This is a genomic window from Photobacterium sp. AWH4_225 (assembly GCF_056158405.1).
On sequence record NZ_JBSWTF010000004.1, the window covers coordinates 1 to 115,343 of the forward strand.

Annotated in this window: 115 protein-coding genes and 3 pseudogenes (1 of these 118 running past the window's edge); 47 read left to right on the top strand and 71 right to left on the bottom strand. The window is 44.6% G+C overall.

Annotated elements, in window-relative coordinates; translation table 11 throughout:
- Positions 1-49: 49 nt before the first annotated feature.
- The 7 genes from ACXAD4_RS17330 to ACXAD4_RS17360 are packed head-to-tail and all read right to left on the bottom strand — an operon-like array spanning position 50 to position 3,361.
- A complete protein-coding gene (locus ACXAD4_RS17330; protein WP_475243012.1) occupies positions 50-874 on the bottom strand; it encodes a hypothetical protein in 825 nt (274 codons plus the stop codon).
- Entirely contained in the window at positions 871-1,509 is a 639-nt protein-coding gene (locus tag ACXAD4_RS17335; RefSeq protein ID WP_475243014.1) for a chemotaxis protein, read from the bottom strand. Before ACXAD4_RS17335 ends, ACXAD4_RS17330 begins: the two co-directional genes overlap by 4 nt.
- Complete coding sequence (locus ACXAD4_RS17340) at positions 1,493-1,879, bottom strand: hypothetical protein (RefSeq protein WP_475240978.1); 387 nt, start codon at positions 1,877-1,879, stop codon at positions 1,493-1,495. Before ACXAD4_RS17340 ends, ACXAD4_RS17335 begins: the two co-directional genes overlap by 17 nt.
- Positions 1,876-2,094, bottom strand: coding sequence for a hypothetical protein (locus tag ACXAD4_RS17345; RefSeq protein ID WP_475240979.1), 219 nt, complete (start codon positions 2,092-2,094; stop codon positions 1,876-1,878). The genes ACXAD4_RS17340 and ACXAD4_RS17345 overlap by 4 nt, the downstream gene beginning before the upstream one ends.
- Positions 2,094-2,243 carry a hypothetical protein gene (locus ACXAD4_RS17350; protein ID WP_475243016.1) on the bottom strand — a complete coding sequence of 50 codons (150 nt, stop codon included), beginning with the start codon at positions 2,241-2,243 and terminating at the stop codon, positions 2,094-2,096. Before ACXAD4_RS17350 ends, ACXAD4_RS17345 begins: the two co-directional genes overlap by 1 nt.
- A complete protein-coding gene (locus ACXAD4_RS17355; RefSeq protein WP_475243018.1) occupies positions 2,243-2,518 on the bottom strand; it encodes a hypothetical protein in 276 nt (91 codons plus the stop codon). Before ACXAD4_RS17355 ends, ACXAD4_RS17350 begins: the two co-directional genes overlap by 1 nt.
- 9 nt (positions 2,519-2,527) lie before the next feature.
- Complete coding sequence (locus ACXAD4_RS17360) at positions 2,528-3,361, bottom strand: major capsid protein P2 (protein ID WP_475243020.1); 834 nt, start codon at positions 3,359-3,361, stop codon at positions 2,528-2,530.
- A gap of 338 nt (positions 3,362-3,699) precedes the next feature.
- On the opposite strand from ACXAD4_RS17360, the gene ACXAD4_RS17365 reads away from it, so the two are divergent.
- Positions 3,700-4,116, top strand: coding sequence for a hypothetical protein (locus ACXAD4_RS17365; protein WP_475243022.1), 417 nt, complete (start codon positions 3,700-3,702; stop codon positions 4,114-4,116).
- Positions 4,117-4,551: 435 nt separating this feature from the next.
- Here the strand turns inward: ACXAD4_RS17365 and ACXAD4_RS17370 are convergent, their stop codons facing one another.
- Genes ACXAD4_RS17370 through ACXAD4_RS17410 form a run of 9 tightly spaced genes read right to left on the bottom strand, consistent with a single transcriptional unit; the run spans position 4,552 to position 10,553 of the window.
- Positions 4,552-5,784, bottom strand: coding sequence for a hypothetical protein (locus tag ACXAD4_RS17370; protein ID WP_475243024.1), 1,233 nt, complete (start codon positions 5,782-5,784; stop codon positions 4,552-4,554).
- A 33-nt stretch (positions 5,785-5,817) separates the two neighbouring features.
- Positions 5,818-6,477, bottom strand: coding sequence for a P-loop NTPase family protein (locus tag ACXAD4_RS17375; RefSeq protein WP_475245573.1), 660 nt, complete (start codon positions 6,475-6,477; stop codon positions 5,818-5,820).
- A gap of 2 nt (positions 6,478-6,479) precedes the next feature.
- A complete protein-coding gene (locus ACXAD4_RS17380) occupies positions 6,480-6,962 on the bottom strand; it encodes a hypothetical protein (protein WP_475243026.1) in 483 nt (160 codons plus the stop codon).
- A gap of 24 nt (positions 6,963-6,986) precedes the next feature.
- Complete coding sequence (locus tag ACXAD4_RS17385) at positions 6,987-7,418, bottom strand: hypothetical protein (protein WP_475243028.1); 432 nt, start codon at positions 7,416-7,418, stop codon at positions 6,987-6,989.
- Positions 7,411-7,578 carry a hypothetical protein gene (locus tag ACXAD4_RS17390; protein ID WP_475243030.1) on the bottom strand — a complete coding sequence of 56 codons (168 nt, stop codon included), beginning with the start codon at positions 7,576-7,578 and terminating at the stop codon, positions 7,411-7,413. The genes ACXAD4_RS17385 and ACXAD4_RS17390 overlap by 8 nt, the downstream gene beginning before the upstream one ends.
- A 13-nt stretch (positions 7,579-7,591) precedes the next feature.
- Positions 7,592-9,250 (bottom strand): rolling circle replication-associated protein, encoded by a 1,659-nt coding sequence (locus ACXAD4_RS17395; RefSeq protein ID WP_475243032.1) that lies wholly within the window; start codon positions 9,248-9,250, stop codon positions 7,592-7,594.
- Between the two features lie 2 nt (positions 9,251-9,252).
- Positions 9,253-10,029, bottom strand: a complete 777-nt coding sequence (locus ACXAD4_RS17400) for a hypothetical protein (RefSeq protein WP_475243034.1) — start codon at positions 10,027-10,029, stop codon at positions 9,253-9,255.
- The gene (locus ACXAD4_RS17405) at positions 10,030-10,320 is read right to left on the bottom strand and encodes a hypothetical protein (RefSeq protein WP_475243036.1); all 291 of its coding nucleotides are present in this window, start codon (positions 10,318-10,320) and stop codon (positions 10,030-10,032) included.
- Positions 10,317-10,553: a hypothetical protein gene (locus tag ACXAD4_RS17410; RefSeq protein ID WP_475243038.1), complete on the bottom strand. Its 237-nt coding sequence runs from the start codon at positions 10,551-10,553 to the stop codon at positions 10,317-10,319. Before ACXAD4_RS17410 ends, ACXAD4_RS17405 begins: the two co-directional genes overlap by 4 nt.
- A gap of 174 nt (positions 10,554-10,727) precedes the next feature.
- Between ACXAD4_RS17410 and ACXAD4_RS17415 the strand changes: the two are divergent.
- The 6 genes and pseudogenes from ACXAD4_RS17415 to ACXAD4_RS17440 all read left to right on the top strand — a co-directional run.
- Positions 10,728-10,814: pseudogene (locus tag ACXAD4_RS17415) on the top strand (transcriptional regulator); the annotation flags it as partial.
- A gap of 15 nt (positions 10,815-10,829) precedes the next feature.
- Positions 10,830-10,964 (top strand): hypothetical protein, encoded by a 135-nt coding sequence (locus tag ACXAD4_RS17420; protein WP_475245704.1) that lies wholly within the window; start codon positions 10,830-10,832, stop codon positions 10,962-10,964.
- 160 nt (positions 10,965-11,124) lie between these two features.
- Positions 11,125-11,895 (top strand): annotated as a pseudogene (locus ACXAD4_RS17425) (ISNCY family transposase); the annotation flags it as partial.
- A gap of 246 nt (positions 11,896-12,141) precedes the next feature.
- The gene (locus ACXAD4_RS17430; protein WP_475243039.1) at positions 12,142-12,594 is read left to right on the top strand and encodes a hypothetical protein; all 453 of its coding nucleotides are present in this window, start codon (positions 12,142-12,144) and stop codon (positions 12,592-12,594) included.
- Positions 12,595-12,810: 216 nt separating this feature from the next.
- Positions 12,811-12,963, top strand: coding sequence for a hypothetical protein (locus ACXAD4_RS17435; RefSeq protein WP_170114874.1), 153 nt, complete (start codon positions 12,811-12,813; stop codon positions 12,961-12,963).
- Positions 12,964-13,093: 130 nt separating this feature from the next.
- Positions 13,094-13,450 carry a TraR/DksA family transcriptional regulator gene (locus ACXAD4_RS17440; RefSeq protein WP_475243040.1) on the top strand — a complete coding sequence of 119 codons (357 nt, stop codon included), beginning with the start codon at positions 13,094-13,096 and terminating at the stop codon, positions 13,448-13,450.
- Between the two features lie 40 nt (positions 13,451-13,490).
- On the opposite strand, the gene ACXAD4_RS17445 is transcribed toward ACXAD4_RS17440, so the two are convergent.
- Positions 13,491-13,937 carry an NUDIX hydrolase gene (locus tag ACXAD4_RS17445; protein WP_475243041.1) on the bottom strand — a complete coding sequence of 149 codons (447 nt, stop codon included), beginning with the start codon at positions 13,935-13,937 and terminating at the stop codon, positions 13,491-13,493.
- A gap of 347 nt (positions 13,938-14,284) precedes the next feature.
- Between ACXAD4_RS17445 and rpoS the strand changes: the two genes are divergently transcribed.
- Both rpoS and ACXAD4_RS17455 read left to right on the top strand, forming a co-directional pair.
- Positions 14,285-15,163, top strand: a complete 879-nt coding sequence (gene rpoS / locus ACXAD4_RS17450; RefSeq protein WP_317520044.1) for an RNA polymerase sigma factor RpoS — start codon at positions 14,285-14,287, stop codon at positions 15,161-15,163.
- Positions 15,164-15,651: 488 nt separating this feature from the next.
- Positions 15,652-16,188: a YceB family lipoprotein gene (locus ACXAD4_RS17455; protein ID WP_475243042.1), complete on the top strand. Its 537-nt coding sequence runs from the start codon at positions 15,652-15,654 to the stop codon at positions 16,186-16,188.
- Between the two features lie 34 nt (positions 16,189-16,222).
- On the opposite strand, the gene ACXAD4_RS17460 is transcribed toward ACXAD4_RS17455, so the two are convergent.
- Positions 16,223-16,519 (bottom strand): hypothetical protein, encoded by a 297-nt coding sequence (locus ACXAD4_RS17460; protein ID WP_475243044.1) that lies wholly within the window; start codon positions 16,517-16,519, stop codon positions 16,223-16,225.
- Positions 16,520-16,731: 212 nt separating this feature from the next.
- Positions 16,732-17,877: a chromate efflux transporter gene (gene chrA / locus ACXAD4_RS17465; RefSeq protein ID WP_475243046.1), complete on the bottom strand. Its 1,146-nt coding sequence runs from the start codon at positions 17,875-17,877 to the stop codon at positions 16,732-16,734.
- A 382-nt stretch (positions 17,878-18,259) separates the two neighbouring features.
- On the opposite strand from chrA, the gene ACXAD4_RS17470 reads away from it, so the two are divergent.
- Together ACXAD4_RS17470 and ACXAD4_RS17475 are read left to right on the top strand one after the other, a co-directional pair.
- Entirely contained in the window at positions 18,260-19,186 is a 927-nt protein-coding gene (locus ACXAD4_RS17470; RefSeq protein WP_475243048.1) for a LysR family transcriptional regulator, read from the top strand.
- A gap of 89 nt (positions 19,187-19,275) precedes the next feature.
- A complete protein-coding gene (locus tag ACXAD4_RS17475) occupies positions 19,276-19,833 on the top strand; it encodes an OmpA family protein (RefSeq protein WP_475243049.1) in 558 nt (185 codons plus the stop codon).
- A gap of 80 nt (positions 19,834-19,913) precedes the next feature.
- Here the strand turns inward: ACXAD4_RS17475 and ACXAD4_RS17480 are convergent, their stop codons facing one another.
- Positions 19,914-21,023: a 1-acyl-sn-glycerol-3-phosphate acyltransferase gene (locus ACXAD4_RS17480; RefSeq protein ID WP_475243050.1), complete on the bottom strand. Its 1,110-nt coding sequence runs from the start codon at positions 21,021-21,023 to the stop codon at positions 19,914-19,916.
- Between the two features lie 273 nt (positions 21,024-21,296).
- Here ACXAD4_RS17480 and ACXAD4_RS17485 point away from each other — a divergent pair, with 273 nt between their 5' ends.
- Positions 21,297-21,980 (top strand): hypothetical protein, encoded by a 684-nt coding sequence (locus ACXAD4_RS17485; RefSeq protein ID WP_475243051.1) that lies wholly within the window; start codon positions 21,297-21,299, stop codon positions 21,978-21,980.
- A gap of 73 nt (positions 21,981-22,053) precedes the next feature.
- Here ACXAD4_RS17485 and ACXAD4_RS17490 read toward each other — a convergent pair whose 3' ends face one another.
- From ACXAD4_RS17490 to ACXAD4_RS17510, 5 genes are all read right to left on the bottom strand, one after another.
- Positions 22,054-22,956 (bottom strand): L,D-transpeptidase family protein, encoded by a 903-nt coding sequence (locus tag ACXAD4_RS17490; protein ID WP_475243053.1) that lies wholly within the window; start codon positions 22,954-22,956, stop codon positions 22,054-22,056.
- A 230-nt stretch (positions 22,957-23,186) separates the two neighbouring features.
- Complete coding sequence (locus ACXAD4_RS17495) at positions 23,187-24,320, bottom strand: acyl-CoA desaturase (protein ID WP_475243054.1); 1,134 nt, start codon at positions 24,318-24,320, stop codon at positions 23,187-23,189.
- A gap of 145 nt (positions 24,321-24,465) precedes the next feature.
- The gene (locus tag ACXAD4_RS17500) at positions 24,466-25,110 is read right to left on the bottom strand and encodes an SDR family oxidoreductase (protein ID WP_475243055.1); all 645 of its coding nucleotides are present in this window, start codon (positions 25,108-25,110) and stop codon (positions 24,466-24,468) included.
- A 126-nt stretch (positions 25,111-25,236) separates the two neighbouring features.
- Positions 25,237-25,722: an acyl-CoA thioesterase gene (locus ACXAD4_RS17505; RefSeq protein ID WP_475243056.1), complete on the bottom strand. Its 486-nt coding sequence runs from the start codon at positions 25,720-25,722 to the stop codon at positions 25,237-25,239.
- A gap of 181 nt (positions 25,723-25,903) precedes the next feature.
- Positions 25,904-26,632, bottom strand: a complete 729-nt coding sequence (locus ACXAD4_RS17510; protein ID WP_475243057.1) for a hypothetical protein — start codon at positions 26,630-26,632, stop codon at positions 25,904-25,906.
- Positions 26,633-26,845: 213 nt separating this feature from the next.
- On the opposite strand from ACXAD4_RS17510, the gene ACXAD4_RS17515 reads away from it, so the two are divergent.
- From ACXAD4_RS17515 to ACXAD4_RS17525, 3 genes are all read left to right on the top strand, one after another.
- Entirely contained in the window at positions 26,846-27,694 is an 849-nt protein-coding gene (locus ACXAD4_RS17515) for a lipase family protein (protein ID WP_475243058.1), read from the top strand.
- A 77-nt stretch (positions 27,695-27,771) separates the two neighbouring features.
- On the top strand, positions 27,772-28,500 hold the full coding sequence (locus ACXAD4_RS17520) for a nitroreductase family protein (protein ID WP_475243059.1): 729 nt from the start codon (positions 27,772-27,774) through the stop codon (positions 28,498-28,500).
- A gap of 90 nt (positions 28,501-28,590) precedes the next feature.
- Entirely contained in the window at positions 28,591-29,091 is a 501-nt protein-coding gene (locus tag ACXAD4_RS17525; RefSeq protein ID WP_475243060.1) for a hypothetical protein, read from the top strand.
- Positions 29,092-29,195: 104 nt separating this feature from the next.
- Here ACXAD4_RS17525 and ACXAD4_RS17530 read toward each other — a convergent pair whose 3' ends face one another.
- From ACXAD4_RS17530 to ACXAD4_RS17565, 8 genes are all read right to left on the bottom strand, one after another.
- Positions 29,196-30,005, bottom strand: a complete 810-nt coding sequence (locus ACXAD4_RS17530) for an alpha/beta fold hydrolase (protein WP_475243061.1) — start codon at positions 30,003-30,005, stop codon at positions 29,196-29,198.
- Positions 30,006-30,068: 63 nt separating this feature from the next.
- On the bottom strand, positions 30,069-31,424 hold the full coding sequence (locus ACXAD4_RS17535) for an MATE family efflux transporter (RefSeq protein ID WP_475243062.1): 1,356 nt from the start codon (positions 31,422-31,424) through the stop codon (positions 30,069-30,071).
- Positions 31,425-31,531: 107 nt separating this feature from the next.
- The gene (locus ACXAD4_RS17540) at positions 31,532-32,110 is read right to left on the bottom strand and encodes a nucleoside triphosphate pyrophosphohydrolase family protein (RefSeq protein WP_475243063.1); all 579 of its coding nucleotides are present in this window, start codon (positions 32,108-32,110) and stop codon (positions 31,532-31,534) included.
- A gap of 222 nt (positions 32,111-32,332) precedes the next feature.
- Entirely contained in the window at positions 32,333-32,689 is a 357-nt protein-coding gene (locus ACXAD4_RS17545) for a YibL family ribosome-associated protein (protein ID WP_317520022.1), read from the bottom strand.
- 478 nt (positions 32,690-33,167) lie between these two features.
- Complete coding sequence (locus ACXAD4_RS17550) at positions 33,168-33,953, bottom strand: HAD-IIB family hydrolase (protein ID WP_475243065.1); 786 nt, start codon at positions 33,951-33,953, stop codon at positions 33,168-33,170.
- 57 nt (positions 33,954-34,010) lie between these two features.
- Positions 34,011-35,294 carry a TRAP transporter large permease gene (locus tag ACXAD4_RS17555; protein ID WP_475243066.1) on the bottom strand — a complete coding sequence of 428 codons (1,284 nt, stop codon included), beginning with the start codon at positions 35,292-35,294 and terminating at the stop codon, positions 34,011-34,013.
- 8 nt (positions 35,295-35,302) lie between these two features.
- Entirely contained in the window at positions 35,303-35,767 is a 465-nt protein-coding gene (locus ACXAD4_RS17560) for a TRAP transporter small permease (protein ID WP_475243068.1), read from the bottom strand.
- 74 nt (positions 35,768-35,841) lie between these two features.
- Complete coding sequence (locus ACXAD4_RS17565) at positions 35,842-36,855, bottom strand: C4-dicarboxylate TRAP transporter substrate-binding protein (RefSeq protein WP_475243069.1); 1,014 nt, start codon at positions 36,853-36,855, stop codon at positions 35,842-35,844.
- 273 nt (positions 36,856-37,128) lie between these two features.
- Here ACXAD4_RS17565 and ACXAD4_RS17570 point away from each other — a divergent pair, with 273 nt between their 5' ends.
- From ACXAD4_RS17570 to ACXAD4_RS17580, 3 genes are all read left to right on the top strand, one after another.
- Positions 37,129-37,833, top strand: coding sequence for a glycerophosphoryl diester phosphodiesterase (locus ACXAD4_RS17570; protein WP_475243071.1), 705 nt, complete (start codon positions 37,129-37,131; stop codon positions 37,831-37,833).
- A 42-nt stretch (positions 37,834-37,875) separates the two neighbouring features.
- Positions 37,876-38,640 (top strand): DeoR/GlpR family DNA-binding transcription regulator, encoded by a 765-nt coding sequence (locus ACXAD4_RS17575; protein WP_475243072.1) that lies wholly within the window; start codon positions 37,876-37,878, stop codon positions 38,638-38,640.
- 231 nt (positions 38,641-38,871) lie between these two features.
- Entirely contained in the window at positions 38,872-40,164 is a 1,293-nt protein-coding gene (locus tag ACXAD4_RS17580; RefSeq protein ID WP_475243073.1) for a DEAD/DEAH box helicase, read from the top strand.
- 71 nt (positions 40,165-40,235) lie between these two features.
- Here the strand turns inward: ACXAD4_RS17580 and ACXAD4_RS17585 are convergent, their stop codons facing one another.
- The gene (locus ACXAD4_RS17585) at positions 40,236-41,141 is read right to left on the bottom strand and encodes a PfkB family carbohydrate kinase (RefSeq protein ID WP_475243075.1); all 906 of its coding nucleotides are present in this window, start codon (positions 41,139-41,141) and stop codon (positions 40,236-40,238) included.
- Positions 41,142-41,273: 132 nt separating this feature from the next.
- Positions 41,274-43,124: a beta-ketoacyl synthase gene (locus ACXAD4_RS17590; RefSeq protein WP_475243076.1), complete on the bottom strand. Its 1,851-nt coding sequence runs from the start codon at positions 43,122-43,124 to the stop codon at positions 41,274-41,276.
- 156 nt (positions 43,125-43,280) lie between these two features.
- Between ACXAD4_RS17590 and ACXAD4_RS17595 the strand changes: the two genes are divergently transcribed.
- Together ACXAD4_RS17595 and ACXAD4_RS17600 are read left to right on the top strand one after the other, a co-directional pair.
- Positions 43,281-44,258, top strand: coding sequence for a GlxA family transcriptional regulator (locus ACXAD4_RS17595; protein ID WP_475243077.1), 978 nt, complete (start codon positions 43,281-43,283; stop codon positions 44,256-44,258).
- A 100-nt stretch (positions 44,259-44,358) separates the two neighbouring features.
- On the top strand, positions 44,359-44,871 hold the full coding sequence (locus tag ACXAD4_RS17600) for a hypothetical protein (RefSeq protein WP_475243078.1): 513 nt from the start codon (positions 44,359-44,361) through the stop codon (positions 44,869-44,871).
- Positions 44,872-45,017: 146 nt separating this feature from the next.
- On the opposite strand, the gene ACXAD4_RS17605 is transcribed toward ACXAD4_RS17600, so the two are convergent.
- From ACXAD4_RS17605 to ACXAD4_RS17615, 3 genes are all read right to left on the bottom strand, one after another.
- On the bottom strand, positions 45,018-45,290 hold the full coding sequence (locus ACXAD4_RS17605) for a hypothetical protein (RefSeq protein ID WP_475243079.1): 273 nt from the start codon (positions 45,288-45,290) through the stop codon (positions 45,018-45,020).
- 165 nt (positions 45,291-45,455) lie between these two features.
- Entirely contained in the window at positions 45,456-48,761 is a 3,306-nt protein-coding gene (gene pulA, locus ACXAD4_RS17610; RefSeq protein WP_475243080.1) for a pullulanase-type alpha-1,6-glucosidase, read from the bottom strand.
- A 310-nt stretch (positions 48,762-49,071) separates the two neighbouring features.
- The gene (locus ACXAD4_RS17615; RefSeq protein WP_475243082.1) at positions 49,072-50,304 is read right to left on the bottom strand and encodes an autotransporter domain-containing protein; all 1,233 of its coding nucleotides are present in this window, start codon (positions 50,302-50,304) and stop codon (positions 49,072-49,074) included.
- A gap of 314 nt (positions 50,305-50,618) precedes the next feature.
- On the opposite strand from ACXAD4_RS17615, the gene ACXAD4_RS17620 reads away from it, so the two are divergent.
- From ACXAD4_RS17620 to ACXAD4_RS17630, 3 genes are all read left to right on the top strand, one after another.
- Positions 50,619-51,947 carry a winged helix-turn-helix domain-containing protein gene (locus ACXAD4_RS17620; RefSeq protein WP_475243083.1) on the top strand — a complete coding sequence of 443 codons (1,329 nt, stop codon included), beginning with the start codon at positions 50,619-50,621 and terminating at the stop codon, positions 51,945-51,947.
- Between the two features lie 56 nt (positions 51,948-52,003).
- On the top strand, positions 52,004-52,378 hold the full coding sequence (locus ACXAD4_RS17625; RefSeq protein WP_475243085.1) for a hypothetical protein: 375 nt from the start codon (positions 52,004-52,006) through the stop codon (positions 52,376-52,378).
- A gap of 84 nt (positions 52,379-52,462) precedes the next feature.
- Entirely contained in the window at positions 52,463-52,750 is a 288-nt protein-coding gene (locus ACXAD4_RS17630; protein ID WP_475243086.1) for a hypothetical protein, read from the top strand.
- A 52-nt stretch (positions 52,751-52,802) separates the two neighbouring features.
- Here the strand turns inward: ACXAD4_RS17630 and ACXAD4_RS17635 are convergent, their stop codons facing one another.
- Positions 52,803-53,129 carry a peptidylprolyl isomerase gene (locus ACXAD4_RS17635; protein ID WP_475243087.1) on the bottom strand — a complete coding sequence of 109 codons (327 nt, stop codon included), beginning with the start codon at positions 53,127-53,129 and terminating at the stop codon, positions 52,803-52,805.
- Positions 53,130-53,313: 184 nt separating this feature from the next.
- The gene (locus ACXAD4_RS17640; RefSeq protein ID WP_317520007.1) at positions 53,314-54,006 is read right to left on the bottom strand and encodes a VC0807 family protein; all 693 of its coding nucleotides are present in this window, start codon (positions 54,004-54,006) and stop codon (positions 53,314-53,316) included.
- Between the two features lie 229 nt (positions 54,007-54,235).
- Between ACXAD4_RS17640 and ACXAD4_RS17645 the strand changes: the two genes are divergently transcribed.
- Both ACXAD4_RS17645 and ACXAD4_RS17650 read left to right on the top strand, forming a co-directional pair.
- Complete coding sequence (locus ACXAD4_RS17645) at positions 54,236-55,780, top strand: glutamate synthase-related protein (RefSeq protein ID WP_475243088.1); 1,545 nt, start codon at positions 54,236-54,238, stop codon at positions 55,778-55,780.
- A 78-nt stretch (positions 55,781-55,858) separates the two neighbouring features.
- Entirely contained in the window at positions 55,859-56,398 is a 540-nt protein-coding gene (locus ACXAD4_RS17650) for a hydrolase (RefSeq protein WP_475243089.1), read from the top strand.
- Positions 56,399-56,479: 81 nt separating this feature from the next.
- Here ACXAD4_RS17650 and ACXAD4_RS17655 read toward each other — a convergent pair whose 3' ends face one another.
- Both ACXAD4_RS17655 and ACXAD4_RS17660 read right to left on the bottom strand, forming a co-directional pair.
- A complete protein-coding gene (locus tag ACXAD4_RS17655; RefSeq protein WP_475243090.1) occupies positions 56,480-57,241 on the bottom strand; it encodes a DmsC/YnfH family molybdoenzyme membrane anchor subunit in 762 nt (253 codons plus the stop codon).
- A 137-nt stretch (positions 57,242-57,378) separates the two neighbouring features.
- A complete protein-coding gene (locus ACXAD4_RS17660; protein ID WP_475243091.1) occupies positions 57,379-58,809 on the bottom strand; it encodes an MDR family MFS transporter in 1,431 nt (476 codons plus the stop codon).
- A gap of 229 nt (positions 58,810-59,038) precedes the next feature.
- On the opposite strand from ACXAD4_RS17660, the gene nagA reads away from it, so the two are divergent.
- The gene (gene nagA, locus ACXAD4_RS17665; protein WP_475243092.1) at positions 59,039-60,163 is read left to right on the top strand and encodes an N-acetylglucosamine-6-phosphate deacetylase; all 1,125 of its coding nucleotides are present in this window, start codon (positions 59,039-59,041) and stop codon (positions 60,161-60,163) included.
- 213 nt (positions 60,164-60,376) lie between these two features.
- Positions 60,377-61,264 (top strand): LysR family transcriptional regulator, encoded by an 888-nt coding sequence (locus ACXAD4_RS17670; protein WP_475243094.1) that lies wholly within the window; start codon positions 60,377-60,379, stop codon positions 61,262-61,264.
- A 70-nt stretch (positions 61,265-61,334) separates the two neighbouring features.
- Here ACXAD4_RS17670 and ACXAD4_RS17675 read toward each other — a convergent pair whose 3' ends face one another.
- Positions 61,335-61,637, bottom strand: a complete 303-nt coding sequence (locus ACXAD4_RS17675) for a hypothetical protein (RefSeq protein WP_475243095.1) — start codon at positions 61,635-61,637, stop codon at positions 61,335-61,337.
- A 315-nt stretch (positions 61,638-61,952) separates the two neighbouring features.
- On the opposite strand from ACXAD4_RS17675, the gene ltaE reads away from it, so the two are divergent.
- A complete protein-coding gene (gene ltaE / locus ACXAD4_RS17680) occupies positions 61,953-62,960 on the top strand; it encodes a low-specificity L-threonine aldolase (protein WP_475245575.1) in 1,008 nt (335 codons plus the stop codon).
- 118 nt (positions 62,961-63,078) lie between these two features.
- Here the strand turns inward: ltaE and ACXAD4_RS17685 are convergent, their stop codons facing one another.
- A complete protein-coding gene (locus tag ACXAD4_RS17685; protein ID WP_475243096.1) occupies positions 63,079-63,732 on the bottom strand; it encodes a hypothetical protein in 654 nt (217 codons plus the stop codon).
- Positions 63,733-63,927: 195 nt separating this feature from the next.
- Positions 63,928-65,316: a sodium:proton antiporter NhaD gene (gene nhaD / locus ACXAD4_RS17690; protein ID WP_475245576.1), complete on the bottom strand. Its 1,389-nt coding sequence runs from the start codon at positions 65,314-65,316 to the stop codon at positions 63,928-63,930.
- A gap of 304 nt (positions 65,317-65,620) precedes the next feature.
- On the opposite strand from nhaD, the gene ACXAD4_RS17695 reads away from it, so the two are divergent.
- On the top strand, positions 65,621-66,139 hold the full coding sequence (locus tag ACXAD4_RS17695; protein WP_475243097.1) for a hypothetical protein: 519 nt from the start codon (positions 65,621-65,623) through the stop codon (positions 66,137-66,139).
- Between the two features lie 161 nt (positions 66,140-66,300).
- Positions 66,301-67,515 (top strand): serine hydrolase, encoded by a 1,215-nt coding sequence (locus ACXAD4_RS17700; RefSeq protein ID WP_475243098.1) that lies wholly within the window; start codon positions 66,301-66,303, stop codon positions 67,513-67,515.
- Between the two features lie 67 nt (positions 67,516-67,582).
- Here ACXAD4_RS17700 and ACXAD4_RS17705 read toward each other — a convergent pair whose 3' ends face one another.
- From ACXAD4_RS17705 to fdhF, 5 genes are all read right to left on the bottom strand, one after another.
- The gene (locus ACXAD4_RS17705; protein WP_475243099.1) at positions 67,583-67,705 is read right to left on the bottom strand and encodes a hypothetical protein; all 123 of its coding nucleotides are present in this window, start codon (positions 67,703-67,705) and stop codon (positions 67,583-67,585) included.
- A 154-nt stretch (positions 67,706-67,859) separates the two neighbouring features.
- Positions 67,860-69,572 carry an HTH-type transcriptional regulator SgrR gene (gene sgrR, locus ACXAD4_RS17710; RefSeq protein WP_475243101.1) on the bottom strand — a complete coding sequence of 571 codons (1,713 nt, stop codon included), beginning with the start codon at positions 69,570-69,572 and terminating at the stop codon, positions 67,860-67,862.
- A 241-nt stretch (positions 69,573-69,813) separates the two neighbouring features.
- Positions 69,814-70,182, bottom strand: coding sequence for an NADH:ubiquinone oxidoreductase (locus tag ACXAD4_RS17715; RefSeq protein WP_475243103.1), 369 nt, complete (start codon positions 70,180-70,182; stop codon positions 69,814-69,816).
- 450 nt (positions 70,183-70,632) lie between these two features.
- The gene (focA, locus tag ACXAD4_RS17720) at positions 70,633-72,081 is read right to left on the bottom strand and encodes a formate transporter FocA (RefSeq protein WP_475243105.1); all 1,449 of its coding nucleotides are present in this window, start codon (positions 72,079-72,081) and stop codon (positions 70,633-70,635) included.
- A 378-nt stretch (positions 72,082-72,459) separates the two neighbouring features.
- Positions 72,460-76,614, bottom strand: a complete 4,155-nt coding sequence (fdhF, locus tag ACXAD4_RS17725) for a formate dehydrogenase subunit alpha (protein WP_475243106.1) — start codon at positions 76,612-76,614, stop codon at positions 72,460-72,462.
- 348 nt (positions 76,615-76,962) lie between these two features.
- On the opposite strand from fdhF, the gene ACXAD4_RS17730 reads away from it, so the two are divergent.
- Positions 76,963-77,901 (top strand): chemotaxis protein CheV, encoded by a 939-nt coding sequence (locus ACXAD4_RS17730; protein ID WP_475243108.1) that lies wholly within the window; start codon positions 76,963-76,965, stop codon positions 77,899-77,901.
- A 179-nt stretch (positions 77,902-78,080) separates the two neighbouring features.
- Here ACXAD4_RS17730 and ACXAD4_RS17735 read toward each other — a convergent pair whose 3' ends face one another.
- Positions 78,081-78,344, bottom strand: coding sequence for a hypothetical protein (locus ACXAD4_RS17735; RefSeq protein WP_475243109.1), 264 nt, complete (start codon positions 78,342-78,344; stop codon positions 78,081-78,083).
- A 10-nt stretch (positions 78,345-78,354) separates the two neighbouring features.
- On the bottom strand, positions 78,355-79,107 hold the full coding sequence (pdsO, locus tag ACXAD4_RS17740; protein WP_475243110.1) for a sortase-associated OmpA-like protein PdsO: 753 nt from the start codon (positions 79,105-79,107) through the stop codon (positions 78,355-78,357).
- Positions 79,108-79,361: 254 nt separating this feature from the next.
- Here pdsO and pdsR point away from each other — a divergent pair, with 254 nt between their 5' ends.
- Positions 79,362-80,048: a proteobacterial dedicated sortase system response regulator gene (gene pdsR, locus ACXAD4_RS17745; protein ID WP_475243111.1), complete on the top strand. Its 687-nt coding sequence runs from the start codon at positions 79,362-79,364 to the stop codon at positions 80,046-80,048.
- Positions 80,048-82,279 carry a proteobacterial dedicated sortase system histidine kinase gene (gene pdsS, locus ACXAD4_RS17750; protein ID WP_475243112.1) on the top strand — a complete coding sequence of 744 codons (2,232 nt, stop codon included), beginning with the start codon at positions 80,048-80,050 and terminating at the stop codon, positions 82,277-82,279. Before pdsR ends, pdsS begins: the two co-directional genes overlap by 1 nt.
- Before the next feature lie 523 nt (positions 82,280-82,802).
- Here the strand turns inward: pdsS and ACXAD4_RS17755 are convergent.
- From ACXAD4_RS17755 to ACXAD4_RS17765, 3 genes are all read right to left on the bottom strand, one after another.
- The gene (locus ACXAD4_RS17755; protein WP_475243113.1) at positions 82,803-82,967 is read right to left on the bottom strand and encodes a hypothetical protein; all 165 of its coding nucleotides are present in this window, start codon (positions 82,965-82,967) and stop codon (positions 82,803-82,805) included.
- Between the two features lie 319 nt (positions 82,968-83,286).
- Positions 83,287-84,405 (bottom strand): glycine cleavage system aminomethyltransferase GcvT, encoded by a 1,119-nt coding sequence (gene gcvT / locus ACXAD4_RS17760; protein ID WP_475243115.1) that lies wholly within the window; start codon positions 84,403-84,405, stop codon positions 83,287-83,289.
- Between the two features lie 364 nt (positions 84,406-84,769).
- Entirely contained in the window at positions 84,770-85,405 is a 636-nt protein-coding gene (locus ACXAD4_RS17765) for a helix-turn-helix domain-containing protein (protein ID WP_475243117.1), read from the bottom strand.
- A 572-nt stretch (positions 85,406-85,977) separates the two neighbouring features.
- Here ACXAD4_RS17765 and ACXAD4_RS17770 point away from each other — a divergent pair.
- From ACXAD4_RS17770 to ACXAD4_RS17785, 4 genes are all read left to right on the top strand, one after another.
- Entirely contained in the window at positions 85,978-87,273 is a 1,296-nt protein-coding gene (locus ACXAD4_RS17770) for a serine hydroxymethyltransferase (RefSeq protein ID WP_475243118.1), read from the top strand.
- Positions 87,274-87,382: 109 nt separating this feature from the next.
- Positions 87,383-87,763 carry a glycine cleavage system protein GcvH gene (gcvH, locus tag ACXAD4_RS17775; RefSeq protein ID WP_475243119.1) on the top strand — a complete coding sequence of 127 codons (381 nt, stop codon included), beginning with the start codon at positions 87,383-87,385 and terminating at the stop codon, positions 87,761-87,763.
- A 127-nt stretch (positions 87,764-87,890) separates the two neighbouring features.
- Positions 87,891-90,770, top strand: a complete 2,880-nt coding sequence (gene gcvP / locus ACXAD4_RS17780; RefSeq protein ID WP_475243120.1) for an aminomethyl-transferring glycine dehydrogenase — start codon at positions 87,891-87,893, stop codon at positions 90,768-90,770.
- A gap of 126 nt (positions 90,771-90,896) precedes the next feature.
- Positions 90,897-91,520 carry a DsbA family protein gene (locus ACXAD4_RS17785; protein WP_475243121.1) on the top strand — a complete coding sequence of 208 codons (624 nt, stop codon included), beginning with the start codon at positions 90,897-90,899 and terminating at the stop codon, positions 91,518-91,520.
- Positions 91,521-91,583: 63 nt separating this feature from the next.
- On the opposite strand, the gene ACXAD4_RS17790 is transcribed toward ACXAD4_RS17785, so the two are convergent.
- On the bottom strand, positions 91,584-92,477 hold the full coding sequence (locus ACXAD4_RS17790; RefSeq protein ID WP_475243122.1) for an AraC family transcriptional regulator: 894 nt from the start codon (positions 92,475-92,477) through the stop codon (positions 91,584-91,586).
- Between the two features lie 180 nt (positions 92,478-92,657).
- Between ACXAD4_RS17790 and ACXAD4_RS17795 the strand changes: the two genes are divergently transcribed.
- The 3 genes from ACXAD4_RS17795 (at position 92,658) to ACXAD4_RS17805 (ending at position 94,993) form a co-directional block, all read left to right on the top strand.
- On the top strand, positions 92,658-93,602 hold the full coding sequence (locus ACXAD4_RS17795; RefSeq protein ID WP_475243124.1) for an SDR family oxidoreductase: 945 nt from the start codon (positions 92,658-92,660) through the stop codon (positions 93,600-93,602).
- A 58-nt stretch (positions 93,603-93,660) separates the two neighbouring features.
- Positions 93,661-94,029 (top strand): DUF4345 family protein, encoded by a 369-nt coding sequence (locus tag ACXAD4_RS17800; protein WP_475243125.1) that lies wholly within the window; start codon positions 93,661-93,663, stop codon positions 94,027-94,029.
- Positions 94,030-94,192: 163 nt separating this feature from the next.
- The gene (locus ACXAD4_RS17805) at positions 94,193-94,993 is read left to right on the top strand and encodes a Cof-type HAD-IIB family hydrolase (protein ID WP_475243126.1); all 801 of its coding nucleotides are present in this window, start codon (positions 94,193-94,195) and stop codon (positions 94,991-94,993) included.
- Between the two features lie 70 nt (positions 94,994-95,063).
- Here the strand turns inward: ACXAD4_RS17805 and ACXAD4_RS17810 are convergent, their stop codons facing one another.
- The 3 genes from ACXAD4_RS17810 to ACXAD4_RS17820 all read right to left on the bottom strand — a co-directional run bounded on the left by ACXAD4_RS17810 (position 95,064) and on the right by ACXAD4_RS17820 (position 100,019).
- A complete protein-coding gene (locus ACXAD4_RS17810) occupies positions 95,064-95,597 on the bottom strand; it encodes a thioesterase family protein (RefSeq protein WP_475243127.1) in 534 nt (177 codons plus the stop codon).
- Positions 95,598-95,805: 208 nt separating this feature from the next.
- Positions 95,806-98,859: an efflux RND transporter permease subunit gene (locus ACXAD4_RS17815; protein ID WP_475243128.1), complete on the bottom strand. Its 3,054-nt coding sequence runs from the start codon at positions 98,857-98,859 to the stop codon at positions 95,806-95,808.
- Complete coding sequence (locus tag ACXAD4_RS17820) at positions 98,856-100,019, bottom strand: efflux RND transporter periplasmic adaptor subunit (RefSeq protein ID WP_475243129.1); 1,164 nt, start codon at positions 100,017-100,019, stop codon at positions 98,856-98,858. Before ACXAD4_RS17820 ends, ACXAD4_RS17815 begins: the two co-directional genes overlap by 4 nt.
- 171 nt (positions 100,020-100,190) lie before the next feature.
- On the opposite strand from ACXAD4_RS17820, the gene ACXAD4_RS17825 reads away from it, so the two are divergent.
- Complete coding sequence (locus tag ACXAD4_RS17825) at positions 100,191-100,787, top strand: TetR/AcrR family transcriptional regulator (RefSeq protein WP_475243130.1); 597 nt, start codon at positions 100,191-100,193, stop codon at positions 100,785-100,787.
- A 61-nt stretch (positions 100,788-100,848) separates the two neighbouring features.
- Here the strand turns inward: ACXAD4_RS17825 and ACXAD4_RS17830 are convergent, their stop codons facing one another.
- The 4 genes from ACXAD4_RS17830 to ACXAD4_RS17845 all read right to left on the bottom strand — a co-directional run bounded on the left by ACXAD4_RS17830 (position 100,849) and on the right by ACXAD4_RS17845 (position 103,653).
- Positions 100,849-101,568 (bottom strand): class I SAM-dependent methyltransferase, encoded by a 720-nt coding sequence (locus ACXAD4_RS17830; protein WP_475243131.1) that lies wholly within the window; start codon positions 101,566-101,568, stop codon positions 100,849-100,851.
- A gap of 125 nt (positions 101,569-101,693) precedes the next feature.
- Positions 101,694-102,011: an AzlD domain-containing protein gene (locus ACXAD4_RS17835; RefSeq protein ID WP_475243132.1), complete on the bottom strand. Its 318-nt coding sequence runs from the start codon at positions 102,009-102,011 to the stop codon at positions 101,694-101,696.
- Positions 102,008-102,730 carry an AzlC family ABC transporter permease gene (locus tag ACXAD4_RS17840; RefSeq protein WP_475243133.1) on the bottom strand — a complete coding sequence of 241 codons (723 nt, stop codon included), beginning with the start codon at positions 102,728-102,730 and terminating at the stop codon, positions 102,008-102,010. The genes ACXAD4_RS17835 and ACXAD4_RS17840 overlap by 4 nt, the downstream gene beginning before the upstream one ends.
- Positions 102,731-102,816: 86 nt before the next feature.
- Positions 102,817-103,653: an AraC family transcriptional regulator gene (locus tag ACXAD4_RS17845; protein ID WP_475243135.1), complete on the bottom strand. Its 837-nt coding sequence runs from the start codon at positions 103,651-103,653 to the stop codon at positions 102,817-102,819.
- Positions 103,654-103,880: 227 nt separating this feature from the next.
- On the opposite strand from ACXAD4_RS17845, the gene ACXAD4_RS17850 reads away from it, so the two are divergent.
- Positions 103,881-104,900 (top strand): lactonase family protein, encoded by a 1,020-nt coding sequence (locus ACXAD4_RS17850; RefSeq protein WP_475243136.1) that lies wholly within the window; start codon positions 103,881-103,883, stop codon positions 104,898-104,900.
- Positions 104,901-105,010: 110 nt separating this feature from the next.
- Here the strand turns inward: ACXAD4_RS17850 and ACXAD4_RS17855 are convergent, their stop codons facing one another.
- A complete protein-coding gene (locus tag ACXAD4_RS17855; protein WP_475243138.1) occupies positions 105,011-105,658 on the bottom strand; it encodes an HAD family hydrolase in 648 nt (215 codons plus the stop codon).
- A gap of 155 nt (positions 105,659-105,813) precedes the next feature.
- On the opposite strand from ACXAD4_RS17855, the gene ACXAD4_RS17860 reads away from it, so the two are divergent.
- Together ACXAD4_RS17860 and trmY are read left to right on the top strand one after the other, a co-directional pair.
- Entirely contained in the window at positions 105,814-107,025 is a 1,212-nt protein-coding gene (locus ACXAD4_RS17860; protein ID WP_475243140.1) for an alpha/beta hydrolase, read from the top strand.
- A gap of 205 nt (positions 107,026-107,230) precedes the next feature.
- Positions 107,231-107,827, top strand: a complete 597-nt coding sequence (gene trmY / locus ACXAD4_RS17865) for a tRNA (pseudouridine(54)-N(1))-methyltransferase TrmY (RefSeq protein WP_475243141.1) — start codon at positions 107,231-107,233, stop codon at positions 107,825-107,827.
- Between the two features lie 113 nt (positions 107,828-107,940).
- Here trmY and ACXAD4_RS17870 read toward each other — a convergent pair whose 3' ends face one another.
- The 5 genes and pseudogenes from ACXAD4_RS17870 to ACXAD4_RS17890 all read right to left on the bottom strand — a co-directional run bounded on the left by ACXAD4_RS17870 (position 107,941) and on the right by ACXAD4_RS17890 (position 112,517).
- Entirely contained in the window at positions 107,941-108,420 is a 480-nt protein-coding gene (locus ACXAD4_RS17870; RefSeq protein WP_475243142.1) for a peptide-methionine (S)-S-oxide reductase, read from the bottom strand.
- A gap of 130 nt (positions 108,421-108,550) precedes the next feature.
- A pseudogene (locus ACXAD4_RS17875) lies at positions 108,551-109,325 on the bottom strand (fumarylacetoacetate hydrolase family protein).
- Positions 109,326-109,514: 189 nt separating this feature from the next.
- Positions 109,515-110,048 carry a phosphatase PAP2 family protein gene (locus ACXAD4_RS17880; RefSeq protein WP_475243144.1) on the bottom strand — a complete coding sequence of 178 codons (534 nt, stop codon included), beginning with the start codon at positions 110,046-110,048 and terminating at the stop codon, positions 109,515-109,517.
- A 173-nt stretch (positions 110,049-110,221) separates the two neighbouring features.
- Entirely contained in the window at positions 110,222-111,463 is a 1,242-nt protein-coding gene (locus tag ACXAD4_RS17885) for a DEAD/DEAH box helicase (RefSeq protein ID WP_475243146.1), read from the bottom strand.
- 109 nt (positions 111,464-111,572) lie between these two features.
- Positions 111,573-112,517: a putative 2-dehydropantoate 2-reductase gene (locus ACXAD4_RS17890; protein ID WP_475243147.1), complete on the bottom strand. Its 945-nt coding sequence runs from the start codon at positions 112,515-112,517 to the stop codon at positions 111,573-111,575.
- A 250-nt stretch (positions 112,518-112,767) separates the two neighbouring features.
- Between ACXAD4_RS17890 and ACXAD4_RS17895 the strand changes: the two genes are divergently transcribed.
- Entirely contained in the window at positions 112,768-113,019 is a 252-nt protein-coding gene (locus tag ACXAD4_RS17895) for a hypothetical protein (RefSeq protein ID WP_475243148.1), read from the top strand.
- Positions 113,020-113,086: 67 nt separating this feature from the next.
- On the opposite strand, the gene ACXAD4_RS17900 is transcribed toward ACXAD4_RS17895, so the two are convergent.
- Positions 113,087-113,545, bottom strand: coding sequence for an OsmC family protein (locus ACXAD4_RS17900; protein WP_475245577.1), 459 nt, complete (start codon positions 113,543-113,545; stop codon positions 113,087-113,089).
- A 270-nt stretch (positions 113,546-113,815) separates the two neighbouring features.
- Between ACXAD4_RS17900 and ACXAD4_RS17905 the strand changes: the two genes are divergently transcribed.
- Together ACXAD4_RS17905 and ACXAD4_RS17910 are read left to right on the top strand one after the other, a co-directional pair.
- Positions 113,816-114,016 carry a hypothetical protein gene (locus ACXAD4_RS17905; RefSeq protein ID WP_475243150.1) on the top strand — a complete coding sequence of 67 codons (201 nt, stop codon included), beginning with the start codon at positions 113,816-113,818 and terminating at the stop codon, positions 114,014-114,016.
- Positions 114,017-114,248: 232 nt separating this feature from the next.
- The gene (locus ACXAD4_RS17910) at positions 114,249-115,250 is read left to right on the top strand and encodes a helix-turn-helix domain-containing protein (protein WP_475243151.1); all 1,002 of its coding nucleotides are present in this window, start codon (positions 114,249-114,251) and stop codon (positions 115,248-115,250) included.
- Here ACXAD4_RS17910 and ACXAD4_RS17915 read toward each other — a convergent pair.
- Positions 115,247-115,343 carry the final stretch of a DUF2955 domain-containing protein gene (locus tag ACXAD4_RS17915; RefSeq protein WP_475243152.1) on the bottom strand. 947 nt of this gene lie beyond the right edge of the window, so the window shows 97 of its 1,044 coding nt (coding positions 948-1,044); its start codon lies off the right edge, out of view; it ends in the stop codon at positions 115,247-115,249. The genes ACXAD4_RS17910 and ACXAD4_RS17915 overlap by 4 nt on opposite strands.

Here is a 115,343-nt window from a genome sequence, read left to right on the forward strand (position 1 = left end):
TTGTTTCGAGCGCTACCTGCTGGCAGCGATTCACGAAGTGTTTTCCCTGTCATCGTGTGACCTCGATAATTTGGAGTGTGTCACCGTCGTTGCCTGTAAAACTTACAGCGGCGGTGGTTTCAAGTTTCAATTGCTCACCTGCGGCTAGTGTCCAGCCTGTACCCAAGGTGATCGTATCTGTATTGGTTGAGCTGGCTTTCAATAAAATGTGACAACGTGACGAATTGGCAGCTAAATCAGCAATCCCTTCGGTAATTGTCAGTAAGCTATCAATAAAGCCATCGCCGCCAACAGGCTTGGTCAACAAAGAAGATGTGGCATAAACGCGAACCGCTTGCCCGCTTTCAAACTTCACTCGGGGAAGCTCGGTCACAGCTACCTGCTGGCCTTCAGCTAAAGATATTGCTGGAATTTGTGACACGGTCACGGGCTGATTTGGCTCTAGCTGTACCTTTGGTAACTGGGTGACATTGACTGACTGATTCGCCTCAATTTCTACCTTCGGTAACCGCGATACCACTACCGCCTGCCCATCAACTAACGCTACCTGTGGCAATTGACCAACATTTACTTGCTGGTTGGGTGACAGGGTCACTGATGGCATTTGTGTAACAGCTACTTCTTGCCCGTCAGTTGGCGGAATATAGCGACCAAAACCACAAATGATGGTGACTGCCCCAGCCTCGCCCATGTTCTCAACAGTCACGCGGCCTGTCAGTTGCGGGTCAATAATCTGAGCGCCCTGCTTCAAGCGGTAATCGCCACGTTCAGTAGTGATTGAAACCGACTCAGTACACGCCTCGATATACATAAACTCGCCCACGGCTTGAAACTGTGAACGCTGGCGTGGCTGCATGATTTGGTGAAAGTTCATCGCTTACCCCCAAGCATCATGATCGCCATGAATGTCATTACCAAACCCACAACGATGGTCATTTGTCGGCTCGTTGCCACTTGGCCACCATCAGAGTTCATTGTTGCCAGTTCCGTTAAGGCTTCTAGGTTTTCGGTGTTTTGTGCGGCTTGGCTTCCGGCTAATCCGGCGACCATTTGTAGGTTTTCATGGTGGGCTTGGCTCACTTCATCAATGGCCTTATTGCTTAGTTCGGCATTAAGCTGCATCGCATCACCACCGAATTGAAGCGCACCTTCTAGCGAATCACGGCCAAAGTTCATGGCTTCATAGATGGCATCCTTACCAAAGCCGAGAGCCTTATCGACCGAGCGCTCTCCCATATCTAAGGCGGCTTTAGATACTTCAGTGTTACTTTTCAATGCCTCAGTGGTGACTTGGGTGTTGCTACTTAATGCAAGCTCTCCCATTTCGGCCGCTCGTTCCATTGCCCCATGATCGGTCATCGTGACATTGATATCGGAATCATTGACGCCGGATAGCATCAAGCCATTATTATCACCACTGGCAGCCGCCGAACCGCTAATGTTGTCGGTGTTATTCGTGGTATTGGTTGTAGTGGTAGTCTTGTTACTACTCTTACTCTTCCCGCCCATAATCTGCCTTAATCATCAAATATCCTTCCCCGTCCTTACCATCTTCAAACACTGGCAAGCCGATCATGCGCAAGTAACGCAGTTGAGCTGGGCGCATGGTATGGCACCGGATGAAACGGCAGCCAAGCTGCCGACCATATTCAAACAGTGCTAATGCTCCCGCTTTCAAATCCCCAGCAAAGGCAACGGCGACAAGTTCAAGGTCATCATTGGGATATTGCTCAACCCTAATTAACGCGTAAGAATCCCCAATTTGATAAACAGCTTCCCTGCCTGCCAGTACTTCCCTGTAAGCCTCTTTGGCATAATCACCCAATGCAGATTCAAGTAAGGGGATCGCTTCTTTCCATGTGCATGGCTTCAAAATCATTTCTTCACCATGATGTAGAAAACGGCGACACCCGCAAGTAACAATGCCCACGTTGGAATACCGTTGTTACTGCCCATGTTGATTGAGCCACCTTTGAAGCCCGACTCATTGCTGGTTGAATTGCTATTGGTTGTTGTGCTGGTTGCAGTAGATGGCCCTGCCGAACCACCTTGCAAACCACCACCACCAGTTAGTGAGGTCATTGCACCAAACATTACTTCACGACTCCTGAAATATTGAGCAGCCATAGCAACATCAGAACAGCCACCAAGATTTTGAAAGTACGAGCGAAGGATTCGCCGCTAAACAAACCAGTGACATAACCAATGGTTCCGGTCAGTAAAGGCCAAAATAGAAACGGCATTATTTCCCCCTAAGCAGAACAACCAAAGCGAGCAAAACCATACCGCCACCCATCAGCATCATGGGAGTGTTGTTTGATGGCATGGTATAAATCGGTTGCCCTGTCGGTTGCTGTGCTGGCTCTTGATGCTGCGGTGTCCGGTTTTCTTCCGGTGCAGCCGAGGCGACTTTATTAGCCTCGTTATCGAACCAAGAATCTAACCAGGCTTCACCACCTGTTGCAGCGGTATCCCAAACCCCGCCCAGTGTTTCCCCAAGGCTATCAAGTAGACTCATCGCGCCCCCTTAGCCTTTGGTCGGCAATGCGTTTACCTGTTCGACGGCTTCGATGATCACCGGCACGCTACCGACTTCCGATTTATCCAGCTCAAATGCGAGTTGGCTACGGGCGGCAGTATTCAACATGCCATCAGCACCAAAGCCGTAACGGATGAAATCGAGGCTGAACCAATCAGGGTTTTGCTCTTTCTTGGCCTGAGCCAAGTCGTAAGCGTTATCTTCTTTGGTGACGTTCATTTCTTCGAAATTGTCACGCAGAACACGAACGCGATCGACGGAGCTATCGAGGAAATGAATGCGTTTGAGGTTCAGTGCCGGACTGCGCTCTGAAAAATCAAACGGTGTGCGGCCTGTTGCCGAGGCAAACCAAGTGAGTTCATAGATACGTGGCATGTAGTAACGAACCGATTGTGCTGGCAGCACATGGGCACGGGCGCGGATACTTGGCGCGGTGGTTCCGGCAGGTTTTGACTTGAGGGTGATATACACAAACCAGATTTCCCCAGCCAAGGTGACAAGGTCGGTTTGGCGCACACCAATCTTGGTACGCAGTGTGGCATCACCAAAAGAAATGACATAGCGCCCGTCTTGGGCGTAGTTCTTGCGGTGGGCTTGTAGCTTGACCAGCGTTTCACCAGTGATATTGATTTTGGCCGAACCATTCAACGACACTTCAACACGTTCAATGTCGCTTGGATCGGTAATGTCCGTAACTAGCTCAATGCTGTGATACGTCGGCCCCGAAACCAGACGCAGTGATGCACGGTTGCCCCAACCTACACCCTCAACCGGGTCTAGCTCTTTGGGGCGTGGCGCGAATGGGGTTTGCACTAATTCCATAATGCGCCCCTTACCCGATTGCGTCTTCAACGGCATCAACGTTGTTGGATGCCCAGACAACCGCGCCAGCGACCATTAAAGCGATCACCCCGGTGATCACATAGCCCTTAGTTTTTGCACTCATGATGTTTGCTCTCTGTTGGTTAACTAAAGTTCCCCAACAGCAAAGCAAGTGATTTGGTTTTAAGGCAAGCACAAAAAAGCCCGCTAAGGCTATAGGTTTGCGGGCTTTGAAATATGTGATTGACATTAAAAATGCCGCGTACTAAGTGGCAACTTGCACACCTTGTTAACAGGCTGTATGTCAGAGTTCTGTTATGGTTCTACATAGAATATTGATGAGGAACGACTTACGCCATACCATCAATTCACAAAACCCTAATGTGAGCCGTCCCCTGATGATTTTAAAAGAGATCAGTAAAGAGCTATCCGAGCTAGCTCAACTTGAACTTGATGCATACCTAAAAAGAGGTGAGTTAATCCAAAAAGCTAAAGAGCATTTTGAAACAACCAATGATTGGCTTGCATGGTCAAAATCCCATTTAGGCATATCTAAGTCGACTCACTATCAACACATACAGCTTTATAAAGCATTTAGCGATGGTACCTTTGGAAAAGAAATGAGGAAAGTACCAACAATGGTACTTATAGCTCTGATTTCTAACGAAGAATTAAGGAATTCTGCTCGCTTAGACATGCGTAAAGGTATTACTGTCGACTGCAATTGGCTTAAAGGTAAGCGAGAGAAAAAGTAGATGACTTGACAAAGGGAGTCTTGGCTATAATTTCAACCGGCTCTAGCTTTTTAGGGCGTGGCGGAGGGCATTCATTCCATAATGCTCCTCTTATTTGATCACGCCTTCAACAGTATCTACGTTATTAGATGCCCAGACAACCGCACCAGCGACCATTAACGCGATCACCCCGGTGATCACATAGCCCTTAGTTTTTGCACTCATGATGTTTGCTCTCTGTTGGTTAACAAAAGTTCCCCAACAGGAAAGCAAATGATTTGGTTTAAGGCAAGCACAAAAAAGTCTGATAAGGCTATAGGTTAAAGAAATACTATATATTCGATTTAATTTAAAAGGTTAAATAGGGCTATCATTACTTGTTACGCAAAAATGTAACATAAAAACAAACCGCCAATAATAAAGTATTAACGGTTTCGGCTATCTAAAATAAATTCATTACCAATAATTCCAGTTTGGGTAAATCCCTTTTGGGTCCTCTGGCATATGTACTCTATATTCATTTGATTTAATTAAATTGAGAAACTCTGAGTATTTCTCCTCAGTATCAATGTCAAACTCTCGAACAAACGAGCTTACTTTTTCATAACTTAATTTTCTATCTTCTTCAATCATATTAGGTGTAAGCAAAGATTCAATGAAGTCTATTTTTGATATGGTGTCTAAATCGTAATTTGTCATTTCATCTAAATCATCATCAATAACGATGCTTTTTGAATAAACTTCCAACCGCAATAATATATTTTCCCATGTCAATTTATATACGTTTTCAGGGTTATTAGGCATATCTAAAGCGATGGCAGCTCCCATTTTGTTTTCAGAGAACCATTTTTCATACCCAGCCTTACTTACAATATTTCTTTCATGTAAAATTTCAATGAATTCATGTAGGTTACAAGAGTTTTCATCTTCAGGGATTTCAGGCATGACACTTACATTTAACTTTAATGCCTCTGTCCAGATATCACTCCAAGTTTTTCTATAATGTACAGTTGGTGATTCTGGAATACTGTAATCTAGACTTAGCTCATATTCAGAGTCAACCCATTCGTTAAAGAGATATTCATACTTTAACTCTAGGAAAGAAACTATTTGTAAGAAACGGCTATATGGGCAATAGTCATCATCGTCATCCTCTTTCGTAACCTCTTTACTATTATCCTCAACTAACAAACCTCCCCCTGTTCTATTAGATATAAGCTCCCCAATAGTTTCATCATAGCTTTCAACTTTAAGCTTTAGGATTGATTGGGATTCATCATCAAGATCTGTAAATCTAACTAAACCAAAGCCAATTCTATCTAGTGTTAGAATAAATTTTTTATCAGCTTCTGTAAGGTAATCTTCATCCCATTGCATTCCATTCCTGAACTCATTTAAGATTTGACTTTTATAACGCTTCAGCAATTTCTCTTTAACAGTGAAGAATCTATCAGAAAATATTGGAAGAAGTTGGTTTGATAAGATTTGATTACATTCCATGCATGAATCAACTAGGATAAAATCGATATCTCTACGTGTTGAGTATAGTTGCGCAGTTGTTAATGCTGGCACGTGATCTAAAGAAAGATCATTGCTAACACCACAGTATTGACATAATTTATCATCTATAACTGGTGAAGCTTTACTATAAAGTTGATGGTATATCGCATGTGCTTGTTTTCTATCCATAACCTAAATCACTCGATTAAATGTAACAGTATATTACCATTTAATTTTTCCTTTCTGCCAATCTTTGCCATCCTGAACAATGTATTCCAGCTTCTTTAGTGATGCTATCTCGCAGGCCTGCAATCCCGTCTTCTGCTGCAAGTACCTCGCACTATCATCGGCCTTTTGCATCATCACGCAGGCAAACTGGCAGTTATCAATAATGGTTTTTGACACCTCCTGCCCACGCTGGAACATATTGATGGAGTGAAGGCCAAACTTGCGCCCTAGCCTCAAGATTTTGCCGTGGTAGCCAGTCGCTTTGCCTGCGGTAGTGCTATGTTCGGCCACTTCTTCGCAGATCACCTTCAGTGGTTTCTTGTGCTTGCCGTTCCCCATCCCCCAAACAACCATGCAGAACTTGTCGAAATCGTCCTCGGTGGTTTCATGATTTGGGTAATAAGCGATCTTAAAGCCTTGGTTGGTTTTACGTCCGGCAATCAAGGCTACAGCAAAGGCTTTTAATGTGGCATAGCTGCGAACCTTACGCCCGGCCAATAGTCCTTCGTAATCCCCAAGCGGATCAAAGATGGCGACTTGGTCGGTGGGTTTGATAAATAGCTTTTTGGCTGCGGAGGTTTTCCCGCAGCCAGACATACCAACCACATAGACATGATGATTACTCAGCGCATTGTTTTGGTTGATAGGTTGCAGTTTCAAGCGGCCTCCTGCTGATTATCATCATTGGCGGCTTGTTTGGCCTTTTTAGCCAGTTCAACATCTTCTACTTTAAGGCTGCGAACCTGCATATAGCTAGATAACCCGAGCATACCAATGGCAGCAACAGCCATGATTTCATCCATGTACTTAGCTAGCCAAGGTGGCGGATTGCCGCCATATTTTACGATCAGCGGTGCGATCTTTTCGGCTACGCTTTCGGCCTGTTTCGGGTCAAACTCAAACCGTGGATGAACCATGGTTTTCATGGTCTGCTCGATTGTCATCAAGCCCACAAACACCATCGCGCCAGCGGCTTGGGTTTCGATTTCCTGTTGCTGTACTTGGGTATCGGATGCAGTTGGATCAAAGTCATCATCAAGGCTGTTGATGAAGTCTTTTTCATCCTGCTCATTGTGGGCTTGAATCGCTTCATTGCTATTCAGCTCGTCATCATTGGCGGCTAATTGTTCGGTTTCCATATCGACTCTCTTGGTTTGATTAGGTTAAAAGCGGGCTATCATCCCGCCCGTTAAAGCGCCAAGCACCACGCCCGCAATGACAGACTTCCAACCGGATGGCTTAGCATCCGGTTGGGTATCTTGTTCGGGTTCGGTTTGGCTTAGTTGCGGTTCATCTTCGGTATCCAGCTTGGTTAATTCCGGTTCAATATTTGGCTTCGTTTCGGCTTCCGGTTCCACTACTGGCGGGGCTTGCTCGGCTTGGTGCAGCGCTTCAATAGTTGGGTAATGCTCATCAAAGCGAGACTGCCAGTATTTTCCGGTTTGCTGGTTGGTTCCGCAGTCGTCACAAATCGCATACAGGTATTTGGAGCGTTTGCCCCTTGCCCTGTGGATGGTGCGGACATTACCGCACTCACACCGATTGACCCCTTCGACCTTGTTGGCCGACGCACGAACGGGCATTGGTTCAGCCATGTTTCCCCCTTTGCTCTAATTCCATGAGTTTTTGATTTACGCCATTCATCCAAACCAGCACCAAACGAAGCGGTGACATAATTTTGCTGGCGAACGGGTTTTTCGCCGCCTTGTTTACTTCGTCTTTGAGCTGGTCAGTGATTTGGTTCAGTTCTTCCATTTGTTAGCGTCCTTTACGCAGCTAATTGCTGTTTTTGATACCATTCGAGATCAGCTTTGGCGGCTGACACATCGAGTTCGGTGGGTTCTTCCCTGTTTGGAGCAAGCGGGTCATTCAAGACTGATTCCCAATAAGCCTGTTTGAGCAAAAAACGCTGGTACTGTTGGCTGTACTCTCGTTGGGCGATAGCTCGGGCTTCAGAAACGTTTTGCTGATAATCGAGATCGTCACCTTTGGGCAGCATGGACCATCCTCGAGCACCTGCTGCCCAAAGCAGAAAATCGTAGGCTTTGTCTTCGGCCTGTTCGCCTTCAAACGACATACAGAACCGGTTCTTGGTACTGGCATGAATGCCACGCTGTTTGATTTGGTTATGGATGGCTTGCTGTTGGCCTTCAAGCCGGGCAATTAAGACGGTCAGCTTTTGGATTGCCGCCTTTGGTCGTTGGGCTTTTTTAGCAATCGCTTTGGCCTTAATGGCGCGTTCTTTTTGTTTATCCAAACGATAAAGGCTGCGCTGTAATGGCTTTTTCCAATGCTCCAGCCTGTAACCACACTCTTTGATGATCGCAGCCATGTTATGGGCTTCGAAATTGGCTAAACAATCCCAACCGGGGGCACGGCTACAACGAGCAATGTTATAGCGGTTGCCTTTGATTAACCCTTGGTCGGCGTTCTCACCTTTGGCGGCATAGCCAACAGCTTTAATGATGTAAGATCCAGCCGCTTTGGGTTGGCGGATTCGCTCCAAGTGGGCGAACCCATTACCCCAAATACCTTCTAATCGTTCAGACCAGGCTTTGAAATATTGCTTATCCACTTTCCAGTTCATGATTAAGTGGACGTGCGGATTGGGTTCACCATCATCATTGGCCGGACACTCTGCTACCCAGATGTAATGGAATGGCTCGGCAATGCCATCGAGTTCGAACGGTTCGCCATCAGCATCAATGCCGTGCCAGCCACGCTGGAACATCTTTTTGATGCCATCAAGAAAGCGCGAGACTTCACGGCCTAACGTGGTGTCACCACCAAAGATGGCGTTGCGTTGCTCTACGGTGAAAGTCAGGGTTAAGAAGGTAGTAAACCCGCCCTCGCGAGCGGCGACATAGGCACCTGATTCAAAAATCTTGGTTACTGCACGTTGGGTCAGTTTTTCGGTGTAACGCTCCCCGCTTTGTGGGTCAGGTGCATCACCCGGCCGGGTTTGGGTGTGGTGCAAAATGCGATAACTGCCCGACCATTCACGGTGCATCAACCGGACGGTTGATAATCGCTTGTCCGTAGGCGCATCAGGAAGATCATACAGGCGGTCATGGTTGTAGTGGGACTCGGTGCTGTCCAACTCGATATCACGGCGCTGTGACTTACGTAGCCTGCCCACACGGCTGGATAAATTAACCACTTTCGGATGTGTCGGACTTTTGCGCCCTTGGACAAGCCTATTGTCTCCGTCACTTCGTGCCGCCGCTTCGCGGGCGTGTTCGGCGATCGCTTTAGTGCGCACATAGTGAAGTTGGGCAAATTGATTAAGTTTTTGCTGCTCGTGTTTTAACCACTCGGCAGAATTGGAACCAAAAAAACCAGCTTCATGGCTGGCAATGTTATTTTGGGTTTTATCATGTGGCTGGACAGCGCCAGCCACATAAAGCAAGTCATTAGTTGATAACACAGTTAATCCCCATCAAAGCAGCCGCAAGGTAAATCCCAATCAGCCGGAAAATTACCGACTAAATCCGGTTGAGATAGGAACTCAGCCCAATTGAAGCGGCGGCCCAAACCCTTTACGGTTTCTAACTCAGCATTGGCTTCTAGCTCTAAAGCCTTTTGGGTTAACTCTGGGTAGTTTTGCTCTAATGTCCGAATTTCATGATATTTGCTTGCAGGACAGAAATAGCAGGCAGACTTCCCCGGTTGCGGCAAGCCTGCGCGGGCTATGGCATTTATGCAGTCTTTACGATTCCAACCCCATTCAACCAACGGGTACCACATGCGGTACTTCTTATCGGCCATAGGTGCATTTTGCATTCGGCGCTGTTCTTCACTGTCATAGCCAATCACCTTAGTGACTTTGCCACCATTAGCCCAAACGGCTTTGGCTGGTTCGTGATTATTAAGATACTTGTTCTGCGGTTCAATTTTGAATTTTTGCGAGCAGTTTTTAAAGCCATATGCCAGCGAAGGCAGCATGTTGCGTTCAAAACAATGATCATAAAGATTAGCGACTTGACCGCCACGATACTGCTTGCGAACCACGACAATTTGAGGGAAACCGATACTCAATAGCCAGTTATTCATTACCACCATATGGGCATAGGTGTGAGGCTTTTCAGAGCCAGTATCAGCAAATGTAATTACATCAGGGCGAATACCTCGCTCATAGAAGCCAACCAAAATTGCAGTGCTGTTTGTCCCTGCTCCATATGAGAGAGCAATGAATGGCTTATCCATCTAAAGCCCTCCCATTTCAGTGACAGCACGTCGGAACGCAACGTATATGCGGCGAAATTCGGCTGCATCGTTAAGAAAGAAAGCAGCCCCTTCTTTGTCGCCAATGCGTCGGTGGTGCTTCACCATCTTCATAGAATGTTTCCATTCAACTAAAGCATGCTTTGACATGAAATCAGCAGTCACGGCCTTATCCAATGGGATTGCAATTTCATGTAGTGGCATGGAAGAAACCGCCGCCCCCAACTTGGGGGCTTTGGCTACTTGCTTAGGGATTGAGGCGATCATATTCATCGTGCACCTCCTGCCATCAAATCACGGTTATGTTGAAAGACAGCGAGTTGCTTGAGGTACTGACGTTGCTCATTGACACGTTGTTTGGTGGTTTTAAAGCCAAACTTTTTGCGTAGTTGGCGAACGGTATCGAGCGATCGTTTTGTTAGTTCAGGTTTTGGGTCGGTACACCCGGCCATATCTGGACAGGGTCGATGTATTGGATTGTTAGTTGTTAAGTTTGAAGTATCCATTTGCTAGTATCCCTATAAGCAAGTTTTTGCATAAAGTGGGAATAGATTACTAGCAGTTTCTTGTTAATGACAACAGGCTGTTGCGGTAGGAAATGACATTTTGTTCGCCTATTATTTAACAATCAAAAGGTAAAAATAGCGCTACTTATGACTTACACAATTGAATTACTTAACATGGTGAAAGCTAGGTATAAACTGGGCTCAGACTACCAACTAGCTAAGAAATTGGGAGTAAGTACCGCCAGAGTGAGTAACTGGATGAAAAGGAAGTCTCACATGGATTGGGATATTGCATTCCAAGTTGCTGATTTACTTGAAATTGATGATCAAAAAGTTGTTTATCGACTATTGAAAGACATATATGAAAACCCCCGTCTTATCAACGTGTTAGATGAACAAAGTACCGCTTAAATGTCTTTCAGGCATTTAACCACACTATACATAATACGTACTGGGGTTGTAGCCACAAAGCTAAAGTGTCTCTTTTCTACAAAGTGAAAATGTCCTGTTTTTCCTATGTTGATCAGACCCTGTCTGATCTGTGTGAGATGAACTGAAGATGTTGGTAAACATGAATGATAAAGAGATTTTACGCCTGAGTGCTATCCGTGATGTGTGTGAACACCGTATTCGTCGTTCCGATGCTGCACGTATCCTTTCACTCAGCGTTCGTCAGGTACAACGTTTAGTGACACGTTTCCGTAAATCTGGCGCCGCTGGTCTTGTCCATCAACGCCGAGGCAAGCCGTCTTCGAATAAAATCAACAACAGCATTCGTTACCGTTGTTTGAGTTTGCTCAATCTGAAATACCCTGACTTTGGTCCAACGTTAGCCCACGAAAAACTCAGCGAGCATCATGGCATTTCAATTTCATTGGAGACGTTACGCCAATGGATGATCGCTGATGGTCTTTGGGTTCCACATGCCAAACGCAAGCCGCGAGTTTACCAACTTCGTCATCGCTGAGATTGTTTGGGCGAACTGGTTCAAATTGATGGCTCCCACCATTACTGGTTCGAAGGTCGCAGTCCCAAATGCTGTTTGTTGGTATACATCGATGATGCCACTGGCCGCTTGATGAACCTGCGCTTCAGTGAAACCGAATCAGCTTTCGATTATATGGTTGCTATCCGCGAATACCTTGAACAGCACTGCAGACCCACCGCATTCTATAGTGACAGGCATGCAGTCTTCCATGTCAGCAAGCGCGATGCCCGCACTGAACGATTAACCCAGTTCGGCTGGGTCTTTAACGGCCTCAATATCGAGCTGATCTGTGCCAATAGCACACAAGCCAAAGGCCGCGTTGAGCGCGCGAACAAAACGTTACAGCATCACCTTTCATAGAAGCATACCACCGCAATACCAACGTAAGAAAGCCATGACTTCCCTACTCTACAACCGCTGATTATTAGGATGAGTTGAAGATACTGGTTCAAACTACAATAGTTGTGATCAGTAGCCCAAAGCATATTTTGTCGGATATGAATTGGCTTTTTTTATATATACAATTCAACCGTTTATCAGCGACGATTTGAGGCTTTCGAGACCCCCCCCCAAGCGTTTATTTGATTACGAAGGTACTCAATGATTAAGTTAACCATTGCAGCAATTATAGTTGCCTCTCTTTCGGGTTTTGCCGGTGCGAGTGAGCAAACAACACCAGTTAAACCTATTTCCAAAACGATCATCGGTGATTCTTATACGGCGTATGAGGCATCAAAAATTTGTGCGAGTGAGCTATTTTTTGTTCCTTCACAAAATCATCCGTTCATCTATGTTTCTGATTCAACTCAGTCCTGGGCTTTATCTTTTAATTCCATCGTACAGCTGAGTACAGGCAATGAAACATTCAGCGCTAAGTTGGAATCACAAGTAGTGGATGACAAGATTCACATTACCATTGATGGTCCTGTGTTCGTAGGCAAAAGCACTAACCAAAACGAAAAGCTATTGCACACTGAAACCATAACGAAGTTACTAGAAGACAAGCTATACGATGCCTACGAGTCATATATGATTTGTCTTAGCGACTTTTAAGTGTGAACGTAGCGAAGTACATCGCAGTTTTTTAGTCATAGTAGGTCCATTCACGCAAAGTGTACTTATTGAGGCTTCTACCATTGGCCAAGCAACTGTCTTCATTAAATAATCTTATCATTACAAGCAGAAAACCGATTAGTTGAAATGTATGTTCTCTGCTTTAATAGCGCCCATAGATGATTCAATCTTATTGTTAATAAACAAGGTGTTATAATGTTTGCAGAAGAAGATCGTGTAGTTGCAACTAAAGGTATTGAGCTAGGTGAGATGGTTGTTACAGGCATTAGCAGTGGCGGCTTCTACATTCACGTCAAAGTTGATGGCATGACATTAACTTACCCTGCACAAGATCTTAAGAAAGCATAATTAATGCTCTCCTATTGATTTCAGAAAGGTAGCTTAGGCTACCTTTTTTCGTTTCAGTTTTAAAAATCTATACTTACCTAAACACGCTACATTCATTGTAAACCTAGTAATTGATTACAGGATTCAGCATATGGGTATTGCCTTTCATCCAGACTCAGAGCTCGATGATGAGAAACTGACACAGCTTCATGATGAATTACTTTCAAAGAAAGTGCATTTCAAAGATGAGATCATCAAACTCAACCAGGTGATCGCGAAGAAGGAAGACTGTTCAGTGACAGATGTCGCTGAAGCGGCCAATATTCGAGAAGAAGCTGACCGAGCAATGGGGCTTGTGGAGCAGTACACAGAAACCTTGTCATTGATTGAAAGGGCTTTATCACATATGGAGCATGGAACCTATGGGGTCAGCGATAAGTCTGGCAACCCTATCCCATTCGAACGATTGAAAATTATCCCTTGGACATCCACTTGCGCTGATGACTAATCACATAGCACGGAATGATGCTCTGAACACTAGAGTCATTCTAAATAGCTAATTTAAGGTGTGGTGAAGGCTCGGCTTTCACAAAGTGTTTCCACACATGTCTGTAAAATTGGTGTTGATTAGGAAATGGTGCCAAAGTTAAGGCCTCTTCCAATGAGCACCAACGGAAATCAGTATGCTCATGATTTAAGATAACCTCTTGCTCAGATGGGCAAAACACAACAAAACCAGTCGCCATGAAAATCTGATTGGTTTTTGGGTAGTAGAACTGTTGTATATAGTCAGCGTTAAACAGCGTAGATGCATCTAGTTGAGTTTCTTCAGAAAGCTCACGTAAAAAAGCTTGCGGTGCCTTTTCTCCAGGCTCAATTTTACCCGCAACATTGCACCAGTATTCATCATAAATTCTTTTTAACATTAACATCATAACTTGACCGTTATGTATGCTCAAAACGACTCCTGACACCAAGTTTGTCTTCAATTCCATACTGACCTCTTTGATACATTTTGAAAGACTTAAGTGACCTATATTTACGATATATTTTATGAAAAAAGGGTCTAATAAAGCTAACTATATCTGCACAACATACTGATTAATTGGACAATAGTCAGTATATGTTCTGATCTGACTTTGCAGTTTGGAAGTTTTAACCGCGTAGCATTTTTTTGGCAAATGAAAAGACTTTGTCAATAGAATAATACGACACATTCTTGCTTTTATATAAAAACACACCATTCCTCAATGGCATATGCATACTGTTCATGTTAGTGTGTAGATGTAACAAATTAAAACAAACATATAACATTTTGGGTTGTCATTGTTAGGGGTAAGATATGGATATCAAATCACAAGAACTAAATAATGGTTTCGATGCTGATGTTATTCATCTGTATCTACAAGAAATCGCGCACAAACCTTTACTTACAAAAGAAGAAGAAATTCTTTACAGCAGAAAATGCCTACGAGGTGATACATTTGCTAAGGCAACAATGATCGAAAGTAACCTGCGCCTCGTTGTTAGCATTGCCAAAAAGTACCGTAATAGCGGCATGTCACTAAGTGATCTCATCGATGAAGGAAATATCGGTTTAATCACTGCGGTAGAAAAGTTTGACCCAGAACGTGGGTTCCGCTTTTCTACCTATGCGACATGGTGGATTAAGCAAACCATTGAGCGTTCTATCCACAACCAGGCACGAACTATCCGACTACCAGTTCATGTATCTAAAGAGATCAACACGATTCTACGTACTCACAAGCAGTTGATGAAAACGACGAATCAGGAGCCAAGTCAAGAAGAAATAGCAGCAAAACTAGAACGTTCTGTTGAAGATATTTCAAACGTACTTGCCTATGATGCCCCTGTCGTTTCTATTGACCAGCAGATTTCTGATGATTCTGGTTCTCAAACCATCTCAGCATTTATTGCCGACGATGATGGAGTAAAACCAGAAAACGAACTGGATAAACAAGACATCAGCAAGCTTGCAATAGCAATGCTAGAAAGCTTAAACGAACGAGATCGTGAGATTCTATGCCGCCGTTTCGGTTTGTTAGGCTATGAAGCACAAACGCTTCAGCAAGTTGCCGATGAAGTAGGCCTAACACGCGAACGTATTCGCCAACTTCAAGTAAGTTCTCTGAAAAAGCTTAAAAATACACTAAGCCGTGAAAACTACGACTTAGAACTGCTATTTGCAGAAACTGCATAACTCTACCGAGTTTGATAGGCCCTCCTTACGGAGGGCTTATTTATTTGTAATCATCAGTATAATCATTTCACATTTCTTCGACTCAGTGTCTAGTCATTGAAGCCAAACATTTTGACGATGTTCTCCTCAGCATATAGTGTCCACAACTTTAAGACATCAACTGTTGGCTATATGAAATCAAAAACTATGCTAATTATCTCGTTAATCATCTTATGTTATGGCGGACTTGCTCACTCTGCGACTAAGAAAAGTAAAGAGTGCAAGAAAGTGACTAAAAAAATAGAGTCAATTCAGAAAAAAATGCGCAGTGGTTATACTCCCAAGAAAGGTGCTAAGTACCATAAGCAGTTGAATAAATTATACAAGAAGCAGTTCAAAACTTGCTTCTGAACGAAGCTCTAGCCGAGTAAAATCTCGGTTATGCACATTTGATACAATCACCCTCTGATACGCTTTTATGGATACTATAAAGGTGTGAGGCTCTAATTGTGAAAATCATCTATGCCCTATTTTTATCACTGATTTTATCTTCGTGCGCAAGTTACAGCGTCACCGAACAGGAGATTCAGGATTACCTTGATGATAGAAGTGGCTTTGAAAGAACAGTTGGTATTAAAGGGCTCGCTCATGCCAACATAAAATTCGAAAATGTAAAAGTGGGTATCGGGCGAGTCTCAGATGATAGAGTTAATCTTGATGCTGACTCAAAAGCGCAGATTTCGATCCAGGGTCAAAGCACTCAGCATTTACAAATTAAAGTCAGTTTTAGTGCCATTCCCTACTACGACAAAGAGGAAGGTGCTATTTTTCTTAATGATTTAAATGTCGAAGAAATCGACATTCAGCCGAATGAGCTAAACCTGCCAAGTAAACAGTTGCTATCTCCAATTATTGAGATGGTTGGGCAATATTTGCTAACAAGGCCTGTTTATCGGTTAAGTGATGAGGACTTTAAGCAGTCAATGCTCAAAACGGCCCGCCCTGAGTTACTGATTAAAAATCACGAATTGGTGATACAGATATAAAGAAAGAAGAGCACCTTTCTCTGGTGCTCTTCTGTTAATTTCGCTCTTTTGCCTGCTCTAAAAAATTTGTACCGGCAGCTTCATCGATGATGTGTACTGCACGCTCTGCTTCGAATGATTTCCTCATTGCTTCGGCAGCGTAATCCCTGATCATTGTACTGTTTGAACGTACGAAAATGGTTATAAACAGAATTAAGCAAACAACCCCAGTACTTACAGCTAAAATCGTTTTCTTAAATATGCGTTTTTCAGCTTCGCGCAATTCCCTTTCAAGAATTTCTATAACATCATAATTTGTAAGGTTTGGCCTTATTTTTCTTTGATTTTTCATATAGTTAATTTGACCAATGCATAATAATTATTTGATGCTACTTTATCAGCAGATTCTTAACTTTACCTTAATCAGCATTAAACATCCTATTTGGCATTATTTTGTTTGAGATGAATGTTTATTTTTCATACATAGATTATAAGTTATAGTGCGTTAGTTGGTAAAAGAACACAGCCCGAAGGCTGTGTATTCTTTAGCTCACTATTGCTTGCTTACATTATGGATTGGTAACCCACCAACAATATGATCAACCCCCATACAGGAATATTGCGATACTTAAGCAGATAGAAGCCGATAATCACTGCAATAACATCAAACAAAGAGCTTATCGACGTTGAAACAACTGGAGAAATAAAAGCACTACCTAACAAACCGACAACACATGCATTGACCAATAGAATCGACTCTTGAAGGCGTTGGTGTTTGAACAATGCACTCCAAGCTGGCAAAAATGCAAAAAGTAATAAACTTCCTGGCAAAAATACCGCTATGGTTGCCAGTAGGCTACCAATATAAGGACTATCTGCGATAGTTGATGCACCAAGGTAACTTGCCATGGTGAACATCGGCCCAGGTACTAACTGCGCAGACGCATAAGCACTCAAGAATGTGTCGGGTTCAACCATGCCTTCCATCATAGGCTCAAGGAGCGGAAGAACAACGTGCCCTCCTCCAAATACAAAACTACCCGCTTGATAGAAAACATTGATAAGGTTAAATAGTTCTGATCGTCCAGCAAGCAGCGGTAAACCTAAGAGCAAAATAGCAAAGACACCGACGATACCCAGATGAGGTTTAATTATTGGTTGATTCGTCGCATCAAAGTTCTGTTGCTTCTGAGATGAAATAACAAAGCCCAAGCAAGCCGCCAGTAAGATAGGAACAATCTGGCCAAGCAATCCTGAAGTGACAAAAACACTAATCGCCGTCGCGATTGCAACAGCCGCAGTTAATTTGCTGGTGATATTTTTCTTTACCATTCCCCACATAGCATCAGCAACCACAACAACAGCTAACAACTTAGCAGCCTGGATAACCGTATCAATAATCGCTACATCGTTGTACTGCTGATTACCAATGGCCAAAAAGGTCAGTAATAAGAATGACGGAAATGTGAATCCAACAAATGCCGCCAGAGCGCCCAAATAGCCCGCTCTCTTAAAACCAATAAACATTCCTAGCTGACTACTAGCCGGTCCGGGTAAGAACTGACACAAGGCAACGGCTTGGGTGAATTCTTGATCGGACAGCCACTTCTTGTTCTGCACGAACTCACGTTGAAAATAGCCAATATGAGCAGCAGGGCCACCGAAGCTATAAAGACCTAGCAGAAAAAACTGCCACATAACTTTGAACATAAAACCTCCTAATGAGGCTCTGATCATATAGGTACTATTACAATGAATAAAATCGTTCTATTTAATCTCATCCATCGATTTGTTTAATTAACCTTGTATTGCTTAAATACCGTCCTGAAATCTCCAGATACTACGATATCAGCCAGATCGTTTACTTACACACCCCATTATCTACGACAGGAAACAATACTATTAAGATTTTGATTTATATAGTGTTAACATCAACATTTAAGAACATAGACTACATAATAGTTATCTATAACTCTATTCACGACCAACCCTGCAAAACCTTAAATGACCGCATTACATGTGTTTTACAGTGATTCTCCCTATTAACGTTCAGTGATATAATCCCTTTGTTAACATGAAGTTGGTCTGAACTATGCTAGAAAATCTGCAACAAATGGTGATCCTTGCCACTGTCGGCCATGAGCAAAACTTTACGAGGGCCGCAGAACGCCTCGGGATTTCAAAATCTCAAGTCAGTAAGCAAATCCGCTTTTTGGAAGAGCGACTGGGTTGTCAACTTGTACAACGCAGTACACGAACAGTCGCTCTAACCGAGATAGGCCTTCAATATGCTGAATACGGTCAACAACTACTTGATACGGTAAACGAAGCTGAGGCGCTTGTTGCAGGTTATAGGAATGAAATTAAGGGTGTATTACGAATTGGTATCGCCCAGTCATTCGGCAACCCCCACATCACTTCTGCATTGGCCGAGTTTCAAAAGGAACATCCAGGGTTGGAATTAGAGGTAAGTCTTTTTGATCACCGCCCTAACCTACTCGAAGAAGGTTTTGATTGCTGGGTTGCAATCCACGAACATCCTCCAGAAGGTATGGTTGCCCGCCGCCTAGCAGATTGCCACTTTGCAGTAGTAGCTTCTCCAGAATATATTAGAGAGCACGGTGCGCCTAAAGTACCTGGTGATTTACGCCAACATAACTGTATTACCTATCAAAGCCGCGAGCGAAAATATATCAACTGGGAGTTCACCAGAGACGGGGTTAGGCAATCAATCCGTGCCCGTGGTAATTACCGTATTGATAATGCACCTGCAGTGCTTGATGCTGCGATGTCTGGTCTCGGGATTGCTTATCTCGCGACTTACCTGATCACCGATGAAATAGAGACGGGTAAATTGGTACAATTGCTCCCTGAATGGAAAGCGGATGTTGAGCTGCCAATTTACGCTGTGTATCCACGCCGCAAATACCTCGCGCCTAAGGTTCGCTCATTTATTGATTTCATGGCTGAACGTATGTCTGTTCCTCCTTACAGAACACCGAATCCCATAGCTCGTTGATCAGCCTCGATATCTTATTTTCGCAGTTGTGATTCGCTTCAAATCAGCTAAACCTAACATATATGACTTTAGAATTAGGTTTAGTTGGTTTGAAAACACTAGCAACGTCTATCACTTTATTTTTTAGCCGCGCACTCATATTTGTGTTCGTTAGTTTTGTTCTGGGTTGCGGCAACGGAAGTGACAGCGTCACACCACCTACCTCAACGCAATCAAGTGGTAGTGAAAATGTGGTACCGAATGCCCAAATACTACTCACTGAATTACCGGAACTTCGTACCACTGTGTATTTTGATATGGAGAGTTACGACTTAACTCCTGATGGTCAGCTTCTCCTCGACCCCATTGCCGTTAGATTACGCCAGCACCCTGACAGCTACGTAATTGTTGTCGGGCACGGCGATGATTTCACCAATGAAGACGATAATGTCGGGCTATCTTACGAGCGGGCATTTACGGTAGCGATTTACATATCATCTGTTTTTGGTGTCGAAGAAGAAAGAATCCAAATCGTGTCTGCAGGCAGTACAGAGCCGCTAAGCACAGGTACCCGTCCTGTCGATAAGCAACGAAACCGTCGTGTCGAAGTCTTGTCACCAAAATCGATAGTACGGACACTCAGTCCAACCAATGATGCGAAATTCTAACTCGGGTCGCTATACCTAAATAACTTGAGTATATGGATTTCTTCCAGCATTAAAAAAGCAGCCAGTTGGCTGCTTTTCTATTACTTCTGCTTTTTCTGAGCGGGTATTGCATACATCTGCTTAAGAATGGCTATGACGCCCTCTGGCAGTTCAACGAACTTTTCGTTGAACCTAGCAATTTCAGCCTCATTCACAGAGCTGTCAGTCATGCCCGCAGCAATGTAATTAGCTGGGAAAAGGTGGTAGTTGGTCGTGATTTGGCGATCGATTTCCTCTGCCAAAGACTCAGGTGTTTCAAAGCCAGTTCCAATCACATCACCAAAACTTACGTGAATACGTCGCTTCTGACCAACAATGCCCTGGATAATGCTCTCTATATCTTCAAACTCACCTTTCTCGTAACTACCTTCAGTTTCTTTCTGGTAGAGCTCTTTAGCTTTAGCGACATCACACGGATCGTTTTCATAAGAGATAGCGACCGGTACGATATTCAACTGCGACATATAATCAGAAAAGTCGATTTTCTGTTTACGGCCGTCCATGTAGAACATCTTCAAGATAGCAGGATCAGTTTTATCGTTACCATCCTTCGCACGACCTTCTTTTTGCGCAATCCAAATCGAATTACCTGTCTCTAAAGAGTGCGAAATATAGCTTGAAAGCAAACCTAATGCTTTCATCATCTCACGTGGCCCTTTAGCTGAACGCTTAACGATGAAACTCTTATTCAGTCGCATTAGTTCAGTGGCACATGGTTTTTTCAGCAGGTTGTCACCAATTGCAATGCGAACAGTATTAAACCCATTGTTAAAAAGGCACCAGTTCACCATGGCTGGATCCATGGCAATATCCCTGTGATTCGACACAAAGAGATAGGACTTGTTAGGGTCTAAGTTATCCAACCCACTAAATGTGACACCGTCACATGAATGATCAATTGTCGCATGCATATACTTCGCTATCTGGCGTTGTACATCATCGACAGTTTTGATGTTAGACCATTTATTTATTAGGAATCGTTTAATTAGCGGCGTTAACAGCCACCCAAACACACCTGATAATTGCGGGAAACGGTAGTTAAGGATGGCGTTTATGAATTCTTTATCGTTTACCAGACGCGTAATAGCCCCACTGACTTCATCGTCATTGTACGGGCGAATTTCTTTGTAGATATCGTTATTAGACTGCACTGTAATGCTTCATATGTTGAAAAAACTGCGACATTTTACGCAGATTTATTAGATTTACCCAATGACATACCCCAAACAACGCGATGGTTGGAGGTCTTACCAGATTAAACTGTATTATATTCAAGCACTTTACCCTTTCGATGAAGCAAAGTCTGCCTTACTGCTAGCATTTCTTACCAAAAAACCACCATTTATCTGTTAATATCATCCGATCAGTTGACGCTTACAATAAAAGCGCACAACATGTGTCAGCTAATTTGCTAGAGATTTACTATGAAACAGGCTATTGATTATTCACTGCATCAACACACTTATTTAGACGTCGGTTCTAGGAAAAAAAGTCATACTGCCTTCATGCTTATCATGACTTCAGGGTGCGCATTTATTCGTTTAGGTAAAGCAGAATACACGGTGACTGCCGGCAACGGCTTCTTCATCCCGTTTGACTGTCTTCATGCCGTGACTATCATGCCTGGCTCAACTTATAACAAGATTGAGTTCTCACAACGTCTAACTATACCTATCTGTCGTGAAGCGGGTTTCTTTAGAATTACACCGCTTATTTCTGCAGTTTCAAAAGAGCTCAACAAATGGCTCAAAGTGGGTAATGAAATATCACTAGAAGGCGAAAGCGGCAATCTTTTGCGTGTATTGGCCGATCAGGTTGTTAAGCTCAACGTAAAGAATAAATCGACCAGCCCTTCTTTGAGTGGTCACCATCAATTATGCCTGACTTCACTGCTTAAAGGTGACAAGGTAACAGATGACAAGGCACTAGAAGAGATCACCAAGTATACTGGGTTCTCAGTAAAAGAAATTGAGGCTTGTGTCCTTTTGCGTGAAGCACTTAAGTTATCTCGATCAGGCCGAAAGTTGCCTCAAATCGCCGAGACACTGAATACTTCACCAGAGATGATTTCTTCGCTAGCCACGCCTATTTTAGGCCAGACGCTGTAATTCGTATTACATCACTCTATAAGCAAAAAGCCACCTTCCGGTGGCTTTTATCAATTTCGAAGCTCTGTCGAGATTAGTTCAATCTCTGAGGTACACCAGATTGCTTAAGCAAAGCAACTTCAAGGTTCTGGTAAGCGTCATCACTTCCCGCCACTTCAGCTTTAAGGCTATCAGGAGCTTTAACAGTCTTAAACTCACCTTTCTGGTTTTCATTTCTCGATAGTGGTTCATGTACTTCGACATACACACTGCCATCAGGCTCTACTGTATGCTTCAACGGTTGGTTGATGATCTGCACTCGAGTACCACGACCAACTTGAGTAAATAACCATTCAACATCCCATGGGTTCATGCGGATACAGCCTGAACTTACTCGCATACCAATACCAAAGTCTTTATTGGTTCCATGGATCAAGTATTGGCCGCTACCATAAGAAAGGCGCATTGCGTACTCACCGAGCGGGTTCTCTGGGCCAGCCGGCACAACACCTGGAAGCTCAATGTTATGTTTCTCACGGTATTCTTTGCGAATGTTTGCTGTCGGCGTCCAAGTCGGGTTTTCAATCATTTGACTGATACTCGTCGTCATCTTGGGCGTCTCACGCCCTACACGACCGATCCCGATAGGAAACACGTACATTTTCTCGCTGTCCTTGGGAAAATAGTACAAACGAAGCTCAGCTAGATTAATCACAATACCCTGCCGTTTCGCATTAGGCAGAACCAGCTGCATTGGAACAGTTAACAGTGAACCCGGCGTAGGTAAAAATGGATCCACGCCTGGATTAGCAGCCATCAGCTGTAATAAGCCAATATTATATTTGTTGGCAATATCCAGCAGACTGTCACCTCTAACGACCTGGTAGTACTCCATAACGCCAACTAATTTACTGTCGGCATCCGGCTTTTGATATTCAACCGCTTGAACAGAGCACGACATTACACCAGCGAGTAGCATTAACAACAAGCGTCTCACACCAGTACCTCCATCTATACATCCCCTAATTATGGCAAATCCCATTCTGCTTAATTCTATGAATAACTGCCTTTGCAAAAATGAGACAATTTTTGACAATTCTACTGGTGACCTTGCGTCTCTACGTCAACAAAACGTCAATGATTTCCTGAGAGCTTAACTTGTGACCAATCAATAAGTCAAAAAAAGGCGGGGAAATTCCCCGCCTTTTACAAGCTATCTAACTATTTTCACACATATTGTGCAGTTAGTTGTTGCCAGGATTTTCGCTGCTCTTCGAGCATTCGCTTCATTTCATTGTATTGCTGCAAAAATTCAAAACTCTCGTAGTTCTTAAGCAATTTCTTCTTCTTAAGCTCAATTAAGCGCTTTTTTGCCCCATAATAATCGGCAATTTTCTTCAGCAATAATTCGTATTCCTCATCCAACCGAGCCAGTTTAAGTTCAGTGGTTTTACTTTCTACACTGCCCATCAACTTCTCTTGAACACGCTTGTGAAGCATTCTGGCTTTCGCTTTTTCAATCCGATCCTCTGGGCTAGTTCGCAAGTTTTTCGTTGCTCCAAACCATGACAAAGATTTAATTAACCATTTCGTCGGATCAAACTGCCACCAGCGAATACCATTTCGGTAGTCATTTTCAAAGATATGATGGAAGTTATGATAACCCTCACCAAATGTCAGCAAGGCAAGCAGGCCATTATCACGCGCAGTATTCTTTTCCGTATATGGTTGAGAACCCCATACATGCGCCAATGAGTTAATGAAAAACGTAGTGTGGTGACTCAGCACCAAACGCACGATGCCCACCAACAATAACGCCCCCCAAACATCCCCATGGATCAGGCCAAAAACGAAAGGTATGCCAAAGTTAGTTGCTATGGCCAAAGGAACATAATACTTATGCTGCCACATTGCGATTTTGTCTTTCTGTAAGTCTCGGCAATTTGAGTAATCACTGTATCGGCTTGCTTGATACTCTCTTAGCATCCAGCCGATATGGCTATAGAAGAAGCCCATCTTGGCTGAGTATGGGTCTTTGTCGTTATTATCAACATAACGATGGTGAATTCGATGATCCGAAGACCAGTGCAGAATACTGTTTTGCAGAGCAAAAGCACCGCCAATAGCAAAGATAAACCTGACAACAGCATTGGCTTCATACGTTTTGTGCGACCATAAGCGATGATAACCCGCCGTTATAGACATGCCACAAAACGAGAAAGCAAACAGCAACATAAGCCATTGTGCAGCATCAAAGCCGACAAAATATGCATAAAGCGGGGTTGCTATAATAGCAATAAGGAATGTAACGGTGAAAATTGCAACATTTAACCACAATACAGGAGGTTTGGTAGAGGTCATCCTTTTGATCCTATCCATTGAGCGTACAACTGTAAGCCAGAATAGCCTTCATTAACTTTTACGTCAATTGGTTAAACATCTAGCAACAAAAAAAAGCCATCATTACTGATGGCTTTTGAAGTTCAACTCTCTCGAATAAAATTGTTTATCGCTTAAAATTACGGGTGAAAACTGGGTCAACACAAGCATAGATTTGTCCAATCGCATCTTCATCAGATAACACTTGATAAATAAGCCGGGCCACTTCAGCACGAGTGATTAAACCATGCACTTCACCATTCTGTGAAAGCTGACCTTGCTCAGTCACTTCCCCATCTTGCAAACCACCAGGGCGAAGTATGGTGTAGTCCAATTGGCTTGTTGATAACCAAGATTCTGCAAGGCTCTTTTCACGAACGGCTTTACCAAATACGGCTTTAGCTTTATCAGACAAAAAGGCCCACGAATCACCACATCCCAGTGAAGTCACCATAACGAATCGACGAATATTTCGTTGTTCCAATTCATCAATCACTAAACGGTGACCGATATAATCAACGGGTACCTCGGCTTGAAAGCTCCCCATCGTAGATACAGCAACTGCATTTTCGGGTGCCAAATCCAACAACGTATTGACGCTAGCTTGCTCAAGCGCATCACCCAGAACAACACTTACACCGATAGCTTCAAGCGCTGATGCACTTTCTGGTTTACGGACCATTGCATACACATCTACGCCCTGCTCACGAAAATAACGAGCAACCTCAAAGCCAAGGCCACGGCTTGCACCAAACAAAACAACAGGATTCATTGATTACTTCCATTTCGAACAAATCAAACGGTAATGATTATAACTATCATTACCGCTTTGTCTTTATTTCCAATCAATTCGTTGATCTATCCCAAGTTCTATAGCCTATTTACACTATCTGTTTGATCACTTTATATACTTCACATGCGCTTCCATTTCCTCACCGATTTCCTTGCGCATGTTCATCAACTTAATGGCTGATTCTCTTAGCACTTTATCTTCATCGGTTTGCGGAACCCATTCAGGAACATCTGTAGGCTGACCCTGTTCATCCACCGCAACCATAATCACGATACAATGAGTGGTCAGCTGGTTTTTCAGCTCTTTTGGATCACTCGCCTGGACATCTATCGCAATATGCATAGAAGAGCGCCCTGTATAAATAACCTTTGCTGTTACTTCTACTAGGTTACCTACATGAATAGGCTTTACGAAGCGAATGCCACCAGCGTAAGCCGTTATGCAGTATTTTCCGCTCCACCCCGCCGAACATGCATAAGCGGCCAGGTCGATCCATTTCATTACGGCGCCACCATGCACTTTGCCGCCGAAGTTAACATCACCCGGCTCGGCCAAAAAACGTAGTGTGACTTCCCGCTGTCTATTACTCATAGTATCTCCTTTCCCTTGTTGAGACTTTATCAAGGGCTTCAATTCACTGCGTATTATTGTTATTAGTATTAACACAAAGACAACAAGAAACACATAGATAGTTCACGGATTAAGTATTGTTGATTTAAAAAGAAAAAGCGCCCGAAGGCGCTTTATATGTATACGATAAACAAAACGATCATTAGCTTTGGCTAACGGCTTCCAACTGACTTTGTAGTTTCGCAATTTGTTGCTTCAGTTCAGCATTCTGCTTATTCAGTGATTGATTATCTTGATGAGCAGCTGCCTTTTCAGCTTCGAGCAAATTGACTTGCTCCTCAAGCTGTTTAGTTGTTTCTGTAGCTGCTTCTAGCTCGGCTTTAGCTTTGCGCGCATTACGCTGTGCTGTTTGCTTGGCTCTTGTCGCTTTGGTTACAGCCTCTTCGCTTGTAGCCAAGGAAGTTGCCATTGATTCGATTTTGCCTTCCTGAGCAGATAACTGAGCCAGTAGGTCAGCTTCTTTTGCCTTGGCCAGTTCTAACTCTTTTTCAAAGTCTTCACTCGCGCTGGTTGGTAAACCCGCTAACGCATTCCATTGGTCGACCATATTCCTTGTCATTTGATCCATAAGATCAAAAGGGAAGCACAAGGATTGTTGTTGATCTTGTTTGCTAGCAAATTGGTTATCCATCTCCTCAATCAGTTTAAGGCTTTGCTGATAGCTTTTCTCAAGCATACGCTTAGTGCTATCAACCGTCATGGTCTCAATCGCTTTGCCAGCTAACATCATTTGTTGAAAGTGTTTAACGACCGCCTCAGGTTGAGCCGCTTCGCTAAATTTCATAAAGGGGTGAGAGTTAACATCATAATCCATCATGTGTTCCTGCCATGTATCTACTAAATAGTTAAAAAAGCATGAAAATCCAGCCATCTATTCTTATATCAAATTGCTACGCCATTGGACAAATATTAAGCAAGGTATTTCATAAAATTTGATCTATATGCAATGATTTATTCATCTTACAAGGCTTGGATGACAGTTTTTATTTCACACAGTGATCATTATCAAACCGAATCCTTATTAGAAATGTCACATACTTAAGCTATATGTTTTAGTCATCTATGCGGTGAGGACCAGCGTTTAATGAAACCTTTGAAACGATATCAATATGAACGCTATGCCATTCTTTGTAACCTCGCCTACCCCAAAACCTTTAACCACACCTTGTATGGATTCGATAAGAATGGTCGCCATGAAGTCACAGACCGCTGGGGACGTACCATCATTCGTATTCTATGGGGAGAAAGAAATGAAGTTGTCGTGGTTTTTAAAGGCTCTCAAAGCGTTTGGGACTGGTTGATCAATTTAGCTTTTCTTCCAAAAAAGATTCGCTCCGGTGATCGCGAGTGTCATGTTCACTGGGGGTATTACTCTTTGCTTGAGCAACATAGTAAAGCCAACACTATCAAGCCTAATCCTCATTTAAGTGATGCCATGAACGCCGAGTTCATGCAGGCTAGCGAAAAAAACCTCAAGCAAACTGCGCTTACCTTGTATGAGCAAATAGAATCCGTGCTACTTCCCCTTATACAACAGGGAAAAAGGATCACCTTTACCGGTCATTCTTCCGGAGGCGCTATGGCAATTCTAGTTGCACACCGGCTATACCAGCATCAACCCGCCGCGATTAAGCGAATTGTGACATTTGGCCAACCCGCTACCGGTTTCTGGAATTTCAAACAATGTTATCCACTCGCTAAACGTACCTACCGTATATGCTGTGACTTGGACATCGTTACTTTTCTACCGCCTATTCCCTTTATGTTCTGGCATGTCGGGAAAGTCCTTTGGCTTCACAATGGCAAGATTTATGAAGATACACCCACCATAGCAAGGTTGTACCGCTCTATTGTCAGTTGGTTACTCAGACCCATCACCTACCATTACATGAATAAGTACATTCGAAATAAAGACTTCTTTGATAAGCACTGAGTAAGTGATGGCATCAACTTTGGTGAGATTGTTAAAACAGGTATAGTGAACGCAGGCTTTTTACTTTATCAACCAATATGTCTGAATCAACTACTGTATTATCGGAAATCATCCACTCGCGACGCTCAGTGCGTAAATACGACCAATCAGCACCATTCGACCATCATGCTGTGACCCGCTCTCTTGAGTTGGCCATTCTCTCTCCAAATAGCTCTAACATGCAATTATGGGAATTCCACCGTGTCGTTAGTGAAGATAAGCGTGAACAACTTGCACGTTATTGCATGGGACAAAACGCCGCCAAAACAGCCAATGAACTGGTCGCTTTTGTTGTGACACCATATAAATGGAAAGGCCGAGCAGAAATGAACGCCGCCACAATCCGAGAAGCATTCGAAGGCCGTGAAGATGCCACATCAAAGCGAGCACTGAAATATTATGAAAAGTTGATCCCTTTCGTTTATAACAATGATCGCTTTGGGATTTTCGGTTTGGGCAGAAAAATCCTCAGTTTTGTCCTGGGCTTCAACAAGCCAATGGTTCGTGAAGTGAGCAAAGCTGATGTACGCGTATGCCTTCACAAAAGCAGTTCCCTGGCGGCCATGACGTTTATGACAGCAATGCGCGCCGAAGGATATGATACCTGCCCGATGGAAGGCTTTGATTCCAAGCGAGCTAAAGCGCTCCTAGGACTGCATAAGGACGCTGAAATCACCATGATCGTAAGCTGCGGCAAACGTGCTGATGATGGTATTTATAGCGAAAGACATCGTGTTGCCAACGATGAGGTTATAATCAGTCATTAATTAAGCAAATAAATCTCAAGCCATACCCAGAAGGTTTCTTTTGCGGTATGGTGTTGGCAATCAAAGCAAAAAGAACGGTCAGTAGTCCAGATGAAACAACTCATCGAACGAAAAAACCGGTGGATGGCAAGCCATATCACCGATGCGGAGTTCCCAACCCCACTCAGTGAAAAAGGTCTTGCCTTATACCATGCAGCCCAGGAATCATTAGATTTTGGCCCTTACCAAGCCCCTGAATCCGAAAGCTCACTTTCACTGACCATCTACCCAGTAGACTGCCATCCTCTCACTATTCGATACTCGCTTGTTCTTGCTAACCGTTGGCAAAACGAATCTGACAAAGAAGCCTTGATTGAATACCTTACACAGATCATGTTTGAAGAAAATTCGCCTGCGCAGTTATTTGTCGGCTTCTTCAAAGGTAAACCTGCAGCGTGTGGTATGGTCTTCCATGATGACGAGCACGGCAGTTTGATTTGCGATGTGGCTGCACTTCCCCTACCTAATCAATCTGCACTGATCAGTGAGATGCAGCAAGCTTTGGCAGCTAAGGCAGTAAGCCAACCGCTTTACTGTGAGCAATTGAACTAATATTACCAGCCAGCAAAAATATATATTACAAAAAGAGCCAGTCATTCCAATGACTGGCTCTTTAGTATGTATCTGTTAGCGTAAGCTATTCGATTTAAATCATGTCAGCCGGCATGCTTAGATAAAAAGACAACTAGCTTTTCAGTGACAAATTCAGGCTGCTCTAGGTTACTGATATGGCCAGCATTCGGGATAAGAACAAACTCACTGCCAGTGATCCCATCATGCATTAGCTGAGACTCTAGCACTGGACGCATCGCATCTTGTGCACCAACCATGATTAACGTTGGCAGCGCAAACATCTCTGCATCTTCGAACATATCACGACGACCGAATACCATTCGACCAGCCTTTGCCAGAGCATGCGCTTTATCCTTCGTGGCTGACCGCAGGTTTTCACGGAAGCCATGGCGAATTGGATGGTTCCTGTCAAATGCTGCAAACTGTCGCTCATCAAAGAACTCAACGATATCAGTAGTAAGTGCCGCGTGTTCTTCCATTTCGGCCATCTTGGCAAAATACTTGGTATGAACGACTTCAGGTTCTAGACCAACAAAGGTATCCATCAATACCAAACTCTTAACCCGTGCCGGGGCGTTAATCACAAGCTCGGTTGCCCACATTCCCCCGGAAGACAAACCAATGAGGGAAAACGTATCAATGTCCAAATGATCAAGAAGAGCCAACACATCATTGGCATAATCACTAAGTGTACGGGTTGATTCTGGCGCAACTGAAGAACCACCGTGCCCCCAAAAATCCGGCACGATACAACGATAAGACTGACTGAGCACTTCCACCTGCGGCGCCCACATAGTGCTATCCCACAAATAACTATGTCCGAAGACAAGTACAGGGCCTTCACCGATATCCTGATAATGCATTGTCTGCGCATTAAGAGTAAAAGTTTTCATACGTTCCATTCCAACTTTTTGTTTTCGTTATAATTTACACCCAATTTGCTAGGATGTATTACGCTAATAGGTTGTACTATTGGCAAACTTAGTTTCTACTGCACTCATGCCTCGCTGATAGGCACTCCAAGCTACAACACCTGCCATCACATTGCCGACCATAGCGCCTATAAATAGCCCCTGAATGCCGCCATATTCCGAACCAATCCAAAGCAACGGCAAGAAACAAACAAACAGACGAAGTGCCGATATCACCAAAGCGCGCATTGGCATGGTTAGTGCGTTACAGATAGAAACCATCAACATACAAACACCCAGAGGACCAAGGCTTAGCGGTACCCAGGTTAAATGAATAGCAAGAATATCGCCGACCGCATCCTCACTGGTGAGTAGATCCGTCAAAGGTGCAAGCGTGATAAACAGTAGAATGGCTATTGCCAACTGCCATACCAAAACGAACTTCACCGATAGAGAAACCAATGACTTTATCTTAGCTATCTCACCTTTGCCCAACCATCGGCCAACCATTGGCGGCATAGACATGGTCAGCGCTAAGATAATGACGATTGAGAAAAACTCCAGTCTTGACCCCAATGCCCAAGCTGCAACAGTCGCGGCACCAAACCCTGCGACCAATTTGGTTGCCAGCATCGACGATAAAGGCGGCAATAATTGGCTCAGCATTGCTGGCGCCATGATATTCACTAGCTCTTTCATCGAGGCGAATATATCCAAGCCCTTCCACTCAAAACTCAGCCAGTGGCGTTGAATCACCTTAGGGTATACCGCTATCATACCGACACCAAAAGCGACAACCGTTGCCCAAGCGGCGCCGACTAGCCCCATATCAAAGGTGAAGATGAACAAAGGATCAAGTGCCATATTCAGTAAGCTGGTTACTACCATCATGATTCCCGGCAGCATGGTATTCCCATTGGCACGGCACAAACTGTAAGCGAAATACAGCATGGCACCACACCAAGAACTTGCCAGCCATGCAGGCCAGTAACTATCTATCACTGGGTATACATCTTGCGGTGCGCTTAGCATTTGCAAGATGCCACCGCGTGCAAACCAGATAAACAGGCAGATTAGCAATACACTGAGAGCACCAGTAATAACCACTAGCCCACCCAATTGTTTAGCGCGTTGGAAATCACCACTTCCTAACACTCGCGATATCAAGGACGTGGTTGCAATGCCAAGCCCAACCTGAAGACCGATGATCACCATTTGCATCGGTAGCGTAAAGCCCTGAGCAGCAAGCGGCAACACACCTAACTGACCAATAAAAGCACTATCAACCAGTTGGAAGCTCATGAGAGAAAGTACGCCAAATAGCATTGGCCAGGTCATATCGAAAAGCTGACGACCAAGAGACGTTTCAGAAGAAGGCTGAGTTTCTGATTTTGAAGGCATAGTGTTAAATATCTTTATTTTTGATTATTAAAGTCTATATACAAAAAAGCTCGGCAGTAAGAATACATTGTTCTCACCTTACCGAGCTTTATCGTTGCTGACTTAGGTTACGCTGTCACCAGCTTAACCAGATCAGCTGGACGGTAGTAGACTGATTTCAGTACTTTACCTTGGCGAACTAGTTTGCCACCAAGATCAACATCTTTGGCACACTTAGCGATGATGAATTCACCTTTCTGGCTACCGACAATTTCTACACCTTGTTTGGCATAAAAAGCTTTAGTCTCTTCGAATTCAGTTTCGTTACGGCATACTTTGCTCATGTTGCTCGAATGTACTTCATCCCAGCAAGAAACGAAATCAAAGCCCAAACGCTTAGTAATCTGCAGCAACAAGTCAATCAGGTAGCTGATACCAACATTTGATTCTACCTTGTCATCACCTAGGTGAACCAAGCGGCCCATCAATACATAAACCGAATCAACAATTGCATCTGCTTGCTCCACTAGAGAATCCGCTTCAGCAAGTTCGGTCAGCTCTTCAACCGCCAGCGATGTGTGTAGTGCATCAGCCTGTTCGTTCAAACTGGAAGGCGACTCGATATCCAAGTCAAAGGTATTACGAAATTCACGAATATCACGGTAAAGGTGATCGAACAGTGCTTGATCCAAAACAGACAGCTTCATGCAACTTTCCTTTAAGTCAATGTAACCCACATAAACAACTGAATCATTTACGCTAATACTGGGTGCCTTCTACCTTGATAGCATCCAGTTTACGAATAATATACGACATCCAGTAATTTGTTAGGATTGGAGAAATTCAGAACAAGGGAGCCTGTAGCTCCCGAGCTATATGCTTATCAGCTAGATGACTCAAGCTGATAAACAAAAATCTTATTGAGTCGATTAAAACTCTTTCGGTGCGAAACCAGTAACAACAGTGATACCCATTTCACGACCAAGTGCCGTCATTGGGTGAACAACAACTAGGCCTTTCACTGATTTCTTAAGCTTACCCATATCGGATTGCTCAGCTTTAGTCAGTGGACGGTTGAAAGGCAGAGACTTCACATCAGACCCTTTTTTGTTAAGTTGACGCTTGGTCTGGTGCTTAACTTTATTAATTTTTTTGGTAATGGTCTCGATTTCTTGTGTCGCCTGGCCGGCAATCGCCTGATCACCGCGCTCTTGTGCTCCAGCCAACTTACGACGAAGTTTATCTAAACGGTTATTTAGACTCTGAAGCTCTTTATTTAAATTCATGTAGTTACCTTATCTTTCTTCGCAATACCCTTTCACAAAATGCGTGGGTAAATTGCTTGACCGCAGATTATATAACAACCGTCACACTTTGGGCGAAGAATCTGACAAAAAATGTCTTCATTGTTCGGGTATTCAAAGAGTTCCTAACAAAGCAATCCCTCTATGTGTCTTACTTTTGATACAGGGCGCATTGCGATATCAGCGTTATTTTGCTCTCATATTCACAGTGTCAATAATTTGAACAATAAGCCAATAAAACGACAGTAGAGGTTAACATAAGGATATGTGTAAAGACTGTGGGATGCATGTTGCAAATACCCGAATAAGGCGGAACTTTATAGAGCGCCATATCACTCATAAAAGTAAATACAAGTTTTACTGCCCAAAGTGCAAACGTAAGATATTCATTGCGATTGGTGGGAGTACAGAAGCACACAAACAATAAAAAAACAGGCCATTACTGGCCTGTTCTTTTTCTTCACTTTAAATTGAGCAGCTTTTCAGAAAACTCTGCAAAACCAAAACCGCCTGGCTTTGTCATCACCACTTGTGGCTTAAACTTCAGCTGATCCCAGTAATGTTTGATATTTGCCACCCCAACGCTTTTTGGCAGCAACTCGAACATGTATTGGTCATTCATCGAATCACCCACGTAGCAAGCAGTCTGCTTGATCTGTTGATCCGTCAAACCTTTTTCTTTTAAGAAAGCTGTAGCTGTGTCTTTCTTTGAATGATCGCCATACCATGCGTTGATATGAATAGAGCTTGCCGTTGCGCTCGCTCCCAAGGCGTGAATACGACTAACAATTTGATTCACCGTTTCACTATCCACTTTAGGGCGGTTCTGGCCAATATCAATCGCCACTTCGCAAATACGGTATGCTTGGTCCAGCGTCAGATTCAATTCAGGATAGTCAGTAAGAATTGCCTCAATCTCTACTTTAAGGCGCTGCTGCGTGTTACGAATATCTTCGATTGGTACGTCGGAGCGAAGCGTCAAAAAGCCCTCTTTCTTCTCCATGATCACAGCGCCATTTTCAGCCAGTACCGCATCGACAGGCCATAGCTGGGCAATATGATCGCCCCAACCAGCACATGCACCGGTAACCGCAACCACTTTCTTTCCAGCTTCACGCAACTTTTGAAGGGCAATTAACGTCTCAGGTGGCAGTTGCCCTTGCCAAGTCAGGGTGTCATCTACATCCGTCAGTACCCATTCAATATCTTTCCAATCTGGTGAAAGCACTATCTCTTGCGAATTCATATAAACCTCAATCTTTCTAGGTGACTCCCTTGGCACTGATTTACCAAGGGAATCGAGTTACAGCATATTCGGCAAGAACATCACCAAACTTTCTGAAAATGTCAGCAGCATCAATACACAGAATAGTGCCAACAGTAACGGCAGAACTTCTTTGACGAAATCTACCATTTTCACTTTAAGGATGGAGCACACAGTGAACATCATCGAGCCAAATGGTGGTGTCACCCCGCCAATCATAATATTGACGATAACAATGATGCCGAAGTGCACGGGATTCACCCCCAAATTCAGTACAGCCGGGAGCAGTAACGGCGTTAGGATGATCATCGCCGCGCCACCTTCAATGAACATACCCACAACAAGCAGCAAGATGTTGATCAGCAATAACAACACATATTTGTTGTCTGTCAGCTCAATCAATGCCGATGCAACATTGTGCGGTATTTGCTCCAACGTCATGTAATAACCAAATACCATTGCCCCGATGATGATAAACATCACGCTGCTGGTACCCTGAATGGTCTCGCGTAAAATTAGTGGGAAGTGACGAAACTCTAACTGGCGGTAGACAAAAATACCGATAATAGTACAAAGCAATACAGCTATTGCACCGGCCTCAGTCGGAGTAAACAGGCCAAAACGCATACCGAGAATAATGCCAAATGGGATCAGCAAGGCTGGGATAGCTTTAAAGAAATATTGCCAGCGTTCCTTAGCAGAGGCCGCTTCGCTACGAGATGGCTTATAGTTTCGCTTTCTCGCAATAAAGGCGATGGTTACCATCAATGAAATAGCCATCAGAAATGCTGGAACATAACCGGCAATAAACATCTGGTGTACTGACACATTGGCCAGCAAAGCAAAGATGATCAAATTGATTCCCGGCGGGATCACAGGGCTGATACTTGATGATGCAGCCGTTACTGCTGCGGTAAACGGCAGGCCATAGCCTCGTTTCGTCATTTCAGGCGCCAATATTTTGGACTGCATCGCCGCATCGGCATTTGCTGATCCCGAAATACCGCCCATCATAGTACTGAGCAATACGTTTACCTGAGCCAGACCACCCGTTCGGTGCCCTATCATCGCATCGGCAAACGCGAGCAGACTTCGACTGATCCCTGCATAGTTCATCACAGAGCCCACCATGATAAAAAACGGGATGGCCAGCAACGGAAACGATTCTGCAGAGCTGATAAAACGCTGCATTACCAAAGTGACAGGAATCGAGCTGTTCAGAAACAAAAAATACACCATCGCCGAGGCAATCAGCGAAAAGGCAATGGGGATGTTCAGAAGAAATAGAACAAACAAAATTACAATAGGTAGATAGCTTTCCACAACAAGACCTATTTTTTACCGCGTTTTAGCGTGTTGAGATCATCGAAAATGAATTTCACGGTATGGAGTGCCATCAGCACGAAGCTGACAAACAACACGCCATTAATGGTGAAGTATGACATTCCCATCACAGGGGTGACTTTATTCGACAGCATCATGTACTGGTAGCTGAGCACCGCCATCAGAATGTTAAGCGCCAGCAAGAATAGTGATACCAGCAAATGAAAAGGACGCTTAGCTTTGTGCGGCAGCAAAGCCACGACTACATCTACGCCCATGTGAAGCTTATGCTTGTAGCATGAACTGATACCTAGATAGACCGCCCATATAAAGCACACCACAGAGAGCTCTTCGCTCCATGGCACGACAAAACCGAAGCCATATCGCAATACCACATTCACGATCACCATCAGCACCGTAATGCTGATAGCAATGGATGCCAATATTTCTTCTAGGTTACGTATAAAAAACACATTGTTCTCCAAAGCAGATATCGAAACGCCGGTGCTCCCTACTTCACCGGCGCTTCCTAGCTTATCGCTACTGCTTATTCTTGGTTAGCTCGAATAGTCGCTAGTTCATTCATAATCGTGGCGTGCACACCTTCGCTCCAGGTTGGGAACTGGTTGTATACCTCAGCCGTCAACTTGTTGAACTCTTCAGAGTTCACTTCGTTGAACGTCACACCAAGCTCTTCTAATTTCTCTGTGTATTCTTGGTCTAGCTTAATTAGCTCATCAGTATTGGATTCTGCACCTGCTTCTAGCTCTTCCATGATAATTTGCTGTTGCTCTGGGCTGAACTTGTCCCATACCGTCGGTGAGATATAAATACCAACGGTACCCAGGAAGTGTTTAGTCAGAGACATGTTCTTCGCCACTTCATAGATTTTGGTTGAGTACATTGTCAGGATAGAGCCTTCCAGACCATCAACGACACCTTGCTGAACACCCGCGTAAGTCTCTGGGAAAGGCAATGCCGCAGGCGCTGCACCCATTGACTGAAGTGTGCTGATGAACAGTTGGCTCTGTGGAACACGGATACGCATGCCTTTCATATCTTCCGAATTCACAATCTCTTTGTTACTGATCATGTGACGGAAACCAAACATGTAATCAGCATTCAGTACTTTGATACCTTTCGCTTCTGCCTGTGCGGACAACCCTGCCACATAGTCAGTTTTCATCATTGCTAGGTATTCATCGTAAGTGTTGTAAAGCATAGGACCTGCCAGAGCAGCAAAATCCGGCACGTAATCGCCTAAATAGCTCAGATCTTCAACGGCAATCCAATTAGCACCATTAACAACTTGCTCTAGGTTATCTTTATAAACAGGAAGCTGACCGCCAGGGAAAACCTTAATATTTACCGAACCGTCCGTACGTTCACGGATAGCATCCGTTGCTTTAATCAATTCCTGTGTCAGCAGTTCATTTTGGGTAAACACCAAGCTCATGTTCAGATCAATCGGTGCCGCTGTATCAGCGGTTTGATTATCAGCTTCACCACAGCCAACCAACAAAGCAGTAGCAGTCAACACAGTTCCTAGTAGCTTTTTCATATCCTTTAGCCTTCAATATGTTTATTCGGATGAAAAACGATTTACAGCAGCGAGTATGAAATGAAAATATTACATTCATATGAACACTCAAAAAACCAATTTGAACATTCATGTGAAAATGATTGTCACGCCATAAATCCAATGATTTAAGTTAACAACACAAGTCACTCTTCACATTATAGAACTAAAATTGAGTGTCATAATACGGTAACATTAGCCTAATACTGTTATGCTAATTTTCAAATGAACATCAATATTCTACATAGGTATTCCATGATCACTGGCCACCGTGGCGCTGCAGCCCTAGCTCCTGAAAATACGCTTATCAGCATCCAAAAAGCAGCCGAAGCCGGCGTTAGCTGGGTAGAAATCGATACCCAGTTAAGTGCCGATGGCATTCCTGTTGTCTTCCATGATGAAACTGTCAACCGCTGCACAGACGGCAAAGGTAAGATCGCTGACTTAACTCTAGCGCAATTGAAATCTCTCGATGCGGGAAGCTGGTTTGGCGCAGAGTTCTCAGGAGAGAAGATCCCGACACTCAGCGAAGCTCTTGATACCTGTTTAGCGCATGATCTGACCCTCAACCTTGAGTTGAAAATCCATCATGATGAACACACCGCACCACTTGTTAATGCTGTTGTTGCTTTGATTAAAGAAAAAGGTTTTCCAATTGAAAAGCTACTTTTCTCCAGCTTTCAGAAGCAAGCGTTAGAGCTATGCCAACAGCAAATGCCTGAAGTACGCCGAGGGTTCATTTGTGAAGTGTGGAATGACTACAGCTTTACCTCTATTGCAGCAAGCCAGCCTTATAGTGTTCATATCGATCACCGCATTTTGACGCCATCCATTGCTAAAAGCATTAAAGATGCCGGTTATGTATTGAAGATCTGGACCTTGAACAAAGCCGAGAAGGCACAGCACTTCTTTGACATGGGTGTAGACAGCATCATTACGGATGCCCCGGATAAATTTTAACCATATCAACAAGAACGCTAAGTAAAGCAATTGGTACTAAAAATGGAATTGAATCACCGCCAAAAACAGATCCTCGCAACGATTCGGGCAGAGAGTGAGGTTCAAATTGATTATCTTGCCGAAAAATTTGCTGTTACAACGCAAACCATCCGGCGTGATGTCAATCATCTGTGTGAGCAAGGACTGGCCCGCAGAGTCCATGGCGGTGTTAGCCTGCCCGCTTCCATGACCAACACCAGTTACCGCTATCGTTCGGAAGTTGAATCAAAAGCGAAAGGAGACTTAACGGCCCAAATTGCTAGTGCCATTCCGGATGGTTCAACGATTATGATCGGCATAGGAACCACCCTCGCCCATCTAGCCCAACATTTACTGACCAAGAAATCATTGCGTGTTATTACTAATAATCTTCAAGTCGCACAAATTCTTGAAGCGAATGAGCACATCGAAATCTATCTAGCCGGTGGGCAGTTCCGACGAGAGCATCAGGATATTATGGGTAGTAGTGCGGTAGATTTTTTCAACGACTTTGAAGCAGATATCGGCATTTGCGGCTGCGCTGCAGTGACTGACAGTCACTTTGTGATGGAGCATGAAAGTATTGAAGCGGATATTACCAAAGCAATAATCAAGAACAGCCGTCAACAATGGTTAGTGGCAGATGCCAGCAAATGGGGTCGGTTTGCAGCCATGAAAGTCTGCCCTATGAAGCAGTTTGATAAGATCTTTACCAATAACCGCCACCTACCTGCTGAGTATCCAGTTATCACACCACTGCAGTTTGAAGCTGTATCAGAAGGTGAGTAAATCACCTTCTTTGCTCAATCGATAAAACCTCCGGCGCAATTACAAAACTATTTCTTGGGCTGAATAACCTACTAACAGCCCTATTAATCAGGCAGTGCCCTCGTTAAACTCACACCAACTGCCGAAATTAACATCATTTTTTCCAAATTAGTCCCCACATATGTCTAATATTCATCTATAATCTTCGGCCATATTTTTGTCAGGCTCAGCCGTCTGCTTTAGGAAAGAAGAATGTCATTTGCATCACAAAACTTTTCTCAGGATATTGTTCGCGCACTTACCGAGTGCGGCTATGAGAAATTAACTCCAATCCAACAACAAGCGATCCCACACGCTCGTCGAGGAAACGATATTCTTGCCAATGCCCAAACAGGTACCGGTAAAACAGCCGCTTTCTCTCTACCGATCATCCAGCAAATTCTGGACAACCCTAAGCCGCGTAACCGCTTCAATGTTCGTGCACTTATTTTGGCACCAACCCGCGAATTGGTTGCTCAGATTGCCAAGAACATCGAGGACTACACCAAATATACTGACATCTCGGTTGCAGCTGTTTACGGTGGTACCAAGATGGGCTCTCAAGAGAAAAAGCTTGAACCGGGTTTGGATATTTTGGTTGCCACTCCTGGCCGCCTGCTTGAACACATGGAACTAAGCAATGTCACACTTGCTAACCTTGAGTTCTTAGTGTTTGATGAAGCTGACCGTATGCTGGATATGGGTTTCATCTCTGATATTCGTGTGATCATGGGTGACATTCGCAATCACCCACAAACCATGTTGTTCTCTGCGACTTTCTCTGCACAGATGAATAAGCTGGCAAACGACATTACCCGCAAGCCGAAGCGTATTTCAGTTAGCCCAGAAAATGCTACCGCTGACACTGTTGCTCACGTTGTTTACCCTGTTGACCAAGATCGCAAGCGCGAGTTGCTGTCTGAATTGATCGGTAAGAAAAACTGGAAGCAAGTGCTGGTTTTCGTTAATTACAAAGAAACAGCCAATGAGCTGGTGAAAGAACTTAAACTTGATGGTATCAAAGCGGTGCTTTGCCACGGTGACAAGGCGCAAAGTGCCCGTCGTCGTGCCCTGGATGAGTTCAAAGAAGGCAAAGCACGTGTGATGGTGGCAACCGAAGTCGCTGCACGAGGCTTGGATATTCAAGGCCTGCCGCACGTCGTTAACTTCGATATGCCTTTCTTGGCAGAAGACTACGTTCACCGTATTGGACGTACTGGCCGTGCTGGACTTCAGGGTCATGCTGTATCTTTTGTTAGCCGTGAAGAAGAGCTAACACTTCAGCAGGTTGAAAACCTGATCAAACAACGCATTAAACGTATTCAACTTACGGGTTATGAGCCGAAAAGCCGTGATGCACTGCTGGATAAAATCCACAACAAAGCGGCATTCCGTGATCGCAAAGGTCGTACTAATAACCCAGCGGATCAGTCTGATGCAGAACGCCGTGCTCGACTGCGCCGCGCCGTACTGAACAAGTCTAAAGTGACAAAACTGAAAAAATAATCAGTTTTCCACCTAACAAAACCAAAAGGGTTAGCCAATGGCTAACCCTTTCTTTTTCCAGCTTAAACAAATTAGCCGTTCGCCAAATAAGCTTGAAATTCATCTCCTGGTACAGAACTCTTGGTTGCTACCGCAATGGATGCCCACTGTGTACCTACTTCCATCGACTCGGTAATACTTAAGCTAGCAAGCAGGCCATGAATCACCCCTGCAGCATAGGCATCTCCTGCACCGGTAGTATCGACTACATCCACAGCTTGAGCTGCAACAAACTCTTGCCCAAATTCTGTGTAAACAGTCGTGCCGTTTGCCCCATCAGTCACAATAAAAAACTCAAGCGCTTCACCGGCAACCGTTCTTGCATAATCAAAAGCAGAAATATCGCTGATCTTTACTGCATCGCCCGATGATAAAAGATGAGCCTCTAGATCCGAACGTGAGGTGATAAGTACTTGGCATGGACGGGGATCGAGACTTTTGGGTAGTTGAGCAACAACCAAAACCTGACGATTCTTTAAACTTTGCTTGTTTTTGTTCGCCTCAAGCGCTTTCCTCGCCCATAGTGCTACGCCATCAGCACTGGAATTAATGTAGATAGCATCCCACTTGGTAAAGTCTGGTGCAGTACCCAAAGTGAAAGCCGGTCGCTCAGGGCGGATAATCGTACGTTCACCGTCAGGTGTCATCAATAACATCAGTTCTGGAGTGACAATATCGTTACGCTGTAACAGAGAGCAGTTGAGCCCTTTTAAGCTCGCCTCAGCAAGTAGCCAATCCGCCGTTTCGTCACGTCCCACTTGGCTAACCAATGATACTTGATGGCCGGCATACACTAGCGCTAAGCCAGTATTTGCCCCTCCACCACCTAAACGACGGCCTAAATCCTGATAATGGTGCCTACCACCAGCCTGAAGTGGTTCTTTAAGTTGCAAAACCCGATCACAGTTCAAGTTAGCAACCAACATAACATTAGCCAACGTTTATGACTCCTGTATTGTTGTAATACTCTTATCTGCCAAACTATCATAAAAAAACCGCAGTGTATGAACTGCGGTTTTTATTCGTTAACTTCCCCACTTTATTGGTTAACTTCCAAACGATGTAGTGAATTAACTGTAATCGGCATAAGGGTTAACCGTCGCTAGTGGAATTGACTCAGCAAACCCGGAAAGCTTTACCGAATCCGTTGTCATCTCAACGGACGATTCGTCCATGACACTCTCACCAAAGTGATAGCGGATGTTTTCTTCACCCTCACATGCAGACTTATCATTAGCAGCCGCCTGAAGAGAGACTGACTCATTCTTGTCACAGTATGCCGCAATTTTATCGTTGCTGTATTTCTTCGCCAACATTGTCATCGTTTGCTGCGGAGAAAGCACAAGGCTAGAAGCGTTGTTGCCACCAAAGCCTTTGGCATTAAGGATCACTGCTTTATAGTCCTCGCCATGTTCACCTGCGAAGTGGTGATCAGTCAGTATGTTCAAATTCGACTGGTGTACATCTTCAGCAACATGGTCGATCGTTTTGATCCCCGGGATCCAACCATATTGCCATACGCCTAACGATGCTATCAGCTGATCACCAGGTGCAGAACTCATTGAATGACCAACATATGACTTAATCGCTGTCACTGGCCAATTATCGATGCTGAACGTCTTAGCAACTTCATTCAGAATATGGCTTTCTGTGACTCGGTTTTGCGGTGTACCCGTACCATGTGCCTGCACATAAGTCTGCTTAACTCCCTCAGGCCCAAGGATTGCTTTAGCTAATGCCGCTGCTTTGGCGACAGTGACATAGTTACCCACACCCGGAGCAGAGATTGATTTTTTATTGGCATCAGCATTGATGAACACATCTGCTACTGAACCATAAATACTTGCACCAAGCTCAAGTGCCAGTTCATCATCCATCAGCACCACAAACTGGGCTGATTCTGCCATGGTGAAACCTGCATTCGACGAAAATGGTCGGCAAGCACGTCGATTATCAACAGATTCACTGTTATCCAAAGCCTTTAGCTGGACATCTTCAGCCAATGCGCCCATTACACGGAAACCTTCCATGATCTCAGCAACTACTGGTGCTTCAGCATTACCAACAATAGCCACTCGCGACTTGCCTTGCTGAATATCCAGCATGCCTTGACGCAAGTTATACAAGAATGTGGCACAGGCCCCCATGCTCGTACCCGTGGTACCAATGCTGTTTATCACATACCCATTGATGAAGTCAGCTGGCATTTCCGCAAGCGATAAAGCCATCATTTTTGAACTTACGCGGCCGCCTGTTAAAGGTGCCGCTAACATGCCAGACAATGAGTTATCATCCACCTGCGCTAACGCACTACCCGCATAGACAGAAACTTGATCCGGTTTGATATGCTTGAGCACTTCATCCCAATCCATACCCAGCGAGTTCAGCGCATCCGACGCGCCATAAACCGTTAGAGTCAGGCCACGGGGATGAAAACGGGAGTTATAAAGCTTAGCTGGATCAAAACCACGAGGAATGTTGCCACCACTGGTAACAGGAAATGAAACACGATCTTCAAGCAAAGCATTCAGCTCACCCGTTACCGTGATCGTTACTTTGCTACCCTGCTCTTCCAATTGCCAGTTTTCAGGAATGCGTGTTGGCAATTTTGACTTACGTAACGTGAACGAGATCGTTTCTTGGCCGCCATTTAGCGCCGCTTTGTATTGATAGCGCAAGCTATCAGGGTCAAACGATTCAATACGTCTAACCAACGTACCCGCTTTAATTGCCTCGATAATTTCTGGATCTAATGCTGAACCTTCAGAAAGCCCCATACGGTTCGCAAGGTCCTGCCAAGTAGTCGCCATATCTTGGTCGGAAAGCACATCTGAAACCATGCGCTTATAGCTATGAAAACCCGAACTACGACCAGCGGCATTGATACCACCGAAGCCTACAATTAGCGGTAATTTTGACATCCTGAACCTGCTCTCAAAATTGAAGAGCACATAGATTACCAATTTACACTGTTCATTCACCTGTCATTTATGCCAATTTATCTGACATAAATGCCAAATAGTATTAAGATTAGCCAAATCATCACTATTTATTTGTTTGATAGGCCCCTGATAAAAATGAAAATTGGATTTCTCCTCTACGAACGAGCTTTAATAACAGGTATCTCCCTGGCAGCCGAGATGCTTAGCTCTGCAGCGAGTCTACGATCTCGAAGACAACAACGAGATCAGCCATTTTCAATCAAGCTCATTGCACCTAGATTAGAACCAACCAAAGTCACGGCAGGGCTTAAGCTCCAACCAGATACTACCTACGATGATCTACAATCTTTCGATATATTGATCCTGCCTCCCATGTGGGGAAATCCACAGCAATCTATTCGCTGCTCACCCGAAATCATTACCTGGCTGAAAGCTCAATACCAAAAAGGTGCCAAGCTGGTTGCTACTGGTACCGGTGTTGCCTGGCTAGCTGAAACGGGGTTACTCAACGGGCAAGTGGCAACAACTCACTGGTACTTCTTTGATACCTTTGCAAATCGCTACCCTAAGGTGATATTGAACCGCCAGGCTTCGATTACCGCCGCCGACGGTATTTACTGTACAACCAGTATCAACTCACAATCGGAAATGATCCTCTACCTGATCACTGAGTATTTCGGTCAAAAGACAGCGCAAACTATTGAAACCCATTTTGGTCATGAAATTTCTAAATCCACACAGCAACCGTTTTATCAGATTGGCGGACAACTACAGTTCGACGAGTCGATAGCACTTGCGCAAGATTGGATGAAGCGAAACCTTACCAGCCCAATCACTGCACAAAGCATCGCTGATCAATGTGGTGTACCGCTGCGAACATTCAATCGCAAATTTAAAGACCAAGTCGGTGAAACACCCCACCAACACCTTCAACGATTAAGAATGGATGCGGCCCAACAATTGCTGCGTGATTTTGGCATGTCGGTACAAGAAGTTGCTGAACAAGTTGGATACAAAGATGCACACCACTTTTCAACTCGTTTCCAGCAACACTTCAACATGAGCCCTAGCCAATACCGAAGAATGGTGAAGACCAAGATTTACAACCCATGAATGAAGATTCAAAGGATTTTTATGTTTGTAGCTAATTTAAGACAGGGGTCAAAGAGTATGAATCACTATGCTTTGAAAAGACGTTTTCAAGGGCAGTTGTATGAAGCATCTCACATTCGCTATTTTGCTTATTTCGAACCTGATTACTACCGTGGCTATTGCTAAAATCCAACCTACCAGTGGAACACTCAACAACGAAGGTATGTGCCGCCTTGATATGTACCACCTTACTAAAAGCCAGAAAAACACCTTCACCCCTGATTTGCAGATAGCCGTTATAACGAATAACACGATGCGCCATCGCTATGTCGATCTGAAAACAGATATCGAACACCCTACGGGCTTTGAGAACATCCACTACTATCGCTCTGGCAGCCCTGTTGAAGTCTTCACCACCAACTGGCGCAACAACGGCAATAAGCATACTGTCGGAAGGTTTGTCATGTTGGGAGGTACCAGTGACAAACAAGCCTTCGATGTCTTCGCAACCTTGATTAAAGAAGATAATGGCCACTTTGAGTTACGTGGTAACGAAAAGAAGTATCGGTTTAACGCCAATGAAAAGGACGTAACCGACTTTCTCGCCTGCGTCAAAAGTAACTATAAGCCTTGAGAGCAGAGACCTTGATATCAACGACCTTGGAAGCAGAGACCTAGAGATACAGCGCCCTTGAAAAGATGTGTCCTTGATATAACAAAAAATAGCGCCCATAAAAAACGCCAGCTTCATAAGCTGGCGTTCTTCTAATCTGTTTTATTTCAAGCCATCGACTGCTTCGAGCCATGAGGTGCTTCGTGGGTAATGTCCTCATATTCGCCGTCAATAGTCGAACCGCTTTGTGCCTGACTGAAGTCCTGCTGGGTATATCCCTGTTGTTTCAACGCTTCTTCATATGCAGCGTTGATTTTCTTTCTGATAAACGGTCTCGCAATCAGTGCACCCAATCCGATGAATAGCCCCATGACAGCCGCGAATGTCACAGTAAAGAAACCCAGTACTAAAGCAAAAATGCTGGTAAGTGTATTTTTCATCGCTAACCTTCTTTTCTATCGTACTTTCATGCTTTGCAGTGTATAGCAACGAAAATGAACCAATGATGAACAATATGTTTATCTTTGTACTTAAGTCATTAGCCATACGAATATAAGAAAAAAGCCCTCTAAAAAGAGGGCCTTAGATTAACATTTAAATGCTTATTATTTTACGGCTACAGGGATACCTGTTCCACGAACACCGTTCTCTCGTTTAATTTCAAACACTGCAGGTGTCCAAGCTGGTACCTTAGCAATATCGCCATCAGTCACATCAGAGGTTAAATCCGAAGTATGGTATGGGCTTAGCGCCAGCTCTTTTGCCAAATTGATTTCTTGCTCAGTCGGTGAAGCATTAATCACAACCACTAGCCCATCAAGCTTGCTATCAAGATCAGCACCAGAAGCAACACCGTTATCAATAGACATCACAATCAAGCCTGGCGTTTGTGTGCTCCCTGTATTGTGGAAATCAACACGGTTTTTCACTTCCTCACCAGTACCTAATGAAATCATTGGGTATGATTTTCGGAGCAGTGCCAGCTCTTTGAAGTATTCAACCATATTGGCCATATCTTCATGACTTGGCTGAGCATTATCTCCAGCAGAGGTAATCACCTGCTCAATCAGTTCGTAGTTATCGCCATCCTTGTCTTTACGAGGTAAGCCTTTATCCCAATTGTTATCATTGAGGGTAAAGTCGACTAGGTTATACCAGTCACCAGAATCATAAGAGTCACGCTGCATTGATTTCGAACGAAGCAATTCAGAACCCATGTGGGTAAATGGCATCCCCTGTCCCAGCATTGCAGTCGCTAACGAGACAGCCTGCATGCGCACACGCTCTTCTGTTGTCACAGGGTAACCAATCTTATATTGGTTATTGTCCCACAGCGTTTGATTATCGTGCTTAGACACGTAATTCTGTATTTCCGTTGGATCAACGGCATAGCCTGCTGGTGCGCCGTTGTAATCCAGCTGCTCACCGGTGATAACCGCCCCTGTCGAATCAATCATCTTGAAATCTTTCAGGTTACCAGCCATGCCAAGACGCGTAAGGTCTGCATAGTGTAGTGCTGTTTCTTTCGTCACATCACTAATCTCATTTGGCTGTACATAAGCACCATTACCAAACCCTTGTGTTTTACGAATGCCCTCTTTGCTATCAAACGGACTTCCGCCACGAACCGCGTCTCGTAAGCGATCGGAGAAGCTACCAATTCCCGTTCCACCAAGATTTGGTTGGGTTGCTTGTACAAACAATGCATCGTTTTCTACTTCGCCGAAGTTCCAGCCTTCACCGTAGAAGTAAGTATTCGGATCAACCTTCTGGACTTCGAGCAAAGAACGCTGCATCTGATCCAATGGATGATGGCCCATCAAGTCGAACCGGAATGAGTCGATTTTATAATCGCGCGACCACACCACCAGCGAATCACTGATCATCTTCTCGAACATTGCTCGCTCAGGAGCGGTATTTGAACAGCAGGTAGAATTTTCAACATTGCCAGTTACAGGATTCAAACGTTGGTAATACCAAGGCACAAGCTTATCAAGTACTGAGGTGCGTGCTTCAGGCCCCGCTGAGTTGGTATGGTTATAAACCACATCCATCACCACATTCATACCAATGTCATTCTTGATTGACATAACGGCTTCACGCAATTCAAGTATGCGCTGCGGACCATCCGGGTTAGTCGAGTAAGACCCTTCTGGCACTGTGTAATGGAATGGGTCGTAACCCCAGTTAAAGCTATCGACATCGGATACATAGCGGTTTAGCTCCTGCACCACAGGATTCTCTGGAGAATCGTCCTGTTTAACCTCTGCCAATACTTCAGCAATCTTCAAGTCGCTTGAACAGTAACCACTGAATTTAGACGTTTTCACGTCAGTGTTGACATCACATAGTTTGGCAAAGGAGTCTTCGATGTTTGCTACCTGGTTGGGATCTTCGTTAATGGTAGCGATGTCGAAGATTGGCAATAGGTGCAAATGAGTAACCCCATTTTCACTCAAAGATTTCAAATGCTGGACTGGAACTGAATCTTGCTGGGTAAACGCAACAAACTTACCACGGGCGTTATCTGCTGTTGATTCATCTTGCGCCGAAAAATCACGGACATGCGATTCATAAATCACAAATTGTGCTGGGTTAGACTGATCAATCGGCCGTTGCAGATCATCCCAACCTTTTGGTTTCAGAGCAGGATCATCAAGATCAATGACCTGACTAAACTCCGAATTCATCGATAAGCTCAGTGAATAAGGATCTGTAACTTGATAACTTTCTACCTTGCCGGATACCGGATGGAAAACATCAACAAGGTATCGGAAATACGTACCGCTTGGCGCCTTGTTTGTTTTGAGTGACCAAACACCAGACTTCTCTTTATATTTCATCTGAAGTCGGCCGATTTCTTCTTTGTTGCTATCAAACAGAACGGCAACAACATTTTGAGCCGAAGGTGCCCAAACATTAAACGTAGTATGGCGACCTTTTACTGTGGCACCAAAGTCGACTTTCTGGGCATGCTTTGCAAACAACTGGTCAAATGCCCCTGCAGGTTGGACTTTAGTACCATTTAGCACTAAGCCTGTTTCATCGACAGCTAGCGCGGCCAATTCCGCTTTTATCACTGGACGCATGTCGACCTTTTTATCGATCGAATAGGCTTGCTTGTCAGCAAGGTGTGGGAATTGAGCTTTGACTTCAGCACTCAGCACTGTTGGTTTGAGTACGATGTAGTCAGCATTATATTCATTGACGCTATCAGGTGAAAAACCACCGTCTAGTTCTACATACAGCCTGACTTCATCAGCAGAATCTGCACCATCCCAAATAAGAGTGTGCCCCTCAACTAAATGCGCTTCAGCATTAGCGACGCCGAACAGCTTAACGTAAGCATCACCACGCTCATCATAAGCTGTCGGGCTCCCTGTTACATAGGAAGCAGTTCTATCGGGAATTTCAACAAAATCAACCTTCGCATCACTACCCGACATATTGCTCAAATGTTCATCCCGAATAATGAAGTTGATACATTCTGTATTGCCATCTTTTAGCGGCATTATCCAGTAAGGACCAAACTCATCTTCGCCATCCGGTGTAATTGATGCGTCACCCCAGCCTGAATTGACTTCTGCTGCGCGGTCGCAATTACCGTCATTCCAGACATGAAGACTGTAACCACTATAATTACCCAGTGAATTACTCTCACCGTTTCTGGCAACCATATAAATAACGGCTTCATTATCTCCGGCTTGAATCGGCTCCTCGACTGAACCACTTTCAGGCAGAAATGCGGTAGGTCCATCTGTCTTAGGTAGCTTAATTTTGATCTTCGGTGGCTTAGTCGTATCAAATTTTACATCTTCGGATGCGATACTGTGACTGCTTAAGCCAATGAACATAAACGTAGAGCACAGCGGTATGACGGCCTTGGCAACCGTTGATAATTTAAAGTTCACGAGATTTTTCCCTTTATACTCATAATTTTATGGGGGGAAGTATAAAATTTGAGTTTTAATTATGACGTGAACAATACTGAATCTCAGGCTCTGCATTCTGTGATCAAAAGCACCAAAATGTAGTTTATTAACAACAGTTCATAACATCTTGGCTTAATGTCACTGTTTGTATAGCCTGCATAATATGCGGAGAGTCACACTACACTATTAGGCTTACCAGTTGTAATGCATTGAAATTAAAACAATGTCAGCTCAGACAAAGAAAACCCGGCAGGAGCCGGGTGGATAGTATTTCACGTAATTTTGTTTTTTAATCCAACGCCATACTCAACCCGACAGAGATGGTATAAGCCGATAAGTCATCATGCCACACCAGTTGGCTAGCTTCTGCATATCCATACCAATCCTTGCTCAGTGCACCAGATATCCCCAAATGCACCCGTCCATATACATCATCATTAGACTCAACAACAATTGGTAGAATACTGCCTGAATAGTTGGATTTTAATTGGGATATTATCCGTTCTTTACCACTAGCGATATCATAATGCAGATAGCCTTTTGCATATGGCTGGAAAACGCCGAAAGGTGTACGGAAAGGATGAGAAATGCTCATTCCGGTGATCAGCATAGTAGATTCCAGCGCGTCAACATCTTCAATCTTAGAGAAAAGATAACTCGAATTGCTGAGCGCTAACCTCTCTTCATAACGATCGGTATCAGACAGCGTGTATTGCAAACTACTTTCAAATGCCAGGTGCAGGTAGTTGTAATCAAAGATATAACCTGTCCCTACTGAAAACACCCAGATGTCTGAGTCTGCTTCATTAGCATTGTTGATCACAGGATCAGTGTATAACGTTACCTGACGTTCTATGTCAGTATCCATCACCGCATAACTGGCATTGAAGTCCACAAACCATGAGTCCTGAAAATAGGTGAAATAACCAGATGCTATCAGCCCATCGATTTCGGTATCGCTTCCCTCTGCCATAGGTTTGTAAAACGGCAATCCAAGGGTTAAACCAAAAAGATATTGGTTTTGGAACAAGTAGTCACCACCCAAGGTCAACGAATAGCCGCTGTGTTCTTGCTCAGCAGATTTGTTAAACGAGGCATTATCACCAAGAATGGTATTATCGACGCGGATATAACCGGCTACCTGTGAATGATGCCCTTCTCCAAAGACTCCAGAATCAGATAAAGCTTGCTCCGGCAAACCCGGTGGTGCATAACCAGAAAGCGGGTCGTTACTGTATAAAGGAACATAAGTGGAAGAGTTGCGATTACTAGAAGCCGAATGTCTTACACCCGGTGACGATGAGTAATTATTTAATGATCGGTACTTTTTATCAACCTTATCGCCACGGACGTGGCTAGCCATACCTTTGATTTCAGCCACTGCTGTATCAACTTCAGCAGATAGCTTTTTGGTAAATGATCCATCAAAAAAATCCGAGCCAATGGCGCTTCCTGACGCTACTGTGAGTACAATGTAAATGACGGGCAGGCTGGATGGTGCCCTATTGACTGACGCAAACATATTTTGCCCCCAAACTTTCATGCCACTTTGTTTTCTTTACTGCTCTGTGGCTATGATTTTCAGTGTAGTTAGCGGGCGGCGGCGGGGAGTAGGAACTAACTTATAGTCTCAAAAAATAAACACTGCTCTTTTTTTTGATATTAAAACTGTCTTCCTTTGAGAGATTTTGTCTTATTGATGAGCACACATTTGCTTTTTTAAGTGGTCGCGAATATTGATGTGTGGCAAAATCACCAGAATAAATAGATACTTATATCTATAAACACTTTTTAAGATCTCTTTCATTTCGACAACTATGACACTGAGTGCACTTCATGTCTGAGAAAGTTAAGGCTACGGCTCACATAGCACAAATTTCAGAGAATTATTTCTTTGATTGCGAAAAAAAAACGCTATTCACAACAGTTGGTAGTATTTCTCTAAATAGAGCAGAAAAAGGTGTTCTATACAAACTGATTACTGAAGCACCTAATATGGTCAGCAAAGAAGAATTACTCTCTGCGGGCTGGGCAAGAAAAGAGGTGGCTGAGACATCCCTTTTTCAGACCATTCGGACTTTGCGAATTAAACTCAAAGAAGAAGAAGTTGGTCAAGTCATTGAATTAGTTCCTCGCTTAGGTTATCAAATAAAAATCCAGCGATTTGTGTCAAATGAAGAGTTCTGCAACATTACAGATATTCCAAAGCCAGTTCGAAAGAAGTCGTATTTATATAACAAGCCTTATCTGTTCGCGGGATTAATCATTGCCGCCTTTGGCGTATTGGCTAGTTTGCTCTATACGAACTGGCCAACTGAATATAAGTACAAGCTGATAAACGACAACAAAAACAACACCATTGTCTTTTTGTCAATGAAACAAGATGACTTTGATTACTTGCTGCAAACCAGTGAACTTTTTTTCAAGCCAACCAATCTCAACAATAAGCTAATGTTCATACACAAACTTGATGACGAGTTTTCTGTTGCCATTTGCACTAAAACACCAAATGGCTGTGATATTGATACAGCACACGCGATTAGTTTCAAACACTCTGAGCTCAGTACATTATGGGAGCTACTTGATAAATACCTCCCACAGGTACCACCATTGGCCGCTATGAATGTACTAAAGGATAATACCACCATGCATTCTGGTGTTAAGTCCTATAATATTTTCCTTGAAGATGGTGACTTTACAACGAACCTTTCACATCACTTCGTTAATCAAGTTGACGATTCCACTTGGCTATTTACCTCTATTAATTACCGTCCGAATAGCGATCAAAGTGAATATATTGCAGCCTCTTTCCGTGGTGGCCGCTCTATCATGGAAACTGAGAGCAAAGTGCCTTTCCTCATCACAGTAACCAATTACCCAGAGTATTTTTATTGGGTACTAAGCCCAGCAGATAAGGCTAAGCTCGGTATAAAACCACCCGGCCCGCTAGAGACAATGACAAATGATTTCTATGTCGATGTGGAGCAATACATCAGCTACCTACTTTACCGTCAGCCTCACCTTCAGTTGTGGCTATCTGAAGGCTATGGATTCCATTGGTTTATCAAGGAAGGAAGTAATGACAATGTATTCAATCGGTTCATCCGCGGGGAAAAATGCTCTGAGTTGGCAATAGCATTTGAAAACAAGCCAGCCTGCCCCTGAGCACCATCTTTGCAAGTTGGGTATATAATTATCAGGTCATTCTGAGAGGAGGTTGTATGATAAGCGATATTAATGTGCTATTTCTTCTCGGACTTTTATCAATGCACTCACAGGCTAACAGCCAGCTCGAAAAAGCAGCCGATGAAATCTGCCTCTGCCTTGAGGCGCCCTACCAACAGGCTGAAAAATCCCTACATCAACTTAATGGTGCACAAGTATCTAATGATCTAGCCAAAGTGACAAGGTCACAAGATGAGATGATGGCCACCATCAACGCATCCACATTATGCATGGAGTCTTTCCGTCAACTATATCCAGATATTGCTAAAGATGCCGCACTGCACGATAAGACATTAAGACTACTTGATACCAAATGCCCCAACCCTTTATCTGCACAATCGGCACCTTCTCCCAGTGAGAATAGTGAGTAACAACACTATTGCAGCGAACGTGAAATGTAAATATTATGTTAACAAGACTACAGGTAGTCAGTGTTTCAAGGAAGGGGGAAGCTAATGCAATTAAAACAAGGTATATATCTTTTTTTCTACCATCTGAGGGCTTTCTTTGAACTGACATTCAAGCCTTTATTCGGCCTCATCACCGTAGGATTGATCCTCTCTGCGATCTTAATCCAATCGCCAGCGACAAAAGTTGAGGGAAGCTTGGTGTTAGCTGGCTGCATTATATCGGCTCTTTGGATCACTCTCGTTCGGTATTACTATTCGGCTATTTTAAGATGGTCAGATACTCGTAAAAGTAAAGCTGCAGTCATTGAGTTTCCTCGCCAGTCAGATAACTGAAAAGCTACAAAAAAAGGCGCACGATGCGCCTTTTTTCATACAGAACACTGGACTAAACAGTGTAAAGCACCTTGATAATGTGCCAACCAAATTTAGTCTTTACGACTTCTGGGATCACTCCTCGAAGCTCAGGTGACTTCAATTTAAGTGCTTCACTGGTGCTGATCGCTTTATTCGAAAAAACCGCTTTATCGAACTGCGGCACCATCTGGCCTTTACGGAATTCGCCCAGATCTCCGCCTTTCTTACCTGATGGACACGTTGAGTGCTTCTTCGCTAGAGCCTGGAATTTAGCACCTTTCTTCAATTGCTGAAGAATATCCTCAGCCAATTCTTTGTGTTTCACCAAGATATGTAGAGCATGTGCTGTGCGAGCCATGGAGTACCTCATCATTCAATGCTGCTATCGCAGCACGCTAAATCTATCTTGCCCTTACGTACAACAATATAAGTAAAAGCGTTTGGCCTGAACTATACACGTCTCTAGCTTTACAACCAACTTGGGATTTATTCAGGTACAAAAAAGCCAGCACATGTGCTGGCTTTCTATCCAAAACTGACTGCTATTCTTGTTCAGTCTTTAGAATTTCTGCAGTTTCAAGCTGCGTCATCTGACGTATCTGACGCCACATATAGAAGAAAATGCCCATCATCATCAGCATTGATGGAATAGCAATCGCCGGATAGCTTACTAAGGTCAAACGCCCCAACTCTTCATTGAAGGCCTGAGTACCTGCAGGGCTTGTAACAATCATCTTAGCCAACACGTAGTTCATCACAGATGAAAAAACGAAGGTTCCTGCAAACAAGTAGTTTGAAGTCAGTAAACGGCGGTCAAAGTCACTCTTTCGGCCGAACTCATGAAGCTTTTGGTTGATAAGAGGAAGGTTCAATACCGTTTCGTTAAACAGCATCTTGCTAACAACTGGGTATTTAGTGAATGTCGAAGCAAATACACCGATACCGATAAGGCCTGGGATCAACGCCTCTTTCACTGCTAACCATTTCGGATCAAGTTGCAAAAGACCGATACCGCCAGTCAGCAAAACACTGACAAAACCTAGCAACGAGATAAAGTTAAACTTTTTGTACTTAATCAGCTCATAACCACCCAGTACAACCGGAAAAGCCAAAGCAACTAATAGTGCGCCAACAGAGCCAAGGTATTCATCACCACTGAGCTTCATTAGTACAACTGAAGGCACGATGACATTAAAAATCAAATCGTTAAAAGGACTAGCTTTCTTTTCCGTCATAATATTTTACAAAGTTCTCTAAACGTAAACATCTGCATTGTTCCGTGAAATGCGTCAACTGTAAAGTAGCTGACCGTTACAAAAGATTAAATCCCCTTTTCGATTTAGGCAAAACTCTTGTGTATTTCCAATAGATAGAACACTTTCTGTACCATTGCCAATTATGCAAATATGCCTATCGTCTCCCATACTTTGAGCATCCTTGTGCCTATATTTGTTGGAGCGTTAGATGAGTAAGCCCGTGGTTGCTAATATCAAGCCGAGCAAAGTTAACCTGGAAAAAGGTCAAACCTATTACTTCTGTACCTGTGGACGTTCTTCAAAGCAGCCTTTCTGTGATGGTTCTCATCAAACCACTGATTTTAAGCCTATGAGCTTCAAAGCGGAGAAAGATGGTGATGCTTTTCTTTGTGCTTGCAAGCATACTGGAAACGCCCCTTTTTGCGATGGAACCCACCAGCAATTCGATGATACTAACATTGGCCAAGAAGGCCCCGGTGTAACAGCCAGTGCTAACGACCTACCAACTGCCAAAGCAACCAAAGAAGAGCCCACCGTCGAATACATTCATCAACTAGCCCGTGATGGATTGAGCAATCTTGGTCATCATGGTGCGATGACAGCCATGGGGGTACCCAGATATAAGCTGCCTGATTGGGATGATATTCAGATCATGGTGGCACAAATGGCCAGTAAACCACTGATGGAAGATGCCAAGGTGGGCACAGAGCTGGTCATTGGTCCCAAAGCAAAAAAACCACTGGTATTGAACATGCCACTTTTCGTGTCGGACATGAGTTTCGGCGCACTGTCAGAAGAAGCCAAAACGGCTCTGGCAATGGGGGCTGAGAAAGTTGGCACTGGGATTTGCTCCGGCGAAGGTGGCATGCTCGCAGAGGAGCAGCAAGCCAACAGCCGGTATTTCTATGAGCTTGCCAGCGCTATGTTCGGTTATCACGAAGGCTTGTTGAAGAAAGTCCAAGCCTTTCACTTCAAAGGCGGACAGGGTGCAAAAACCGGCACAGGCGGTCACCTCCCTGCAATTAAAAATACCGGTAAAATAGCCAAGACTCGATGCCTAGAAGAAGGGACAGATGCAATCTCCCCGCCTACATTTAAAGATCTCAAAACTCCCCGTGACTTTGCAGCCTTTGCTGAAAATGTCAGAGTGATTACTGGTGGGATCCCTATCGGGTTTAAGCTCAGTGCAAACCATATTGAACGAGATATGGGATTTGCTCTGGAAGCAGGTGCAGACTACATCATTCTTGATGGTCGTGGAGGAGGCACCGGCGCCGCACCTGAAATTTTCCGCGATCATATCAGTGTGCCTACCATTCCAGCTTTAGCTCGTGCTCGATATTTCCTCGACAAGCAAGGCATGACTGGGGAGGTAACACTCATCATTACAGGTGGTTTGCGTACACCGACAGATTTTGTCAAAGCCTTGGCCCTTGGCGCTGATGGCATTGCTCTTGCGAATAGTGCCATGCAGGCAATAGGCTGTGTAGGCGCGCGGATCTGTAATACCAATAACTGCCCCGCCGGTATTGCCACTCAGAACCCAGAGCTTCGTAAAAAGCTCGATCCCAACATTGCCGCTACCAAGCTTGCTAACTTCTTAACTGCATCAACGGAGTTAATGCAAGTAATGGCCAGAGCCTGCGGCCATCATCATCTCAACCAGTTCAACCAAGATGATTTAGCCACTTGGAATAGTGAGATGGCGCAGCTTGCAGGTATCGAATATTCCGGCTTTAAGCAACGTGAATAGGAGTTTTGCGAAGGTGACATTTTCAATCTCGTAAAAATTCCTATATGGTAAAAGCTTAACTAATGAGTGGATATTCATATGCTTACAACAAACGATACAGCACTTGTGATAGTTGATGTCCAGGGTAAACTGGCTCAAATTATGGATAACAAAGAAACGCTTTTCAAAAGTTTGGAAACCGTTGTCAAAGGCGCCAAGATTTTGGATATCCCGATTATCTGGGTTGAACAAATTCCACATAAGCTAGGACCAACGATTCCACAGATTTCAGATCATCTCCATGATCACACCCCAATTGCAAAAAATAGCTTTAGTTGTTATCGCGAACCTAAATTTGTCGAAGCATTAGCAGCATCAGGCTGTAAGAACGTTGTTGTTGTCGGTATCGAAGCCCATATTTGTGTTTACCAAACGGTTCGCCAACTACTTGAAGCAGATTATCATGTCGAGGTTGTTGCCGACGCTGTATCGACACGCAACCCAACGAATAAACAGGTCGCACTACAGAAGATGCAACAATTTGGTGCGTCTTTGACGACTGCTGAAATGCTGATTTTCGAACTTCAGGAAGTTGCCGAAGGTGAGCGATTTAGGGAAATTCTCAGCGTTGTGAAATAGCTACTTAGCTTATAAACACAAAAACCGCGATGCCAGTGTAAATAATGACATCGCGATTTTCTTTTTTTGGTTCTTAGAGGGCTAATAACCAACCCCTGCAAAGTATGACGAGAAACTAATCAAAGCCAACGCAAAAGTCATAACACTCATAACAGGCTTGCTCTTTGTAACAATAGGCATGTACCAAACACCCACGGCTGCCAGTACTAAACCTAGGCTCACCACTTGAGCTACGAAAGGCATAATTGCCCCACCCGCTTCAATTTGACTCGATAGTTCCCCTAGCTGCGGCAACCCTGTCAGCAAGCAAATCATCGCGATAGCTGCGCCGGCAAGGGGGAAAACCCGATCAAACTCAACAACTTTGTGCTTCGCCCTGATAAGGCTGGCATGGGCGAGTAGCGTCCCCCCACATAGTGTTGTTGCCAAAAAGTGCGAGGCGACAAGCCATAGCTCACTGCGCGCCATCAAACCATTGAGCAAATAGCCAATACCTACAACAACGGCTATGGCCAAACAGCATTTACGAAACAACTCTGAGCCTACCAAGGCTTTTTCAGCAAACCAACACATCAAAGCAGAAGCAAAAAATGTGATAGCTAGAAGTGCTTCAAAACCAAGGCTGTAACCATCAGCAGGGTTCGCAAGCATCAAATTAAGCTCGCGCAGCAAGAGTGCACAAAATAGCATGAGCCATAAAACAGGCATGGTTCGATGAAGTCTATCTGCTTGACCGAAACACAGCTTGCCCGAAAACAGCGCTATACCTAGAACAATAAATGCACCAATTGCCAATTGGGTTAACACACTAGAAAGAATTAATGGCCACTCAAACCATGCCATGACTCACCTCGTCGCCACACTATGTGACGATATTTAAAACATAAGGCGGCGTATTGTGCCTGACAGCAATAATTTGTCCACAAAAAAGCCCTGTTAGCAGGCTAGCAGGGCTATCAAATCGATCTAAATGGATGGGATTAGTCTAGGTTCTTTGGCTTAGATGACCGTTCGGGCTTATATGATCGCTTTGGCTTAGCGACATCATTAGACAGCGGCTGAGCTTTCAAACATACCATCGCCACCACCAAAGAAACCAAAGCAACAACTACCAAACCACCATAGGTCATAGTAAAGCCTTGGCCCAGGGCGATTGAATCAAATTGGGCAAGGCCATCCGTGCTTCCTTCACCAACAAGCACAGGTACTTTGATATGAAATAGCGCGGCACAAAATGCAACACCAATCGCACCACCGAATTCACGGCCATAACCAAACATAGAAAGCCCTATCCCCCGATCCTGAGGAGGGAGTACATTCTGCACCACAACATTCAAGCTCGGCAATGTCAGTCCCAAGCCCAATCCGGCAAATGCCAATGCAACCGTCATCAATAAACCTTGATAGAGGAGAAAAACCGCAGCAACGGACATCGCAAAACCCAAAACCACCAGGGATTTATAGAAGCCTGTTTTGGCTATTCGCTTACCACCTAAGTATGCCCCACTGGTAATGCTCATCATAAACACCATCATGATAAGACCACTTGCTGACGCCGTCATGCCATGCTGCCATTGCATTTGCAGTGGTAAGTACACCAATACCGCAAACATCAGAAGCTGCGAACACATGATGAGCAACACACTGATAAGATATCCGGGAAGGTTAAACAAACGTGCAGGAAGAATAGGATCGGATACCCGCTTCTCTACGACCATGAACATTATCATGACAACAACTGTTGCAATAATTAAGCTAATTTGGCTGATCGCAATATCCGGTGACATCAACAACAGCAACAATGTGGTAATGGTCATCAACAAACCGGCACCCGCCCAGTCAAAGCGGCTATCCCGCCCTTTGCTCAAATGCTTGAGATTAGTATTAATCATCCACAAGGCCACAGCACCAAGAGGTAGATTAATCCAGAAAACCCAGCGCCAACTGAGATGTTCGGCGAAGTATCCGCCCAACAGTGGCCCTGCAATACTCGACGCAGCATACACTGCTGAGATATAGCCCTGATACTTCCCGACTTCACGAGCAGGAATACAGTCTGCAATAACCGTGAAAGCCAGCGCAATCAGGCCACCACCGCCAATGCCTTGTAATACCCTCGCCGCCACCAAGGTTGGCAGGTCTTGGGAAATCGCGCAGGCAACCGAGCCCAACAAGAACAATGCCACGCTGATATTGAGCATCTTGACCCTGCCAAAAATATCACTCAACTTCCCATAAACGGGCAATACCGCCGTTGCTGCCAACAAATAGGCCGTGACTACCCAAGTCAGGGCTTGTCCGGCTCCTAGCTCTTCACCAATAATTGGTAGTGGTGTTGTAACAATACTTTTCTCTAATGAACCCAGCGCAATAACCAATGCAACGCTGGCAAAAATCGTTTTAGGCGACATATGCTCTCCTATGAATGCGCCACAAGGATAAATCAAACATTTGATTACGAAAACAGAAGATTATGGAGCATATGCTCTCATTAATAGCTCGAAGGGCATTGACAAACACCACCCATTGCTCTAACTTATTTTTTAAATAAAAATAAGTTAGAGCAATCTTACACAGATTTGCTTATTCGCCAGGTTACGCATTCACTTATTCTATACCGCTTCAAGAGTTGGGACGCCTATGTACGCTATCACAAATATTAATGTTTTTAACGGCCAAGATATCCTTGAGAACCAAGCAATTATTGTAAATGGCGATACCATTGAGGCCATCGTTCCAATGGACAATGCTAACTTACCGGAAACGGTGCATGATGGTCAGAACCTGACTGCAACCGCTGGTTTTATTGACCTGCAACTCAATGGCTGCGGTGGCGTAATGCTAAATGTCGATATTTCAAAGCAAACTCTAGATACAATGAATGAAACCAACATTCAGAGTGGTACCACGCAATACCTACCAACGCTGATCACCAGCAAACATGAGACAATGTGCAAAGCTGTAGAGCTGGTTGCGGGCATAGAGAACCACCAAAATGAAGGCATCATCGGTTTACACCTTGAAGGCCCATTTATTAGCAAAGAAAAAAAAGGCGCTCATGACGAAAGCCACATTCGTATCCTGGATGAGTTGACTGCACACTACTTAGCTGATCATGCCAAGCATATCTCCGTTGTTACTCTTGCTCCGGAAAACACGTCTCAGGAAGTTATCGATATACTCAATAATGCGGGTATCACTGTTTCACTGGGTCACACCAATGCCGACTACCACCAGCTAACTGCCAAGAATAACCTCAAAATGGCTACGCATTTGTATAATGCCATGACGCCTCTTGGCTCCCGTGAGCCTGGCACTGTTGGCTATATTTTCGATAAAAAACCCCATGCCGGTATTATTGTCGATGGCATTCACTCTTCGTATGCTTCCGTTCGGATTGCCCACCAGCAACTCGGTGAAAAACTGTTTATGGTTACCGACGCAGTGGCTCCCGCTGGTACTGACATGACGGAATATGACATGGCTGGGACCACCGCCTATGTCACTGACGGAATGTGTCATTACGCCGATGGAACCATTGCAGGCGCAGCTATCACAATGATTGAAGGGATTAAAAACCTCATTCAGCATGTAGGGCTAAGTCGTGAAGAAGCCCTTCGTATGGCTAGCTTATACCCTGCAAAAGCCGCGGGTATTGATGACCAGTATGGCCAGCTATCACCTGGCTATAAAGCCAACATCACGTTGCTAAACGATCACAATGAGGTTTGCGCTGTCTACCAGATGGGTACCAAACGCCTGTAATTGGAACTCGATGCCTTTAATACAGGTACAATGGCTCTAACCCTGACCTCATGGTTGAATTAACGCTACAGAGCTAAAGCTAGATTATTAGCCTAGTTTCAAAGCCCTTTCTAAGCACGTCAAGCAGATACCTGTCTGGGTATCTGCTTGACGTGATTGATATTCAAATGATACTAATCAACTAACTTAATCTTTATCAGTTCATTATCTGCCATGCTAAATACACAATGGCTACATACTTTTATTACCTTGGTTGAAGTCGGCCACTTCACACAAACTGCAGAAAAACTCTTCATGACCCAACCCGGTGTCAGCCAGCACATCAAAAAGCTCGAAGAACAAGCCGGTACACCACTTATCAAGCGTATAGGTAAACGATTTGAACTCACACCTGCGGGTCAACAGCTTTACCAGTATGGTCTGAAACGACAAGAAGATGAAAAACAATTGCTGGGACAATTACTGGCAGATGATCCTTTAAGTGGAGAATGCTACGTGGCTTGTTCGGGCTCGCTAGCGATGTTTCTCTACCCCCACTTCCTTAATCACCAACAAAACCACCCTGCTATCAGTATTCATTTAGAATCAGCACCAAACCATAGGATCATAGAAGGGATCAAGAGTAGCCAATTTGATATCGGGATCATCACTCATTCATTGGATGACCCGTATTTTGAACAATCTAAAATAGGACAAGAAGCGCTCTGCGTCGTAGTGCCTGCCAACTATCCAGACGAGAAGTTAGACAAAGAATCACTCTACTCGTTTGGGTTCATTAATCATCCTGATGGAAAGCACTATCTCCAGCAGGTACATATGGCAAATTACAGTAACAGTCATTTTGACTTTAACAAGATTACAAAATCAGGTTATATCAATCAGCTCAATCAAATCCTGCTACCGGTTTCAAAAGGGCTAGGCTTTACTGTGTTGCCAGAAAAAGCAGTTAGTCAGTTTAGTTACCAAGATAAAATCAAAACGCTCCCTCTAGCCAACACTGTTAAGCAAGAGCTGTATTTACTCAGGAAACAACACCGCCCTCTCCCTAAACGCTATCAGCATATTATTGAGACTATTACCCTGCTACTGAGTCAGGATTAAACTCCAAAAAAAATCCTGCTTACAAAGCAGGATCAAAAGAAAAGTCGTCACGCCTAATGTAGAGAAGTCGCTATAGATCACGCATCAGAATTTCATATTCTTCCTCTGCAAGTTCTATCAACTTGGCGAGTTCTCGTGCGTCAGCACTCGTCAAAGGCAAGTGCCATTGCACATCATCCTTTTGCTGCTGACTTTTGCAAACAAGTTCCGTTTTTTTACCTTCCGAATAGAAATAGAGCTGATCAAATTCACCACTCAAATGGCTATTTTGTTCAAGAATATTAACTTCAAGTTCGCCAACCGGACTTACGGTGACATCCGCATGCAATCTTGATTCTCCAGGTAAAATGAAATGCCTATGCTCAGCCAACATATGACAGCCTCCTATCTGACCTACGCCATGAATCTTCGCTCCAGCAAACTTACAACGTAAGGTGCTGAATAACGCTGCAAAGCAACGCCCCCAGTCTCACTTCATCTTAAGTCTAGCTAAACCTGCAGGTAGGAAATGAAAATTCACGAAAGGATAACAATTATTCACTCATTTTCTTGCTCGGTATCAAATTTTCGCTATCCGAGCAAAATCATGGCATAGATTTCTATTCACTTTGTTTTGTTTCTGGCAAAGTGTTATATCCCATTCAAATACGCAATGGGCTAAACAGAATAAACCAAGGAAGTAGCCATGATAGATTTTCGTTCTGATACCGTCACTCGCCCGACACAAGCCATGCGCGATGCAATGGCCAATGCACTGGTTGGTGATGACGTGTATGGTGACGATCCTACCGTTAATGATCTAGAGCAATGGGCAGCAGAGCGTCATGGTTTTGAAAGTGCTCTATTTTGTAGCTCTGGTACACAAGCGAATTTATTATCGCTAATGGCACACTGTGAACGCGGTGATGAATACCTATGCGGCCAGCAGGCTCACAACTATATGTTTGAAGGTGGTGGTGCAGCTGTACTCGGCTCAATACAGCCTCAGCCGATTGAAAACGAAAAGGATGGTACGATTCCTTTTACTAAACTCGCAGCTGCCATTAAGCCGGATGATGCGCACTTCGCGCGTACCCGCCTTCTGAGCCTTGAGAATACCATTAATGGCAAGGTACTGCCTTTGTCATATATGGCTGAAGCAAGGGAGTTTGTAAACCAGCATAACCTCAAGCTGCACTTGGATGGCGCTCGGGTGTATAACGCGGCAGTCGCTCTTGGGGTCGATATTAAAGAAATCAGCCAGTACTTTGACTCTATGACAGTTTGCCTGTCCAAAGGACTAGGTGCACCCATTGGTTCTCTGGTGCTCGGCGACAAAGCCTTTATTTCACGAGTCCGACGCTGGCGAAAAGTGTTAGGTGGCGGCATGCGTCAGGCAGGCATCTTGGCCGCTTCTGCTAAAATCGCATTGACTGAGCACGTCGCTCGTTTGGCTGATGATCATGCCAACGCGAAAACACTAGCTGAAGGCCTCAATCGTGTTCCTGGCTTTAAGGTGAATACCGATGTTGTCCAAACCAACATTGTGTTTGCCAAGGTCGACGCGGCTATCGACCAACAGGCACTGGCTGCAAAACTCAAAGAAAAGGACATCATTATCACCCCTGGAAATCCAATGCGTCTTGTCACCCACATTGATATTTCTGGTGACGATATTGATACTTTCCTGAAAGAGCTGGATATTGCCCTAGCTTAATTAGAAGAGCTTCCAGGTGTCACTTTCCAAAAATCTAAAGGCGCTTAATGTTAATACCATTAAGCGCCTTTAATCTTCATACCCCATTAATAAAGCAATGTTTACATGGGACGTATTGCTAGAATCGATAGCCAAGGCTGACAGAAGAGATGCCGTGCTCTACCTTGATATCACCATCATCCATTCTGGTTGGGGCAACTAATCTCAGTCCCAGCTCCCACTTCTTGTAGTTAACAACCGTTCCTAAATGGGAATTAAAACCAAAGCCAGATGAGTCAAACTTAATTTGACTATTATCCGCATTTTTTAATTTCCCATCAGCATTGAGGTAATGAACACCTGCACCAAGCTCTATCCGCCAACTTTTACACGTTGAGCAGAGCTTACGATCGCCCCATTGGTAAAACAGCACCGGCGTAAAACCTACTGAATACCCCTTATAATCCCCGCCAGTAAACTGGTCATCATCATCGACATCATAATCCAGATCAAAATAACTTGCTGATAACTCTGTGTGATAACCCCAGCGGGTCGTTTCAGAGAAAAAATACGGCGATTGTATAAGGGAGATAACGGGTGTGACCGAATTTGATGAGTTAAACGGAATGTCTTTAAACTCTCCGTCCTTGGATATATCGACATTACCTGTGCTTTTTGCGACACCTAATTTTACGCTAGGCACCCTAAATAAGGTTTCCAAGTCCATTGCATGGGCAAAAGATCCCGAACAAAGCGTCAACGCGCCAACTACATAACATCCATATTTCTTCATGCGCCATTCCTATGACTACTACAGCTTTATAATATAGTTAAGCACGACAATTACCCAAAAAAAAGCCCAGCATTTGCTGGGCTTACATTTCATTATTCTTTAGTGATGTTCTACACATTTTCTAATTACTAACTTTTGCTTCCTCGTGCATTATTTAATCAACTCCGTTTTGTGAGCAAAATTAAGCCAGTACTTTTAGAACAAATGATTGTTTATTAACAAGTGACAGATAATGCTTGCCACATACCCTAGAGCAATAACGGGCATCCATTTCAAATGTCCAAAGAACGTATATTTACCATGCGCAGCCCCCATCAAGGCGACACCGGCTGCAGAACCTATCGACAGTAAGCTACCACCAACACCGGCAGTCAAAGTAACCAGTAGCCAGTTACCCAGAGACAGTTCCGGCTGCATCGTCAGCACGGCAAACATCACGGGAATATTATCGACAATCGCGGACAATATCCCGACCATCACATTGGCCCAGACGGGATTCCACTGAGAGTACATAACCTCAGAAACCAAACCGAGGTAGCCTAATAAACTCAAGCCACCCACGCACATCACGACACCATAGAAAAACAGTAAGGTATCCCACTCGGCATGGGAAACCCGTTTAAAAACATCAAACGGCACCACTGAGCCAATGCGCTTCAAAGCCTCTTCATCGTTGTTCGCTATCGCCAGTGCCGTTTTCTTCTCTAGCGAGCGTGGTAGGGTTTTCCGCAGGTAGAAACCAAAGAATTGCAAGTAAGCCAAGCCCATCATCATGCCAATCACCGGAGGGAAATGGACCCAGGCATGGAAACTAACAGCCGTTGCAATTGTCATGATGAACAGGAACACAATACGTCTTGCCCCACGCTTCAGTTCTACATACTCACTGGTCGTATTTGGTCGCGTCTTAGGCACAAAGAACGACATAATCAGTGCAGGGATCAGGTAATTGACTAAGGATGGAATAAACAGGTCAAGGAACTGAGTAAATGTCACCAATCCTGCCTGCCATACCATCAAGGTCGTAATATCACCAAAGGGGCTAAAGGCCCCACCGGCATTAGCCGCTACAACAATATTAATACAGGCAATATTGATAAATCGAAGGTTACTACCCCCGACTTTCATTACTACTGCGCACATCAACAGTGCAGTTGTCAGGTTATCGGCGATGGGTGAAATAACGAAAGACAAGAAACCAGTCAGCCAAAATAAGCTTCTGAAGTTAAAACCTTTACTGACCATCCAAGCCTGTAATGAATCAAACAAACGCCGCTCTTCCATCGCACTGATATATGTCATTGCGACCAGCAAGAACAGCAATAACTCAGCATATTCCAACAGGTTGTGCTCTAATGCCGATTGTGCCAGTTCAATTTGCCCTTGCTGCTGATAAACAAAACCTATCATCAGCCAAATAATGCCGGCGGCTAATAGCACCGGCTTCGATTTTCTCAATTGAAGGTACTCTTCCCCCATCACTAGGCAATAGGCAAGACCAAAAATAATCAATGAGGCATAACCCACGGTAGACTGGGTTAGATCAGTGCCCGTTACCGCAGCAAAAGCACTGCTAGATGTCATTAGGGCTACTGCAACACCCCCAATTAACATACTTCCTCGTAACCATTTCATTCGCGACTCAACTCCCTGAGTGATTAATCTAGCGATAGTCTACACATTCATTGAAGACATTTACGTGAACCAATCCAATATGTTAGCAAATATTACAACAGACAATTAACATCAAACAAACATGCGTGAGTTGAGTCAGCTTTCAGTATTATTTTGCTTGCTACCCATTACACTTCCCTGCCACCAGTAGTCCATTACGTCATTTTTACTAAAGTAGTAGTGATAACTTGGACGAAAAATAGGACGCAATAATATGGCTGACCTTAAGAACGACGACCTTGAAAATAACAACCTTGAGAAGAATCACAGCATTGATGGTTGGTTAAAAAAAGTCAGCAAATTAGATCTGAATTTGAATAAAGGCATTCAGCCAGCAATCCAGCTACTCAATGACGCACCACACGTCATGTTTGGTCCCGTCAATACCGCCAGTCAAAACGAAGCTATTGCATATTGGATTGAGCTCTGCCAGCGATTGGAACACTTCTACCAACAATCTGGTGATAGCGAACTTGCTTTTCGATACAAACAGTTTTGTTACAGTAAAATGCAAACACTAGCGATTGCACCTGAGCAAGATGAAGCAGTTAAGCGTTGGTGTATTAAGAAACTCGAGTTAAAGATCATCAGCATGCTGGAATTCTGTCAGCAACAAGCCAAATCATCATGGCAAGAAGAAAGTCAGCACCTAATCAATGACCATGTGTATTTTATGCAGTCAATAAACCACCAAAACTTATCTTTGGGTTCAGTGATCAGAGCTTCTCACTGAGCTTTTACACTCTAATGTGTTGGTGTAACACAGAATTACGAGAGTCTCAGTGATGAGACTTTACTTAAAAACCTCGTATGGCATGAATCAAAATAGTTCTTATCTGTAGATTTTTACTATGCTGAAAAGTGCAACGATGCAGTATAAACGGGGTTTATCCAATGACACTTCCTTCCATAGCGAAAGCTTGCCGCAGACTGGCATTGAGTGCCTTTTCATTAGCTATCGCCTCTCACAGCTATGCCGATTATCTTCCCTCTCCACCTGAAGTTGCCGCCCAGTCCTGGATATTGATGAGTTACGATACCGGCCAGGTTATCGCAGGCGAAAACATCAATGCACCCCACGCCCCTGCCAGTTTGGTTAAGATCATGACCAGTTATGTGGTTGGTCAAGAAATTCAATCGGGTCATATTGCTGCAAATGATATGGTTGTTGTCAGTGAAAATGCATGGGGCAAGAAATTTCCCGGCTCATCAAAAATGTTTCTCAATGTAGGCGATCAGGTCACCGTTGATGATCTCAATCGTGGCGTCATTATCTCATCAGGTAATGATGCAACTGTAGCTCTCGCCGAACATGTGGCTGGTCATCAATCTGCATTCATTGAAATGATGAACAAGTACGCGGAAAAAGTAGGTATGCAGGACACCTACTTCACTAACCCGCATGGGCTTGATTCTGACGATCAGCAAACTACTGCCTATGATATGGCACTACTAACTAAAGCATTAATTGCTGATTTGCCCGACATGTACCCAATCTTCAAAGAAAAATCTTTTACGTTTGGCAAAATTAAGCAAGGTAATCGTAATGCCCTTCTTTGGGATACCACGATTAATGTTGATGGCGTAAAAACCGGTTACACCAAGCAAGCGGGATATAGCCTGGTCTCTTCAGCAGAGCAAAATGGTCAGCGGTTGATTGCAGTGGTACTCGGCACAAAAAGTGCCAACGTCCGACGCACTGAAAGCAAGAAGCTATTAACCTGGGGGTTCCGCTTCTATCAAGATATAGAACCAAACTTCAGCCAAAATGAACTCATACCTCTACGTGTTTGGTACGGTAGTCCGTCAACGGTAGATGTAGAAGTTGCATCGGGTGGCAAGGTTACCATTCCTCGTAGACAGAGAAAGAATGTGGAATACAGCATCCACTACGACAACCTTGAAGCCCCCATTACTGCAGGCCAGGAAGTCGGTAAAGTCGTTTGGTACATACAAGATGAAGTCATCGCCGAGCAACCCCTATTGTCGAAAGAAGCGGTTGAAGAAGCACCATGGTACAAATCGATGTTTGATGTCGTTTGGCGTCCAATAAATCAATGGTTTAGTGACCAAAATGAAGCTTTAAAAGCCTCGGTTAATCAAACCTAGAAAATTGATTTAAGCGGCGATTAAACAGAGAACAGACACCGGCCTGTTCTCTGTTTGCTAATTAGGCTTACTCGTATTCATCGTCTAGATCTTCAGACTCAAACCAGTCGTCAAATTCTATCTCATCCTGATTCTCGTCCCATACTTCGTTATCGTGAAGCTCAATATCATTCGGATCAAACTCAAACATTGTGACTCTCCATGCTAGTAATAACGATACCGTGCCACTTCATTGCTGGAGCAGAAGTAACAAGGTATGGCTATTTTGTAATCAGTGCGGATGTCAGAACTATGAATGAAAAGTGTTAGATATATGAAGATTCAATTGGATGAAAAGCACCGCACTAAAAGGTACTTTCCTCATGGTCAGGTTTCATCCAGACTGACTTGAAATCAAACCAGCCCATTGAATTAGACTGCATGCCCTGCACTGCTCCAGTGTCGTCAACACCCAACCAGTTATGGAACAGTGGCATGACTTGACCAAACTCGACGAGTTTGGCACCGAGATCTTGGCAGGGTGAAGGTTGATCAGGATTAGCCCGCCACTTCATGACTTCCTGCTCGAGAAGATGGAACTCCTCTTTCGGCATGGCTCTGGCAATATGATCAAAGTTAAAAAACCAAGATAGTAGAGCGTCGTCTCGGTAGTTCATCAGGCTCATTCCACCCAACCAAAAATCAATTTTCTGGCTATGTTTCCCCAGCGCTATCTCTGTAGTCGTTAGCTCAAGCATACGTAATTTGATACCGTCCTCAGCCAGAATGTCTTGTATGGCTTTGGCGACATGAGGATAAACAGGGTGCTGACATGCAAAAGCAATCGTCACGATACGCTTAGAAGGCGGAGACTGAACCGGCTCAGAATGCAGAGGAACATGTGTCCACCCCGGCAAGATCCCATAAGCATTCGTCAGCCGGAAATCGCCGATTTGATCTTTATTCAACCGCTGTAACAGCTGCAGTGCCGTCAAACGCCCTTTTAAGTATTTTAACCACTCAGGATCGGCCGGTAGTCCACTGTTACGGTTAAATAAAAGGAAGTTGCACCCTTCATCGAGTTTCAATCGAGTGGATACACTTACGCCACCTAGCTGGCTGGCATCAGTGGCAGGTTGCAGATAACACGACGCCACTTCAGACAGCATCCAAATATCGACCACGTCAATCAGTGCCCTAAAGCCAAAATACTGATCAGACGCTTCCAGCTTGAATCGCTTACTGTCATTCTGGATCACTTTATAAGGGCCAGTACCAATCGGGAACAACACATTTGGGTTATTCATATCGGCATCAGCAGGCTGAATCATGGCAATTAAATTAGTAAGCAGATCTGGAAAGCGGTGATCATCTTCAGCTAAGTAGAAATCAATGGTATGGGTGAATGGCGCTTGGATATCTTTAATATGATTAAACAACCGATGCTGCTTAACCTGATTGAAAGTCGCGATAATATCGTCGCTGCTTAATATACGACCGTCATGGAAACGGATTGATGGTCTGATATAAAACCGCCAATGACGGGGGGTTAGTGCCTCCCAATGATGGGCTAAATCGCCTTCTACTTCCTCTTTTTCCTCGTTTATTCTTGTAAGACCATTAAAGACCTGGCGCACCAAATGCTGCTCAGAACGACGCAGCGGTTGCAGCGGATTAAGATTACTGAAGGCACGGTAGTATGGCAGCCGCACAATCTGCTTACCATGTGCAGTGGTATGGCCCAACTGCTCCTGAATGATCTGGGCAAGTTTGTCAGCATTGTGCTCCAAAGCCTCTAGCGCAGGTTCAAGCTTTCCTTCTGCCACCAACTTTCTTGCATGCATGAGCTGCAATTCATTGTCGGTACTACAAAAGGTCAACCTTGATTGCTTACCTCGACCAACAGCGGGTTCCCAATCAATCCACCCCTTGTCGACCATCTTATTGATGACCATACGTACGTTTCGGCGAGTACAAAACAGGACTTCAGCAATATCCTGAAGGTTGGTATCAGCATCTTGACCCGAGAAGTGATTGTATAGACGTTGGAATTGGACTTTTAGACGTTGACCACTCATAAAAGAGGAACCTATTTTTATTGTTTCTTCTGTTTTAGGCTTCCTATTTTAGCGTAAAAATATCTTTGTACCCAACAGGTACATGGCGGCATAGAGCAAGTTATTTTTTCTACTCTGTAGCCCCCCCCAAGAATAGCTCCTGAGTGACTCTATGCCGCCGATCTTATACCCAAAGTCCAGGGGCGCTAAAACGCAGGCACAAAAAAACGGGCCAGAGGCCCGTCTTTTCTTAATATGTTGTTTAAGCGGTTTTTGCTGTCAACGTTACAGCTGTGCGTGACATCTGGAACTCTCGCCATTTGGCGTACATATATGTCACTACGATAGAGAAGAACAAGTACGATAGTGAGAATACAAATGGCGAATTAATTAAGTTCGACTCTAGTCCCCACATCACGCCAGCAATGGTTACGCCAATTTTTGCCATCAGCCCCATTAGAAGCATCAGCAACGCAAGTTGTGGATATCGAGTTGAACAGCGAAAAGCTAACCAGTAGCCCGCGCCGACAGCCACCGAGGCAACTCCAAAACCGACTAGAAAGGAGTGAAAATGCTCACCAGATAGAACACCAGCAACGGCAGACAACAAAAAAATCAAACCGAACTTCATAGACACCTCTTTGAGAAAGTTAGAATTGCGTCCTTTCAATGTGCTTTAAGCTAATACGAGCATTTTCCCACTTTCCGATCAAAATGCATACACCCTGACGCTCTGTAGCACACGGCATTTCGCCCCAACTTTCATTAATTTACATTTTGTAACACCCTAAATATCTACCGTATATAAGTTTACCACTCATTTATTAAAAATGTGTAACCACTCCTCAAAAGTGTAAGAAATAGTGTCAACAGGCCAAATTTCATTGGTTACATCTACCTTACGGCTCTACTTTAGTGAAATCTTAGAGTTCAATTTCACTAATTAAACAACTTGCAGCATTAAATATGGAATTTTATCTTTCAGTTATGTGACACTTCGTTTTGTGACGGAGATAAAAAAACACCCAGTAAAACTGGGTGTTTTTAACAATCACAAATTTCACACATCTAGTGTATAGATTTATGCGATCTCAAGCTTTTTCACTTCAGTCAATGCGACGTCGTGGTATACCTTGCGCAATTCTGCCATTAGGCCATCGCGTGTAATCACCCCGACAAATTGACCATCTTGCAGCACTGGTAGAACACGGGGCTTGCTGGCTTTCAACGCCTTTACGCGCTGCTCTAGTGATAAAGACGTCGCACTAGTTGCGATCCCCATGTCAGAGCTTGGGTAAAGCATGTCTTTATCAATGCACAAGTACTCGACCAAATCGACCAGACGATCATTGATATCTACAGCAACTACATCGCTGCTCATCAAATCGACTACTTTGGTTTCTTTGGCTGGTTGATAATCCTTGTACCAGAGCTCTTTCATGACATCGAACATTGATAAGAATCCAATCAGACGGCCATTGACATCACATACAGGAGCTCCTGATAACTGTTGTTCTGTCATTAAATCTACGGCTTTCGGCACCGATAGATCAGCGGATAATGTAAGTGGATGTGAATCGACTAAGTCCTTTACTGTTACATGTGAGAGCATGTCCACCTCCTTGGCAGTCGAGAGTTCTACACTTTGGGAAATTGATGTCACGTTGGTCGCTTTAAGTTGCGGACGACGGAAAATACACCAATTAGCAAGCCCGACCAATACTGCCCCACCTACAATGTTGCCAAGCGTAACAGGTATCAGGTTTGCAAATAGAAAGTTGTTGATATTCAGGTCACTGTACTGTTGTGGGGTGCTACCGACCATTTGCCAGAATTGATCCGGTGCGAAGTTTTGAATCACAATACCAAGCGGTACCATAAACATGTTGGCTACGGAGTGTTCAAAGCCACTTGAGACAAACATGGAAACGGGCAATATCATCAACACAGCTTTGGTTAATGCATTTGCTGAACTAAACGTCATCCAAATAGCTAAACAAACCAGTAAGTTACACAGCACACCCAAAGTGAATGCCTGAATAGGCGTATGATGAAGCTTGTGCTGGGCAATGTTAAGGGCATTAAGCCCCCACTGACCATGGTTCAATAGAAACAGACCACCACCAGTGATGAGCATAAGCATGAACATGGCTCCGAAAAAGTTTCCGATATAAACCTTGCCCCAAAGCGATAACATTTTCTTTAATGTGATCTGTCGGTTTGCCCATGAAATACTGGAAAGTACCGAGCTTGTGAATAATTCACCACCACAAAGCACTATGAGAATCAGCCCCATACTGAAAACCATACCACCGACTAAGCGGCTCAGACCCCATCCAGCAGACGCACTCCCTGTTGTTACAGTGATATAAAATACAAATGCCAACCCGATAAATGCGCCAGCCATCATCGCTAATCCCAGCGTCATGCTGCTGGTCTTCTTTGCTTTGCTCAGCGCAAACTTCTCCGCTTCCGCCATCATTTCCATTGGCGAGAACAGTTGATTATTGCTGGTATCTCCGTAACTCATGCTTACCCCAAATGTTACGCATCTTTATCCAAAAAAAGTCACCATCGGATAGAGCTGTAAGCTCTATCTGTCAGGTCAAAGAGTGAATAAATACGTGAATAAGAAAAACTGATAGCATTATAATGCCAAACAAATTTTTCTTATATTAAAATTTTGCAATGTATGATTACAATTTCGCGGGTAGTAGCAATGATTTGAAATATTTATAAAAGATCTCTTATTGCAAGAGAAGGATGTAGTGAATCAACATATCCGATAAGAATATGATACTCCTCTCACATGCATTTTTTGTGATATGTATCACCTTTTAGTTTTCACAAGCAAAAAAAAGCACCCACAAAAATGAGTGCTTTTCAATTATGCTATGTGGTAAATGTCTTACTCAACAGGCTCTAACGCTTTCTCAACCCTTACCGCTGCGACCTTGAACTCAGGGATCTTAGCGTATGGGTCTGTGGCTGTAACCGTCAGTTTATTTGCCGCCGATTCCGCAAAGTGGAATGGCACAAATACAACATTTGGCTGAATTCGCTTAGTGACAAATGCCGGTGCATTAATCGAACCACGTCGGGTAGATAGAGTCAGCATTTCGCCGTTTGACACCCCTAACCGCTCAGCATCAAATACAGAGATCATCACTCTTGGGCCTGCAAGATTATCCAAGCCTTTGGTTTTACGTGTCATGGTTCCGGTATGGAACTGCTCCAACAAACGACCCGTTGAAAGCACCATAGGATATTCGTCATCCGGAAGCTCAGCGGCATACAAGAAAGGTATGGCAGCCATTTCTGCTTTCTCACCACGGACGAATTTCTCTTGATGCATGACACGAGTACCAGGATGATTTTCATCACGGCACGGCCACTGCAAGCCATCTTTACCTACACGGTCCCAAGTTATACCTGCATATTGCGGGGTTAGCGCATTTATCTCGGCAGTAATGTCCTCAACCGACTGGTATGCCCAATCACTGCCCATGGCATTAGCGATATTCTGAATGATCTGCCAATCTTCCATTGCCGAGCCCGGCGCATGAACAGCAGGATTCAAGCGCTGAACTCGACGTTCAGTATTGGTAAAGTGGCCAGCCTTTTCAGCAAATGAGTAGGCAGGAAGCACGACATCCGCCAACTGAGCGGTCTCAGTCATGAAAATATCCTGCACTACCAAGAAATCGAGCTTATCAATCGCTTCCAGTACGTGTTTCTGGTCTGGATCACTCAATACTGGGTTCTCACCCATTACGTACAAGCCGCGCACTTCCTTCTTACAGGCCGCATCGATAATCTCAGTCAGGGTCAAACCAAGCTCAGCTGATAAGTCTGGGCGATCCCATGCTTTAGCAAACTTAGCGTGGGCTTCTTTGTTAGTGACCTTCTGGTAACCAGGGAAATCCCAAGGCAGCGCACCCATGTCACAAGCACCCTGAACATTCGATTGACCACGAAGCGGATTGATACCACCACCTTCAATACCAATGTTGCCGCACAATAGCTGCAGGTTGGCAATTGAACGTACGTTATCATGACCCGTCGTATGCTGGGTAATACCCATTGAATAGTAAATCGCCGTACGTTTGGCCGTACCAATCGCCTCAGCTAGCTTGAGCAAATCAGCTTGTTTAACACCGGTAACCAGTTCAACTTTATCCGGCGCGTAAGCATCACTCATCACCTCTGCTTTGAGGTTCTCATAGCCCTCAACGCGCTGTTCGATATAGCTTTGATCTTGCCAACCGTTCTTGATAATTTGCTGCATGATACCGTTTAGCAGCATCACGTCAGTACCCGGGCGATGCGCGACGTATAGCTCTGAGTGATCTGCAATATCGACTTTTTTCGGATCGGCAACAACCAAACGTGCTGTACCCTTGCGAAGTGCCTGTTTAATATGCGAGGCGATGATCGGGTGAGCTGAAGTCGTATCCGAACCGATAATAAAGATCAGATCAGAATGGGCAATACTCGGAATATCGTTGGTCATTGCCCCACTACCCAGCGAAGCCTCTAGGCCAGTCACCGTTGTGGAGTGACACAAACGCGCACAGTGGTCGACGTTATTGGTGCCAAATTCACGGCGAATAAACTTCTGGAAGGCGAAGTTATCTTCGTTAGTGGTTTTCGCTGATGAGAAACCAGCCAATGCATTACCGCCCGACTCTTTCTTGATTGAAGAGAATTTATCAGCAATCAATGAAATCGCTTCATCCCAGCTTGCAGGTTGTAGTTCACCGTCTTTGCGGATCAACGGCTGGCTTAGACGCTCTTCACTTTGGATAAAGTCAAAACCAAAGCGACCTTTGACACAAAGCATACCTTGGTTAACTGGCGAGTCTTTTGCACCCTGAACATATCGGATCTTGTCAGTCAGCTCATCTACATACATCGTGACCTTACAACCCACCCCACAGTATGTACAAATGGTGTCTACCGGCTTAAGCATTTCGATACGGCCCTGTGACTTATCACGGGCATCGGTCAATGCGCCAGTCGGACAGACCTGCACACAAGCTCCACACTGAACACAGTTTGAGTCGCCCATGCTGTAGCCGTTCTCAAAGCCCGGACGGCACTCTGGACGCTTGGCGCTATTGCCGTCAGCATCTTTCATGAAGCCCAGCACACCGTGAACAGCTTTGTTGTTACAGGTATCGACACACTGGCCACAACTGATACAGCGGTTGGCATCGAAGACAATAAATTCAGAGCTGTCATCTACGGCAAACTTCTGGCAGCTGGACATATCCAGTTCATCTTTGTCGACCTCATATTCAGTCGCAAAGTCACGAAGCTTACAGTCGGTATTGGCCTGACAGCCACACTCCAGGCAGCGTGCTGCTTCACGCATCGCTTCTTCGTTCACAAAGCCTGTTTCAACTTCAGCGAAATTCAACTCACGTTGCTCGCTGGTCAATTCTGGCATGATCGAACGCATGGCCTTCTGGATCCCTTCAAACTGCTTAGGATCCACGTCTTTTACCTTGGCCGCCTTCTGCGAGTTGTATGGTTTAACGGGAATATGCTCCATGTCGCCATTGAAGAAACGGTCAATCGCCTCGGCCGCAACACGTCCATCCGCAACAGCTTCAATTGCCGTCGCAGGGCCACGGCGGAAGTCACCAATACTGAAGATGTTTTCCACACCAGAGTGCATGGTGCTGTCGTTTGACTCAAGGGTTAACCAGCGAGTAACCGGTAATTCAATGGTGTCATTATCAAGAAACGACAGATCCGGCTTTTGCGATACCGCAGAAATCACTGTATCGAAATGCTCGACAAAATACTCGCCCGTAGCTTCCGGACGGCGGCGGCCTGAAGCATCCGGCTCGCCCAATGCCATTTTCTCAAGCTTAATTTCTGTGACTCGGCCATTGCTATCAGCAATGTTTTCAACCGGGTTGGTCAGGAAGTGGAACTTCACACCTTCATGCTCAGCTTCAACAATTTCGTAGTCTTCTGCTGGCATTTCATCACGGGTACGACGGTAAATGAGTGTGGTATCCGCACCAGCACGTACCGCGGTACGCGCACAGTCAATCGCAGTATTACCACCACCAATAACCGCTACTTTCTTACCTGTGGTGTAGTTTTGCGTTGTGACATAATCTTTCAGGTAATCGACACCTAGGTAGCAACCGTCTTGATCACTACCCGGGTAGTTCATTTCAACCGCTTGGGATGCACCTACAGCCAAACAAACAGCGTCATACTGTGTAGTAAGCTCAGACAACAAGAAGTCTTTACCTAGTTTGGTGTTAGTTTCTACCTTCATACCATTTCGGCAAATAAGCTCAATTTCTTTATCAAGAATCGCTTTTGGTAGGCGGTACTCGGGAATACCATAACGCAGCCAACCACCCGCTTTTGGCATCGATTCAAAAACTGTGACGTTGTAACCCTCATTACTGAGGTAATAACCACAACTCAAGCCACCCGGTCCACTACCGATAATGGCGACGTTCTTACCCTTATCCGCTTTGCGCGGTGGTATGTACTGCTCTTGCGCTTCCAGATCAATATCGGCAGCGTGACGTTTCAGTTGGCGGATTGCGATAGGCTCGTCGACAATACCGCGACGACATTCAGTCTCACAGAATGCAGGACAAACACGACCGATAGACAGCGGCATCGGCAAGGTGCGCTTGATCACCTCGACGGCTTTCTGATGGTCGTTTTGGGAAATATGGTACAGGTAGGACTGAATATCTACACCAGCAGGACATGCGGTTTGGCAAGGTGCCTCACAGTCTGCATAGTGATCTGACATAATACGGTTAAGTGATTGGCGGCGGCGCTCAGATAGTACTTCGCTCTGCGTCGTGATCACCATATCAGGTGTCGCAGTCACTTCACATGCACGCTGAATACCTTGGCCTTCAATATCTACCACACACAAATCGCATGGTACTTTTTCACCGTTTTTGTTTAGCCCACACAGAGATGGGATTTCAATCTCGAACTGTTGAGCGAGCTCAAGAATTGACAATTGACCGTCAGTAGCCAGAACCTGACCGTCTATCGTGACATTGCTCATAGTTGCCTCTTTCTGTTGCTGGCACTGTGCCTTTATTATGAGTTTCATAGGCTCTTTAAATAGCTAACTTCTTGTTTATAGGGAGAAGCAGCACAGCACTCAGGATGATAACCAGTAATTTTATATTGGGTTTAGTCGATCATCTTTTTTAGTTATTAGGTCAGACTATCTGCCTGCAGAATCAAATTCTTTGATTTGAAACATTTCGGGTATTTATTTCGTAAAATAATTAATGAAGTCGGATCTGTTCTAGCTTTTTATTGCTTTCAATAACTCTGACTTAGACAAGACCATGACACTGAGATAATATATTGATAAATTTGATATTACTGACTTCTTGCATACTTAATGACCAATATACTCGCCTCTGTTGACCAGCGAACCAACCTCGTTGGTGAAAACCGCTTAGAACTACTCATCTTCCGGCTTCACACCTCTCAGTTGTTCGCCATTAATGTGTTCAAGATAAAAGAAGTCGTAAAACGCCCAAGGTTAAACCAACTACCAGGTTCGCACCCAAATATCAGCGGAGTGGCTAATATTCGCGGCGCTTCTATTCCTGTGATTGATTTACGCAGGGCGATTGGTATGCGAAATGGTGATTGCGATGAAGAGAGTAATATCATCATCACCGAATACAACCGTTCGGTACAGGCTTTCCTTGTGGGCCAAGTGATGAACATCATGAACATGACCTGGCAAGATATTCAGCCGCCGCCGAGTCAGGTTGGGAAAAATAATTACCTGACGGCCATAACCAAAATCAAAAAAGACGAAGCAGAGCGCTTAGTCAGTATCATCGATGTCGAGAAGGTGCTGGCAGAAATCATTGATTACGATACTCAGATCTCCCAAGAGGTACTGGATCAATCCCTTCTCAACCACTTCAATGGCCGTAAAGTACTAATCGTCGATGACTCATCGACAGCTCGCGGGCAAATAAGAGAAACCCTTTCCCAGCTTGGTTTGGAGGTTATTGAGGCGCATAACGGCCTGCATGCATTGAATATGCTGAAAAGCTGGTGTGACAAAGGCGTCAACCTCAACGATGAACTACTTATGTTGTTCACCGATGCAGAAATGCCCGAGATGGATGGCTATAAGCTAACCCATGAAATTCGCAATGACCCAAGAATGAGAGATTTACATATTGCTTTAAACACCTCGCTAAGTGGTAATTTCAATGAGGCGATGGTTAAAAAAGTCGGTTGTGACCGTTTCATATCTAAATTCCAACCCGACCTTCTCGTCGAAGTAGTTCAAGACCGGCTAAAACAGATCCTTTAACCACATAAGCTCGCCCTTGATGATTTCCTCTCAGCCAAGGGCGAGCATTTATACCGCATTATCATTACTCTCTCCGGTAACAAGACCTCCTTTTAGTTTCACCTGTTTTCAGCAATAGATAAGGCTGAAATGAAGTAATGAGACTTTAAGAAGCAGTTCATACCAGACGACTTCATTCATCATTCCTGCCCTACCTCTTTTGAGTGCACCCCAAGCGTACTTTTAGCTTTGTTAGGTAAGCTGTGTATATGCTGCTCGGTATCCACTGCCTGCCAATTTTCATCCCAGGCGTAGAGTGTTTCTCCGCCAACAATATCAATCTTTTGAGCAGTAATATCATCGGCCCTAACGGTCAGTTGCATGGTGAGCAATAGAGTAATTAGGAAGGAAAGCACCCAGCTAGGTGCCTCCTCTTTGACCTTCAGTTTTTGTTGTTCTGTCATTACTCACCTCTTAGTGGCTTTTTGCCGTGCTGACATTGTCACTTGCACTGCGCAAGGTCACTCGACGGTCAAAGAAGTCACCTTCGAAGTTTTGTTCATGCTTTAGCGGCTCTTGATCACCATAGGCACTTGCATAAAGCTGGACACCTTCAACACCTTGGGTTTCTAAATACTGTCTAACCGCTTCTACACGTTGCTCTGACAAAGCAAGATTGCGTTCGGTGCTTCCGCGGCGGTCAGAGTAACCCGACAGCTCCCATCGAATATCTGGCGCTTGTTTCATGATCTCAGCGATTTCGTCTAGTTGCGCTTTAAACAGAGGTTCGATTTCTGCCGAGCCGGTTCTGAAATGAACATTCATTTCGAGTGCTAAATCTAGCTGACGGTCTTGATGGTTCATCAAGTCATACTTGTCTTGTTCCAGACGCGCTATTTCGATTTGGGCCTGGTTATATTTCTGGCTGATTCGCTCGAGCTCGCTATTTCGGGCAACCAACTCGCCTAACTCTTCATCTTGGGCTTTGATTTGTTCGTCTTGGCCAACCGCAGTACCCACAATGCCCCCTACCATGGCACCTACTACTGCACCGACCGGACCACCAACAATAGCGCCAAGTGCTGCCCCAGAACCGAGACCAATAAGCTGTTCTTGTTCACCCACTTTGTAACTATCGTCTGTGTTGTCATTGGCCGTCGCGATTGGAGATACCAAAGAGGCCATTAGCGTTGTTGCGATTAGTGTTGAGATAAGCTGCTTTTTCATTGTGATGTCCTCATCTAATGTATTGTGTTCCGACAAACTGTTTGAGTCGCTGTGTCGTTTCGATGAGGTTATTAAAGCAAGCCGATCTGGCGAATCGGGGCGCAAAAAAAGGCAATGTCATGATCAATTGTGGCAAAAAAATGGCAATTGCCCTGATTGCCCCAACAAGCCTTTTCTATCAGCTAGATTGTTGTATAGTCACAGCATAAACACTGTTCACAATTTTTTACCGCTAGCGGTATAGGTAATAGGTCATGAAGAAAATTGTCATTGTCGAAGATGAAAAAGCCATCCGTGAGAACTACATCGATGTATTGAAAAAACACGGCTACGATGTGCAAGGCTATGACAATCGCCCCGATGCCCAAGCGGCATTTGAGAGCGAACTACCCGATTTGGCCATTATCGATATCGGCTTACAGGATGAAATAGACGGCGGCTTTACCCTATGCCAGTCTTTGAGAGCACTATCACCAACCCTGCCTATTATCTTTCTTACTGCAAGGGACAGTGACTTCGATACAGTCTGTGGTTTACGCATGGGTGCAGACGATTACCTCACCAAGGATATCAGCCTGCCGCATTTGATTGCCCGCATTGCCGCCTTGTTTCGCCGTAGCGATCTGATGCAACAGCCAACTGATAAAGTAGAGTTGATCCAGCATGGCGATCTCTCCATCGACAAAAACAAGATGCAAGTGTTCTGGCAGCAAAACCTGGTAGAGCTTACTGTGACCGAATTCTGGATGGTCTATGCCCTTGCCAAGCGCCCTGGGCATGTAAAAAGCCGCCATGACCTGATGGACGAAGCCCAAGTCGTTGTCGATGACAGCACCATTACTTCTCATATCAAGCGGATCCGTAAGAAGTTCATGCAATTTGATTCTGCTTTCGACTGCATCAATACCGTTTATGGCATGGGTTACCGCTGGGGGTCTTAATGCTCAGACGTTTAATAGTTAAAGTGCCCCGTTTCGAACTAACAAGGCTAAGGCCATCATTTGGCCTACGTTCAAAAATCACCCTAATCGCGTGCTTGCTACTGACATTACCTTGGATTGGTTATAACTACATTCTTGAGATGGAGAAGTTACTTCGCCAAGGCCAAGAGCAAACCTTAGTAGGTACGACTCGGGCAGTTGCAACCGCACTTAACGAGCGTCCAAACCTGTTTAGTGATCAGGCCAGCTTTTTGCAATCGGTACAAAAAGGGCGAGATCTCTATGCCTACGAACTGACATCAGCCATCAAGCTTGATGGGCAAATCAATGACTGGGCCGACTATACCGAACAGGTTGTAAACTATGGTCGCGAATATATTCAATTCAGTCGTTGGCCCTACCAAAGATCCAGTATTCATTTCAATCATATGGTCGGTAAATATGAGGGTTACCTTTACGCCATGTTTGAAGTCAATGACAAAAAACCTGTCATGCGACGGAAAGGGTCAGCAAGAGTTGATCGCAACGATCATCTCGTCATTGCAATGACAACGCCCAGCGGTGATTTCCAACGCTATGTCGTTTCGGTGTATGAAGACGGTTGGTTTAATGCTTGGCATATCAATGGAGAAATCTCCAACCCTGCCGATTTGGCACTTGAGAGCCAAATACAGGGCTATTGGCATACCACTGACACTGGCTATAACATTGAGCTGCGTATCCCTGTGGAAATGCTGGGTAGCAAGCTAGGCTTTGCTTTCTATGATGTTAATAACACCAGCAACCGTGAAATTGAAACCATTATCGGTACCTCGAACACCAATCAGGTTAACAAACTGGGCACTGTGCTTATTCCCTCACCGGAGATTGAAAATATCCTTAAAGGTATGGGCCACACCAGCTCACGGATTTGGGTGATAGACCGGCACCAACGAGTCTTAGCACAAACGGGCGATATCCAAGACTCCAATGGCGTATGGTCATCATCGGTTAAATATGGTGATGACAATGATTCTTGGTTGGCGGCGTTAGAGCAAAAGTGGCTCCATCCCCTCTACTACCGCTACCTCATCAACGAGCCAACCGAATTCCAGGACTCTCTTAAAGATGCTGCTCGAGTTGAAGGCGTCCATATATCGCAAGCACTGCAAGGGCGAGGCTACTCACACTGGCGCCGTTCGAGTGATGGCAATGCAATGATATTAGCTGCCGCCTACCCAATCTGGTTAGGTGACAACGTAATGGGTGCCGTTGTTGCAGAAGAGTCGACAATTGGTATCCAGACGTTGCGTAATCGCGCCCTTGAAAAGCTACTTAATGCACTGCTCGCCATTATCGCATTGGGGACACTGACACTCTTCTTGTTTGCCTCTAATATCTCACGCCGTATAAGAAAGCTGCGCAATGAAGCAGAGAGTGCTATCGACAGCCAAGGTAAAATACAGCACACCATTACTGCAGCGAGTGAAAGTGATGAGATTGGCGACCTGAGTCGCAGCTTGGCCGGTATGGTTAATCGTCTGGGCCAATACAACCATTATCTCGAGAACCTCTCCTCCCGACTCTCTCATGAGTTACGAACCCCGGTAGCTGTTGTTCGCTCATCCATTGAAAACTTGTCGATGCATGAACAGGATGATGATGCCAAGCGCTATATCGAAAGGGCTCAAGAAGGCGTCCAAAGACTCAATACGATATTGTCTAGCATGACAGAAGCTACCCGGATAGAGCAAAGCCTACAGGGCGCTGAAAAAGAGGTGTTCCCGCTCAATGAACTGGTTGATGGCTGTATGCAGGGATACCAGATGGCTTATGAAAACCAATGCTTTAGTGTCGAGGCCGGTACAGAACCTGTCATGGTGGATGGTGCGCCTGATTACTTGGCCCAGTTACTCGACAAACTGGTTTCAAACGCTGTCGACTTTAGTCAAGATGATCACCCTATCAAGGTGACACTGTCACAGAGAAATGGCCAAGCTTACTTGATAGTCAGCAATAAGGGTCCACTGCTTCCGGAAGATATGGGCGATCAGCTACTGAACTCTATGGTATCCGTTCGGGCTCAAAGCCAACAAGGTAAACCTCACTTGGGGCTTGGGCTGTTCATCGCTCGCTTGATTACTGACTACCATCAGGGAAAGATTCTGCTAAGGAACCGCAAAGATAATCTGGGTGTTGAAGTCTGCGTCATGTTACCGACAGTGACGCTAGAGGGAGAATCAAAGAACTAGGCCATAACAGCAGCGGTAAACAAGCCAATTGCCGCTGCTATTGCTACGATCGCTAACAGGATCTCGAATAACATTTCTCGCATATTTAATTGCTCACGTACAAACAATGGAAACTTAGTCAAATAATGCCGCATAACCATATACTCATAAGGATTAACGAAAACAAATGCTTCACTACCAGGTGAAGGACAAAAAAGCTTTCATCTAATGATTAATTTACCTTAGTGATAGTACGCCTATCGGCTAAATATAAGCTGAACAGTTAAATTGCAGACAATAGATTAGCCGGGTATCTGAAACAATAAGCAAAACCTATAAATAACTGTTTTAAATGAAGAAAAAATTCAAAACCTCACATACAAAAACCAAAAACCGTATGCAAAGCATGTCAAATTACAAATAAATCTTACCGCTAGACAGCTTTCATTCAGAAATGAATATGAGTGATAACATCCAGTTTATTGGATATAACGATATTCATTAATTCAATAAATATTACTCATTAACAAGATCTTTTTAGCTTTTAATTTTGACCACTCAATTCGTCATCTTGTTTATTTTCTTCGACCCAAATCTCACTATTTAACTCTTTAGTTTGAGCAAAAATCTCCTGCTCTTTTTGCTCAATGGCTTTGTATTGACTCTCACAGACAGAGCGTGTGACCTTGTCTTGGCCATAAGATGACATACACCGATCCATATACTCGTCAAACCCCATCAATAAGGATTCGGCAGACAAACTGAATGACATAACCATAGTCATAGCAACCATCGAGATGTATCTCGAAGCTCGATTCTTGAGTGAGCAAACGTTCTTAAGTAAACAAACCTCTAGCATATCAACCTCAGCTTAGTTGGCATCGCCATAACTTAAGCAAAGATGATTTTAGCTAACTTTTCCAACCTGTCTTTGAGACAAAATGAGACAAAAAAAGGGGCCTAGATAGCCCCTTTAGATGTATGCAATGAAATCTCAGTATATCAATGCATTACTGATTGTTACTTCATTAACCACGGTAGTAGTTTTGTGGTACGAATGGCATTTTTTCTACAGTCATCGGTAGTTTCTTGCCACGCACTTCAGCGAAAATCTCAGTACCGATAACAGCTAGGTCTGTTTTGACGTAACCCATCGCTACTGGCGCCCCTTTAGTTGGGCCAAAAGTGCCTGATGTAACGATACCGATTTCATTATCATCCGCATCAAACAGCTTGCTACCTTCACGTACTGGTGCTTTTGATTGACCAATCAAGCCAACACGTTTACGAGCGACATCTTTGGTTTTGATCTGCTCAAGAATGATATCAGCACCAGGGAAGCCACCAGCACGCTCACCATCAGCACGGCGAGGTTTGCTGATACCCCACAACAGGCTACCTTCAACTGGCGTTGTTGTTGTATCAATATCGTGGCCGTATAGACATAGACCACACTCAAGACGAAGCGAATCACGTGCACCAAGGCCAATCCACTCTACCTCTTCTTGACCTAGCAATTCACGTGCTAGCGCCTCTGCCTTATCCGAAGGCACAGAGATCTCATAGCCATCTTCGCCAGTATAACCAGAACGGCTGACTAGACACTCAACACCTAATAATTCAACTTTTGCCGCATCCATGAAAATCATGTCGCTAACTGCTGGGTTTAAGCGAGCCAATACCTGCGCAGCTTTAGGGCCTTGTAATGCCAGCAGAGCACGGTCTTCAATGATTTCCAATGTGACATCTTCAGGAAGGTGCGCTTTGATATGAGCAATATCTTGTTCTTTACAAGCCGCATTCACGACGACGAACAAGTGATCACCGAAATTAGTCACCATCAGATCATCAAGGATACCACCCTGCTCATTTGTGAAGAACGCATAACGCTGCTTGCCTTCAGGCAGGTCGATAATATCAACAGGCACCAGTGACTCAATCGCTTTTGCTGCGTTTGCACCGTGTAGGCGAAGTTGCCCCATGTGTGATACATCGAATAGACCAGCCGACTCACGGCAATGGATATGTTCTTTACGTACACCCAACGCATACTGTACTGGCATATCATAGCCAGCAAAAGGAACCATCTTGGCGCCCATTTCAATGTGAAGTGCGTGTAGTGGTGTTACCAGTAATTCTTGTGACATACGATTTTACTCCATACACCGCGAGCAATGCGGCGATACTCCATATCAGCTGTTACAACCATGTTATACATGGTTTCTTATAGTAAACAAAGTTTCCTATCATTCAACCGTGCTACATCACACATTTGAATCATAGGCAAATAATCTTGAGTTAACACTTTTTCAAAATAAAAGGAGCCTCACAATAAGCTCCCTTTCTTCCCAAGCAAGCCAGCAATTGTTAAATCACTCAATAGCGTTAACAATCAACAGGCCGTTTGGTGGTATTCAATAACCATGCGATACATCATCAACAAAGAACTGTTTATTGTACAAAGCAGTTTCGTTTGCGGTTTTCTCTCCACACCTAAAGTTACGCGGTCACTTAAGATGCGGTAACCCACAGTATTAATGCATCGTCTTCACTGACAGATGTCAGCATATGCCCCATATTGGCATCGTAATAGACAGAGTCGCCTTCGCTTAAAGTCACTGGCTCGTAGAATTCTGAATAAAAGGTGATCTCACCATCTAACACCAACAAGAACTCTTCGCCATCATGACGAATCCAATCACTGTAATCCTCAAAAGCCCGCGCTCGTACTTTTGATTTAAAAGGCATCATCTTCTTATTGGTTAACTGCGTCGCCAATAACTCATGTTCATAGGTTGTCGTAGGATGCGGTTTACCCTGCTCTTTACGGGTAATATCCCTCCGCCCCGTAGCCTTTAGCTGTTTAGGCGGCGCAAAAAGTTGTGGAATATCAATCTCTAACCCACCAGCGAGTTTTTGCATCGCCTGAAATGTCGGTGAAATTTGCTCGTTTTCAATTTTTGACAACGTTGAACGAGCAAGCCCGGTTCGTTTACTGGCTTCCTCAAGAGTCAGGCCATGTGCCATACGAATTTCTTTGAGCCGCTTTCCTAGTTGCATTGGCTCAATCTTATCTGCCTTATCAGACTCGAACTCTTTTACGACGGTCATTGATGGATAAACATCAACTTGCTGTTCGTCACTCATTACTTCCCTCCCTGGTAACGACACTTACTTCATTCTGGCATAGCAACTCGGAAACATAAAAGCACATAGGTAAAAAAAATATGACCAATGCATCATATTTGAAATTTAGTTTCCAAAAGGAAACAAAGCAAAAAACAAACGTTCCTCTCGCATTGAATCACACCTTAAAATGCATAACTAAGTTAAATCCAGCACCTTTGTAAACACGCTGTAGAACGTCATAATCCCTTTTACAGCAAGGGCTGGTATACAAATTTAACCTTTTCAACACAGTTAGAACCAAGCCACTCTTTAGAAAAAAGTTAACATCATATTAGAAATTTAGTTTGCAAAAGGCAAACGTTTGCGTAAGATTGTGACTACTAAAGTACATGATGTTCCACTATTGGAAATTTTCGTTTAATCGGCTATCTATAATAAGGCATGTTATGCAGTTGTTAGGGTGATACGTTACTCAACGCGTATTACTAGTAATCAGCAACGTGTAACGAACAAATATCCATAACAACGATACACGCTTTGGCTCGGAACAAGGGATGACCTTAAAGAGCGCGATTAGAGGATAACGTGAAATGAAAGCTTCATACCAAAACCACGATTTAGAAGTGTTCTTCTCAACCCACCTTGCAGAGGTTGACGGTGCGGTTAACGCAGGTATTGCTGCAGAACTAACACGCCAAAACCAGCAGATCGAGTTGATTGCATCAGAGAACATTGTGTCTAAAGCGGTAATGCAAGCCCAAGGCAGCTGTCTAACCAACAAGTATGCAGAGGGTTATGCTGGTCGCCGTTACTATGGTGGTTGTGAGCATGTCGACGAAGTAGAACGCATCGCTATTGCCCGCGCCAAGCAACTTTTCCAATGTGAATACGTCAACGTTCAGCCTCACTCAGGCGCCCAAGCTAATGGTGCGGTGATGCTAGCTCTCCTTCAGCCAGGCGACACAATTTTAGGTATGTCGCTTGATGCGGGTGGTCACCTAACACACGGTGCACGCCCTGCTCTGTCAGGAAAATGGTTTGATGCCGTTCAATACGGTGTAGATAAAGAGACTTGTGAGATTGATTACGAGCAGGTTCGCCAACTTGCTATCGAAAGCCAGCCGAAGATGATTATCGCTGGTGGCTCAGCCATCCCTCGTCAGATCGACTTTGCTAAATTCCGTGCAATTGCTGATGAAGTCGGCGCATACCTAATGGTTGATATGGCCCACATCGCAGGCCTTATCGCTGCAGGTGAACACCCTAGCCCAATCCCTCATGCCCACGTTATTACGACCACAACACATAAAACGCTTCGTGGTCCGCGTGGCGGTATGATCCTGACCAACCATGAAGACATCAACAAGAAGATCAACTCTGCGGTTTTCCCTGGTCTTCAAGGTGGTCCGCTAATGCACGTTATCGCCGGTAAAGCGGTTGCACTGGGTGAAGCTCTAGAGCCTGAATTTAAGTTATATATCAAGAATGTGATCAACAACGCGAAAGTCTTGGCAGAAGTACTGCAAGCTCGCGGTTGCGATATCGTCACTAACGGTACCGACACACATTTGATGCTGGTTGACCTACGCCCGAAAGGCCTGAAAGGCAACCAAGTTGAAGAAGCACTGGAGCGTGCAGGCATTACCTGTAACAAAAACGGTATACCTTTTGATCCTGAAAAACCAATGGTCACTTCAGGTATCCGCCTTGGTACACCAGCAGGCACAAGCCGTGGCTTTGGTGCTGAAGAATTTAAGCAAATTGGTCAATGGATCGGCGATGTACTTGACGGTTTGGCAACAAACCCAGAAGACAACAGCGCCGTTGAACAGAAAGTGAAGCAGCAAGTGCAAAAACTTTGCAGCCGCTTCCCTCTTTACCAATAAGCTGAAGCAATAAAGTTAACTAATACATTTATATAGACCTAGCGGCTGGTAAAGCCAGTCGCTGAAACAACTAATAAAATCTGCGGAAAGATTGCGCAAGGAGTTACAAATGGAAAATACACTGAAGTTCGCTGAAAGCCACGAGTGGGTTCGAGACAATGGTGACGGCACTATCACTATGGGCATATCTGACCACGCTCAGGGCCTTCTTGGTGATGTTGTATTTGTTGACCTACCAGAAGTTGGCGATTCAACAGAAGCTGGCGAGTCTTTCTCTCTTGTTGAGTCAGTCAAAGCCGCATCTGATATCTACGCACCTGTAACTGGTGAAATCGTTGAAGTGAATGAAGAGCTGGAAGACAGCCCTGAGCTTGTAAACGAAGAACCGTACGAAGGCGGTTGGATTGCTAAAATCAAAATTCAGGATGTTGAAGAACTCTCCAACCTGATCGACGCTGAGAAATACCTAGCGAACATCGAAGAAGACTAATTGAGCCGGGCTTTCGGTATTAATCATCTGAAAGCCCATTAACACTGATACTCGCTCAACAACTCGATGACCCAAAGCTATTGCAATATGCTCAATGCAATAGGTAGTAACTGTTCAGGAAAGAACCATGACCGACATGACTCTTCTAAATGCTCTAAGTGACGATAAAGAATTTGCAGGTCGTCACAATGGCCCGGATTCGGCACAACAAAAAATCATGCTGGAAACCATTGGCGCTTCAAGCGTCGATCAGCTAATCGATGAAACGGTTCCGGCAGCAATTCGCCTACCAGAGGCAATGCAGCTCGACCTGCCACAAAGCGAAGCGGACATGCTGGCCTCTCTTAAAGCTATCGCCAGCAAAAACATTATCAACCGCAGCTTTATCGGTCAGGGTTACTACAACACCTTTACTCCGAACGTTATTCTACGCAACGTATTGGAAAACCCAGGTTGGTACACGGCTTACACTCCTTACCAGCCAGAAATCTCGCAGGGCCGCCTAGAATCACTGCTTAACTACCAGCAGGTGATCATGGATCTAACCGGTATGGAACTGGCTAACGCATCACTTCTTGATGAAGCAACGGCAGCAGCCGAAGCCATGACCCTGTGTCAGCGCGCGAGCAAAAACAAAAGCAAGGCGTTCTTCGTTTCTAACGACTTGCACCCTCAAACCGTTGATGTTGTTCTGACTCGTGCCGGCTACATTGGTATCGAAATCATCCGCGGTAACATCCAAGATCTTGACCAGCACGACGTATTCGGTGCATTGGTTCAGTACCCTGGTACTACCGGTAACGTACAAGATCTCACAGACATTATCGAAGCTGCTCACGCCAAGAAAACCTTGGTAGCGGTTGCTTCAGACCTACTGGCCCTTACCCTGCTTAAAGCACCTGGTGAAATGGGTGCAGATGTGGTTATCGGCTCAGCACAGCGCTTCGGCGTACCTATGGGCTTTGGTGGTCCACACGCTGGCTTTATGGCTACTAAAGACAAGCACAAGCGAACTATGCCTGGCCGTGTTATCGGTGTATCTAAAGATTCCCGTGACAACCAAGCGCTACGTATGGCAATGCAGACGCGTGAGCAGCATATCCGCCGTGAGAAAGCGACGTCTAACATCTGTACCGCTCAGGCGCTACTTGCCAACATGGCAGCCTTCTATGCGCTATACCACGGCCCTGAAGGCCTACGTAAAATCGGCCGCCGTGTACACCACCTAACCGCTATCCTTGCAGCAGGTCTTCGCAACTCAGGTATCGAACTAGCCAACGACAGCTTCTTCGATACCCTGACATTGAACACAGGCAAGAAAACGACTGAGTTCTACAACAAGGCGCTTGATGCTGGCATCAACCTTCGTAAGTACGACGTTCAGTTGGGTATCAGCATTGACGAAACTACCAAGGTTGCCGACATCGAAGAGCTATTGGCTCTATTCAGCGGCGAAAACCTGAAAGCATCAATGTTCACAGCCGACATTGCTAGCGACGAGTTTGCGGCTATCCCTGAAAGCTGCCGTCGTACCAGCCAGTACCTGACTCACCCAGTGTTCAACCAGTACCACAGTGAAACGCTAATGATGCGTTACATGAAAAAACTGGAAAACAAAGATTACTCGCTAACTCACGGCATGATCCCGCTGGGTAGCTGTACCATGAAGCTAAATGCTGCTGCAGAGATGATCCCAGTTACTTGGCCTGAGTTTGGTGCCCTACACCCATTTGCCCCTGCAGACCAAGCGAAAGGTTATGCTGAGCTAGCAGACAACCTGTCTAAGATGCTTTGTGAGATCACGGGCTACGATGCATTCTCTCTACAGCCAAACTCTGGTGCTCAGGGTGAATACGCAGGTCTTATCGCAATCCAGCGTTACCACGAAGCCAATGGCGACGCACACCGTAATGTTTGTTTGATCCCAAGCTCTGCGCACGGTACTAACCCAGCATCAGCGGCAATGGTTTCAATGAAAGTTGTAGTTGTAGGCTGTGATGATCAGGGCAACATCGATGTTGAAGATCTTAAAGCGAAGATCGAAAAACACCGTGACAACCTGTCTTGCATCATGATCACCTACCCGTCTACGCACGGTGTATATGAAGAAGCGGTACAGGAAGTGTGTGAGCTTGTTCATGAAGCTGGTGGTCAGGTTTACCTTGACGGTGCAAACATGAACGCACAGGTTGGCCTAACTAGCCCTGGCTTCATCGGCTCTGACGTTTCTCACCTTAACCTGCACAAGACCTTCTGTATTCCACACGGTGGTGGCGGTCCAGGTATGGGTCCTATCGGTGTTAAATCTCACCTTGCTCCGTTCCTACCAGGCCACGTTGAGAACACTGAAGCTGACCAGCCACAATACGCAGTATCTGCTGCAGACCTTGGCTCTGCGTCAATCCTACCAATCTCTTACGCTTACATTGCGATGATGGGCGAAGAAGGTTTGACGGAAGCTACTAAGCTGGCAATCCTGAACGCTAACTACGTAATGGAGCGTCTACGTCCGCACTACCCTGTGCTATACCGTGGTACACATGGCCGTATTGCGCACGAATGTATTATCGACATTCGCCCAATCAAAGAAGCGTCAGGTATCTCGGAAGAAGATGTTGCTAAGCGTCTAATGGACTACGGTTTCCACGCACCAACCATGTCGTTCCCAGTTGCGGGTACGCTAATGATTGAGCCAACGGAATCTGAAGACATTGCAGAGCTAGACCGCTTCTGTGAAGCAATGATTGCTATCCGCCATGAAATCGCACGTGTTCAAGATGGTGAGTGGGATCTGAAAGATAACCCACTGGTTAACGCACCGCACACCCAAGCTGACATGATGGATGCTGAGTGGAACCGCAGCTACAGCCGCGAACTGGCTTGCTTCCCATCTGCACAGACTAAAGATGCGAAATACTGGCCAACAGTAAACCGCGTTGATAACGTGTTCGGTGACCGTAACCTAGTTTGTTCTTGCCCAGGTATTGAGAACTACATCGAAGACTAGAATGAAGATCAAAGGTTCGTATTAACCAAATACTAATTTGGACTAACCTATCAAAAATGGACAAGCTTCGGTTTGTCCATTTTTTTGCTATTTTCGCGAGTAACATCTAACCAAGGAAGGAAGAACATGCCCTCTTCAAAGCCAAAGCTGTATTACGTTTACGACCCAATGTGCTCTTGGTGCTGGGGTTACAAGCCAATCTGGAAGGAAATTTCCGAAGCGATATCCGATGAGGTAGAAATCATCTATGTTGTTGGTGGCCTTGCCCCTGATTCTGACGTGCCTATGCCCGAAATCATGCAACAACAGATTAAGGCTTATTGGAAGAAAATCGAAGGCTACCTTGGCACCCAGTTCAATTATGATTTCTGGGTCAAAAACACTCCTCGCCGTTCAACCTATCCCGCCTGTAGAGCACTTCTCGCAGCCCGCTCTCAAGGGGCTGAACTAGCCATGTTAAATGCTATTCAAGAAACCTACTATCTGAATGCCCAAAACCCCAGCGATAACGAGGTGCTCCTTAACTTAGGACAGACTATTGGTTTGGATATGGCCCGATTCAAAGCTGATTTTCTTTCGCAGCAAACTCACCAACGCTTGTTAGATGAAATTACCTTTGCCCGGTCGATTGGCGGCAGTAGTTTCCCTTCTTTGCTGATTGAAACCGCAGGAAGAGTTTTCCAGTTACCCATTGATTATCAGAATGCTGAAACAACCATTGGCCAGATCAGAAAGATCACCGAAAGTTAAAACAAAACGGCGAACCGAATGATTCGCCTTTTTGTTCTTGAAACACTGCCAAATATGCTTTTCCTACGCTATATTCTCTAGCAGATCCTTTGCTTGGCTCCACTTTTTCGGTGATTGCCCATAAAGCCGCTTAAATTCACGACTAAATTGTGTTGAGCTTACATAACCTACTGCCATAGCCGCCTCACTGACATTCATACCGGCGGCAATTTTCATTGCTGCATTATTCAAGCGCATCGATTTCATAAATTGAATCGGTGACATCCTGGTAGCTTGCTTGAATTTACGGTGGAACACAGCACGGCTCATACCAACTAATGAAGCCAATTCATCAATCGTGACATTCTTTTTGAGGTTCATGGATAGGTGTTGAATAGAACGAGCTATCTCGTTGCCTATACCAAAGGATCTTCTGGCTGATATGCCTGCATCGCCTTTCAAGATGGCATAATACAACTCTCGTAAACGGCCCTCTCCTAGAATAGATGCATCTGCCGAATCCTCCGTTAGCTGAAGCAACCGTAATAAAGCATCTGCGAAAGTATCATCCCAGTTTGCGAGTGAGAGCCCTTGTGGTTGAGAGCTACCTTTGGGAAGCTTTCTAACGTCACTCGCGCTCTCCATTTCTATGGCGAGCTCAGTCATTACTTTAGTATCAAGTGAAATATAAACGCCAAGCAATGGGTCTTCTGGTGAAGCATCTGGCGTACCCGCCTCAACCGGCATAGAAACAGTACAACACATGTACTTACTGTTATCGTAAATGTATCTATCACCGTCAAGTATCGCTTCTTTTCTACCGCTTAAGATAACTATCACTGTTGGCTCGTAGACTGCCGGTGCACAAGGGATCGCATTGGTAACTTTAAACAAGCGCACTCCCTTGATACCTGTTTCAATCATGCCATCTTCAGTAATACGCCTTTCTACAAGTTGTTTAATTTTCTTTTTGAACACGTCAATACCCGCCCATCCCATTTGATACAAATAGGCATGTTTTAGATATAAATCCGCCTACTTATACCTCATCACGAGAGTTATAGTAACTTCCAGACAACAATACTACTGCTGAGAGCGGCATACAAGTTCATTGCTTGACGTAACTCGGCCCAGCGAATTACTGATGAGGTTCCTATTATGACAACTCAGCTTTTTGGTACGAAAGGTTGGACTCCAGAGCGCATTGGCTCTCTTATTGGCAAAACTTATGTCATTACTGGTGCTAGTAGTGGCGCTGGCCTTGAAGCATCACGCATCCTTCTGTCTAAAGGGGCAAAAGTTGTCATGATGAACCGGAATCCAGACAAGTCTGTAGCAGCTATGAAACAGCTAAAACAAGATCTAGGTGACCATATTGATGTGCACTGCGTGCAGATGGATTTAGCCAATCTAGCATCAGTGCGCCAAGCCGCAAATGAACTATTGGAAACAACTCCGACTATTGATGCACTCATCTGTAATGGCGCTATTGCTCAGGTTGCTAAACAAGAATTCACTATAGATGGTTTTGAAAGTCAGCTTGGAGTCAATCACTTTGGTCACTTTCTGCTGTGTGGCCTACTGTTTGATCGAATCGAAGCCTCTCAAGGACGAATTGTCGTTGTTGGCAGCAACGCTTATAAAATGGGTCTAAAGCGAATTAAGTTTGAAGATCTTAACTTTGATAATAAGTACACCGCCTGGGACTCTTATGCTCAAAGCAAACTGGCACAAATGATATTTGCCTATGAACTTCAACGACGCGTCGATGCCAAGGGTAAACAGGTAGAGGTTCAGGTTTGCCATCCTGGCGCGTCTCGTACCAACTTATTGATGGATACTGCTAGCAATTTCAACAAAATTCTGTGGTCGATGCTTTCTCGCATCATCGCGCAGTCGGCAGAAAAAGGAGCTTGGCCGGAAGTCATGTGTGCAACAGAAGACAATTTGCAACCAGCAACTCTTTACGGCCCTACCAAGCGAGCTGATACCGTAGGTCCAGTTAGAGAGTGTTCATTGGACAAAGTCGCTTTAGATTCTGAGATGGCCGCAAAGTTGTGGGCGCTATCTGAACAAAAGACAGCACTAAACTGGTCGGTGTAATCAGCACTATTGTTTATCACCTACCTGGTAGCACTATTTAAATGTGGCATAAAGAACGATGATAGAAAGTACCTTAATTTTACGATGTTTTGGCATCTTAATAATTCTTATTGGCATGGTGCTTGTGGTAAACCCTGAGCTAATAAGTAACAAACCAATCCCAGATGATACTTTTCAAGCAATCGAGCGCAGAATATGGTGGGGTCTGCTAATCGGCTTTGGTTCTTTGCTGCTGTTTCATCACCAATTACAGCCTTGGATGACGACAATTGCAGCTGCTAGTGCCTCTCTTATGTTTGGTTTATTGATTGCGCGGTTAATTGGGATCATGTTGGACGGTTCAGTTGCAAAACAATGGTTGAATGTTGCTATAGAGGTGATTCTTCTGGCGCCATTGGTGTGGTGGTATCTCAGTACCCACTCGTAAAAAACATCAACACTCTTGCAATAATGAATGTTTAGCAAGGCCTGTAATAAGGTGTTGGTATTACTTGAGTTTGGTTAGGCTTGATGGAAAACACTTGCAGAGTTTAATAACTCATGTAGTTTATCACGCCTGTTCCACATCATTTCCAAAGATGCAGTCAACTATGCAAAGCAAAGACATCAAATTTATCGCCGTCGATATGGACGGAACCCTACTCGATGAAAATAGCCAGCTACCTGAAGATTTCTATTCGGTATACCAGCAGCTAGAGCAGCGCGATATTATTTTCGCTGCGGCATCGGGTCGTCAGTATTACAGCTTGATGGAAACATTCGCTCCGGTCAGCGATGATATGATGTTTATTGCTGAAAATGGCACCATGGTGATGCACCAAGGTAAAGAGTTGTACCGTTGTGAAATCGACAAAGCATCTATCTCATCGATTATTCAGCAAGCACGAGCGATCGACGGGGCGCATATCGTGTTATGTGGTACACAGTCAGCCTACATTGAAACCCAAGACCCACAGGCACTTAAAGAGTTCGCAAAGTACTACCAGCGCTGCCAGTATGTGGAAGACCTCTTGGACGTCGATGATGACTTTATAAAAGTCGCCATCTGCCATTTTGATGGCACTGAAAAGCATGTATTCCCAAGCTTTGATCACGAGTTTGGTCAGAGCCACCAGGTGGTAGTCAGTGCCAAAATCTGGCTAGATGTGATGAACGCTGAAGCTTCAAAAGGAGCTGCAATCGAGCACTTGCAGAATACGCTTGGCTTTAGTTTTGAGCAAACTATGAGCTTTGGTGATTACCTTAATGATCTGGAAATGCTCAAAGCAAGCTACCACTCTTATGCCATGGAAAATGCCCACTCGAAGGTGAAAGAGATTGCGCGTTTCGCAGCACCAAGCCATCGTGATGCGGGTGTAATGACAGTAATCAAGCGCGAGTTGCTCAATTAAGCTTGATTGAAACTAGCCGGAGAGCCCTACTAAGCTCTCCGCTGTTTATTTCCCTAAAGGTATAAGCTGACTACTGACCAATAGGAGGCCACGGTCTGTGCTGTTCGGAGTCAATCCATTCGGTCACCCACTGCGGCAAGATAGGTGTATTCACCGGTTCGTTCATGGCTTCTAGCAGTTCGTGTGGTGATACCAAACCCTTTTTAGAAGTCACACCCGCCCGAATCAACACAGATGAACACGGTTTGCCGTCTACCCACATAGATTGCTCTACATATAGCCATTTGTCGTCCCAGCCGACGCACTGTGAGTACATTTTCACTTTGTGGAACATATGAATGCGTTTTCGATAACGCACCGAACTGCCTGCGACCACCAATGCCCACCGTTTTTTCGCCAAGGTCTTCATCAAGCCGCAACGGATCCCCAGCTCAGTTCGCCCCAAGTCATACAGGGTAAGAACGCGGCCGTTATTCATTTCATTAAAAATATCGAGATCCCAAGGGCGACAGGAGAAAGAAATTTCACTTTTGTCGGTAATGTGAACCGGTGAGTTTCGCTTGGCTTGCCACATTACTTTTGCTAGACGCATAAACGGGTACATATTCAGCTCTTCCTTTAACTGTTCTCTTTGTTATAAACCACTGACAAATTGGATATTAGTGACAACGGCAGGTACCACTATAGAGCAAAACATCTAAATGCCACTAATTATTGTTACCAAACTGTCGGTACCCACCCAAATTTGAATATAAAAAAGGCGAATCATATGATTCGCCTATTTATCTTGCTGAGCTTTATTTTTCACTCGGTTAATCGTAAGACTCTACTTTTACTCTAAAAAGAACAGCATACAATAGAGGTATAACGACCAGCGTTAAGACTGTCGCAAACAACAAGCCGAACATAATTGTCACCGCCATGCTCTTAAAGAACGGGTCTATAAGTAAAGGTGCAACACCTAATATGGTCGTTAGCGCACCAAGTAATACAGGCCTTGCTCGGCTCGTTGCTGCATCGATGATAGCAAAGTAAGGGATTTTCCCTTGCTCGATCTCCATATTCGCTTGGTCTACCAATACAATTGCGTTTTTCACCATCATGCCAATCAAGCTTAAAAAGCCCAATATTGCCATAAACTCAAACGGCGTTTGAAAAGCAATTAAGCCAACTGTCACCCCAATAACGGCTAATGGAGCGGTAAGCCAAATCACCAACGGCTGGCGGATAGCATTGAACATGAATATCACCGACAAGATCATCGCAGCAAACCCATAAGGTGCAGAGATGACTAGCCCTTCATTGGCATCCTTCGATGCCTTATATTCACCATACCAAATCAACTCATAACCGGGTGGTAAATCGATCGCTTCAATTTTAGAACGAACACTATTGAACGCATCCGCTGTCAATACACCCGGCGCAGGATCAGCTTGTACCAAAATAGTGGGAACACGATTGATACGGCGCAAAATTGCATTTTGGTATACCACGTTAACCGAGTCGACCAACTGACTCACTGGGATATATCCCCCCGCAGACGCACTAAACACTTCCGTGTTTTCAACAGCACGCTGATGGTTACGCTCATTTTCCGGGGAACGCACAACAATGGGTATCAAGTTATCCCCTTCGCGGTATACGCCGACATTTCGTCCTGTTAATGTTTGAGCGATAGCCTGGTTAATCTCCTGTGTGGTCAACCCAAAGCGCTGGGCTTTCTCCGGTGAGTACACCGGGCTCAACACGGGTACTTGCTGGCGCCAGTCATCTTGAATTGCGATCAGATTAGCATCAGCATACATAATTGCCTTGGCTTGCTCAGCAAGCTGCCGCAATAAATGACTATCTGGTCCTTTGAAACCTGCTTCTATTTTTTTGCCACCGCCGCGGCCCAACATGAACTTCCACACTTTAATGGAGGCGTCGGTATACTTAGCCGACAGTTCATCCTGCAATTCAGTCAGCATAGGTGCAATCTTGGTATAGTCGTCGACATCAATCAAAAGCTGACCATAACTAGTATTCCGAGCTTCCGGTGCGTAAGTCAGCATGAACCGGAGGCCACCACCGCCAATAAAGCTGGTAATGTTGGTTACGCCATCTTTGGCTTTTATATCTGACTCTATATTGTGTACAAATCGCTCTGTGCGTTGAATATCAGAGCCCTGCGGCAGGTAAACGTCTACGACGAACTGCGGTCGTTGTGATTCCGGCATAAAACCAGGTGGCACAAAGCGTAGTCCATAAATAGCGAAGGCCAACAAGGCGACAAGTATAGAGACAGTAGCAATACGGTGCTGCAACACCCAAACCAATAACGCTTTGTACATGCTCATCATCGAGCTAACTTTAACCTTGCCCTTTGCAGCTTTGACTTTTAGAAAGTCATGGCAGAGCATCGGGGTAACGGTAACCGCAAACACCCAACTCAAAAACATGGAGTAGAGGATCACCCAAAATAATGAACCTGCGTATTCCCCCATATCAGATGGTGACAGCCCTATCGCACTGAAAGCAAAAATACCGACTACAGTACCGCCTAAAAGCGGCCACTTTGTCGCGTCGACAACTTCTGTAACGACCGTTTCTCTGTCCTGCTCTGGATCTTGCTGAAGCCTAACCAAAATACCGTCAGTCACTACAATGGCATTGTCCACCAGCATGCCCAAAGCAATAATCAAAGCTCCCAACGAGATACGCTGCATAGCTATATCTTCGATGAGCATGATGCAAAGCGTACCTGCAACAGTAAGCAATAGCACAAAGCCTATGATCAAGCCTGAGCGTAACCCCATGAACATCAGCAGAACGACAAATACAATGACAACAGCGGCGATTAGGTTATCGATAAAGTTTGCTACAGAATCTCTAACCGAATCTGACTGCATCGAGATCGCGTGAAGTTCAACGCCCAATGGTCTCTGGCCTTCCAGTTCAGCAAGTCTTGCCTTAACGGCATCCCCCATTTCGACAACATTGCCTCCGGTCACATTGGAAATACCAAAACCCACAGCACGTTGGCCGTTATAACGCATCAGCATGCTAGCAGGCTCTTGGTATCCGCGTGTCACCTTGGCAATATCCCCAAGCCGCATCACGGTATTGTCTTGCCCAACACCGATTTGCAAGTTTCGCAGATCATCAAATGAGAGGATATTGGAAACCGGGATAACCGGAATTCGCATATCTTGCGCATCGATAGCGCCAGCCACTGTTACCAAGTTTTGCTTCTGCAGTACTTGGAATACCTGCTCAGCCGATACCCCAAAAGACGCCAAGCGCTCACTGGATATCTCAACAAAAATCGTTTCCTGTCGCTCCGCCAGTGTCGCTGTTTTGGCGACACCTGGCACTAGCACCAATTCACGACGCAAACTATCAACATAATCCTGCAGTTGCTTATCACTAAAACCTTCACCGGTTACGGCAAAAAACAGTGCATATACATCTGCAAAGTCATCATTTACGATCGATGGACTAGCTCCTGGTGGTAACAATCGCTGAGCATCAGCAACCTTACGGCGTAACTTGTCCCAAACTTGTTGCAAATCAGCATTTGTTTTGGCGAACTCAAGTTTGATTTCCACCGTCACTTCCGACATGCCTTGCTTGGAAACCGATTTGACCTCTTTCAATTCCTGCAAAGACTGAACCGCCCCTTCAATCACATCTGTGACTTCATCAGCGACTTCTTGTGCAGTTGCACCTGAATAAGCGGTATTTATCACAGCTTGGCGGATGATAAACTCTGGATCTTCAAATCGGCCTAACTTTAGGTAGCTGATATAACCACCGAGCAAAATCAACCCAATTAAAACCCAAACGCTAGTTCGCTTAGCTAACGTATAACGAGCAATATTCATTGCTGGCCCTCTTGAACTGCCCAGCTCGTTGTCACTCCCAAACTACTCGCAGTTTTCATTGGGCGAACTTTCATCCCTTCCACCAAGCTCGATACGCCAGCAACTACCACTTGTTCACCGCTGCTCAGATTTTTGATGATCTCTAACCGGTCGCGGCTTAACGCCCCTACTTCTACGTATCGCTTACTGACAGTATTATCTTCAGCCACAACCCATACGTACTGTTTGCCTTGGTTATCTGGTACTACAGCAATCAAAGGCACTGTGATTATTGAGTCTTGATCAAGCTCGCCAGTTTCTGCTGGGATCACTTTTACTGTCATCCCTGGCAATACCCGAAAGCCTTGAATATCACTGAACGCCAATACAACTGGGTAGGTTTGACTAACTGGATCAGCCTGAGTCGCAAATGTTTTCAACGAAAGGTCAAAAAGATGATTTGAAATACCATTGATTTCGGCTTTAGCCTCCGTACCGCTGACATTCGATAGCATCACTCTATCAGGTATTTGAATTACAACCTCAAGTTCATCAATATTGTGAAGCGTAAACACCGGGTTATTGGCTTGCATTTGCACGAAATTATCAACATATCGGCGGCCGATGATGCCATCGAACGGAGCTTCTATGCGTGTATAATCTAATTGGCGCTGTGCTTCATCTCTTTTATTTTTCGCCAAGTTATAGCGTGTGGTGATTTCATCCAACTGGCTTTTTGAAATCGCTTTGCTCTTGTCATAAATCGCTTTTGCGCGTAAGTACTCAGCTTCAGTATTGTTGAGTTCTAACTTTGCAGAAGCCAATGCTGTTGTTGCATCCCGTGAATCTAGACGGGCTAATAGCTGACCTTTTTTAACTTTGTCACCTTCGCCAACCAGCAGCTCTGTCAACCGCCCGCCTACACGAAACGCCAAGTCAGCTCGTTCAGCAGCGCGGACAACACCATTAAAACTCAGGTTATTGCTACGTGTTGCTGACACTACCTCTGTCAGAGCTGGCCTTACAACGGCTTGTTTCGACGCTACTTCTTGTGAAGTACCAGCTTGTGGTGCTGTATCCTGGCCACAGCCAAATAACGTCAAACCGACAAAAGCCAAGCTTACTGACACAGCAAGCGTCTTTAACGAGTACTGGTTAAATAATTTTTGAATGTTTTCCACAACATCCTCCTTATAGGAAAGGAAAGAAATGTCGCCCCATTTTTGGACGATCAAAATCTGTACAGCAATTTTGGGCGGATTCTAGTTCAGCAACCAACAAAAGTAAACTTATGAGTTTACCTTATGACAATACGTTGCTAAACTCAGTGAAAACCATCACGGAATGAATCGATGACGCGTTCAGAACAAAAAAGGTTAGCTATCGTTAATGCGGCCAAACAAGAATTTATAAAAAACGGTTTTTTAGCTGCCAACATGAACAATATTTGCCAGGTGGCAGAAGTCTCAAAGAGGACGCTTTACCGACACTTTGAAAGTAAAGAGTTGTTATTTGAAGCCGTACTGACCGAGATTAGAGAGAGGTCCGTCGAAGAAGAGCAGTATCAGTTTGATGTAGATAAGCCACTGGAAGATCAGCTACGGTTAATCACTCAGCATGAGTTAAAGATCATTTACGAGCAATATGGCATTGAATTGTCGCGCACCATTTTGATGGAGTTTTTCCGCCAACCTGACTTGGCAAAATCCATTACTCAGCGCCTGTATCATACACACGCAGTAAGCCAGTGGTTCGCACAAGCGCTTGTGGCAAAAAAGCTATTCGCTCGAGATGTCCAAACGATTACTAGTGTTTATGTCAGCCTATTACAGGGACAACTGTTTTGGCCTATGGTACTGGATATATTGCCTTTACCTGAAGGTGAAGAGCTTGAACAGAAGATAGATAACATTGTAATGACGACTATTCGCGCATTCTCTCACCCTTGATAGATGCAAAAAGGCCGAGTAAGTAAACTCGGCCTTATTTCACATCAACAATCGCTAAGTATTAAGCGAGTTTCTGACACTTAATAAAAATGAAGTTTGGGTTCTTCGATAAGTATTCGTAGCGGCCTACATCCATTTCCTTGACCTTCTCTGACACTTCACCCTCAGAGAGCTGGGTGATCACCAAGCCATTCTGGGTTAACGCGCTCATGATTTCAGTCAGCGAGCGGCGGTAAAAGCTAACTTGAACAGGTTTACCCACTGTATTCCACTCTTCTTGCACTAATTCGCGCTCGAAGTAGTTTCCGCTTTGCGTGCATTCAAAATCAGCAAACGGATGGTGGGTTGAAAACACAAACGAACCACCCGCTCTCAAGACACGATGAACATCTCTGAACAGTGGATTTAGATCTTCCAAGTAATGTACCATCAGTGGAGAAATGACCAAATCAGCGCTGGCATCCTTTTCCTTCGGTAGCCCTTTTGAAAGATCCTGAGCATAAGCAATTACCTTATCGGTTAGCTGTGCGTTTTGTGCCTTGCTCGCGACTAACTGAACCATTTCTTCAGAGTAATCAATACAAGTAACGTGTTTGGCACCGTGCTCAAGCAAGTATTTTGCATAGACTCCCGAGCCACAGCCTAGATCTAACACATCAAGATCGTTAAGGGCTGGCAGCATTGCTTGAAGTGTTGGACGCTCTAAGTGAGCGTTATAAATGTTATCTTGAATTACTTCGTCATATTCGCTAGCGAATGTTGAGTACATCTTTGATTTCATAATACCTTCTCTGCTTAAGAATGCCGCGGTAAGGGGATGCATGTTTTACAGTATCAACTATCCAACAGCAATAGATGTAATGTGATCTTGCTCATAGTGATACAGTTTAAAACACAGCTAACCCCCTAAAATATCACCAGATTCAATATCAGAAACACAACCATACTCACAACAGTGGTCAGCAGGACATTTCTTGTTCTCCAGGCGAGGATTGCGGCTAGTAGTGCAGATAACAAATACGGGTTATCAAAAGCTAGCCACAACCCTTCCCCTTCGGGCATAAATACAATGGGTGCCCAAATCGCTGTCAGTACTGCAGGGCTTGAGTATTTCAGCAAACGCTGCAATTCAGGGTTTATTTTTAGTGGCAGTTTAGGCTCTAAGAACAAATAACGACTCAAAAACACCAACGACGTCAGCACTAAAATCGATATAATAATCATCCCTGCTCACCTCGCCATTTTTCCGCAAAGTAGCCAGCTAGCATGCCGCCCAGACTTGAGATCATTAATGCCCCACCAATTTCGAAATAGTTCAAGGTGATTGATAAGCCAAGTGCAGCCAACACTGCGAAAACTACCGGGAGGTTTATGACATGAGGTATCACCAAGGCAATAAACGTTGCCGCAACAGCAAACTCGAGTCCTAGCTCATTCAGCGCTGGGATATAACTACCAGCGACAATCCCAACCAGCGTCGCCGCATTCCACGCCAAATAGAAACTCAAACCCGCGCCTAACGCATACCAACGGTTAAATTGCTTTATTGATTGCTGACCACAGATGGCAAATAACTCATCGGTTAAAAGAAAACCCAGCCCCAAACGCCATCGCAATGGCAACGGGCTGATTTTCTCTCGCATCGATACGCTGTAGAGAAAGTGCCGTGAGGTAATAAAGAAAGTCGCCAGCATCATGGTAAGCAGTCCAGCCCCGGCCTTGAACATACCTGTCGCCACTAGTTGCGCCGATCCCGCAAATAAAATGGCTGACATCGCTTGGCTTTCCCAAGGGTTCAGTCCGGCATCAATCGCAAAAGACCCTGCCAATAGTCCCCATGGGATAACCGCAATGCTCAGTGGCAACATGGCTACAGCACCCTGGCCAAATAAATGCGATCTTCGGGTTTGGTCTAAATCATCCACTAACGTTGTATCCACCATGTCTCTTTCTTCTTTGTTTCGAAATCATGTCTTCATCTCGCCAAAAAAACGTAATCAATACTTGTACAAAATTACCCAATTTACAGTTAGCTTAGCGAGTGGGTGTATTGTTTGGGGGTTATGCCCATCGCACGCTTGAAATGGCGATGGAAGTGACTCTGATCATGAAAACCTGCTTCCTGTGCGGCATCTGAAATTGAATGTCCTGATTTCAGCAGTTTCCTTGCATAGCGTAAGCGACTTTGTATCTGGTATGCATGGGGAGGAAGACCAAACTCTTTTTGAAATGCCCGAACTAAATAGTAAGGACTATAGCCTGCTAAAGAAGCAAGCTCTTCCAGTGACACATCTGCTTGCGGAAAATCATCAAGAAACGTTTTCACCAACAGCACTTGCTTCTGAACACGAGTCCGCGGTTCAAACTCACTGCGGGTTTTGCTGTGCCTAGCCATTAGCTTAACCAGCGCACCATATACCAAGGTTTCACGTAAAAGACGATTGTCAGAGTTTTCCAGGGTAGAAAAAACCAAACGTAGCTGCTGCGCAACCTCGGGGTCATGCACCACCGGTTCAGGAAAGTAAGGCACTGATGGATGGGGGCCTATACCCTCAGTCATCGCGGCGAACTGCTCTGGCAGCGGGTACATCGCCCTATACTCCCAGCCTCCTTCAGTTGCAGCATGACCGGTGTGTACCTCATCGGCATTGACCAAGATGATATGATCTTTGGGTGCAACATGGTTGCCACCGGTGCGGTAAAAACGCTGTGCACCTTTTTCAATCACGCCTATGGTGTAACCTTCATGGCTGTGGCGTGAAAAATTCTGGCGCTTGTATTTGGCCTGCAGTAATTCAAGGCCGCCCAGCTCATCGGCGATTGAGAAACTCGCATCCTCTTTGAATTTCTTTGTTTTCTCTGACATTGCTCACTCACTTTTCCTGTGATGCCAGTCTAGCTTAACGACCTTTGTGAATTTTGTACAAAATTGCCCTATTCAAATCAATCTCACTTAAAGCAACAAACAATATTTGCAGCCAAACCAGACAACTGCTTCACATTTTGGCGCTATAAAGCCTTAAACTCATTGCTGTTGTCTTGGTCAAAAGGCATGGTATGGGCAGTTTTTTTAGTTGTTTTTCAAGGCTGTTCATGGCAACTCACAATCATCTGCACTTTTATGTCGGTACCTATACCGATGCACCAAGTACCAGTACCGGTATTGCCCAGATCAAGTTAGACCCAGTATCGGGCGAACTCACCCGCTGCGAAGATTTAACCTCACTTCGTAATCCTTCTTACCTAACCACCACGGCTAATGGCCTCTATAGCTTTAGTGAAATATCTCAAGAAGAAGGTGCGGCGCTTCAGTTTTCGTCAGAACTTGGCAATGCTTTCTTACCTATCGCAGGTGATTACCCTTGCCATGTAGATACCAAAGCCCCCTACCTAGCTGTTGCAAATTATGGCTCGGGAAATGTGTCTGTTTATCTGCTTGATGATAGCGGAAGGCCTTTACATGCTGTTGCAAACTTATACGAAGATGGTTGTGGCCCAAATACTGACCGGCAGACAGCTCCTCATGCCCATCAGGTCACCTTCTTAACACATTCCAACCAACTGGCCGTTGTTGATCTCGGCTCTGATCGTATTCGGTTTTACCAATACGATAACAAGCACACCTTCCAATTAGTTCAAAGCCTTGCCATGCCGCCAGGCTCTGGGCCTCGCCACATAGTATTTAGCCACAATGAAAGTCGCGCTTACGTAGTGTGTGAGCTCTCTGAAACGCTTGTCACTTTAGCCAAGCATGGCGATAGCTGGCAGGTATATGAGCAATGCGAGCTATTACCGGGTGTGGCTAGCGGCGAAGCGGCATCGGCTATCCGCCTTTCTGAGGATGAAAAATACCTCTATGTGTCCTGCCGAGCGCAGAACAAAATCAGTACTTTTGACGTTTCTGGCGAGCAGCCAATGCATCTCAATGCCTATGATTGCCATGGACAATTTCCAAGAGATTTCAATCTTTCCGATGATGGTCGATGTCTTATCGTTGCCAACCAGCATTCAAACAATATCGTGAGTTTTCACCGTGACATTGAAACGGGAGAAATCACTCCAACAGGCTATCAGTGCAGCGTTGACGCACCGGTTTGCTTGGTTGAAGTTTGAATGACGGAAAAGACAGGTTTACTTACCTAACTTCCTCTATCGAAATAAGAATAAACCTTCGAGCTAAGAAAAAGCCTCTGTTAAAAAAACAGAGGCTTTGGGGCTTAGGCTTATGCCGATTGCAACTCCGCTAGTACATCGCACAGCGAAGGGACAATCGCATGACCAAACTGGCGTACTTCATCGCAAGGCTCAACCAAATCAGGAATTTGGTAGGTTTTCATTTTCGCTGCAACCGCAGCACGAACACCATTGTTTGAGTCCTCAAAAGCCAAACAGTGCTCAGGCTCTACATTAAGACGGCTGGCCGCTAACTGGTAGATCTCTGGATGAGGCTTACCATTCGCCACTTCACAACCGGTTGTCAGGTTATCGAAGTACTTGGCAATACCCGCTAGTTCTAATTTTGTTTTGGCAACATCTTTGGCAGTAGACGTCGCGATAGCAATCGGCGTTCCTTTCGATTTAAGCCACTCCAATAGCTCTATCACTCCCTCTTTTACCGGGATTGCTTGATGCTTTACCACTGCAGTGTAACGAGTACGCCACTCGTTATGCAGACGGTCTAAATCATCGCCATAGGCTTTGCGGAAAATCACCTCGATTCCCGCCGCGTTACGACCGATGATAGAAAGGTAAACATCTTCATGAAATGGAAGGTTTTGTACCTCACATGCTTCTTTAAAGATACGCATACAGACACGTTCCGTATCGAGAAGCAAACCATCCATATCGAAAATAGCAGCTTGATAGTTCATTACATTACAGATTTCTTGATGGAGACGGCGCATTTTGACATAAGCACACAACTTTTTCCTGAATAATAACGTAATAAATAGCGTCTTAATCCTCTATTCATATTCAGAATGGTAGCCTTAACCCGACAAACAATAACGTTACTCAATACATCGCCATGAAACCAAGTAAAACAATAATACTCAGTGCGACTGTTGCCGCACTTACCCTAGCCGGTTGCCAAAGCACAGTTGAGCATCCTTTATATCAACCTTCTGGCAGCCAGACTGTCAACAGCTACCAGTCTTTTGCTGAGTACCTTGACCAAACTGAACGGCAACTCATCCAGCATCGCTATTTTTTGACTGAGAATAAGCAACAAGAATTAAAGGCGAACATGCCTTTTGAAGTAAAACCTCAATCAGAACCAGCCCCATCACAACCTGCCCAATCTTCTGACACGTCAAGAAAAGGGATACTACTTATCCACGGTTTGGGCGATTCCCCGTGGTCTTTTGTCGATATCAGCCAATCATTAGCTGATAGCGGCTTCCTGGTCAGAACGGTTCTACTTGATGGCCATGGCACCCGCCCAGCAGATATGATGAATGCAGATCATGAGCAGTGGCAAAAGCTCGTTGATAAACAGGTACAATTACTGGAACAAGAGGTCGATGAGGTTTATTTAGGCGGCTTTTCAACAGGAGGGAACCTTGCCTACCTTCATGCGGCTGATAACACAGACATTGCAGGACTGATGCTGTTTTCACCAGGCTTTCAATCTAATGAGCCAATGGCATTTATGACCCCTTTGCTTTCAACAGTAAGGCCTTGGCTTCGCACAAACATACCCAATGGTGAAACCAACTATACTCGCTACAGCAACATGCCCACCAATGGCTTTGCCCAGTATTACCACACCAGCAAAGCGACCATGGAAGATTTAGACAAACGGTATTTTGACCGCCCTACGTTCATGGTTCTGACTGAACATGACAGTGTTCTAGATACCAAAGCTATCCGCGAGGTATTTCTAACTCGGTTCACCCACCCTGGCAACAAGCTAATGTGGTTTGGCACGAGCCCTGAACCTGCAGAAGATAATGTCGTTTATCTAAACAGCCGAGTACCCGAATTGCGAGTGAGTAATATGTCCCATATGGGCATCTTATACTCACCGGATAACCCTTATTACGGTATCAATGGTAGTGAAACGATTTGTCGTAATGGGCAAGAATCGCAAGAGGCAGAAGATTACTGCCGCTCTGGCGGTGAAGTCTGGTTCAGCGCTTGGGATCACCGAGAACCGAATAAAGTCCACGCCAGACTGACATTCAACCCGTATTACGACCAGATGATAGATACCATCTCAGACGTGTTTGAGCTATAAGCTGTTTACATGAACTTAGGCTGTTTGTTTCAGGTATCGGTGGCCTTTTTATCGTCAGTCGCATTACCTCAGTTAGCACACAGGCATTATTTCAGTTACATCTCACAGCAAAGGTGCGATAATCTTGCACCTCTGATTACCGAGAGTTCTCGACTGATTATCAGATCCCTGATTCAAAAGTATTTTTTCTGTAGGACATTCTTCAATGCGCGCCTTTGTATTACGAGCCCGATCCGCTCCTACCGACAGCCAGCTACTACTGGCTTCAGTTGGCCAAGAAGCTCACACCGAAATTTTGGCCCACACCCTAATGAATTCAATCTTTGTGGCGCAATCGCACCGTGAAGATGTAATTGTTCACCTGGTATTGGAAAGCACCCAGGACTTCTCCCGTACAGTGACATTTGTTGCCAATGAAATGACCAATATCGGTGGTTTCCATGAGCAAGCACTGCTGAGCAAAGTGGCTAAAGCTCTCGATGCATCACGTGGGATGACCAAAGAGCAAGAGCGGCAAGTCGAGCCGGGTATTACCGTCCGCACGCTAAGCTTCGAAAAGCTTGTGAAAGATCTAGCTGAAGATTACCAGCTATACATGATGGACAAGAAAGGAGCTTCAATCCGCGAACAAGAGTTCAGCGGCAACTCCTGCTTCCTGTTGACCGACCATATTCCAATGCCGAAGAAGACCTTCAAAAGCTTGGAACGCCTCGGCACCCAAAAGATCAGCTTAGGTCCTAAGATGATCTTCGCTTCTCAATGTGTGGTGTTGATCCATAACGAATTGGATCTTTGCGAGTAGCAATCATAAGCGCTCAACAACATAAGCCTTAATCTACACAGACCTTAAATAATAAGCCCGAGTCATTGGCTCGGGCTTATTATTTCTAATTTGCTAAATCGCTTATATTAAGCTCATTTTGTACTCTTGTATTTGTGCAGTAAATCCAGCGGAATGTGGCAATAGTCGTTAGGAAAGCGCGTCAATCTATCCTGGTGCTCTTCATCGCTCTTGACATAGTTGGTCAAAGGTAGCACTTCGACCGCGATACGATCTTTATCTTCGCGGGCATTAATATACTCTTGGGCTAACAGAAGGTGTGCCGGGTCTTTGCTATACACGCCTGTACGGTATTTTTCGCCAACATCCTCACCCTGCTTGTTAATACTGTAGGGATCAATAATCTCGAACAAGTAGCCCATTAACTGCTCCACGCTCACGATCTTGGCGTCAAACTGAATCTGAACGCATTCGGCATAACCATCGTAGTCACTTTGTGTTGTTTGCGTCGTACCATTTGCTCGGCCGGCCTCTGTAGCAATCACTCCGGGTAGGTGTCTCATAAACTCCTGAACACCCCAAAGGCAGCCGCCAGCAAAATAAATTTGTTCCATTCCAGTCTCCTGAGTTATCAGGCTGATTATCTAATCACTGACTGCTCAATAGCAAGCACCTCTCAGTATCTGTCATGCTGGTAGTACCTCAACCTTTTTTCTATTTGATTCGTCCTCTACAAGCCTCTCTCTATTGAATAAGGTTCTCGACTATCCCTACCCCTTCAATTTCGACTGATACAATATCACCTCTTTTAAGTGCTTTAGTCCGCCCTGGCGTACCCATAAACACCAAATCTCCAGGCTTTAGGGTAAAATACTGGCTCAGGTAACTGACCACTTTGGCCGGTTTGTGAATCATATTTTTAGTGCTCTCTTGTTGGACAATGTCACCATTAAGGCGGGTAGTCAGCAGCACATTGTTATAATCCACATTGGTCACTATTGTATTGCTGATTGGGCCAAACCCATCACTGGCTTTCGCCCGCATCCATTGCAAATCGCGGCTTTGCCAACTGCGCTCAGTTAAATCATTGCCAGCCAGTACACCAAATATTGCTTCTTTGGCTTCATCTTCATTTGCATTCTTTAACTCCTGGCCAATCACCAGCACCAGTTCTCCTTCGAAATGCACATTCTTTGCATCATGAGGAAACACAATCGGCTCACCAGTAGTAATCAATGAAGATGGTAGTTTCAGGAACAAAGGCGGTGGTGACCCGTTATCAGAAGATATATGGCTGGCAAAATTCATCCCGACCGCAAACACCTTTTCTGGTATTGTCGGGACAAGTATTTCGACTTGGTTTAACTTTAAAGGTTTGCCATCCGGTGAAGGGGGTTTTAAAGAGTGATCCTTTTAAAGGTTGAACTTTATCGCCTTGCAGGCTGCCATATTTGATCTGGTTTTCATACGCATAGCGCACGTAAGATTCGGCCTGAGCTCCAGCGCCGAACGTCATCATCAAGGCACAGCCTGTTGTCCATAGCTTTTTCGACAAACGCTTTTTCAACAAACGCTTTTTCATCCAACATCCCTGTCTATTTTATCAACAACCCTAGATAGTGTAGACCGATTAAATGTTGCAATGATAAATGGGAACGTAAACTTCAGCCTATTACAGAGCTAACGTATTAGCTCTCCACTATTTCACTTATATGGAATAGCTAAACAAAATACCTTGAGCATCTGTATTGCCAAATCGTGCAGGTGCTATTGAAAGGCACGGATCATTATATTCTGTGGTTACATAATAGCTAACCGTATAGGCTAACACTGCTCCCGCGAGAACGTCCGTTTCCCAATGTTTGGAAGCATAGCAACGGCTGTAACCTACATAGGAAGCTGCAACATACGCTGGCAACCCATATTCAATACCATAACGGTGATGCAGGAAAGCCGCCCCGCTAAACGCCGCAGAGGTATGTCCACTCGGGAATGAGTCCCAACTTTTGCCATTTGGACGTTGTTCTTCAATGGCGAATTTCAATCCATGGGTAATAGCCCCCGTGATTAATGCGCCTTTAATTTGTTGCTCTACACCTTCGTCATCCCCCTTCCACCACGCAACACCTAGACCTGCCAAAGGTAGCGCGACTTGCAATATATCCCCTGCCGTTTCGGTTCTTGTTTTGGCATTGGTAGGGAGCACAACAACTAGCAATAGAGCAAGTAATACGTTTTTCATTTAGACCTCTGCAATCCTCAAAGACACTATTTTCACTCGTAGTAAATTTAGGCACAGATAATACGTGCCTAAAAATTAGGCGCAGATACTAAACACCAAAAGATTCAATGTCAAACCTAATTACCAAAAAAAGAGCAACCATCGTTGCTCTCTAACTTTAGCTGATAAGAAAATCAGCTCGTTTTTCTTTTTGGTTTAAACTGCTTAATACTACGCTTAGCCTGGCTACGGCGGTTAGCTTTTTTATCACGTGGTGGCCGCTTACGTTCTGTGTTCGATGTCAGATCTGCAGGTTTATCCGTTACAGGGAAACCTTCAAGCTCTGTCGTTTCCATCGGCCTCCCCGTAAGCTGTCGGATAGCATTCAGAGCTAACGTTTCACCATGACATACCAAGGAGATGGCCAGGCCATTATTACCAGCACGAGCTGTTCGTCCTACTCGATGAACATACACTGCGGCGTTTTCAGGAAGATCAGCGTTGATCACGACTGGCAGCGCATCAACATGGATGCCTCGCGATAGCAAATCAGTGGTGATTAGCACCTGCGTTTTTTGTGCTTTAAAGTCAGCCAAGGTCTGATCACGCGTGGACTGCTCTTTATCACCATGCAGCGCGTCCACACTGATACCCGCTTTTAACAGGCGTTTGGTTAGATTATCGGCAGCTTTCTTTTCTCCAACAAAAACCAATACTTGCGGCCAGTTATTTTGCTTCAACAAGGCAATCAAAGCTTGAGGCTTGCTACCTTTATTGACCAAGTAAAGCTGCTCATGAATGTCTTCAACGACACTATTTTGCGTATTGGCCGTAACACGCTCAGGTTTGTACATTAAACCCAATGCAGCTTTCTCTAGAGATTCAGGCAAAGTTGCTGAAAAAAGTAAGGTCTGTCTCGCAGCCGGAGCGAAAGAGAAGATCTTCTGGACATCAGGCCAAAAGCCCATTTCCAATAAGCGGTCGGCTTCATCAAGGGCAAACTGTGATAGGGATTTAAGCGAAATCAGCCCTTTGTTAAGAAAATCCAACAAACGGCCTGGCGTCGCAACAACTACCTGCGCCCCCTGCTTTATCTCTGCTTGTTGGGTCTCAGGAGTTACACCACCGCAGAGCATGGCTACCTGTATACCCAACTTAACGCCAACCTCTTTCAGTGAGTCAGTCACCTGGGAGGCAAGCTCACGGGTTGGCACCAAGACTAAACCCTGAACCTGCTTGAGCTCGGTATTCACTCGCTGCAACATAGGCAGGCCGAAAGCATAGGTTTTACCGCTTCCGGTTTGTGCTAGTGCCAACAAATCGCTTCCCTTTATGATGGTAGGGATCGCAAGGCGCTGAATGTCTGTTGGTTTGGTAAGCTGGCTTGGCAGTGCATCCAATACCGACTTATTTAGCTGCAGTGAAGCAAAAGTCATGGTTATTAACTATCACAGTAGAAAATTGGATGCGCAGTCTACCAGCCCACAACGTGTTTTTATAGTCAGACAAGACACTTACCCACTGCACAACATATAAATCAATTTTCTACCTAACGTCTATATACCTAACGTCTAGGCGGTTTATAAAGGACAGTTGCTGGTAAAGGGCTTCCGTTTTTGGCATTGCCACACCATGCTCTGCCGCCATATCCAAGACATTCTTGTACATATACTGCAGCTCCATTTCGCGGTTATTGCGTTTGTCTAACAGCATACTTGTCAGATAAGGCTTCATCTTTGCCGTATTAGTCAACATAGTGTCGATTAGAGACATTTCAAGTTCGGATCCTGTAGCCTGTGCAGCTTGCCTTACTTCAAGCATTATCGCTTGTGCTAACTTCGCCATTTCTGGACAGCTCATCATCTGAGCGGTATCGGTATCTAATACTGCGGATAGACCATTAAATGGCACATTCCAGAGTAGCTTTTTCCAACGAGCATCCATAATGCTGCCTTCAACATCGACTTCAACGTCACTTTCTCTAAAATCATTCGCGACATCATTAAGAGCTAACAAGCCAGACTCACCATATACTCCAAGGGTCAGACGTCCATAGTCGATGTGATTGATATGGCCAGGGCCTACTTTGTTGGAACAAATAAAACATAAACCACCAGCAATATGTTCCAGCCCAAGCCTTTCTGAAAGCTCCTGCTCAGCACCTATTCCATTCTGCAGTAGCACAACCAGTGTTTTCGGCTTGAGTAGTGGGCTTATCAGAGCTTCTAAAAGGTCGTTTTGCGTCGTTTTCAAAGCAACGAGCACAACATCGACTTTCGGCATAGTTTGGCTCGAATGATAAGCATTAAGCTGATCGGCTAATATTGAAAAATCACCATAATGCGAGTCGACTTTCAGGCCGTTTTCGCAAACAAACTGGAAATCAGAATTGAAAAGGAAATGCACATTGTGACCACTGTGATGAAGCCTAGCTCCGTAATATCCACCAATAGCACCAGAACCTATCACCGCATACGTTTTCTTATCCATTTTTTCGGTGCTCCTTCCCTAAATGTCCGAAACTGATTTAAGTTATAGCAACCTGTGATTGAATACATTCATTGCATAACTTGATAGGAAATAATGTACAGGATTTGAGCAATGCAGCAAGGCCGTCGTTATGAAAGCTTTGTGATTGATTTCAAGTCGAATTAAAAATAAGCAACTAACTCAACCTAATTTCAATTTCTCCTCTATCCTCTGTAAAATGCATCCACAAACTTTCAATCAAGACAATATTATGATTAATGAAAATGACGTTATCACCACATTGGATGAACTAGAAGCATTCCTTATTTCAGTTGAAAACGGTGGTTTGGGTCTAACCAATGTCGCTGGCATTGCCCTAGCAACCAACAATGCCGATGGCCGCCACTTTGTCGCTGTCCTTGATGATAACCACCAACTACTGATGGGCCGCTGGGTCACTGATGAAGTTTATGAAAATGGTAAGGATCTTGTTCGTAACGGTCCAAAGAAACCACTTCACTGATACGTAACTTCTTAATGATGCCGCTATCAACCAAAGGCGGCATTCTTATCTCCGAAAGAAGCCTCAATCAAACCTCGATATTAATCCGTGTTTTTACCGAGTTAGCAATAAAGCAGTTTTCATGCGCGACATAGTGCATCTTCTTCAGTACATCTTTTGAAGGTTGCCGTGCCCCAGAAAAGCAGATGTTAGGTCGAAGTGTCACTTCGGTCATTGCAAACTTACCATCCTCACCTTGCTCCAAAGCACCATACGCCTGATCGACATAGCTCTCCACAACATACTTTTTCTTTGAAGCTACAGTAAGAAAAGCCATCATATGGCAACTTGAAAGTGCGGCAATAAAAGCTTCTTCTGGATCTACATTCTCTGGCTTTGAATATGGAACTGGAACGATGTGCTGAGAAGCTGTCGCTGGCACGCTCACGCCTCCATCAAACTGCCACCAGTGCGCTCTGTTAAACTTATTACCGACAAAAACCTCTTGATCGCTCTTAGTCCATTCGACATTCACTTCAAAAGTTATTTTAGCCACTCATCCTTCCTTACATATTCAAAACAACTTACAGACACGAAGCAAACATACCGAAAACATTCATATAAATAACATAAATGAATATTCTGCTGCAGTATTAACAACAACAGAAGCGTGAACAGCATCACAGCAAAAAACCACCAGCATCAACCACATATGCTATCTTTTTCATATTGGCGTGATAGTTTTTACATTTTGGCGTTATAGTACAGGTATCCGCAGACGTACTGATCTTTACGAGTTGTTATATGAGGTTGAATTATGGATCAAGCGGACAGTTTGCGTGAGCTTTTTGCTAAAGACTCAGCAAGAAAAGAGCTAATTCGTTGTCGGGATAAAGTGCGTGAAGCAATCAGGTTAGGCAACCAAAATGATATCAAGATATTAATGAGTGAGTTGGAACAAGCACAAATCCTTTTCGAGCAAAGCAATTTTATAGAGAGTATTGGCGACACCAGTTAATACTTTACACACTAAAACGGTGATACATTAATCAACACAATGTATCACCTCGCTGTTGCCATTAACAAAGATACTTACGTATTCCATATTTGAAATTTCATTCAACAATTTAAGTCGCTTACGGTGAATTACACAAAAAATACTCATACTGACCAAACTGAAAAAATTGATTATTGGTAGTGATCAAAAAGCATTATAATTAACTAAATAATCAATATGGATAGAAATTCAGATGCAGCAAGGTCAATTGGTACCACTTATCAAAACAGTTAATGCCAGTACGATCATTGCTTTAATTAAGCATTTTGAAAACGACATCTATCCATTGCTAAGTGCAGCAGGTATCCCCGACGATATATTGCAACACCACCACGAATACTTACCAGAGGCACCGATAAGAAACCTGCTAGGAATGATGGCCGAACGTGCCGATCCTGAATTCTATGGCGAGTTATTAGTGACTTCTATTCGCGAATACTTCATTCCCAAGCTGTTAGAGCACTTGGATGACCCTGATACTATTGGCGACGCAATTGAACAAATGAAAATGGCAGTATTGCATGAATCTCCTACAGCCCAGATAAGTATTGAAATTTTTAACGATACACCATGGCTATGCCGCTTTAAGCCAGTAGAAGAAACTGATGGCTATACTTGGTCTGAAATCTTTGCAATTCTGTTCATTATTGAGTTTATTCGCTATGCCAGCAAGCAAGATTGGGCCCCAAGCTATATCGCCATGCAATCTGATGGTGCTGACAAACTCGCGCTCATCCTGAAATCGAAAGCAACGCATTATTATACCAAGCGAAAGCTAGGTGCTGTTGCATTAAGCAAAGATATTCTTGAGTTACCCTACCGCTCATCAGCTAAATTTGTAGTCTCCAGGCCTTCAGGCGAAAATCCGAAAGAAATCACCTATATCGAGTCTATCTACCACGCTCTTGCGCCATATCTTTGTAAGCAGTCTATGACTATTTCTGAAGCGGCAAAACTGTTAGGCACAACACCAAGAACGCTCCAGCGAAGACTATCTGAAGAGCACACCAGTTTTAAGCGCATCAGGGATAGCATTATGCTGGCAACAGCTTGTCGACTAATGGAAAATAAGGACTATTCGTTGACCGACATAGCCGTTGAGTTGGGATATGCCGATATTGCACATTTTTCACGAGCTTTTAGGAAGCTAACGGGCTTTCCTCCCAAAGATTACCGAAAGCAATTTGTCGCTTAAGCTGGCACCACCGGTGTCTCTCTATCATCACCTTCACTGCTCGTTGATTGCCACTTTTCAATCAATATAGACACACTGATCATATAAATGCTC

What these genes read in the sequence shown, in the direction of transcription:
- ACXAD4_RS17330 (WP_475243012.1), bottom strand. Translation starts at nt 874, where the DNA reads ATGAACTTTCACCAAATCATGCAGCCACGCCAGCGTTCACAGTTTCAA.
- ACXAD4_RS17335 (WP_475243014.1), bottom strand. Translation starts at nt 1,509, where the DNA reads ATGGGCGGGAAGAGTAAGAGTAGTAACAAGACTACCACTACAACCAAT.
- ACXAD4_RS17340 (WP_475240978.1), bottom strand. Translation starts at nt 1,879, where the DNA reads ATGATTTTGAAGCCATGCACATGGAAAGAAGCGATCCCCTTACTTGAA.
- ACXAD4_RS17345 (WP_475240979.1), bottom strand. Translation starts at nt 2,094, where the DNA reads ATGTTTGGTGCAATGACCTCACTAACTGGTGGTGGTGGTTTGCAAGGT.
- ACXAD4_RS17350 (WP_475243016.1), bottom strand. Translation starts at nt 2,243, where the DNA reads ATGCCGTTTCTATTTTGGCCTTTACTGACCGGAACCATTGGTTATGTC.
- ACXAD4_RS17355 (WP_475243018.1), bottom strand. Translation starts at nt 2,518, where the DNA reads ATGAGTCTACTTGATAGCCTTGGGGAAACACTGGGCGGGGTTTGGGAT.
- ACXAD4_RS17360 (WP_475243020.1), bottom strand. Translation starts at nt 3,361, where the DNA reads ATGGAATTAGTGCAAACCCCATTCGCGCCACGCCCCAAAGAGCTAGAC.
- ACXAD4_RS17365 (WP_475243022.1), top strand. Translation starts at nt 3,700, where the DNA reads ATGAGGAACGACTTACGCCATACCATCAATTCACAAAACCCTAATGTG.
- ACXAD4_RS17370 (WP_475243024.1), bottom strand. Translation starts at nt 5,784, where the DNA reads ATGGATAGAAAACAAGCACATGCGATATACCATCAACTTTATAGTAAA.
- ACXAD4_RS17380 (WP_475243026.1), bottom strand. Translation starts at nt 6,962, where the DNA reads ATGGAAACCGAACAATTAGCCGCCAATGATGACGAGCTGAATAGCAAT.
- ACXAD4_RS17385 (WP_475243028.1), bottom strand. Translation starts at nt 7,418, where the DNA reads ATGGCTGAACCAATGCCCGTTCGTGCGTCGGCCAACAAGGTCGAAGGG.
- ACXAD4_RS17390 (WP_475243030.1), bottom strand. Translation starts at nt 7,578, where the DNA reads ATGGAAGAACTGAACCAAATCACTGACCAGCTCAAAGACGAAGTAAAC.
- ACXAD4_RS17400 (WP_475243034.1), bottom strand. Translation starts at nt 10,029, where the DNA reads ATGGATAAGCCATTCATTGCTCTCTCATATGGAGCAGGGACAAACAGC.
- ACXAD4_RS17405 (WP_475243036.1), bottom strand. Translation starts at nt 10,320, where the DNA reads ATGAATATGATCGCCTCAATCCCTAAGCAAGTAGCCAAAGCCCCCAAG.
- ACXAD4_RS17410 (WP_475243038.1), bottom strand. Translation starts at nt 10,553, where the DNA reads ATGGATACTTCAAACTTAACAACTAACAATCCAATACATCGACCCTGT.
- ACXAD4_RS17420 (WP_475245704.1), top strand. Translation starts at nt 10,830, where the DNA reads ATGGATTGGGATATTGCATTCCAAGTTGCTGATTTACTTGAAATTGAT.
- ACXAD4_RS17430 (WP_475243039.1), top strand. Translation starts at nt 12,142, where the DNA reads ATGATTAAGTTAACCATTGCAGCAATTATAGTTGCCTCTCTTTCGGGT.
- ACXAD4_RS17435 (WP_170114874.1), top strand. Translation starts at nt 12,811, where the DNA reads ATGTTTGCAGAAGAAGATCGTGTAGTTGCAACTAAAGGTATTGAGCTA.
- ACXAD4_RS17440 (WP_475243040.1), top strand. Translation starts at nt 13,094, where the DNA reads ATGGGTATTGCCTTTCATCCAGACTCAGAGCTCGATGATGAGAAACTG.
- ACXAD4_RS17445 (WP_475243041.1), bottom strand. Translation starts at nt 13,937, where the DNA reads ATGGAATTGAAGACAAACTTGGTGTCAGGAGTCGTTTTGAGCATACAT.
- rpoS (WP_317520044.1), top strand. Translation starts at nt 14,285, where the DNA reads ATGGATATCAAATCACAAGAACTAAATAATGGTTTCGATGCTGATGTT.
- ACXAD4_RS17460 (WP_475243044.1), bottom strand. Translation starts at nt 16,519, where the DNA reads ATGAAAAATCAAAGAAAAATAAGGCCAAACCTTACAAATTATGATGTT.
- chrA (WP_475243046.1), bottom strand. Translation starts at nt 17,877, where the DNA reads ATGTTCAAAGTTATGTGGCAGTTTTTTCTGCTAGGTCTTTATAGCTTC.
- ACXAD4_RS17470 (WP_475243048.1), top strand. Translation starts at nt 18,260, where the DNA reads ATGCTAGAAAATCTGCAACAAATGGTGATCCTTGCCACTGTCGGCCAT.
- ACXAD4_RS17485 (WP_475243051.1), top strand. Translation starts at nt 21,297, where the DNA reads ATGAAACAGGCTATTGATTATTCACTGCATCAACACACTTATTTAGAC.
- ACXAD4_RS17495 (WP_475243054.1), bottom strand. Translation starts at nt 24,320, where the DNA reads ATGACCTCTACCAAACCTCCTGTATTGTGGTTAAATGTTGCAATTTTC.
- ACXAD4_RS17500 (WP_475243055.1), bottom strand. Translation starts at nt 25,110, where the DNA reads ATGAATCCTGTTGTTTTGTTTGGTGCAAGCCGTGGCCTTGGCTTTGAG.
- ACXAD4_RS17505 (WP_475243056.1), bottom strand. Translation starts at nt 25,722, where the DNA reads ATGAGTAATAGACAGCGGGAAGTCACACTACGTTTTTTGGCCGAGCCG.
- ACXAD4_RS17510 (WP_475243057.1), bottom strand. Translation starts at nt 26,632, where the DNA reads ATGGCTGGATTTTCATGCTTTTTTAACTATTTAGTAGATACATGGCAG.
- ACXAD4_RS17515 (WP_475243058.1), top strand. Translation starts at nt 26,846, where the DNA reads ATGAAACCTTTGAAACGATATCAATATGAACGCTATGCCATTCTTTGT.
- ACXAD4_RS17520 (WP_475243059.1), top strand. Translation starts at nt 27,772, where the DNA reads ATGTCTGAATCAACTACTGTATTATCGGAAATCATCCACTCGCGACGC.
- ACXAD4_RS17525 (WP_475243060.1), top strand. Translation starts at nt 28,591, where the DNA reads ATGAAACAACTCATCGAACGAAAAAACCGGTGGATGGCAAGCCATATC.
- ACXAD4_RS17530 (WP_475243061.1), bottom strand. Translation starts at nt 30,005, where the DNA reads ATGAAAACTTTTACTCTTAATGCGCAGACAATGCATTATCAGGATATC.
- ACXAD4_RS17535 (WP_475243062.1), bottom strand. Translation starts at nt 31,424, where the DNA reads ATGCCTTCAAAATCAGAAACTCAGCCTTCTTCTGAAACGTCTCTTGGT.
- ACXAD4_RS17540 (WP_475243063.1), bottom strand. Translation starts at nt 32,110, where the DNA reads ATGAAGCTGTCTGTTTTGGATCAAGCACTGTTCGATCACCTTTACCGT.
- ACXAD4_RS17545 (WP_317520022.1), bottom strand. Translation starts at nt 32,689, where the DNA reads ATGAATTTAAATAAAGAGCTTCAGAGTCTAAATAACCGTTTAGATAAA.
- ACXAD4_RS17550 (WP_475243065.1), bottom strand. Translation starts at nt 33,953, where the DNA reads ATGAATTCGCAAGAGATAGTGCTTTCACCAGATTGGAAAGATATTGAA.
- ACXAD4_RS17565 (WP_475243069.1), bottom strand. Translation starts at nt 36,855, where the DNA reads ATGAAAAAGCTACTAGGAACTGTGTTGACTGCTACTGCTTTGTTGGTT.
- ACXAD4_RS17570 (WP_475243071.1), top strand. Translation starts at nt 37,129, where the DNA reads ATGATCACTGGCCACCGTGGCGCTGCAGCCCTAGCTCCTGAAAATACG.
- ACXAD4_RS17575 (WP_475243072.1), top strand. Translation starts at nt 37,876, where the DNA reads ATGGAATTGAATCACCGCCAAAAACAGATCCTCGCAACGATTCGGGCA.
- ACXAD4_RS17580 (WP_475243073.1), top strand. Translation starts at nt 38,872, where the DNA reads ATGTCATTTGCATCACAAAACTTTTCTCAGGATATTGTTCGCGCACTT.
- ACXAD4_RS17590 (WP_475243076.1), bottom strand. Translation starts at nt 43,124, where the DNA reads ATGTCAAAATTACCGCTAATTGTAGGCTTCGGTGGTATCAATGCCGCT.
- ACXAD4_RS17595 (WP_475243077.1), top strand. Translation starts at nt 43,281, where the DNA reads ATGAAAATTGGATTTCTCCTCTACGAACGAGCTTTAATAACAGGTATC.
- ACXAD4_RS17600 (WP_475243078.1), top strand. Translation starts at nt 44,359, where the DNA reads ATGAAGCATCTCACATTCGCTATTTTGCTTATTTCGAACCTGATTACT.
- ACXAD4_RS17605 (WP_475243079.1), bottom strand. Translation starts at nt 45,290, where the DNA reads ATGAAAAATACACTTACCAGCATTTTTGCTTTAGTACTGGGTTTCTTT.
- ACXAD4_RS17615 (WP_475243082.1), bottom strand. Translation starts at nt 50,304, where the DNA reads ATGTTTGCGTCAGTCAATAGGGCACCATCCAGCCTGCCCGTCATTTAC.
- ACXAD4_RS17620 (WP_475243083.1), top strand. Translation starts at nt 50,619, where the DNA reads ATGTCTGAGAAAGTTAAGGCTACGGCTCACATAGCACAAATTTCAGAG.
- ACXAD4_RS17625 (WP_475243085.1), top strand. Translation starts at nt 52,004, where the DNA reads ATGATAAGCGATATTAATGTGCTATTTCTTCTCGGACTTTTATCAATG.
- ACXAD4_RS17630 (WP_475243086.1), top strand. Translation starts at nt 52,463, where the DNA reads ATGCAATTAAAACAAGGTATATATCTTTTTTTCTACCATCTGAGGGCT.
- ACXAD4_RS17635 (WP_475243087.1), bottom strand. Translation starts at nt 53,129, where the DNA reads ATGGCTCGCACAGCACATGCTCTACATATCTTGGTGAAACACAAAGAA.
- ACXAD4_RS17640 (WP_317520007.1), bottom strand. Translation starts at nt 54,006, where the DNA reads ATGACGGAAAAGAAAGCTAGTCCTTTTAACGATTTGATTTTTAATGTC.
- ACXAD4_RS17645 (WP_475243088.1), top strand. Translation starts at nt 54,236, where the DNA reads ATGAGTAAGCCCGTGGTTGCTAATATCAAGCCGAGCAAAGTTAACCTG.
- ACXAD4_RS17650 (WP_475243089.1), top strand. Translation starts at nt 55,859, where the DNA reads ATGCTTACAACAAACGATACAGCACTTGTGATAGTTGATGTCCAGGGT.
- ACXAD4_RS17655 (WP_475243090.1), bottom strand. Translation starts at nt 57,241, where the DNA reads ATGGCATGGTTTGAGTGGCCATTAATTCTTTCTAGTGTGTTAACCCAA.
- ACXAD4_RS17660 (WP_475243091.1), bottom strand. Translation starts at nt 58,809, where the DNA reads ATGTCGCCTAAAACGATTTTTGCCAGCGTTGCATTGGTTATTGCGCTG.
- nagA (WP_475243092.1), top strand. Translation starts at nt 59,039, where the DNA reads ATGTACGCTATCACAAATATTAATGTTTTTAACGGCCAAGATATCCTT.
- ACXAD4_RS17670 (WP_475243094.1), top strand. Translation starts at nt 60,377, where the DNA reads ATGCTAAATACACAATGGCTACATACTTTTATTACCTTGGTTGAAGTC.
- ACXAD4_RS17675 (WP_475243095.1), bottom strand. Translation starts at nt 61,637, where the DNA reads ATGTTGGCTGAGCATAGGCATTTCATTTTACCTGGAGAATCAAGATTG.
- ACXAD4_RS17685 (WP_475243096.1), bottom strand. Translation starts at nt 63,732, where the DNA reads ATGAAGAAATATGGATGTTATGTAGTTGGCGCGTTGACGCTTTGTTCG.
- nhaD (WP_475245576.1), bottom strand. Translation starts at nt 65,316, where the DNA reads ATGACATCTAGCAGTGCTTTTGCTGCGGTAACGGGCACTGATCTAACC.
- ACXAD4_RS17695 (WP_475243097.1), top strand. Translation starts at nt 65,621, where the DNA reads ATGGCTGACCTTAAGAACGACGACCTTGAAAATAACAACCTTGAGAAG.
- ACXAD4_RS17700 (WP_475243098.1), top strand. Translation starts at nt 66,301, where the DNA reads ATGACACTTCCTTCCATAGCGAAAGCTTGCCGCAGACTGGCATTGAGT.
- ACXAD4_RS17705 (WP_475243099.1), bottom strand. Translation starts at nt 67,705, where the DNA reads ATGTTTGAGTTTGATCCGAATGATATTGAGCTTCACGATAACGAAGTA.
- sgrR (WP_475243101.1), bottom strand. Translation starts at nt 69,572, where the DNA reads ATGAGTGGTCAACGTCTAAAAGTCCAATTCCAACGTCTATACAATCAC.
- ACXAD4_RS17715 (WP_475243103.1), bottom strand. Translation starts at nt 70,182, where the DNA reads ATGAAGTTCGGTTTGATTTTTTTGTTGTCTGCCGTTGCTGGTGTTCTA.
- focA (WP_475243105.1), bottom strand. Translation starts at nt 72,081, where the DNA reads ATGAGTTACGGAGATACCAGCAATAATCAACTGTTCTCGCCAATGGAA.
- fdhF (WP_475243106.1), bottom strand. Translation starts at nt 76,614, where the DNA reads ATGAGCAATGTCACGATAGACGGTCAGGTTCTGGCTACTGACGGTCAA.
- ACXAD4_RS17730 (WP_475243108.1), top strand. Translation starts at nt 76,963, where the DNA reads ATGACCAATATACTCGCCTCTGTTGACCAGCGAACCAACCTCGTTGGT.
- ACXAD4_RS17735 (WP_475243109.1), bottom strand. Translation starts at nt 78,344, where the DNA reads ATGACAGAACAACAAAAACTGAAGGTCAAAGAGGAGGCACCTAGCTGG.
- pdsO (WP_475243110.1), bottom strand. Translation starts at nt 79,107, where the DNA reads ATGAAAAAGCAGCTTATCTCAACACTAATCGCAACAACGCTAATGGCC.
- pdsR (WP_475243111.1), top strand. Translation starts at nt 79,362, where the DNA reads ATGAAGAAAATTGTCATTGTCGAAGATGAAAAAGCCATCCGTGAGAAC.
- pdsS (WP_475243112.1), top strand. Translation starts at nt 80,048, where the DNA reads ATGCTCAGACGTTTAATAGTTAAAGTGCCCCGTTTCGAACTAACAAGG.
- ACXAD4_RS17755 (WP_475243113.1), bottom strand. Translation starts at nt 82,967, where the DNA reads ATGTCATCTTATGGCCAAGACAAGGTCACACGCTCTGTCTGTGAGAGT.
- gcvT (WP_475243115.1), bottom strand. Translation starts at nt 84,405, where the DNA reads ATGTCACAAGAATTACTGGTAACACCACTACACGCACTTCACATTGAA.
- ACXAD4_RS17765 (WP_475243117.1), bottom strand. Translation starts at nt 85,405, where the DNA reads ATGAGTGACGAACAGCAAGTTGATGTTTATCCATCAATGACCGTCGTA.
- ACXAD4_RS17770 (WP_475243118.1), top strand. Translation starts at nt 85,978, where the DNA reads ATGAAAGCTTCATACCAAAACCACGATTTAGAAGTGTTCTTCTCAACC.
- gcvH (WP_475243119.1), top strand. Translation starts at nt 87,383, where the DNA reads ATGGAAAATACACTGAAGTTCGCTGAAAGCCACGAGTGGGTTCGAGAC.
- gcvP (WP_475243120.1), top strand. Translation starts at nt 87,891, where the DNA reads ATGACCGACATGACTCTTCTAAATGCTCTAAGTGACGATAAAGAATTT.
- ACXAD4_RS17785 (WP_475243121.1), top strand. Translation starts at nt 90,897, where the DNA reads ATGCCCTCTTCAAAGCCAAAGCTGTATTACGTTTACGACCCAATGTGC.
- ACXAD4_RS17795 (WP_475243124.1), top strand. Translation starts at nt 92,658, where the DNA reads ATGACAACTCAGCTTTTTGGTACGAAAGGTTGGACTCCAGAGCGCATT.
- ACXAD4_RS17800 (WP_475243125.1), top strand. Translation starts at nt 93,661, where the DNA reads ATGATAGAAAGTACCTTAATTTTACGATGTTTTGGCATCTTAATAATT.
- ACXAD4_RS17805 (WP_475243126.1), top strand. Translation starts at nt 94,193, where the DNA reads ATGCAAAGCAAAGACATCAAATTTATCGCCGTCGATATGGACGGAACC.
- ACXAD4_RS17810 (WP_475243127.1), bottom strand. Translation starts at nt 95,597, where the DNA reads ATGTACCCGTTTATGCGTCTAGCAAAAGTAATGTGGCAAGCCAAGCGA.
- ACXAD4_RS17815 (WP_475243128.1), bottom strand. Translation starts at nt 98,859, where the DNA reads ATGAATATTGCTCGTTATACGTTAGCTAAGCGAACTAGCGTTTGGGTT.
- ACXAD4_RS17825 (WP_475243130.1), top strand. Translation starts at nt 100,191, where the DNA reads ATGACGCGTTCAGAACAAAAAAGGTTAGCTATCGTTAATGCGGCCAAA.
- ACXAD4_RS17830 (WP_475243131.1), bottom strand. Translation starts at nt 101,568, where the DNA reads ATGAAATCAAAGATGTACTCAACATTCGCTAGCGAATATGACGAAGTA.
- ACXAD4_RS17835 (WP_475243132.1), bottom strand. Translation starts at nt 102,011, where the DNA reads ATGATTATTATATCGATTTTAGTGCTGACGTCGTTGGTGTTTTTGAGT.
- ACXAD4_RS17840 (WP_475243133.1), bottom strand. Translation starts at nt 102,730, where the DNA reads ATGGTGGATACAACGTTAGTGGATGATTTAGACCAAACCCGAAGATCG.
- ACXAD4_RS17845 (WP_475243135.1), bottom strand. Translation starts at nt 103,653, where the DNA reads ATGTCAGAGAAAACAAAGAAATTCAAAGAGGATGCGAGTTTCTCAATC.
- ACXAD4_RS17850 (WP_475243136.1), top strand. Translation starts at nt 103,881, where the DNA reads ATGGCAACTCACAATCATCTGCACTTTTATGTCGGTACCTATACCGAT.
- ACXAD4_RS17855 (WP_475243138.1), bottom strand. Translation starts at nt 105,658, where the DNA reads ATGAACTATCAAGCTGCTATTTTCGATATGGATGGTTTGCTTCTCGAT.
- ACXAD4_RS17860 (WP_475243140.1), top strand. Translation starts at nt 105,814, where the DNA reads ATGAAACCAAGTAAAACAATAATACTCAGTGCGACTGTTGCCGCACTT.
- trmY (WP_475243141.1), top strand. Translation starts at nt 107,231, where the DNA reads ATGCGCGCCTTTGTATTACGAGCCCGATCCGCTCCTACCGACAGCCAG.
- ACXAD4_RS17870 (WP_475243142.1), bottom strand. Translation starts at nt 108,420, where the DNA reads ATGGAACAAATTTATTTTGCTGGCGGCTGCCTTTGGGGTGTTCAGGAG.
- ACXAD4_RS17880 (WP_475243144.1), bottom strand. Translation starts at nt 110,048, where the DNA reads ATGAAAAACGTATTACTTGCTCTATTGCTAGTTGTTGTGCTCCCTACC.
- ACXAD4_RS17885 (WP_475243146.1), bottom strand. Translation starts at nt 111,463, where the DNA reads ATGACTTTTGCTTCACTGCAGCTAAATAAGTCGGTATTGGATGCACTG.
- ACXAD4_RS17890 (WP_475243147.1), bottom strand. Translation starts at nt 112,517, where the DNA reads ATGGATAAGAAAACGTATGCGGTGATAGGTTCTGGTGCTATTGGTGGA.
- ACXAD4_RS17895 (WP_475243148.1), top strand. Translation starts at nt 112,768, where the DNA reads ATGATTAATGAAAATGACGTTATCACCACATTGGATGAACTAGAAGCA.
- ACXAD4_RS17905 (WP_475243150.1), top strand. Translation starts at nt 113,816, where the DNA reads ATGGATCAAGCGGACAGTTTGCGTGAGCTTTTTGCTAAAGACTCAGCA.
- ACXAD4_RS17910 (WP_475243151.1), top strand. Translation starts at nt 114,249, where the DNA reads ATGCAGCAAGGTCAATTGGTACCACTTATCAAAACAGTTAATGCCAGT.